This is a genomic window from Streptomyces sp. NBC_00878 (assembly GCF_026341515.1).
Taxonomy (GTDB): Bacteria; Actinomycetota; Actinomycetes; order Streptomycetales; family Streptomycetaceae; genus Streptomyces.
On sequence record NZ_JAPEOK010000001.1, the window covers coordinates 1661869 to 1777211 of the forward strand.

The 115343-nt window shown below is 70.0% G+C and carries 81 protein-coding genes, 1 tRNA gene and 7 pseudogenes (1 of these 89 running past the window's edge); 38 read left to right on the plus strand and 51 right to left on the minus strand.

All coding sequences use genetic code 11. The annotated features are described in order from the left end of the window. From OHA11_RS06795 to OHA11_RS06820, 6 genes are all read right to left on the minus strand, one after another. Positions 1-682, minus strand: the 5' portion of a protein-coding gene (locus OHA11_RS06795) for a PAS domain S-box protein (RefSeq protein ID WP_266492982.1). It extends 476 nt beyond the left edge of the window; only the first 682 of its 1158 coding nucleotides appear in the window; its start codon is at positions 680-682; its stop codon lies beyond the left edge, outside the window. A 38-nt stretch (positions 683-720) separates the two neighbouring features. Further along, on the minus strand, positions 721-1752 hold the full coding sequence (locus tag OHA11_RS06800; protein ID WP_266492983.1) for a SpoIIE family protein phosphatase: 1032 nt from the start codon (positions 1750-1752) through the stop codon (positions 721-723). A 4-nt stretch (positions 1753-1756) separates the two neighbouring features. Further along, positions 1757-2170 carry an ATP-binding protein gene (locus tag OHA11_RS06805; RefSeq protein WP_266492985.1) on the minus strand — a complete coding sequence of 138 codons (414 nt, stop codon included), beginning with the start codon at positions 2168-2170 and terminating at the stop codon, positions 1757-1759. A gap of 14 nt (positions 2171-2184) precedes the next feature. Further along, a complete protein-coding gene (locus OHA11_RS06810) occupies positions 2185-2571 on the minus strand; it encodes an STAS domain-containing protein (RefSeq protein ID WP_266492988.1) in 387 nt (128 codons plus the stop codon). Then, positions 2568-3788, minus strand: a complete 1221-nt coding sequence (locus tag OHA11_RS06815; RefSeq protein ID WP_266492989.1) for a PAS domain S-box protein — start codon at positions 3786-3788, stop codon at positions 2568-2570. The genes OHA11_RS06810 and OHA11_RS06815 overlap by 4 nt, the downstream gene beginning before the upstream one ends. A gap of 516 nt (positions 3789-4304) precedes the next feature. Then, positions 4305-4934: an IS5 family transposase gene (locus OHA11_RS06820; protein WP_266492990.1), complete on the minus strand. Its 630-nt coding sequence runs from the start codon at positions 4932-4934 to the stop codon at positions 4305-4307. A gap of 218 nt (positions 4935-5152) precedes the next feature. Between OHA11_RS06820 and OHA11_RS06825 the strand changes: the two genes are divergently transcribed. The 6 genes and pseudogenes from OHA11_RS06825 to OHA11_RS06850 form a co-directional block, all read left to right on the plus strand. After that, the gene (locus tag OHA11_RS06825) at positions 5153-6748 is read left to right on the plus strand and encodes a TIGR02677 family protein (RefSeq protein WP_266492991.1); all 1596 of its coding nucleotides are present in this window, start codon (positions 5153-5155) and stop codon (positions 6746-6748) included. Beyond that, entirely contained in the window at positions 6745-7995 is a 1251-nt protein-coding gene (locus OHA11_RS06830) for a TIGR02678 family protein (RefSeq protein ID WP_266492994.1), read from the plus strand. The genes OHA11_RS06825 and OHA11_RS06830 overlap by 4 nt, the downstream gene beginning before the upstream one ends. Further along, positions 7992-12173: a TIGR02680 family protein gene (locus tag OHA11_RS06835; RefSeq protein ID WP_266492996.1), complete on the plus strand. Its 4182-nt coding sequence runs from the start codon at positions 7992-7994 to the stop codon at positions 12171-12173. The genes OHA11_RS06830 and OHA11_RS06835 overlap by 4 nt, the downstream gene beginning before the upstream one ends. After that, on the plus strand, positions 12164-13417 hold the full coding sequence (locus tag OHA11_RS06840; RefSeq protein WP_266492999.1) for a TIGR02679 family protein: 1254 nt from the start codon (positions 12164-12166) through the stop codon (positions 13415-13417). The genes OHA11_RS06835 and OHA11_RS06840 overlap by 10 nt, the downstream gene beginning before the upstream one ends. 181 nt (positions 13418-13598) lie before the next feature. Then, positions 13599-14690, plus strand: a complete 1092-nt coding sequence (locus OHA11_RS06845) for a DUF5954 family protein (RefSeq protein ID WP_266493002.1) — start codon at positions 13599-13601, stop codon at positions 14688-14690. Positions 14691-14840: 150 nt separating this feature from the next. After that, positions 14841-15480, plus strand: a pseudogene (locus tag OHA11_RS06850) (tyrosine-type recombinase/integrase); the annotation flags it as partial. Between the two features lie 115 nt (positions 15481-15595). Here OHA11_RS06850 and OHA11_RS06855 read toward each other — a convergent pair. The 3 genes and pseudogenes from OHA11_RS06855 to OHA11_RS06865 all read right to left on the minus strand — a co-directional run bounded on the left by OHA11_RS06855 (position 15596) and on the right by OHA11_RS06865 (position 18082). Continuing rightward, complete coding sequence (locus tag OHA11_RS06855) at positions 15596-16246, minus strand: hypothetical protein (RefSeq protein ID WP_266493005.1); 651 nt, start codon at positions 16244-16246, stop codon at positions 15596-15598. Positions 16247-16489: 243 nt separating this feature from the next. Continuing rightward, a pseudogene (locus tag OHA11_RS06860) lies at positions 16490-17681 on the minus strand (IS256 family transposase); the annotation flags it as partial. A gap of 146 nt (positions 17682-17827) precedes the next feature. Next, positions 17828-18082, minus strand: coding sequence for a hypothetical protein (locus OHA11_RS06865; RefSeq protein WP_266493008.1), 255 nt, complete (start codon positions 18080-18082; stop codon positions 17828-17830). 16 nt (positions 18083-18098) lie between these two features. On the opposite strand from OHA11_RS06865, the pseudogene OHA11_RS06870 reads away from it, so the two are divergent. Continuing rightward, positions 18099-18254: pseudogene (locus OHA11_RS06870) on the plus strand (IS5/IS1182 family transposase); the annotation flags it as partial. A 145-nt stretch (positions 18255-18399) separates the two neighbouring features. Here the strand turns inward: OHA11_RS06870 and OHA11_RS06875 are convergent. Continuing rightward, positions 18400-18651, minus strand: a complete 252-nt coding sequence (locus OHA11_RS06875; RefSeq protein ID WP_266493010.1) for a hypothetical protein — start codon at positions 18649-18651, stop codon at positions 18400-18402. Positions 18652-18655: 4 nt separating this feature from the next. Next, entirely contained in the window at positions 18656-25627 is a 6972-nt protein-coding gene (locus tag OHA11_RS06880) for a polymorphic toxin-type HINT domain-containing protein (RefSeq protein ID WP_266493011.1), read from the minus strand. A gap of 437 nt (positions 25628-26064) precedes the next feature. Here OHA11_RS06880 and OHA11_RS06885 point away from each other — a divergent pair. Further along, positions 26065-26294: pseudogene (locus OHA11_RS06885) on the plus strand (hypothetical protein); the annotation flags it as partial. Between the two features lie 412 nt (positions 26295-26706). After that, positions 26707-26925 (plus strand): hypothetical protein, encoded by a 219-nt coding sequence (locus tag OHA11_RS06890; RefSeq protein WP_266493013.1) that lies wholly within the window; start codon positions 26707-26709, stop codon positions 26923-26925. Here the strand turns inward: OHA11_RS06890 and OHA11_RS06895 are convergent. Next, positions 26907-26991, minus strand: a tRNA-Leu gene (locus OHA11_RS06895). The two genes, OHA11_RS06890 and OHA11_RS06895, sit on opposite strands and share 19 nt — an antisense overlap. Before the next feature lie 141 nt (positions 26992-27132). On the opposite strand from OHA11_RS06895, the gene OHA11_RS06900 reads away from it, so the two are divergent. Continuing rightward, positions 27133-28491, plus strand: a complete 1359-nt coding sequence (locus OHA11_RS06900) for a DUF2254 domain-containing protein (protein WP_266493014.1) — start codon at positions 27133-27135, stop codon at positions 28489-28491. Positions 28492-28661: 170 nt separating this feature from the next. On the opposite strand, the gene OHA11_RS06905 is transcribed toward OHA11_RS06900, so the two are convergent. The 3 genes from OHA11_RS06905 to sucC form a co-directional block, all read right to left on the minus strand. Continuing rightward, positions 28662-30203, minus strand: coding sequence for an aldehyde dehydrogenase family protein (locus OHA11_RS06905; RefSeq protein WP_266493016.1), 1542 nt, complete (start codon positions 30201-30203; stop codon positions 28662-28664). 247 nt (positions 30204-30450) lie between these two features. Continuing rightward, positions 30451-31335 (minus strand): succinate--CoA ligase subunit alpha, encoded by an 885-nt coding sequence (sucD, locus tag OHA11_RS06910; protein WP_266493018.1) that lies wholly within the window; start codon positions 31333-31335, stop codon positions 30451-30453. Between the two features lie 11 nt (positions 31336-31346). Continuing rightward, complete coding sequence (sucC, locus tag OHA11_RS06915) at positions 31347-32477, minus strand: ADP-forming succinate--CoA ligase subunit beta (RefSeq protein ID WP_266493020.1); 1131 nt, start codon at positions 32475-32477, stop codon at positions 31347-31349. Between the two features lie 186 nt (positions 32478-32663). Here sucC and OHA11_RS06920 point away from each other — a divergent pair, with 186 nt between their 5' ends. The 4 genes from OHA11_RS06920 to OHA11_RS06935 all read left to right on the plus strand — a co-directional run bounded on the left by OHA11_RS06920 (position 32664) and on the right by OHA11_RS06935 (position 39436). Continuing rightward, complete coding sequence (locus tag OHA11_RS06920; RefSeq protein WP_266493023.1) at positions 32664-34364, plus strand: thiamine pyrophosphate-binding protein; 1701 nt, start codon at positions 32664-32666, stop codon at positions 34362-34364. A gap of 10 nt (positions 34365-34374) precedes the next feature. Then, positions 34375-35652: a formyl-CoA transferase gene (gene frc / locus OHA11_RS06925; RefSeq protein ID WP_266493026.1), complete on the plus strand. Its 1278-nt coding sequence runs from the start codon at positions 34375-34377 to the stop codon at positions 35650-35652. A 3-nt stretch (positions 35653-35655) separates the two neighbouring features. Beyond that, positions 35656-37788, plus strand: coding sequence for an acetate--CoA ligase family protein (locus OHA11_RS06930; RefSeq protein WP_266493028.1), 2133 nt, complete (start codon positions 35656-35658; stop codon positions 37786-37788). A gap of 259 nt (positions 37789-38047) precedes the next feature. Continuing rightward, on the plus strand, positions 38048-39436 hold the full coding sequence (locus OHA11_RS06935) for an OFA family MFS transporter (RefSeq protein ID WP_266493031.1): 1389 nt from the start codon (positions 38048-38050) through the stop codon (positions 39434-39436). Positions 39437-39630: 194 nt separating this feature from the next. On the opposite strand, the gene OHA11_RS06940 is transcribed toward OHA11_RS06935, so the two are convergent. From OHA11_RS06940 to OHA11_RS07015, 16 genes are all read right to left on the minus strand, one after another. Continuing rightward, positions 39631-40797, minus strand: coding sequence for a sugar phosphate isomerase/epimerase (locus OHA11_RS06940; protein ID WP_266493034.1), 1167 nt, complete (start codon positions 40795-40797; stop codon positions 39631-39633). Positions 40798-40973: 176 nt separating this feature from the next. Continuing rightward, positions 40974-42398, minus strand: coding sequence for a nucleotide pyrophosphatase/phosphodiesterase family protein (locus OHA11_RS06945; protein WP_266493039.1), 1425 nt, complete (start codon positions 42396-42398; stop codon positions 40974-40976). After that, a complete protein-coding gene (gene eboE, locus OHA11_RS06950; RefSeq protein WP_266493041.1) occupies positions 42395-43564 on the minus strand; it encodes a metabolite traffic protein EboE in 1170 nt (389 codons plus the stop codon). Before eboE ends, OHA11_RS06945 begins: the two co-directional genes overlap by 4 nt. Before the next feature lie 3 nt (positions 43565-43567). Further along, entirely contained in the window at positions 43568-44479 is a 912-nt protein-coding gene (locus OHA11_RS06955) for a TatD family hydrolase (protein WP_266493043.1), read from the minus strand. Beyond that, positions 44479-45237 (minus strand): EboA domain-containing protein, encoded by a 759-nt coding sequence (locus OHA11_RS06960; RefSeq protein WP_266493045.1) that lies wholly within the window; start codon positions 45235-45237, stop codon positions 44479-44481. Before OHA11_RS06960 ends, OHA11_RS06955 begins: the two co-directional genes overlap by 1 nt. Next, positions 45234-46334, minus strand: a complete 1101-nt coding sequence (locus OHA11_RS06965; RefSeq protein WP_266493048.1) for a sugar phosphate isomerase/epimerase — start codon at positions 46332-46334, stop codon at positions 45234-45236. Before OHA11_RS06965 ends, OHA11_RS06960 begins: the two co-directional genes overlap by 4 nt. Continuing rightward, on the minus strand, positions 46331-47329 hold the full coding sequence (locus tag OHA11_RS06970; protein WP_323186533.1) for an SCO3242 family prenyltransferase: 999 nt from the start codon (positions 47327-47329) through the stop codon (positions 46331-46333). Before OHA11_RS06970 ends, OHA11_RS06965 begins: the two co-directional genes overlap by 4 nt. A 419-nt stretch (positions 47330-47748) precedes the next feature. Further along, positions 47749-49029 carry an inositol-3-phosphate synthase gene (locus OHA11_RS06975; protein WP_266493051.1) on the minus strand — a complete coding sequence of 427 codons (1281 nt, stop codon included), beginning with the start codon at positions 49027-49029 and terminating at the stop codon, positions 47749-47751. Positions 49030-49214: 185 nt separating this feature from the next. Next, on the minus strand, positions 49215-50609 hold the full coding sequence (locus OHA11_RS06980; protein ID WP_266493054.1) for a ThuA domain-containing protein: 1395 nt from the start codon (positions 50607-50609) through the stop codon (positions 49215-49217). 12 nt (positions 50610-50621) lie between these two features. Then, a complete protein-coding gene (locus OHA11_RS06985) occupies positions 50622-53129 on the minus strand; it encodes a PQQ-dependent sugar dehydrogenase (protein ID WP_266493057.1) in 2508 nt (835 codons plus the stop codon). A 110-nt stretch (positions 53130-53239) separates the two neighbouring features. Continuing rightward, a complete protein-coding gene (locus tag OHA11_RS06990; protein ID WP_266493060.1) occupies positions 53240-54244 on the minus strand; it encodes a sugar phosphate isomerase/epimerase in 1005 nt (334 codons plus the stop codon). Between the two features lie 14 nt (positions 54245-54258). After that, the gene (locus OHA11_RS06995) at positions 54259-55479 is read right to left on the minus strand and encodes a Gfo/Idh/MocA family protein (protein ID WP_266493063.1); all 1221 of its coding nucleotides are present in this window, start codon (positions 55477-55479) and stop codon (positions 54259-54261) included. Between the two features lie 130 nt (positions 55480-55609). Continuing rightward, entirely contained in the window at positions 55610-56647 is a 1038-nt protein-coding gene (locus OHA11_RS07000; protein WP_266493065.1) for a substrate-binding domain-containing protein, read from the minus strand. Between the two features lie 17 nt (positions 56648-56664). After that, on the minus strand, positions 56665-57684 hold the full coding sequence (locus OHA11_RS07005; RefSeq protein ID WP_266493067.1) for an ABC transporter permease: 1020 nt from the start codon (positions 57682-57684) through the stop codon (positions 56665-56667). Continuing rightward, positions 57681-59198 (minus strand): sugar ABC transporter ATP-binding protein, encoded by a 1518-nt coding sequence (locus tag OHA11_RS07010; RefSeq protein WP_266493070.1) that lies wholly within the window; start codon positions 59196-59198, stop codon positions 57681-57683. The genes OHA11_RS07005 and OHA11_RS07010 overlap by 4 nt, the downstream gene beginning before the upstream one ends. A 212-nt stretch (positions 59199-59410) precedes the next feature. Next, on the minus strand, positions 59411-60592 hold the full coding sequence (locus tag OHA11_RS07015; RefSeq protein WP_266507014.1) for an ROK family transcriptional regulator: 1182 nt from the start codon (positions 60590-60592) through the stop codon (positions 59411-59413). 240 nt (positions 60593-60832) lie between these two features. Here OHA11_RS07015 and OHA11_RS07020 point away from each other — a divergent pair, with 240 nt between their 5' ends. Next, the gene (locus OHA11_RS07020; RefSeq protein WP_266493073.1) at positions 60833-61657 is read left to right on the plus strand and encodes an NAD(P)H-binding protein; all 825 of its coding nucleotides are present in this window, start codon (positions 60833-60835) and stop codon (positions 61655-61657) included. Positions 61658-61835: 178 nt separating this feature from the next. After that, positions 61836-62288 (plus strand): PaaI family thioesterase, encoded by a 453-nt coding sequence (locus tag OHA11_RS07025; RefSeq protein ID WP_266493075.1) that lies wholly within the window; start codon positions 61836-61838, stop codon positions 62286-62288. A 49-nt stretch (positions 62289-62337) separates the two neighbouring features. Here OHA11_RS07025 and OHA11_RS07030 read toward each other — a convergent pair whose 3' ends face one another. The 4 genes from OHA11_RS07030 to OHA11_RS07045 all read right to left on the minus strand — a co-directional run bounded on the left by OHA11_RS07030 (position 62338) and on the right by OHA11_RS07045 (position 65718). Then, positions 62338-63015, minus strand: a complete 678-nt coding sequence (locus OHA11_RS07030; RefSeq protein ID WP_266507015.1) for a GntR family transcriptional regulator — start codon at positions 63013-63015, stop codon at positions 62338-62340. A gap of 160 nt (positions 63016-63175) precedes the next feature. After that, positions 63176-64114: a beta-ketoacyl-ACP synthase III gene (locus tag OHA11_RS07035; RefSeq protein WP_266493077.1), complete on the minus strand. Its 939-nt coding sequence runs from the start codon at positions 64112-64114 to the stop codon at positions 63176-63178. A gap of 154 nt (positions 64115-64268) precedes the next feature. Beyond that, positions 64269-64415 carry a hypothetical protein gene (locus OHA11_RS07040; RefSeq protein WP_266493079.1) on the minus strand — a complete coding sequence of 49 codons (147 nt, stop codon included), beginning with the start codon at positions 64413-64415 and terminating at the stop codon, positions 64269-64271. Continuing rightward, a complete protein-coding gene (locus OHA11_RS07045; RefSeq protein ID WP_266493082.1) occupies positions 64387-65718 on the minus strand; it encodes an OFA family MFS transporter in 1332 nt (443 codons plus the stop codon). The genes OHA11_RS07040 and OHA11_RS07045 overlap by 29 nt, the downstream gene beginning before the upstream one ends. Positions 65719-66080: 362 nt before the next feature. On the opposite strand from OHA11_RS07045, the pseudogene OHA11_RS07050 reads away from it, so the two are divergent. The 6 genes and pseudogenes from OHA11_RS07050 to fdhD form a co-directional block, all read left to right on the plus strand. Then, a pseudogene (locus OHA11_RS07050) lies at positions 66081-66302 on the plus strand (ketopantoate reductase family protein); the annotation flags it as partial. 391 nt (positions 66303-66693) lie between these two features. After that, positions 66694-67032 (plus strand): annotated as a pseudogene (locus OHA11_RS07055) (ketopantoate reductase C-terminal domain-containing protein); the annotation flags it as partial. 58 nt (positions 67033-67090) lie between these two features. Then, entirely contained in the window at positions 67091-69016 is a 1926-nt protein-coding gene (locus OHA11_RS07060; protein WP_266493084.1) for a molybdopterin oxidoreductase family protein, read from the plus strand. 5 nt (positions 69017-69021) lie between these two features. After that, complete coding sequence (locus OHA11_RS07065; RefSeq protein ID WP_266493085.1) at positions 69022-70854, plus strand: NADH-ubiquinone oxidoreductase-F iron-sulfur binding region domain-containing protein; 1833 nt, start codon at positions 69022-69024, stop codon at positions 70852-70854. Further along, positions 70851-71711: a 2Fe-2S iron-sulfur cluster-binding protein gene (locus tag OHA11_RS07070; protein WP_266493087.1), complete on the plus strand. Its 861-nt coding sequence runs from the start codon at positions 70851-70853 to the stop codon at positions 71709-71711. Before OHA11_RS07065 ends, OHA11_RS07070 begins: the two co-directional genes overlap by 4 nt. A 7-nt stretch (positions 71712-71718) precedes the next feature. Then, positions 71719-72582, plus strand: a complete 864-nt coding sequence (gene fdhD, locus OHA11_RS07075) for a formate dehydrogenase accessory sulfurtransferase FdhD (RefSeq protein ID WP_266493090.1) — start codon at positions 71719-71721, stop codon at positions 72580-72582. Positions 72583-72718: 136 nt separating this feature from the next. On the opposite strand, the gene OHA11_RS07080 is transcribed toward fdhD, so the two are convergent. Continuing rightward, a complete protein-coding gene (locus OHA11_RS07080) occupies positions 72719-73246 on the minus strand; it encodes an isochorismatase family protein (RefSeq protein WP_266507016.1) in 528 nt (175 codons plus the stop codon). A gap of 291 nt (positions 73247-73537) precedes the next feature. Between OHA11_RS07080 and OHA11_RS07085 the strand changes: the two genes are divergently transcribed. From OHA11_RS07085 to OHA11_RS07100, 4 genes are all read left to right on the plus strand, one after another. Further along, a complete protein-coding gene (locus OHA11_RS07085; RefSeq protein WP_266493091.1) occupies positions 73538-73810 on the plus strand; it encodes a hypothetical protein in 273 nt (90 codons plus the stop codon). Continuing rightward, entirely contained in the window at positions 73807-74577 is a 771-nt protein-coding gene (locus OHA11_RS07090; protein ID WP_266493092.1) for a collagen-like protein, read from the plus strand. Before OHA11_RS07085 ends, OHA11_RS07090 begins: the two co-directional genes overlap by 4 nt. Positions 74578-74896: 319 nt before the next feature. Further along, entirely contained in the window at positions 74897-76858 is a 1962-nt protein-coding gene (locus OHA11_RS07095) for a sialidase family protein (RefSeq protein ID WP_266493094.1), read from the plus strand. 10 nt (positions 76859-76868) lie between these two features. Next, the gene (locus OHA11_RS07100) at positions 76869-78104 is read left to right on the plus strand and encodes a DUF4185 domain-containing protein (RefSeq protein ID WP_266493095.1); all 1236 of its coding nucleotides are present in this window, start codon (positions 76869-76871) and stop codon (positions 78102-78104) included. Here the strand turns inward: OHA11_RS07100 and OHA11_RS07105 are convergent. Further along, a complete protein-coding gene (locus OHA11_RS07105; RefSeq protein WP_266493097.1) occupies positions 78043-79086 on the minus strand; it encodes a bile acid:sodium symporter family protein in 1044 nt (347 codons plus the stop codon). The genes OHA11_RS07100 and OHA11_RS07105 overlap by 62 nt on opposite strands. 163 nt (positions 79087-79249) lie before the next feature. On the opposite strand from OHA11_RS07105, the gene OHA11_RS07110 reads away from it, so the two are divergent. After that, positions 79250-80116, plus strand: a complete 867-nt coding sequence (locus OHA11_RS07110) for a LysR substrate-binding domain-containing protein (RefSeq protein ID WP_266493099.1) — start codon at positions 79250-79252, stop codon at positions 80114-80116. 109 nt (positions 80117-80225) lie between these two features. On the opposite strand, the gene OHA11_RS07115 is transcribed toward OHA11_RS07110, so the two are convergent. Beyond that, the gene (locus OHA11_RS07115) at positions 80226-81200 is read right to left on the minus strand and encodes an Lrp/AsnC family transcriptional regulator (RefSeq protein WP_266493100.1); all 975 of its coding nucleotides are present in this window, start codon (positions 81198-81200) and stop codon (positions 80226-80228) included. A 138-nt stretch (positions 81201-81338) separates the two neighbouring features. Between OHA11_RS07115 and OHA11_RS07120 the strand changes: the two genes are divergently transcribed. From OHA11_RS07120 to OHA11_RS07140, 5 genes are all read left to right on the plus strand, one after another. After that, entirely contained in the window at positions 81339-82832 is a 1494-nt protein-coding gene (locus OHA11_RS07120) for an MFS transporter (protein WP_266493101.1), read from the plus strand. Between the two features lie 465 nt (positions 82833-83297). After that, positions 83298-85124 (plus strand): long-chain fatty acid--CoA ligase, encoded by a 1827-nt coding sequence (locus OHA11_RS07125; RefSeq protein ID WP_266493104.1) that lies wholly within the window; start codon positions 83298-83300, stop codon positions 85122-85124. Positions 85125-85254: 130 nt separating this feature from the next. Beyond that, positions 85255-86511, plus strand: coding sequence for an ABC transporter substrate-binding protein (locus tag OHA11_RS07130; protein WP_266493105.1), 1257 nt, complete (start codon positions 85255-85257; stop codon positions 86509-86511). A gap of 96 nt (positions 86512-86607) precedes the next feature. Further along, complete coding sequence (locus OHA11_RS07135) at positions 86608-89685, plus strand: ATP-binding cassette domain-containing protein (RefSeq protein WP_266493106.1); 3078 nt, start codon at positions 86608-86610, stop codon at positions 89683-89685. Beyond that, positions 89682-90497: an ABC transporter ATP-binding protein gene (locus tag OHA11_RS07140; RefSeq protein ID WP_266493107.1), complete on the plus strand. Its 816-nt coding sequence runs from the start codon at positions 89682-89684 to the stop codon at positions 90495-90497. Before OHA11_RS07135 ends, OHA11_RS07140 begins: the two co-directional genes overlap by 4 nt. 30 nt (positions 90498-90527) lie before the next feature. Here the strand turns inward: OHA11_RS07140 and OHA11_RS07145 are convergent, their stop codons facing one another. Then, positions 90528-91316, minus strand: coding sequence for a Tat pathway signal sequence domain protein (locus OHA11_RS07145; protein WP_266493109.1), 789 nt, complete (start codon positions 91314-91316; stop codon positions 90528-90530). A gap of 304 nt (positions 91317-91620) precedes the next feature. Between OHA11_RS07145 and OHA11_RS07150 the strand changes: the two genes are divergently transcribed. Both OHA11_RS07150 and OHA11_RS07155 read left to right on the plus strand, forming a co-directional pair. Then, complete coding sequence (locus OHA11_RS07150) at positions 91621-92406, plus strand: aldo/keto reductase (RefSeq protein ID WP_266507018.1); 786 nt, start codon at positions 91621-91623, stop codon at positions 92404-92406. A gap of 286 nt (positions 92407-92692) precedes the next feature. Beyond that, positions 92693-93379 carry a glycoside hydrolase family 75 protein gene (locus OHA11_RS07155; protein WP_266493111.1) on the plus strand — a complete coding sequence of 229 codons (687 nt, stop codon included), beginning with the start codon at positions 92693-92695 and terminating at the stop codon, positions 93377-93379. A gap of 69 nt (positions 93380-93448) precedes the next feature. On the opposite strand, the gene OHA11_RS07160 is transcribed toward OHA11_RS07155, so the two are convergent. The 4 genes from OHA11_RS07160 to OHA11_RS07175 form a co-directional block, all read right to left on the minus strand. After that, positions 93449-94150 (minus strand): SDR family oxidoreductase, encoded by a 702-nt coding sequence (locus tag OHA11_RS07160; RefSeq protein ID WP_266493112.1) that lies wholly within the window; start codon positions 94148-94150, stop codon positions 93449-93451. Positions 94151-94283: 133 nt separating this feature from the next. Next, positions 94284-95270 carry a trans-aconitate 2-methyltransferase gene (locus tag OHA11_RS07165; protein WP_266493113.1) on the minus strand — a complete coding sequence of 329 codons (987 nt, stop codon included), beginning with the start codon at positions 95268-95270 and terminating at the stop codon, positions 94284-94286. Positions 95271-95413: 143 nt separating this feature from the next. Beyond that, positions 95414-97129: a glycoside hydrolase family 6 protein gene (locus OHA11_RS07170; protein ID WP_266493115.1), complete on the minus strand. Its 1716-nt coding sequence runs from the start codon at positions 97127-97129 to the stop codon at positions 95414-95416. A gap of 12 nt (positions 97130-97141) precedes the next feature. Beyond that, positions 97142-98662 carry a cellulose binding domain-containing protein gene (locus OHA11_RS07175; protein ID WP_266493118.1) on the minus strand — a complete coding sequence of 507 codons (1521 nt, stop codon included), beginning with the start codon at positions 98660-98662 and terminating at the stop codon, positions 97142-97144. Between the two features lie 253 nt (positions 98663-98915). Between OHA11_RS07175 and OHA11_RS07180 the strand changes: the two genes are divergently transcribed. Together OHA11_RS07180 and OHA11_RS07185 are read left to right on the plus strand one after the other, a co-directional pair. Further along, complete coding sequence (locus tag OHA11_RS07180) at positions 98916-101837, plus strand: glycoside hydrolase family 48 protein (protein WP_266493129.1); 2922 nt, start codon at positions 98916-98918, stop codon at positions 101835-101837. A gap of 93 nt (positions 101838-101930) precedes the next feature. After that, positions 101931-104243 carry a sialidase family protein gene (locus tag OHA11_RS07185; RefSeq protein WP_323186534.1) on the plus strand — a complete coding sequence of 771 codons (2313 nt, stop codon included), beginning with the start codon at positions 101931-101933 and terminating at the stop codon, positions 104241-104243. 77 nt (positions 104244-104320) lie between these two features. On the opposite strand, the gene OHA11_RS07190 is transcribed toward OHA11_RS07185, so the two are convergent. The 5 genes and pseudogenes from OHA11_RS07190 to OHA11_RS07210 form a co-directional block, all read right to left on the minus strand. Then, positions 104321-106192, minus strand: a complete 1872-nt coding sequence (locus tag OHA11_RS07190) for a rhamnogalacturonan lyase (RefSeq protein ID WP_266493131.1) — start codon at positions 106190-106192, stop codon at positions 104321-104323. A gap of 90 nt (positions 106193-106282) precedes the next feature. Continuing rightward, a pseudogene (locus OHA11_RS07195) lies at positions 106283-107310 on the minus strand (helix-turn-helix transcriptional regulator). Positions 107311-107535: 225 nt separating this feature from the next. Beyond that, positions 107536-107679: a hypothetical protein gene (locus OHA11_RS48305; protein ID WP_323186535.1), complete on the minus strand. Its 144-nt coding sequence runs from the start codon at positions 107677-107679 to the stop codon at positions 107536-107538. Beyond that, positions 107676-108416, minus strand: coding sequence for a class I SAM-dependent methyltransferase (locus tag OHA11_RS07205; RefSeq protein ID WP_266507020.1), 741 nt, complete (start codon positions 108414-108416; stop codon positions 107676-107678). Before OHA11_RS07205 ends, OHA11_RS48305 begins: the two co-directional genes overlap by 4 nt. 8 nt (positions 108417-108424) lie before the next feature. After that, positions 108425-108730 carry a 4a-hydroxytetrahydrobiopterin dehydratase gene (locus OHA11_RS07210; RefSeq protein WP_266493132.1) on the minus strand — a complete coding sequence of 102 codons (306 nt, stop codon included), beginning with the start codon at positions 108728-108730 and terminating at the stop codon, positions 108425-108427. 156 nt (positions 108731-108886) lie between these two features. Between OHA11_RS07210 and OHA11_RS07215 the strand changes: the two genes are divergently transcribed. Together OHA11_RS07215 and OHA11_RS07220 are read left to right on the plus strand one after the other, a co-directional pair. Continuing rightward, the gene (locus tag OHA11_RS07215; protein WP_266493134.1) at positions 108887-109864 is read left to right on the plus strand and encodes a helix-turn-helix domain-containing protein; all 978 of its coding nucleotides are present in this window, start codon (positions 108887-108889) and stop codon (positions 109862-109864) included. A 286-nt stretch (positions 109865-110150) separates the two neighbouring features. Beyond that, on the plus strand, positions 110151-111014 hold the full coding sequence (locus OHA11_RS07220) for a helix-turn-helix transcriptional regulator (RefSeq protein WP_266493136.1): 864 nt from the start codon (positions 110151-110153) through the stop codon (positions 111012-111014). Between the two features lie 160 nt (positions 111015-111174). On the opposite strand, the gene dnaK is transcribed toward OHA11_RS07220, so the two are convergent. The 3 genes from dnaK to OHA11_RS07235 form a co-directional block, all read right to left on the minus strand. Further along, positions 111175-113088 (minus strand): molecular chaperone DnaK, encoded by a 1914-nt coding sequence (gene dnaK / locus OHA11_RS07225; RefSeq protein WP_266493138.1) that lies wholly within the window; start codon positions 113086-113088, stop codon positions 111175-111177. A gap of 240 nt (positions 113089-113328) precedes the next feature. Further along, on the minus strand, positions 113329-114543 hold the full coding sequence (locus tag OHA11_RS07230) for an esterase-like activity of phytase family protein (RefSeq protein ID WP_266493141.1): 1215 nt from the start codon (positions 114541-114543) through the stop codon (positions 113329-113331). Positions 114544-114709: 166 nt separating this feature from the next. Further along, positions 114710-115138, minus strand: a complete 429-nt coding sequence (locus OHA11_RS07235; protein WP_266493144.1) for an OsmC family protein — start codon at positions 115136-115138, stop codon at positions 114710-114712. Positions 115139-115343 lie beyond the last annotated feature (205 nt).

Below are 115343 nucleotides of genomic sequence, written 5' to 3' on the forward strand. Positions count from 1 at the left end.
CGGCGTCGGGGCGAGTGAGGCGGGCGGTGATGCTCTGCAACGCGAGGCCGGCGCCGAAGACCCGCTGGATGACCATGTCGTGCAAGTCGCCGGCGATGCGGTCGCGCTCGGCCATCACCTCGCGGTCGGCGCGGGCGGCGGCCAACTCGGCCTGGGCGAGCAGCTGGTGGGTGATGTCCCGCGCCACCGTCGAGAAGCCGATCAGGGCCCCTTCCGCGTCACGCATCGGCGAGACGGTGACCGCCACGTCGACGTCCGTGCCGTCGGTACGGCGCCAGCGGCTCTGGTAGGAGTCGGCGTGCCCTTCGGAACGGATCTGTTCCACCACTGCCTGGAAGACGTGGAAGGCCGCGTCGGGCATGAGCGTCTCGATGGTCTGGCCGACGATGTGCTGCTCGGTGTGGCCGAACAGCCGCTGGGCACCGGGGTTCCAGGTCTGGACGAGGTGACTGGGATCGACCGAGATCATGGCGTCGTCGGAGGAGGCCACGATGGCCGCGAGCCGGGCCTCGGCGCGCCGGGCAGCCTCCAGCTCGGTGTGCAGGGCTATCAGGCCGCGGTTGGTGTCGTCCAGCTCCTGGCTCAGCTCGTCCACCAGCTGTGCTCGGCGCGCCAGTTCGGTCTGCTGCGCGGCCGCGTCCTCCGTGCCGTCGGCGATCCGGGGGCCATGTACGTCCCCCATGTCTGGCCGCCCTTCGCGTGGTGACGGGAACCGGTTCATCATGCCATGGCGGTGACTTGACGGACCACGAGCACGGTGGCGTCGTCGGTGGCCCGGCCGTACTCGCGGTGGAGCACGGCGGCGATGATCGCCGGGTGGTGGTCCAGCAGGCGCGGGTGGTCCTCCAGGCTCCAGACGGAGCGGATGCCGTCGGAGACCAGGATGAGGGTCGATCCGGGCTCCCACGGGCCGTGTTGAAGGCGGACGGTGGGAAGGGGCAGTTGGGTGCCGAGGGTGCCGGGGCGGTCCAGCAGGTGGACGGAACGGCCTCCGGTGAGGACCCGTCCGGTGATGTTGCCGACCGCAGCGTAGGTGAGTTCGCCCCGCCCGGGGTCGATCAGACACGCGCCCAGGACGCCGCCGCGGGTGGCGCGCATCGCCTCGTGGGTGTGCCGCACGAGGCGGTCGAGGTCGGTGACGGCAGCGCCTTCGAACGTGGTGATCGCGGCCCGGGCCGCTGCGGCGGCGCCTGGACCGTGGCCCAGTCCGTCGACGACCAGGGCGGCTGTCCGCCGACTGGGCGCGACGGCCCAGGCGTCCCCGGACTCACCGTCGCCGCCGAGGGGGACGTTGACCCCACCGAAGCGCCACCCTGCGTGCCCGGCCGGTGCAGGGGCGCCAAGCCTGGCATGGACGACGGTGCCGCGGCGGGTGGCGTACCAGTCGAACTCGGCGGCGTTGCGCCTGACGACGTTCAGTCCCGCCTTCAGACCGCCCCCGCGGGATGAGGGCGGCGCGACGGGCGAGGCAGCCCCGGACGACGGGGCGAGTGCCGCGGCGGTCATTCCCGGGCCGTGGTCGACGGACAGCAGCTCGATCCCGTCGCCGGCCTTCCGGGCCAGCACGTACCCACCCGGGTGCGCGTGTCGGAGCAGATTGGTGGCCAGCTCGGTGGCCACCAGCTCGGCCACGCCCGGGCGCAGCGCGTGCTGTCCGGCGGCCATGCGGGCCACCGCTCGGCGCAGGGCGCCGACGTCCTCCTCTGCTGCGACGGCGTGGCGGCGGTGTTCGCTCTCGCTCAGGGCCGCCACACCCTCACCGCTGCCATTTCACGATCACTACGGTCGTGCCCGCCCCGGCGGCGGAGGTGAGGGTCATGTCGTCCACCAGCCGCCGGGCTCCGGGCAGGCCCAGCCCCATGCTGCCCCGGGTGCTGAAGCCATCGGTCAGCGCCGCCTCGATGTCCTCGATGCCCGGACCGTCGTCAGCGAACGAGGCCCGCACCCCCCGCCGACTCTGCCGATGCACCTGCTCGACGGTGACCCGGCCACGGCGGCCGGTTGCGTAGTTGAGGATGTTGCGGGCCAGCTCGCTGCCGGCCGTGATCAGCTTTGTCGCGTCCACCAGGTTGAGCCCCACCGCCTCGGCCTCGGTGCGCAGCACCTTGCGGACGCGGATCAGGTCGGACTCGTCGACGATGTCGAAAACGGACGGTTCTCTGTCCGTCACAGCACCAGCGGCGGTCACGGGCGATCCGTACCGGTATCGGCGCGTCGCAGCCGCTCCAGCAGGGCCAGGCCCTGTTCGGCGTTGAGCGCGGTGTCCAGATGCCCCATCGGCACGCCGAGTTCCACCAGGGTGATGGCGACCGCCGGCTGGATCCCCACCACGGCCGCCTGCGCCCCCAACAGCCGGACCATTGCCACGATCCTCGCCAGTACCCGGGCGATGAACGAGTCGACCACGCTCAGCCGACTGACGTCGATGAGCATGCCCGACGCACCGGTGCGCGCGACCTCCCGGGTGAGCTGCTCCTCGATCTGTATCACCGTGGTGTCGTCCAGGTCGCCGTGCAACGCGACCAGGAGCGTGTCACCGATCTTCATGACCGGAACCACGTCTTCGGTCACCGCGACCCCCCGGACGTCAGCGCCCGGGCGGCCGCCGCCGCGGTCCCGGCCCGCTCGGCGAGCACCGCCAACGCCAGCTGCAACGCGTCCTGCAACGTGTTACGGGAGCGCAGGCGCCCCATGTCGATGCCCAGGTGCACCATGGACTGGGCCGTCTCCGGCCGCACCCCGCTCATGATGCTCACCGTCCCCATCAGGGCTGCCGCCTGGACCGTCTTCAACAGATGCTGGGCGACCTGGGTGTCGATGGTGGGCACCCCGCTGATGTCCAGGATGGCCACCTCTGCCTGGCTCTGCGCGATCTTCTCCAGCAGGCCCTCGGTCAGCCGCGTGGCCCGCAGCGTGTCCAGCGTGCCGATGATCGGCAGCGCCAGCACCTTGTCCCACACCTGGATCACCGGCGTGGACAGCTCCAGGATCTCGTCGCGCTGCCGCAGCAGCCGCTGCTCGGTCTCCCGGCGCTCGGTGACGTCCCGGATCGCCGCCGCCACGAGCGTCCCCTCAGCGGTCTCCAGCGGACTCAGGCTGATCTCGACGGGGAACTCGGTGCCGTCCCGGCGCATCCCGGCCAGCTCCAACCCCGCCCCCATCGGCCGCAGGCGGGGATCGGCGAGGAAGCCGGAGCGGTGGCCGACGTGGCGGTCGCGGAACCGCGGTGGCACCAGCACCTCGATCTCCCGGCCCACCAACTCGGCACGTTCGAAGCCGAACAGCGCCTCCGCTTGTCGGTTGATCAGGACGATCCGCGCGTCCGATCCCACGATCACCATCGCGTCCGGGGCCGACTCCAGCAGGCCGTGGAACAACGACTCGGCCCGCGCGCTCTCCGTGACGTCCCGGAAGACCTCGACGAAGCTGGTCACCGCCCCGTCCTCGCCGCGCACCGGCGTCAGCGCGATGTGGGCGAGGAATCGCCTACCGCCCTTACCGACACGCCAGCCCTGGAACTCCCGCTGCCCGTCCTGGCGGGCGGACTCCAGTTCCTGCTCCATCAGCCCGGCGCCGCGGTCTTCCTCGGTGTGCAGCACCGACATCGACTGCCCCACCATCTCGGGCTCCGTGTAGCCGGTCATCGCCTGGGCGCTACGGCTCCAGCGGACCACCTCACCGCCCGGCCCCAGTTTGACGACGGCATGGTCCGTGACCGCGTCCAGCATCACCTCAAGATCACGCAGGCTCGCCTCCGGATCCTGGCCGCCCCCTGGTGGCGTCGTCATGCCGGCCCCGCCCTTCCCCATCGTCAATTCCCCAGCCGGGCTGCCTCTTTGGCGGCGCCCCTGATCCCCGGCGCGGCCGATGCTACCCGCCACTACCGCAACCAATCAGGGCACCCAGCGCGCCGAACCGGTCAAAGGCCGCACACCGCCAGCCACGGCATCGGCACAGGCGAGGGCGCCGGGCGCTGCCTCCGCACCGCACATCCGGGAACGACGGCACCCCGACCGCCCCGGCGCGCCGCTGTCGACCGCCTGGAAGCTCAGCGAACAGTCACGTTCACCGCACTGCGGGATCAGCGATGATGCGTCGACGGGCACGGTCTTCCACTCGGATCACGGGGCGTAGAGAACTCCATGATCTTGGAAGCCGTGCCTGTCACGTTCCGGGGGGCACCGCCGAGCTGACGGATCATCACGAACCGGGCGACACGCGACTACGCCGAAGGACGGTGTACCGCGAAGTGGTGCAGCCGGTCGAGGGTCGTGAACGCGCGGGTGTCTGCCCGGGGCGTGCCCCTAGGTCGTTTCTGATGGCTCTTGGACGGTGTCGCGGAGCCAGATGACGATCGCGGTGACGGTGAGGGTGCCGTTGAAGATGTAGTCGCGTTTGTCGTACCGGCTGGCCACGGCGCGGAACTGCTTCCACTTGTTCACGCACCGCTCGACCGCGTTGCGGCGGCGGTACTGGGCCTTGTCGAAGGCCGGGGGCCGGCCACCGGAGCGTCCGTGGCGCCTGCGGTGAGCCCGCTGGTCACCAGGTTGCGCGATGGTGGCCTTGATCCCGCGCCGTCGCAGGTAGGCGCGGTTGTCCCGACTGGAGTAGGCCTTGTCGCCGCGGACCCTGTCCGATCGGCTGCGCGGGCGGCCCGGTCCGCGGCGTCGGATGCGTAAGGCGTCCAGCACCGGAGCGAACATCGGGCTGCCACCCCGCTGACCGGGCGAGGTCTGCCAGGTCAGCGGGCGGGCCCGGTCGTCGGAGAGCAGATGGACCTTGCTGGTCAGCCCGCCCCGCGAGCGCCCCAGCGCCTCGCGCCCATCCGCCTCCTCACGCGCCCCGCCCCCTTTTTGCGGGTAGTCGGCCGGAGGCCTGCGGGGCGCCCCGGCCGCGTGCTGATGCGCCCGGCAGGACGTCGAGTCGATGTTCACGGCCCACTCCTGCCGGGACACCTCGCGGGAATGCGCGCCGTCCGGGTCACCGGCGTCCGCATCGATCTGCAGCTCGCTACCGCTTGATGGATCGCATCTCGGCATCGGTGCAGACCCGGCGAACGGCTGCGGCGGCCGAAGGCGAGGGTGGCTGCGCTGCGTGAGGCTTCGGCCGCAGGTCCCGGAGGGGTGAGCGGGTCAGGGACAATGGCGGGGCGATGACGACTGATCCTTCCCGCGAGGTACGCGCCGACCGCCCCGACTACACGCCGTTCGCGCACCTGACAGTGCCCAACGCCGATCTGTACCGGCTCGTCATGGGTGCGTTCCTGGCGGCCAAGGAACGGTTCGCTGTGCACCTGCGTCCCGAAGACGTGTACGCGGCGCTGCCCCTGGAGCGCCGACCGGCGGAGCCGGAATCCGTCGTCAAGGCCCTGGACTCCCTCGTCGAGTGGGGAAACCTACGGGCTGATCCGGACACCGCACGGGTCACAGCGGTCGAGGACTTCTACCGCAAGCGGTTCATCTACCAGCTCACGCGGGCGGGTGAGGCCGCCGAGGAGGCGCTGGCCGGGTACGACGAGGCCCTGGGGCGGCGCGGCGCGCTGCAGGCGGTGGCGCTGCACGACATCGTCACCCAGCTGCGCGCCCTGCTGGTGATCGCGGCCGAGGAGGAACCCGACGCGGCCAAGGCCCATCTGGCGTTGTCCTCCCTGACGGGCCGGTTCGAGGCACTCGCCGAGAACGCGCGGGCGTTCATGGGGTCGCTGCAGCGCACCATCGACCTGCACGGCGTCGAGGTCGAGGCGTTCCTCGTGTACAAGGACCAACTGATCCGGTATCTGGAGCGGTTCATCCAGGATCTGATCACGCTGGGCGGCCGGATCGCTCTGTTGATCAGGGAGTTGGAGGGGCAGGGCCGGGTCCAGGGGCTGCTGCGGCTGGCCGCGGTCCGGGAGGCGGCCGACGCGGCTCCGGACGAGGCCGAGAGCGCCGAGGCGCGGGCGTACGTGCGGTGGCTGGCGCGCTGGTCGGGGCTCGCGGCCTGGTTCGTGTCCGGGGACGACCGCGAGTCGCAGGCCCGTTTGCTGCGCGGTCGGGCACTGGGCGCGATTCCCCAACTGCTCGCTGTCGTACGTCAGTTGAACGAGCGGCGGGCCGGGCGCTCCGACCGGTCGGCGGATTTCCGTACGCTGGCCCGCTGGTTCGCCCAGGCGCCGGACGACGCCGCGCGGCACCGGCTGTGGCGTACCGCGTTCGGTCTGCATCCAGCCCGCCATCTCACCGTCGACGCCGACACCCTCGCGGAGCGGGCCACCCGTCCGGTGCCGGCGTCCACGCCGTGGGCCGAGGCCGAGCCGCTGCGGATCAGTCCGCAGTTGCGCCGCACCGGGAGCTACGAGCGGCGCGGCAAACCGCGCAAGGTCCAAGGCCGTTCCGAGGAACGCCGGCTGCTCGAAGAGATCGCCGCCAAGCAGACCGCGGAGATCACCGAGGCCCGCGCCCGCCTGGCGACACCCGGGGTCACCCGCCTGTCCGGCCTGGGCGAACTCGACCCGCTCGCCTTCCGGTTGTTCCTGCAGCTCCTCGGGGACGCCTTGGCCACGTGGCGGCCCGGCACCGTCTCGACCACGGCGACCAGCAACGACGGCTCGATGGAGATCCGGCTCACCGCGCTCGCGGACGGCACCACGGCCGAAGTCCACACTCCCGGCGGCGTGTTCCGTGGCCCCGACCACAGAATCGAGATCACCGATCTCACCCGCGAAGCCCCCATACCGAAGGCCGACGCCCCACCGCAGGAGGACCGATGACGACACCCCTGGCCGAGGTGCTCGACGGCCGCCGCGCCGCGGACCTGCAAAAGGCCGCGCGAGCCCTGCTCAAGGAACCGCTGCTGCTCGCGCACGGATCGTACGCCGACGAGTTCCGCCTCGTACGCCAGCACGCCACCGAACTGCGTGACTGGTTCGACCGCAACACCGGCTGGTCCCTGCGGGTGGACGCGGAGGCGGCCCGGCTGCGCAAGACTCCGGGGACCCTCGCTGACGCCACGCATCCGGCGCGGGAGGTCACCGGCGCCCGCGCCCCCTTCACCCGCCGCCGCTATGTCCTGCTGTGCCTGGCGCTGGCGGCCCTGGAGCGCGGCGAGTCGCAGATAGCGCTCGGCCGCCTCGCCGAACAGGTGGTCCTGGACGCGGCCGATCCGCAACTGGTCGCGGCGGCGGTGGAGTTCACCCTGGAGCGGCGCGACGAGCGCCTCGATCTCGCGGCGGTGGTGCGGCTGCTGCTGCGCCTCGGGGTGCTGCGGCGGGTGGCCGGGGACGAGGAGGCCTACGTGAGCGGGAGCGGCGACGTCCTGTACGACGTGGAGCGCCGCGTCCTGGCGGGGCTGCTCGCCACCCGCAGGGGCCCGTCCACGGTCACCGCGCAGGACTTCGAGAGCCGGCTGGCCGAACTGGTCGCCGAGTCCGCCCTGGACAGCGACGACCTGCGCTTCAGGGCCATCCGCTGGACGCTGTACCGGCGCCTGCTCGACGATCCGGTGCTCTACTACGAGGAGTTGAGCGATGCCGAACTGGTCTATCTGACCCGGCAGCGCGGCTTCATCACCGCGCAGATCACCCAGCTGACCGGCCTGGTCGCCGAGGTGCGCGCCGAGGGCATCGCCATGGTCGACCCGCAGGACGACCTGACCGACGTCCGGATGCCCGAGCAGGGCACCCACGGGCACATCACCCTGCTGCTCGCCGAGTACATCGCGACGGCGGCCGGGCCGGTCACCGCCTCGGACCTGGAGCGGCGCGTACGCGAACTGGCCGCTGAACACGCCGGGTACTGGTCGAAGACCGCCAAGCAGCCGGGCGCGGAACCGCAGCTCGTGGAGCAGGCGCTGGCCAAGCTGACCGCGCTCGGCCTTCTCACCCGCACCACTGACCGGGTGGAGGCTCGCCCGGGTCTTGCCCGGTACGCGGTCGGCGAGACGGTCGTACTCGAACCGGGTACCCGCACGGGCGCGAAGGCGCCACTGCCCGCTCAGCGAAAGGCGCGTACGCGTTGACCAGCCAGGCCGCCCACACCACCGAAACCCTTTCCTCCGGTCTGCCCGTCCCCGTCCCCGGGCGGTGGCGTCCGCTGCGCATCGGTCTGATCGACCTCTTCTACTACGACGTGGAGGAGTTCTGGTTCCGGGACGGCAGACTCCTGCTGCGTGGCAACAACGGCACCGGAAAGTCCAAGGTCCTGGCCCTGACCCTGCCGTTCCTGCTCGACGGCGACCTGTCCGCCCGCCGGGTCGAGCCCGACGCGGACCCGGGCAAGCGGATGGAGTGGAATCTCCTTCTCGGAGGGGAGCACCCGCACCCCGAGCGGCTCGGCTACACGTGGATCGAGTTCGGCCGTCTCGACGAGGAGAGCGGGCAGGCTCACTTCCGTACGCTCGTCTGCGGCCTGAAGGCGGTCGCCGGGCGTGGCATCGCCCGCCACTGGTACGCCGTCACCGACCAGCGCGTCGGACCTCAGCTGAGCCTCCTGGACGCGACCGGCACCGCGCTGTCCCGGGACCGGCTCGCCGAGGCGGTCGCCGGGCGCGGCATGGTGTACGACCAGGGAAAGGTCTACCGCAGGGCGGTCGACGAGGCACTGTTCGGGCTCGGCGAGCGGCGGTACGCGGCCCTGGTCGACCTGCTGATCCAGCTGCGCCAGCCCCAACTGTCCAAGCGGCCCAGCGAGGCCGCCCTGTCGCGGGCACTGACCGAGGCACTGCCGCCGATGGACCAGGCGGTGATCGCCGACGTGGCCGAGGCGTTCCGGTCCCTGGACGAGGAACAGGACGAGCTGCGGGCGGCCACCGAGGCGGAACGGGCCGCATCCGCCTTCCTGGACCACTACCGGCGCTACGCCCGCATCGCCACCCGCCGCCGGGCCCGGCTGCCGCGCCGGGAGCACGCCCGCTACGAGCAGTTGCACCGCGACCTCGCACAGGCCCAGGCGGAACGCGAGCAGGCCGAGGCCGACCGTCAGGCGGCGGCCTCACGCGTCGCGGAGCTCAAGGAGGCGGCGACCCGGCTCAAGGCGCAGGACGCGGCACTGCGCGAAGGGCCCGAGATGCGCAGCGCGCGGGAGCTCGAACAGGCCGCGAAGGACGCCGAGCGCACCGCGGGCGCCCTCGCCCTCGCCGGGCAGGACCGGGAGCGGGCCGCGCACGCACACACCAAGACCCTGGGAAGACTCCACTCGGCCCAGAACCGTCTGGCGGGCGCCGAGAAGCAGCTCGCGGACATCCTCGTACGGGAACGGGAGACGGCCTCGGCCGCCCGACTCGACGGGGTGGCGGACATCGAGGGTGGCCCGGAGGCCGCACTGCGGCGCACGGCGGCCCAGTCGGTGGAGCGCGGGCGGCGCGCCGTCGATCACCTGGAGCAGCTGGCCACGCAGGCCGAGGCAGCGGCGGCCGAACGACGTGTGGCCCAGCGAGGCCTGGACGAGGCCGAAGCCGAGGCCGCCGACGCCGCACAACGCCAGGCGGAAGCGGGTGAGGCGGCGGCCGCCGCCGGTCGGGCTCTGCTGGATTCCGTACGTGAACATCTCGACGACTGCACCGAGTTGGCGCTGCCCGACCCCGCGGGCCTGCTGGACGGCCTGCAGGACTGGGTGACCCATCTCGACGGCCCCTATCCGGCCCGCGCGTACGCGGCCGGCGCACATCGCGCACAGGATGCGCGCCTGGCCGACCAATGGGCCGCTCTCGGCCAGCGCCTGACCGGGCTCGATGCGCGGCGTACCGAGACCGAGCGGGAGCTGTCCGAGCTGGAAGCGGGCGGTCAGCGCGGTCCCGCCGCGCCGTACACCCGGACTCCGGGTGTACGCGAGCATGCCACCGGGGCACCGCTGTGGCGCCTCGTCGACTTCCACGAGCACCTCACCGACGCACAACGAGCCGGTCTGGAAGCGGCGTTGGAGGCATCGGGTCTCCTGGACGCGTGGGTGCGCCCGGACGGCACAGCGACGCACGCGGACGAGTACGGGCACGACGTACTGCTCTCGCCGCAGACCATGCTGCCGGGGGCCACCCTCGCCGACGCCCTGCGCCCCGCCGTCGACCACGGCGACGCACGGGCGGCGGCCGTGGGCGAGGAGACGGTGCGCCGGCTGCTCGGGGCCATCGGGCTCGGCGTGAACGGCGACACCTGGATGGGTACGGACGGTCGCTTCCGGGTCGGCGCACTGACCGGCAGCTGGTCCAAGCAGAGCGCCGCGTACGTCGGTGAGGGCGCCCGCGAAGGGGCCCGCCGGGCCCGCATCATCGCACTGCGCGACGAACTCGGCTCTCTCCAGGGCGAGTCGACAGCGCTGCGGGAGGCGCGCGAGACGGTGTCGCGGCGCCGCGCCGCCCTGGACGCCGACCTGGCCGGCGTTCCCGACGATGCCGTGCTGCGCCAGGCGCACGAGCGGACGGCCGCCGCCGCGGACACCGCTCACCGGACCCGGCAGCGTCAGAACGAGCGCGCCACCGAACTCGCGGAGGCGGCCCGCAGGCAGGCCGAGACCGAAACCGAACTCACCGACACCGCGGCAGCCGTGAACCTGCCCGCCGACCGGCCCGGGCTCGTCGGAGTGCGCGATGCCCTGCACGCGTACGACCTCGTCCTCGCGGATCTGTGGCCCGCCCTGCGCGAGCGGGCGGACGCGACCCGCTGGGTCGGCGAACTGCGCGGCGAGGCCGAAGAAGCCGGTGCCCAGGTGGCCGAACTGGCGCTGCGCACCGAAGGGGCGGCGCACCTGGCGACCACCGCGGCCGAACGGCACACCACCCTGCGCTCCACCGTCGGCACCGCCGTCGCCGAACTGGAGCGGCGGCTGACCGAGACCGCCCGCGACCTGGCCGACTGCGAGCGCGAGACGCAAGCGGCGACCGAGGACCAGAACCAGGCGAACGAGCGTGCCCACGAGGCCAAGGGCACCATCAAGCAGTTGGAGAAGGACGTCGCCGAGAGATCCGCCGCCCGCACCGACGCCATCGCCGCCCTGCACCGCTTCGCGTCGACGGGTCTGCTGGCCGTCGCCCTGCCCGAGGCAGACGTACCCCCGCTGGACGACGGGCCGTGGTCGGCGACCCCGGCGATCGCCCTGGCCCGCGGCGTCGAGGCCGAACTGGCCTCCACCGACGACTCCGACAGCGCCTGGGAACGCGTACAGAAACAGATGAGCGAGGAGCACAAGAAACTGCAGGACTCGCTCTCCCGGCACGGACACACTGCCTCCCTGCGCCCCGCCGAGGACTGCATGGTCGTCGACATCGTCTACCAGGGCCGCGAGCGGGCCGTCCCGGAACTCGCCCAGGCCCTCGCCACCGAGGTCGAGGAACTGGCCCGCATCCTGTCCGCGCACGAACGCGAGATCCTGGAAACCCACCTGCTGACCGAGGTCGCCGGCACCCTGCAGGAACTGATCGCCACAGCCGAGCGCCAGGTACGGGACATGAACGCCGAACTGGAGGAACGCCCCACCTCCACCGGTATGAGACTGCGCCTGGTGTGGCGTGCCTCGCGCAAGGCGCCCACGGGACTGGCCCCGGCACGGGAGCGGTTGCGCCAGTCCGCCGACGCCTGGACCCCTGAGGACCGCGCGGCGGTCGGCGAATTCCTCCAGGAACAGATCGCCCGCCGGCAGAGCGAGGACGACACCGGCAGCTGGCTGGAACTGCTCACGGCCGCTCTGGACTACCGCGCCTGGCACGAGTTCGGCGTCGAACGCCACCAGCACGGCAAGTGGGTACCGGCCACCGGACCGGCCTCCGGCGGCGAGCGCGTCCTTGCCATGTCGGTCCCGCTGTTCGCCGCAGCCTCCTCGCACTACGCGAGCGCGTCCGCAGAACACGCGCCACGACTGATCACCCTGGACGAGGCGTTCGCCGGTGTGGACGACGACTCCCGCGCCAAGTGCCTGGGCCTGCTGCACGCCTTCGACCTGGACGTCGTGATGACCAGCGAACGCGAATGGGCCTGCTACCCGCAAGTCCCCGGCATCGCCATCGCCCAGCTCTCCCGCGTCGACGAGATCCCCGCGGTCCTGGTCACCCGCTGGGAGTGGGACGGCACCCGGCGGAGCCGGGCCGCCGGTCCGGAGAGCGTCGCGCCGACCGGTCCGGAGAGCGTCGCGCCGACCGGTCCGGACGCCGCTCCCTCCGGTGCCCCGGTATCCGGCACCGGCTTCGGGCGGGACGCGCTGTGGCAGTGACCCCCGTGCCGGAGCACGACGGCCCCATCGACCACGACCGGCTTCGGCGTCTGCTCGGCGACCCCGAACTCGGCTGGCTCGTCGAGAGGATCCGCCGCCGTATGGGACGCGAGAAGCCCCTCACCGGCCCCGTCTCCCTGTCCACCCCCACCGAGGCACAACGGGCCGCGGCCGAACGCCTCCTGGGCCGTCCCCCGCGCGCCGGACGCTCGCTGACCGTCCGGCTGGAAGCGGTGGACGCCGTGCTGCGGCGCTCCGCGATCAGCCCCGCAGGCCTGACCGCCGCCGTCACCGAGCTCACCGGCACCGTCACCCCGCTCAGCGAGACACGACGGCAGGAGACCCGTGCCTGGGACGCCGCCTACGCGCCACTCGACATCCTGAGCCGACAGCAGCCCGAACTGGCCCACTGGGCGGCACAGTTGCGGGGGGACGGTCTTGTACGCCGCCTCGCCCGCACCCCGGACGCCGCCCGCACCCTGCTCGCCGAAACGGCGCAGGCCCTCCGTGCACTCCCCGCGCACCCCCCGACACCCCTGCCCGTCTTTGCGACCAGGACACTGGGCCGCGCCCACGCCCTCGACGACGGCACCCCGCACGCAACCCTCGTTCTGTCCGGCATCCGTGCCCTGACCGGGTGCCCCGACGGCACCGGTGCCGAGTTCAGGCGTGCGGCCTGGGCCTCGGCCGGTGTCCTCAAGGACGCCCTCTCCTCCACCGTCCTCACCCTGAACCTGCGCGGCACTCCAGCCCTCGACCACCTGGCCGAGGAGGGAGAGCCCGCCGTGGTGACCCTGCGCCAACTCACCCTGCGACCACCACGGACAGCGCCCGCCACCGTGTACATCTGCGAGAACCCGGCCGTCCTGGCCACCGCCGCCGACACCTACGGCAGCGCCTGCCCACCTCTGGTCTGCCTCCAGGGCCAGCCGTCCGCCGCCGCCCTCACCCTGCTCGGCCGGCTCCACGACAACGGATCGTCCCTCCACTACCACGGCGACTTCGACTGGGGCGGCCTGCGCATCGCCACCACGCTCCTCGGCCGCGTCCCCTGGCAGCCCTGGCGCTACACCACCGTCCACTACCGCACCGCGGCCGCCAACACGCCCGCGACCGCACCCCTCGACGGCACACCCACCACAGCACCATGGGACCCGGACCTGGCACCCGCCTTGACCGAACTCGGCGTGCGCGTCGAGGAGGAGACAGTCCTGGCCGACCTGCTGGCAGATCTCGCGCCCTGAGCCCCTGACGGGGAGGTCGGCCACTCGGCCTCGGGGGCAGGAGGCACAGAGACAGTGCCCGACGCCACGGCAGGGGAGAGCCCGACTGTCCCATGGCGCACCACTCCCGGGCGCGGGTCGTGAGGTGGTGATGTTCGTGAACCCTCTGACACCGCACGCCACCCGCGGCAACAATGCGTACGTGAGTGATGACTGGAAGCGACAACTGGAACGGGCCGCGGCCGAACTCCTGCGCCGGGACGACCCGGTGGCCCTGGTCCGCGAGGTTGACGCACTCGACGCCTCAACCCGCTACCCCTATGTGTGGCCGCGCGGCCCGGTGTTCGGTGTGGCCGCGCTCGGCCCGGAACCCGATGCCCGCTGGCGGCTGGTGTCCGAGGCCACCGACGGCACCCCGCAAGAGGCCCGGGACGCCCTCAACTCGCTGTTGTGGTTCCAGGCGAAGGACGAGGCCGGCACTGTCGCCGAGCGCCGCGAACTCCTCGCGGCCGTACACCTCCTGGAGTGCGAGCGGATCGACGAGCTCACCGTCCTCGGCACCCGCTACCGCATCGTCCGCGGCGACGAGTACGCACACTGCGGCCTGACCGAGGGCCCGGAGCCGCCCCGCCCCACCGACCCCGAACCCGCCGACCGCTCCTGGCGCCACCAGCCCGGCCGCGGCCGGACCCTGCCCGACATCGGCCACCCCCTCGATGCCCTGATGGACGATCCCACGGCGTCTCCCGGCGTCATGGCCGAAGGCAACCGCCAAGCCCTCCGGGGCTTCACCTACGAGGGCGAGAACGTCCCGCCCGCCATGCGTGCCGAATCCCGGCAGGCGGTCCAAGACCACCCTGAACTCGTCCTGCTCCCGGTCGGATTCGGCGTCATCAAGCGCACCGGGACCGGCTGGAGCCCGGCCAGCAGACTCCAGCCGACCCCGCACGACGCTCGCTGCGTCCTCCACGACGGCCTGTCCGGGATCTGGGCCGACATGTACGACCTGGACACCGCGACCCGCGACGCCTACGCAAGCGCCGCCGAACACCTGGAATCCACACCGCACTTGAACGAGGTGACGGCCCAAGGCGCCACCTACCGCATCTGCCGCGTCGAACGCATGCTGCGCACCGGCCCCGACGGCCCCGAGCCGCCCCGCCGCTCCGACCCGGAGACCACCGAGCCGATGCGGATCCGCCCGCTCCTGGACGAACACGGCGTCATCCAGCCCGAGCCCGACAGCATGAGCACGGGCGGCGGCGACGGGCTGGCCGGTGAACGGTCGCACTGACGACCGACCGTGCGCAGCGACAACGACGGCGCGTGCCGATGCTTCCGAAGCCCCTGGCGAGGCAGTCTGGTTGGTGAGCACGGTTGTGTCCGGCACGGCGCACAGGTGAACCGCTCCGGGATCGGTGGAGGCAGACCCGGAGCGGTTCGCTCCCCGCTGACGCTGGCGTACATCCACTCTGTTCTCAGGTCCGCCCTGGAGCACGCCGTCCGAGAAGAGGAGATCCCTCGCAACGTCGCCCGCAACGTCCGCACCGGCACACCCCACCCCCGCCGCTTCGAACCACTGAGCGCCGACGAAGCCCGCCAGTTCCTCGCGGTCACGAACGAACACCGGCTGCACGCCCTGTTCGAACTCGTCCTCCACACCGGACTCAAGGGCGAACTCCTCGGCCTCCGCTGGGAAACCCTCAACCGCGACCAGGGGGCACCGCTGCTGTCCGCCGAACATTGCAGCGCACGTGTTCACCACCCCGGAGGGAAGAGCGATCGACCCGACCAACCTCACCCGCACCTTCATCAAGCTGCTCCGCAAGACAGGCCTCCGCCGCATCCGCTTCCACGACCTCCGGCACTCGACCGCCACCCTGCTCCTGGAACAGGACGTCGAACTCGTCGTGATCAAGGAACTCCTCGGCGACGCCCACATCGGCGTCACCGCCACCGTCTACGCCCACGTCCGACTCCGCCTCCAGCGCGACGCCATCGACACCCTCGGCACCGCCCTTGACGGCCCTGCCAACGACGAGTCGACCCGCGATCCGTCGCTGCGCGGAGCCATCGTCCGCTGACGTTGCCGTCGACTACTGCCGTCACTCATCACAGAAGCCCCGCCGGGACGCACCTGACGGGGCTTCCAGTTTGCTACTGCTATCCAGCACGTGGATGCGGGATCGGGTCGTGAGGCTACACCTCACCCTCCAGCCAACGTTCGAATGGTGCGGCCTCCGACAGGTCGGAATTGATCGCCTTCAACCCTTGGGCGAAGTCTTCTGCCAATTTTGAGAGCATTGCGACTAGCTCACTTTGCACAATACTCTCGCGTTCCGGGTTTGGAGCCCAATTGGTCCGCGACTCGCAGTGAATCATCACGAGATCCCCGCTTGGATGAAAGGTCAAATTCCTCTCGATACCCTGCGAGTAAAGATCCACCTCGACTTCGCGACGTTCGCGCACAGCTGCCAGAAGCGACGGGAACTGCTCCATGAAGGCAGACAAGTCATACCCCACATCGAGCGGCCACTCATCGCTCCCAAAGCCGCCAATGTGGAATCTGCTGCCTCCAGCATCAGAGAGAGCGCTACACGCCTCCATGACTAGGGTTTCGTAATCGCCACCCGGCTCCAGACTCGCTGAAACAGGAGCCGCAGCACCGGACTGCACGGCCGGATTGAACGACACAGAGAAGCTCATCTCTCCAGCCTCGTAGTTCGGGCCAATAAGTGGAAAGCCCGCCTTGTACAGCCCATTTGGACTCGGGACAATGATAGCTGCCCGCGCTTGGACGATACTCCCATCCGGCATAATCACCTGTCCCAACCCATCCGGAATGCGCACCGACCTGGGACCCGCTCCTTCGACATGGAGTCCCTTCAAGAAGTCTGCAGCGCCGCCATTATCCAGCCATTGACCCTGCTGATTCCCGGTGCTACGAGCGCGATCGGTCAGAGCCTTCGTGTTATTCGCTCCGGCGCCGGGTCTGTAAAGCGAGCGGTGTAACTGGGCTTGGTGTGGCTAGAGTTGGCCTGCAGTGAGGCGGCCGTCGAAGGCCAGGTCGAAGGCGTTCATGGCGCCCTTTCAGCGCATGGTCCAGCGTTTGCGGCCGGCGCCGGTCGGGTCGAGGCTCATGACCGCCATGTAGACACACTTGAGGGCGGCCTGCTCCGTGGGGAAGTGCCCGCGGGCGCGGACGGCCTTGCGAATGCGCGCGTTGACGCTCTCGATGCTGTTGGTCGTGCACACAATGCGGCGTATCTCAGCATCAAACTGAAGGAAAGGCGTGAACTCGGGCCAGCTGGACTCCCAGAGGCGGACGATCCCTGGGTACTTCTTGCCCCAGGTCTCGGCGAATTCCAGGAACCGTGTCGTGGCCGCGTCCTCGGTCGGCGCGGTGTAGACGGGCTTGGGTGCCTTGGCGATCTTGTCCCAGTCCTGCCGGGCCGCGTAGCGAAATGACGCCCGCAGCAGGTGAACCACGCACGTTTGCACCACAGTTCGCGGCCAGACCTCGCCGACTGCGTCGGGCAGCCCCTTCAACCCGTCGCAGACCAGCATAAGGACGTCTTCGCCCCCCCTATTCTTGAGCTCGGAGAGCACTCGAAGCCAGTGTTTCGCGCCTTCGCCGCCGTCGCCGGCCCACAGGCCGAGGATGTCGCGGTGTCCCTCGGCGGTGACCGCCAGGGCCACGCAGATCGGCCTGTTCGCTACTTGGCCATCGCGAATCTTGACGTTGATAGCGTCAATGAAGACGACCGGGTGGACGCGGTCGAGCGGCCGGTTCTGCCATTCCGCCATGCCATCCATCACCTTTTCGGTGATCGTGCTGATGGTCGCCTTGGACACATCCGCGCCGTAGACCTCGGCCAGATGCGCGGAGATCTCCCCGAGCGTGAGGCCCTTCGCGGACAGTGAGAGCACCATCTCGTCCACGCCGGTCAGCCGACGCTGCCGCTTCTTGACGATGGCCGGCTCGAAGGAGCCCTCCCGGTCGCGGGGCACGTCGATCTCGACCGGCCCGATGTCCGTCAGCACCGTCTTGGACCGGGTGCCGTTACGGGAGTTGCCGCCGTCCTTGCCCGCCGGGTCGTGCTTGTCATAGCCGAGATGGTCGGTGATCTCGCCCTCCAGGGCGGACTCCAGAACCGTCTTGGTCAGCTGCTGCAGCAGCCCTCCCTCGCCGGTCAGCTGCAGCCCCTCACTGCGGGCCTGCGCGACGAGCTGCCTCAACCGTCGCGGCCTCCGGCGACGGATCCGTCTGGTCATCGGCGGTCACGAACTCTGTCACGGTGTCAGTCACTTGATGTCTCTTCCATGATCATCAATTGCACCGGTGAGCGTACAGACCCGGAGCCGCCGATCTGCTGGGCGGTTCAGCAGCTACGACAACACGAATTCAACCTCAGTAGCCATTGTTACTCATCATCCTTGTGCTGCATCGGTATCAGCCGGGCGATAAGGTAGTGCGATGGCTTGGTGAGAGAGTGCCTTGTCTACGATTTCCTCGGGCGTGAGCTCAGGATCCGAGTGGTAGATCAGAGAATAGGCGCCCGGATATGGAACGCTCGACTCGAAGAGCGCTTCCATGGCATCCGCTTCCTCGTCCGTTCCGTCAAAATCGATGATACGGCGAACCAGAGCAACAAGTTGTTCGCGAGTGAGGTCACCAAGAGCCACGAGGTCCTCCTACTGCCAGCACATCAACCGGGTCCTGGCCGCGGCACGGGCACCCGTCGAACGCGGCGTCGCGCGCCTTAAGTCCTGGCGGATCTCCCGCAGATCCCGGTGCCGTCCAAACCGCATGACGTCAATCGCCAAATCCATTCCCACCCTGGAGCGGCAACGCTGAAGAAGCTCACTGAAGCCCTGCCAGGTAACACCTGACAGGGCTTCAGATTTGCACATGTGGATTCACTCCGGGTGTCGTTGGCTGGGCATTCTCACCGAGGCGTCGCAACGCATCCGGAGCGGCCTTCCTCTCTTACGGGAGAGGATCAGAGCGTATCGATTTCGTTCCCCTTTGAGTCAATGATCGCGTAGTCGCCGGGATAGGGGACCCAAACCCCAATCCCGTTAGGCCACGAGACAATCTCAAGCGAGGCCACGTTTGAAATTTCAGTCCGGAGAAAGACCGCCTCACCGTCGCTCAGGGAGAAGGTGGTTCCTACCGGCTCGAAGCACACCTCGACGCTTTCTCCTCGCGCCGCCGCAAATTTCAGGTCTACGACCTGCTCTCCCTTGCTCACCTGACTATCTCCAAGCATCGATGATCTCCTGAGTTAGCACCACGCGCGCCGGTGCAGTCTTTCCGCCCTTTCCTGCGAGCGCTGCACTCTGGTAGAAGTCCTGCAATTTCTCCGCGTCACCCCTGCTTGCCAACCCTCGCAATTCAGCCGGAGAGCGTGTTCCGACGAGGTGAGAGGGATCTCCGGAACCCCAGACGCGCCCGCCCACTTCTTGCAGGGTGCCACCTTCAAGTTTCGGAACGCCGACCCTGCTGCCCGGATTGGCGAGATCGGTGGCGTTCCCCTTGGAGTCGACCGAGAAGCGAGGATCACAGTTGCTGTTGTGAACGAGTACCGGCGTCTCGCCCGCCATCACATAGTACGTGTGGAGGTCGTTGACGGTGAGGTTGTAGGTGGTGGCGTGCTGTGTGTAGGGCTGGTTGCCGGTGACGATGACCGTGTCGCCGTCGTCGGTGAGGAGGTTCATGCCCGGCTTGAGGTCTCCGGCCTCGACCCAGTCGTCTTCGGATGGTGACCAGATGGGGTGCTCGTGTGTTGCTATCAGCTGCTCGATGCCGCCTTCGGTGGCGATGGAGAGCTCGTTGAAGTGTTTGTCGTCCTCGGTGATGATGAGGCGGGTGACTTCCCGAGGGCCGGTTTCGCCGGTTTCCGGGTCGGTGGCGAGGACCTTGTCGCCGGGATCGATGTCCTCGATGTCCTTGGTGGTGCCGTCGGCCATGAGGACGCCGGTTCCAGCCAGGAAGCACTTCGTGCACTTGGTGACTGCTTCTGCTACTTCATCGGCTTTCTTCAGTTTGGCGAGTTTGAAGAATTTGAGGAATGGCACGTCGCTGAGTGTCGAGGCGCAGGCGACGCTGACGCCGATGTCTGCCCCACATTCCTGCCAGTCTCCGAAATCCGGCAATACCAGGGACTGGACCACCTTCCAGGTCGGGTTCGTGGTGTGGTGCCAGACGCGTATTTCCTTCGGCTGGTGGACACCACCTGCGTTGCCGTGCCCCCCGGTTTGACTCGTGCTGCCAACGTAGGCGGTCCCACCGCTTCCGCTGGTTGAGTAGAGGACATTTCCGCTCGTGTCGTAGCAGTTCGAGGTGGTGCAGCCGGGGCCGTTGTGCTTGTCCGGCGCCCAGGCGCTGTCGGGGTTGTTCGTATCGCAGCCGTCGCAGAACAGCCCGGTGGGGTCGCTGTAGTTGATGGGGTTGTTGTTGCTGTAGCTGTACGCGGAAAGGTTCTGTGGCACATACGGTGCACTGAGCGGGTCGGGGCTGAGGAAGCGTCCGAGGTTGGGGTCGTAGGCCCGGGCGCCGAGCAGGGAGAGGCCGGTGCTGGTGTCCTCCACCGCCCCGAGGAAGCCGTTGTCGGTGCCGGTGGGCAGGGTGCCGCTGCGTTGGTCGCCGAATGGCGTGTAGCGGCGGCGGGTTGAGGCGCCCGTGGAGGCGTCGACGGCAAGCTGTGTGGAGGCCTGGGTGTCGGCCATCAGGTAGGTGAGCTTGCCGTTGGTGACGGTGTTGCCCTCGGTCGTGCGTATGGCCACCGTTGCGGATCCGCTTGTGTACGAGCGGGTCGCCGTCACCGTCGTGCCGTCGGTGGTGCGCAGTTCCATGCCGGCGATGGAGGCGATGGTCTCCTGGGGGCTGGTGCGGACCAGGAGGTTGCCGTCGGCGTCGTAGGCGTAGCGGGTGAGTTCGCTGCCGCTGGTTTTGGTGGTTTTGACTGTGTCGAGCTGGCCGAGTTTGGTCCAGGTGTAGTCGGTGGTGGTGCCGCCTTCGACGCGCTGCTTCATTGTGCCGTCGTCGAAGTAGGTGAGGGTGTCCGTGCGGGTGGTGGTGCTGCCTGTCTTGTTGACGATCTTGCGGACGCCGTGGGGCTGGTTGGCGTTGGCCGTGGTCCAGGTGCCGGCGTCGTCGTATCCGGGGTAGAGGTAGTCGCGCAGGGCGGCGGTGCCGGCGGAGTTGGTGTCGGTGACCGACTGGAGGTTGCCCATCCGGTCGTAGGTGTAGTCGGTCTGGTAGGGGGCCGTGCCCTGGAAGTTTGACGTCGTTTGTTCGGGGGTGGCGGTGCAGATACCCGCCGTGGTGTGGGTGAACGCCTTCTTCAGGCGGTTCTGGTCGTCGTAGCGGAAGCACTGGGACTGGGCGGTCTGGCCGGTGGCCTGTTCGCGCAGTTCGGTGAGCTTGCCGGCCAGGTCGTAGCTGTAGGTGTCCTTCTGGGCTTCGCTGACCAGTTCGTTGGTCGTGGTGGTCGTGGCGATGGCCTTCAGCCACCGGGTGCCGTTGCTGTCGTCGTAGCTGTAGCTGCGCTGTGCCTGGATGCCGTTGCCGCCGAACTCGGCGCCGTAGTTGCGCTCCACCAGGCGTCCGTAGGCGTCGTAGGCAGTGCCGTCGATGTAGACCGCGTTGCCCAGGCTGCTGGTCAGACGCATGGGCTGACCGTATTCGTCGTACGTGGCGGTCACTGTCTCCGCGGCGAGTCCGCCCGCTGCGGGGTAGGTCGCCGTGGTGACGTGGTCGGCGGCGTCGTAATCGAGTGAGGTCGTGTAGCTGCCCGTGAGTGAGGTGACGGCGGACGGAATGGTCACTGTGCTGCTGAGTGCGCGACCGCGTGTGTCGAAGGATCCGACGTTGGTGGTGTAGGTGTTACCGCTCGTGTCGCGGCTGGTGGTCGAGGTGATCTGGCCCTTGCCGTTCGTGACGCCCGCGCCGTCCCAGGCCCAGGCGGCGAGTTCGGTCGAGCCGTTGCGGACGGACGTCTTGCGGCCCAGGTTGTCGTACCCGTAGTCCAGGACGGTCGTCGCGGGGCTGCTGGTCGTCCCGGTGTTGCTGGTCGTCTTGGTGATCTGGCCGTTGGCGTCGTACTCGGTCGCTGAGGCTCCCGCGTCCGGGTCATCGACTGTGAGGCGCTGGCCGGCCCAGTCGTAGCCGTAGAGGGTGTTGTTGCCCCGCGGGTCGGTGATCTGCTTCAGTTCGCCCTTCCCACTGTAGGCGTAGGACGTGGTGAAGCCGGTGCCGCCGTCGTACTCGATGACCTTGGACACCTGGCCGTAGACATCGGTGTAGGTGTCTGTGGCGGTGCCCACGGCGGGCTTGACGCTGGTGAAGTCGCCGTCGTAGTTGCTGATGACCTTGCCCTCGCCTCGCGGCACGCCGTAGGCCTGGAGCTGGGAGACGACGGTGCGGCCAGCCCAGTCCAGCACCAGGTCGTTGTAGGAGGGGATGTCCGCGAACTCAGGGCTGGCGGGTCCGCCGGAGCCCGCGGTGCCCTGGTTGCGGAAGACCGCCGAGGTGCCGGTGGCCCGACTGGCGGAGTCGTAGCGGGTGACCGCCACCTGACGGTACGGAACGAGGTCGCCGGCCAGGTTGCGATCGTCCGGCAACGGCGTCTGCGTCTCCCTGGGGCGGCCGACGCCGTCCATATAGGCGTACGAGGACAGGTATGTGGTGCCTGACTGCAGCACCTGGGATGCCACGCGCGGATAGCCGTCGACCGCGTCCGGAACCCCGGAACCGTTGGTCGACGTGGGAATGCTGTAGCTGAACTTCATCGACGGCGAGGTGCCGGTCTCGGTGGGCTTCCACACCTCCACCACGCGGCCCGCGGAATCCAGAGTCACCTTGGTGGAGTTGCCGTTGGCGTCCTGGACCGTGGTGGGGACGCCCCAGTAGCGGGAGGCCCATGCCGTGGAGGTCATCGCGCTCTGGCCGGTCAGGGCTCCGTCCGGGTCAGGCGTGGTGGTGATGATGCCGTTCAGCGGCCAGGTGTTGGCCGGGCTGTAGACGGTGGTGATGCGGTTGTGCTTGCCGTCCTCGGTCCAGGTCACGCGGCCGGCGTCGTCGTATCCCGACCACACCGACCGGTAGGTTCCGGCCTTGGTGTAGGTGCGTGTCTCGGTCGGGTTGCCGTCGACGGGCTTGTTGCCGCTCACGCTGGTGGCATCGTCGTACAGCGTGGTGGCGTAGCCGTCCTGGTTGCTGTCGGCGATGCTGGAGCAGCCGACCGAGTAGTGCTTGACCTCATCGGGCAGCACGGTCCAGCGCTGCGCGCCGGTGGAGTCGTAGTTGTCGGTGTTGTAGGCGCGGCCGTAGGTGGTGCAGCGGTTGTCGGAGACGCTGCTCTGACCCCAGTCGTCGGTGCGCATGGGCAGGCCGAACGTGGTGGACGCCGCCTCGGTGGTGTCGTACTCGTTCTCCACCACGTGTTCGCGCCAGGTGCCGCCCTTGACCAGGGTTTTCGTGGTGGTCTTGGACTCACGGACGAAGCGGGCGTCGGTCAGGCCGTCGTACTGGGCGGTGTTGTGGGACCAGTACGAGTGATAGGTGCGCTCGTGGGAGGCGCCGGTGTCGTCGCGCAGCGAGGTCGACAGCGCCTTGCCTGCCAGCCAGGAGTGGTCGCTGTAGTTGTTTCCGTCGCCGTCGTTGACCGTCACCGTCTTCGTCGCCGACGTGTCCGTCTTGGAGGTGCGGTCGCCGTCCAGGCCGCGGTAGAGCCAGTACTTGTTCGTCTTCTTGCCGGTGCTCGCGCCGGTGGAGACCTGGACTTCCTGGTAGCCGCGCCAGTCCGACCAGGTCTCGTCCTCGTCCTTGGTGAGCGGGTCGTTGGTGAACCGCCAGCCGGCGCCGTCCTCGTAGGTGTAGGAGGTGGTCATCACCGGTGCGCCGTCCTGGTTCGTGGTCACGGTCGGGTCGACCTCGACCTTGGTGACCAGGAACTTCTTGAACCAGCCGGTCTTGGCTTCGGTCTCCCCTTCCGGAGTCCACTTCTGCCAGTAGCAGTCCTGGGTGTTCGACGCCTGACTGGGCAGGCTGTTGATGTCGCAGGCGTTGGCGAAGCCGTAGGAGACGGTGGTGGTGGCGCCCAGGTCGCCGTGGATTTCCTGGATGCGGGGGAAGTTGAGCTCGGCGGAGCCGACCTTGTTGTCCAGGTCGGTCCGGTTGAAGTTGATCACCGGCAGGACGATGTCGTCACTGTCACCTGCGCTGCCGTAGGTCTTGCGCTGCACGTAGTCCAGCCACAGTGTCTTGCCGATCGTCCCGTCCGGGTTGGGCATGCCGTACTTGTTCTGGTACTGCTGCACCAGGTCCCAGCCGGTGCCGTCCTGGTCGCCGACGTACGTCTTGATGTCCCACAGCATGTCCGTGGAGAAGAACGTGGGGAAATACGTCTTGCCCGCGCATTCGTAGTCCGCCGACGTGCCGTCACACATCAGGTCGATCGGCACGTCCGGATACGAGGTCGGCTTGGCGTCGAAGGTCGGGCAGGCCGCGGGCGCATCGCGCAGCGGGTCGTTCTCGTTGACGCGCTCGATACACCGGTTGACGTGGCTCAGTTCGACCTTCGCCGGGACCTTTCCGTTGGCGATCTGTGAGGACCAGCCGTACTGGATCTCCTTCACATAGCCGGAGGAGACGTACGAGCGCGCCTGGTCGGTGTTCGCGACCGAGCGGTAGTGGTTGTACTCCTTGTCGTAGAAGTACATCGTCTCGACCTCGTTGGCGTCGACCGCCCGGTCGAGGTTGAAGCGCCAGGCCTGGGTGCACGGCTCGGGGAACTGGTCGCGGCACGGCTCGCCCGCGTCGTTTCCGACGACCGGCACGGTGAAGACGGAGGCGGTGGCGGTGCCGGTGCGCTCGGAGCGGCCCCAGCCGAAGTAGTAACGGTGGCCCTCCTGGCTGGAGATCACCCAGTACTCGCCGTCGCGGCCCGCGCCGTGCCCGTTGAACAGGCGCTGCACCCGCCAGCCCGGGTCGTCCTTCACGTGGTACGCGCCGCTGCCGGTGTTGTCCTGGACCAGCTCCGAGGTGACACCGTTGAGGTTGATCATGTAGACCGCGCCGGACGGCTCCTCGGTGGAATTCGGCGAGTCCCAGCACAGGTCGCCGATCGTCGGCAGGCCGTCCTGGGTGCAGTTGCGGTAACGGCGCTCGATGAAGCCGACATTGAGGTCCCAGCCCATGCCCGCCCAGGACGCCTGGTTGTTCGAGGCCGACGTACGACCATCCACGGACTGCGAGTTGTACGTCATCGCCAACGGCGGCGCGGAGCCCATCGGCGGCGTCGGCAGCTGGATCGGCAGGTTGTACGTGAACGCCCCCGAGCCCGTGGACACGTCCCACGAACCGGTGGGCGACAGCGTCGAGGCCCGGTAGTCACCCGCGTCGGATGAGGAGCCGGTGGTCAGCGCGAACACACTCCCGCCGGTGCTGCCCGCCTCGCGCATGAGCTGCGCCGAGACGCCCTCTGTGGTCGTGTCGGCGACCGCCGTCACCGTGGCGGTCAGGGTGCCCGTGGCCGTGTCGTTCTCCACCGGCACGAACTCCCGGTCCGTACAGCCCTCCACGCCGGGGGTCTGCAGCGCGCAGGCGGGCAGCTTCACCAGGCGCAGGCGGGATGCGAAGTCACCGCCGTACGCGTACTTGAAGCCTGAGTAGTCGATGTCGACCTGCACCTGGCCGACCACGTCGACGCCGTCGGTCCGGGTGACCTCAAGGCCCAGGCCGATACCGCCGGCCGCAGCCACCGCCTCGCGGTCCAGGACTCTCACGTCGACCTGGTCCGGGGACACCGCATCCGCGGCAGCCTCGGCCGATGCCGATGCCGATGCCGAGGCCTCGGGCGAGGAACTCGGCCCGGCCACCGGACTTCCGCTCGGCTCGGCACCGGCAGACCGCTCGGCGGCGCTCGGGCTGGGCGACGCGGTGTCCTTGGCCGGCCTGGAAGAGCCCAACTGAGCCTGGGTGTCGACTCCCTCCGCCACGGGAGCGATCTCCACGACGTCGCCGACCTGCGTACTCTCGCCATCATCCGTGCCGCCCGTAGCCGATGCAGACGGCTCGGGCTCCACCGTGCCCGGCTCCCCAGGAGCCGCCTGCGACAAGTCAACCCTCGCCTCGGCCGCGCGCGGCCACTGCGGAGCGGGAAGCGGCTTGCCCACCTCCTCGGCCTTCTGCTCCGGCACCGAGCCCAGGGACTGCGACGGCACCACCGGCGTCGGATCAAAAGCTGCCGCTGCAGCCGCCTGGGGCGACACCACCGACAACGTCGACAGCAACCCGGCCAACAACGCACCCGCAAGACCAACCGAGACGAAACGCCCACGCCGAGCAGCCAACCGAACTCCCACCCCACGCGGCCCACACCAACGCACAGACCGCAGCTCACCCGAAACAGACCGTCGGCATCAGGGCAGGACCAACCGCGCTCCCCAGCAAGGCGAGGAAGCGACTCGTCCCTGAATTGGATCAGTGAACGGGGACGGTAACCGCTGTAAACGCCTTGTGAACAGGTCACCAGAAGAAAGGTTCCAGCAACTGAGAGTGACGTCAGTCACACGCGAGACTCTCATGCCACGCAGCACGGCTGCACCGCCCCACCAGTTCTGAGGCCCCAAACGGCCGCCAGCGGCCTCGATGGGGAATCGGATCCTTCGACTATGTGGTGGCCATCAACTGCAACCGCATGCCTCGCTGGACCGGACCCGGCCACTCGGCGAGGCAAAGGGCGGCGGCATCTGAGTCCATATAGACCACGGCGGCCCGACACAGGGCCGCATCTCACTGCCGAAAAACCGGATGAAGGAGCTGCTGCGCCGACTGGACCCAGCGAAGAAGCCCGTCGTGGTCATGGGAGCCGAAAAAGCCCTGGGAAAGTGGGCCGGGGCATCACCGTTGGCCCCGCGGCGGACTTCCGTACCGCGCAGACGCGCACTCCCGACCGGCACTACGAACGCCCGCTTGCTCGATGGCCGCTGGGTCCCGCCGACCTCCCGAGTCGGCCTCGGTCACCAGGCCGCTGCGCAGTGCGGCGAAGTCCGCCTTGCGGAGGGCACGGTTGGCCGTCGCGCAGATGACGAGGCCGGCGTCGCGGATTGCTTCCTGGCACGATTCGGCGGTCCGGAACCCTTGGGAGTGCGCCTGGACCTGCTTGAGGTTGCTGTCGAATACGGTGACAGGAAGCCGACGCCGACCCCGCCCTCGTCACCCAATGGATCGCCAAGACACAGGCCCGCAAAGCGCGCGCCGGAGCCGAACTGCGCACCGCGGCCAAGGCCCCGGCTCACGGATGCCCCGTGACGAGATCGCCCGGCTCGCACGCTCCATCAGCGACCTGGCCGCCGCCGTACGCCAAGCGGAAGCCGCGGACAAGGCGGAGATCTACCGCTGGCTCGGGCTCGCCCTCACCTGCGACTCCGGGAAAGAGAAAGTGCTGGTCGAGATGAATCTCAACCAGCACTCTGCGGCAACCCGTGGGCTACCAGTCGGTGTCCGAGGGGGGACTTGAACCCCCACGCCCGATAAAGGGCACTAGCACCTCAAGCTAGCGCGTCTGCCATTCCGCCACCCGGACTAGGTGTCTGCCACCTGGACGGAGGTGTTCCCCGCGGCGACATGGACAACAATACCAAGCTTTCGGAGTGGCTTTCACCTGCGTTTCCTCGCTCCGGCGGGGGTTCCCGACGGGTACGGAGGGTGCACCTACAGTCTCACCATGGGTGACTGGAAGACTACGGACGGGCTGCCACGGGGGCGGCGGCCCCGCGCTTTGTCGCCGCTGCGCGAACATCTGCGGGACACGTTCTGGTTCGCTCCGACCGCCGCCCTGGTTCTGGTCCTGGTGGTGTGGATGGCGGCGTCGGCGGCGGACGACGCGATCCTGACCGCGCTGCGCGACGCGGGCGACGAGGAAGCCGTCAGTGATCTGCTGGGGATCGCCGAGGACGCGAAGACCGTGGTCACCACGATCAGCGCGGCCATGATGACCTTCATCGGTGTCGTCTTCAGCATCTCGCTGGTCGCCGTACAGATGGCCGCCGGACAGTTCAGCCCCCGCGTCGTACGGATCTTCGTGCGGAGCCGGATCACGAAGGCCACCTTCGCGGTGTTCCTGGCGACCTTCGTCCAGTCCCTCCTGGTCCTCACCTCGTACGACAGTCAGCGCGATCCCGCGCTGGTGTCCTCGATCCCGCTCATCCAGTCCGTCCTCACACTGATCCTGGTGGGACTGAGCGTGATCCTGTTCGTGATGTACGTGAACTCGACACTGCGGTTGATGCGGATCGCGCACGTCGTCGACCTGATCACCACAGAGGCGCTGCGGGTCGTCACGCGCATGCCCCTCGACATCTCCGCGAAGGAGCCCGTCGGCCCCGGTCCCAGTCCCAGCCCCGATCTCGGTCCCGAGACCGCCCGCTTCGCCCATCACGGCCGCGGGGGCGTGCTGCGGGACATCGACATCGCACGGCTCGTCCGTATGGCGCGGCAACACGGCGTCGTACTGCGGCTCGTCCCGCGGATCGGGGACTTCGTCGTGCCGGGCACGCCAGTGTTCGCCGTACACGGCGGGCCCGCCCCGAAAGGGCTGCGCTCACTCGGCTTCCAGGTGTCCGTGGGGGCCGAGCGGACGTTCCATCAGGATCTGGGATTCGGGCTGCGGCAGTTGTCGGACATCGCGTTGCGCGCCCTGTCGCCTGCCGTCAACGACCCCACCACCGCAGTGCAGGCCGTGGACCGGATCGTGCAGTTCCTGTCCTCTGTGGCGCGACGGCCGCTCGGGGCCGTGTTGCACAGGGACCGGCAGGGCACCGTACGCCTGGTGCAGCCCGTGCCGGACTGGACCGAGCTGGTCGACCTCGGGTTCACCGAGATCCGGGTGTACTCGGTGGCCAGTCCTCAGGTCACCCGACGTCTGCTGGCAGGGCTCGACGATCTCCTCGCTGCCGTTGCCGAGGAGCGTCGGGCGCCGCTGGTCCGGCATCGCACCCTGCTGACCCAGGCCGTGGAACGGGCCGTGCCGGAGCCCGCGGACCGCGCCTTCGCCCTCCACCCGGACCGGCAGGGCATCGGGTAGGCGCGACTCGGCCGTCACCGCTGCACGAGGACGCGACAAGCGACAACCAACAACCCACGCCCCACACCCCACGACCGCACACCGGCCACCGGCCACCGACCACCGACCAGCGACCACCCTCGATCCCGAAGCCAGTGTGCGACGCCCATACAGCGCCGCCCACCCGGCGGTCACGGCATCAGCTGGTACTCCGGGAAGTTGCCCGGCAACCGCTCCCCCGCCGGCCCGCGCGTCACCGCGCGCACCAGCAGCTCGCCGCCCACGAACGCGCCCCGCCAGGACGCGCCGAAGCCGCCGAAGAGCTCGTCGCGGTCGCCACGGGAACGGGGCTTGCCGTGGCCGACCTTGAACGCGCGGATCTGCGGGGCCAGTCGGCGGTAGGTGGCCTCGTCGTCCGTCGACAGGGTCGCGACGAGCGCGCCGTTCGACGCGTTCATGGCGGCGAGCAGTTCGGCCTCGGTGTCGACCAGGACGATGGTGTCGACCGGGCCGAAGGGTTCCGCGTGGTGGAGCGGGGAGGACGGGGGCGGGTTGAGGAGCGTGACCGGTTGGACGTACGCCGACGTGTCCTGGCCGGGCAGGAAGCGCGCGTCGGCGAGCCGGCCGCGGTGCAGCGGGACCGCGCCCCGGTCGATCGCCTCGGCGACCTGGTCGTGGAGGTCCTTCGCCTTGGCCGCGTTGATCACAGGACCGAAGTCCAGCTGAGGGTAGGGGTCGTCGGGCCGCTCGACCGCCAGCGGGTGGCCGACTCGCAGCGTACGGACCGCCGGGAGGTACGCCGCCAGGAAGTCGTCGAACAGCTCACGCTGGACGACGAAACGCGGGTAGGCGGTGCAGCGCTGCTTGCCGTAGTCGAAGAGCTTGGGGATGACTGCGGTCAGCGTGTCCCAGTCCGTGTGGTTCCAGATGCCCCAGGTGTTCAGACCCTCCTGTTCCAGTACGTGTCGTTTGCCGAGGTCGGCGACGGCCGTGGCCACCGCGGCGCCCGTGTCCCGGCCGCCGACGAAGGAGACGCAGCCGATCTCGGGCGCACGCACGAGCGCCTCCGACAGCTCGCCTCCGCTGCCGCTGACGAGGGTGACGGGAATCCCCTCGCGCGCGGCGAGTGCGCAGGCCAGGGTGAGACACGCGACGCCGCCGTCGGTCGGGGTCTTGGCGATGACCGCGTTCCCTGCCAATGCCTGTACCAGCATTGCGTGAACGAGCACGCTCATCGGGTAGTTCCAGCTCGCGATGTTGGACACGGGCCCGTCGAGCGGGGTCCGGCCCTCGACCATCGGCTCGATGCCGTCGACGTACCAGCGCACGCCGTCGATGGCCCGGTCGACGTCGGCCTGCGCGAGCCGCCAGGGCTTGCCGATCTCCCAGACGAGGAGCAGCGCGAGCAGTTCGCGGTGTTCGGTGAGCGCGTCGAGGGTGGCCGCGACGCGGGCCCGGCGTTCGTCCAGGGGCACATGCCGCCAGGCGCGGTGGTGGTCGAGCGAGGCGCGTACGGCCTGGTGGGCCGTCAGGCCGTCCAGACGCGGCGGGCCCGCGATGGGGCTGCCGTCCACGGGGCTGGTGGCGGGCAGTGCCCGGCCATCCGCCTGCCAGGCGGCGCCCCAGAGGTTGAGGACACGGTCGTCCCGGAAGGCTTCCGGCGCCACGGCGAGGCAGCGCTGCCAGGCGTCGGTCCAGGAGGTGTGGGACTTGAGGGTGAGGGTGGGTGCCATTCGATTGCTCCGCTCTCGGTGCACAGTCGGGGGCGGTAGTGCATGGCTCGTCTCCGGTACGGGAGCGCTTGGTGTCCATGGCGTACACGGCGCGCCTGGAGTACTCGCGTACGGAGACGTCGACGCGGACGTAGTGCGGGGACGTCGTACGCAGACGCGATGCGGGGACGTCGTACGAAGGACGCTGGCGAGAGGCCGCCGCGCCTGAAAGCAACCCCGGATCAACTACAAGTGACATCACGCTCCCTCATCCGGACTCATCCAGTACGGCGAGGACCAGTCGGGCCGTCTCGGTCGGGGTGCCGCCCACCCGTACCCCGGCCGCTTCCAGGGCTTCCTTCTTCGCCTGGGCCGTGCCCGACGAGCCGGAGACGATCGCGCCCGCGTGGCCCATCGTCTTGCCCTCGGGTGCGGTGAAACCGGCGATGTAGCCGATGACGGGTTTGGTGACGTGGTCGCGGATGTACGCGGCCGCGCGTTCCTCGGCGTCGCCGCCGATCTCCCCGATGAGCACGATGAGTTCGGTGTCGGGGTCGTCCTGGAAGGCGGCCAGGCAGTCGATGTGGGTGGTGCCGACGACGGGGTCGCCGCCGATGCCGACGCAGGTCGAGAAGCCGATGTCGCGGAGTTCGTACATGAGTTGGTAGGTGAGCGTGCCCGACTTGGAGACGAGGCCGATGCGGCCGGACTTGGTGATGTCGGCCGGGATGATGCCCGCGTTGGACTGGCCGGGGGTGATCAGGCCGGGGCAGTTGGGGCCGATGATCCGCGTGCCCTTCGCCCTCGCGTACGCGGTGAAGGCGACCGAGTCGTGGACCGGGATGCCCTCGGTGATGACGACAGCGAGTCCGATGCCGGCGTCGGCCGCCTCGACAACTGCCGCTTTGGCAAAGGCGGGTGGGACGAAGACGACGCTGACGTCGGCTCCGGTGGCCTCAATGCCTTCGCGTACGGAGCCGAAGACGGGCACGGCGCGGTCGTCGAAGTCGACGCTCTGCCCGGCCTTGCGCGGGTTGACGCCGCCGACGACGTCGGTGCCGGCCGCGAGCATGCGCCGGGTGTGCTTCATGCCCTCGCCGCCGGTCATGCCCTGGACGAGGACCTTGCTCTCCTTGGTGAGGTAGATGGCCATGTCCCGCTCCTTCAGCCGGCGTTGGCGAGTTGGGCGGCACGGCGCGCGGCGCCGTCCATGGTGGTGGCCTGCTGGACCAGGGGGTGTGCGCGCTCGTCGAGGATCGCTCGGCCGCGTACGGCGTTGTTCCCGTCGAGGCGGACGACCAGCGGCTTGGTCAAGTGGACTGCTTCCAGGGCCTGCACGATGCCGTCGGCTACCGCGTCGCAGGCGGTGATGCCGCCGAAGACGTTCACGAAGACGGACTTGACGGCCGGGTCGGAGAGGATGACGGAGATGCCGTCGGCCATGATCTGGGCGGAGGCTCCGCCGCCGATGTCGAGGAAGTTGGCGGGGCGCGCGCCGCAGCCGGCGACCACGTCGAGGGTCGACATGACGAGTCCGGCGCCGTTGCCGATGATGCCGACCTCGCCGTCCAGCTTCACGTAGTTGAGGTTCTTGGCGGCGGCCGCCGCCTCCAGCGGGTCGTCGTGCGTGGACTCCTGGTCACCCCAACGTGCCCGCCGGAAGCGGGCGTTGTCGTCGAGGGTGACCTTGCCGTCGAGGGCGAGGATCTGCCCCTGCGCCGTGCGGGCGAGGGGGTTCACCTCGACGAGTACGGCGTCCTCGCGGACCAGTACGTCCCAGAGCCTGACCAGGACGTCGACGGTCTGCGGGGGCAGGCCCGCGGCGTCGGCGATCTCGGCCGCCTTCGCCGAGGTGACGCCCTCGGCGGGGTCGATGTGGACGCGCGCCACGGCGTCCGGCCGAGTGGCGGCGACCTCCTCGATGTCCATGCCGCCCTCGGCCGAGGCGATGGCGAGGAACCGGCCGGCGGCGCGGTCGAGTACGTAGCTGACGTAGAACTCGCTCTCGATGTCGACCGGTTGGGCCAGCATCACCTTGCCGACGGTGTGGCCCTTGATGTCCATACCGAGGATCTGGCGTGCCGTCAGTTCGGTGGCAGCGGGGTCCGCGGCGAGTTTCACGCCGCCTGCCTTGCCTCGTCCGCCGGTCTTCACCTGTGCCTTGACGACGACGCGGCCGCCGAGCCTGCGGGCGATCTCGCGTGCCTCCTTGGGCGAGTCGGTGACCTCCGCCCTCGGCACCAAGATGCCGTGTTCCTCGAAGAGTTCCCTTGCCTGGTGCTCGAACAGGTCCATCTCGGCTCCCTCTTAAAAGTGCCGCACGCCCCCTGGACACCACCCACTGGATGCGGGATAACAAGCTTCATACAGTATTCGTCGACTGTATGCAATGTACGCGACGGCATCCACGAACAGTGCGCGCACCACGCCTGAGCTGCACTTCCGCACGCCCAATCCCCTACGAAGGGACAGGACTTCGCCATGCCCGACGACAACAGCCAGAACCTCATCTCCGGTGGGCACCTGGTCGCCAAGGCACTCAAAGCGGAGGGCGTGGAGGTCATCTACACGCTCTGCGGCGGCCACATCATCGACATCTACGACGGCTGCGTCGACGAGGGCATCGAGGTCGTCGACGTACGCCACGAACAGGTCGCCGCCCACGCCGCCGACGGTTACGCGCGCATCACCGGCAAGCCCGGTTGCGCCGTCGTCACCGCCGGTCCCGGGACGACCGACGCCGTGACGGGTGTCGCCAACGCCTTCCGCGCGGAGTCCCCGATGCTGCTGATCGGCGGCCAGGGGGCCCACACCCAGCACAAGATGGGGTCCCTGCAGGACCTGCCGCACGTCGACATGATGACGCCGATCACCAAGTTCGCGGCGACCGTGCCGGACACCGCGCGGGCCGCCGACATGGTGTCGATGGCGTTCCGCGAGTGCTATCACGGGGCGCCCGGCCCGTCCTTCCTGGAGATCCCGCGCGATGTCCTCGACGCCAAGGTGCCGGTCGAGAAGGCCCGGGTCCCCGCCGCCGGCCAGTACCGGGCCTCGACCCGCTCGGCCGGTGACCCCGAGGCCGTCGAGAAGCTCGCCGATCTCCTCGTGCACGCCGAGAAGCCCGCGATCCTGCTGGGCAGCCAGGTGTGGACGACCCGTGGCACCGAGTCCGCCATCGAGCTCGTACGCACCCTCAACATCCCGGCGTACATGAACGGCGCGGGGCGCGGCACGCTGCCGCCCGGGGACCCGCACCACTTCCAGCTCTCGCGCCGGTACGCCTTCTCGAACGCCGACGTCATCGTCATCGTCGGTACGCCCTTCGACTTCCGCATGGGCTACGGGAAGCGGCTGTCGCCAGACGCGACCGTCGTGCAGATCGACCTCGACTACCGGACCGTCGGCAAGAACAGGGACATCGACCTCGGGATCGTCGGCGACGCGGGACTCGTCCTGAAGTCGGTCACCGAGGCCGCTTCCGGGCACGCTTTTAATGGATACAGCAACGGGGGCGCGTCGAAGCGCAAGGAGTGGCTCGACGAGCTGCGCGCCGCGGAGCAGACCGCCATCGAGAAGCGGCTGCCGAACCTGAAGTCGGACGCCTCGCCGATCCACCCGTACCGCCTGGTCAGCGAGATCAACGACTTCCTCACCGAGGACTCCATCTACATCGGCGACGGCGGCGACATCGTCACCTTCTCCGGGCAGGTCGTGCAGCCCAAGTCGCCCGGGCACTGGATGGACCCGGGTCCGCTCGGCACGCTCGGCGTCGGCGTCCCGTTCGTGCTCGCGGCCAAGAAGGCGCGGCCCGACAAGGAGGTGGTGGCCCTCTTCGGTGACGGCGCCTTCTCCCTCACCGGCTGGGACTTCGAAACCCTCGTCCGCTACAACCTCCCCTTCGTCGGCATCGTCGGCAACAACTCCTCCATGAACCAGATCCGCTACGGCCAGGCAGCCAAGTACGGCCTGGAGCGCGAGCGGGTCGGCAACACCCTCGGCGACGTCCACTACGACAAGTTCGCCCAGATGCTGGGCGGCTACGGCGAGGAGGTCCGCGACCCCGCCGACATCGCCCCCGCCCTCCAGCGCGCCCGCGAGTCGGGCAAGCCGTCGCTGATCAACGTCTGGGTCGACCCGGACGCGTACGCCCCCGGAACCATGAACCAGACGATGTACAAGTGAGGTGGCCGCGATGACCCCGATCACCCCGATGACCTCGATGACCTCGATCGCAGGAACGTCGACCAAGGCTCTCGACGGCATCCGTGTCCTCGACATGACGCACGTCCAGTCCGGTCCTTCCGCGACCCAGTTGCTCGCCTGGCTCGGCGCGGACGTGGTCAAGCTGGAGGCGCCGACCGGTGACATCACGCGCAAGCAACTGCGCGACCTGCCGGACGTCGACTCCCTCTACTTCACGATGCTCAACTGCAACAAGCGGAGCATCACCCTCAACACCAAGACCGAGCGCGGCAAGGAGATCCTCACCGAGCTGATCCGGCGCTCCGACGTCATGGTCGAGAACTTCGGACCGGGCGCGGTCGACCGCATGGGCTTCACCTGGGACCGCATCCAGGAGATCAATCCGCGAATCGTCTATGCCTCCATCAAGGGGTTCGGGGACGGCCCGTACACCAACTTCAAGGCGTACGAGGTCGTCGCTCAGGCCATGGGCGGGTCGATGTCGACCACCGGCTTCGAGGACGGGCCGCCGCTGGCGACGGGAGCCCAGATCGGTGACTCGGGCACGGGCATCCACGCGGTGGCGGCGATCCTCGCCGCCCTGTTCCAGCGGGAGAACACGGGGCGCGGGCAGCGCGTAAACGTGGCGATGCAGCACGCCGTGCTGAATCTGTGCCGGGTGAAACTGCGGGACCAGCAGCGCCTCGGGCATGGGCCGCTGGCTGAATATCCCAACGACGACTTCGGCGACGAAGTTCCCAGGTCCGGCAACGCGTCCGGCGGCGGCCAGCCCGGCTGGGCAGTGAAGTGCGCGCCGGGCGGCCCGAACGACTACGTGTACGTCATCGTGCAGCCCGTCGGCTGGAAGCCCCTCACCGAACTCATCGGGCGCCCCGAGCTCGCGGACGCCCCCGAGTGGGCGACCCCTGAGGCCCGTCTCCCCCAACTCACCAAGATGTTCCAGCTCATCGAGGAGTGGTCGGCCACGCTGCCCAAGTGGCAGGTCCTTGAGCAGCTCAACGCCCACAACATCCCCTGCGGTCCGATCCTCTCCACCAAGGAGATCATCGAGGACGAGTCGCTGGTCGCCAACGAGATGGTCGTGACGGTGCCGCATCCCGAGCGGGGCGACTTCGTGACCGTGGGCAGCCCGCTGAAGCTCTCCGACTCCCCCGTGGACGTGACCAGTTCGCCGCTGCTGGGCGAGCACAACGAAGAGGTGTACGTCGGCGAGCTCGGTCTCGGCGACGAGGAGCTGCGCCTGCTCAAGTCGAACGGAGTGATCTGATTGATGGCCGAAGACCGGATGCTGAGGGTGCGTACGCTCCTTGACGCCGTGCGGGCCGAGGGGCGGACCGCGCTCACCGCGCCCGAGGGCAAGGTGATCGCCGACGCGTACGCGATCGCCGTCCCCGGCGAGGAGCTGGCGACCGACGTCGACGAGGCGGTGTCGTACGCGGCGCGCTTCGGCGGGCCCGTCGTGATGAAGATCGTCTCCCCGGACATCCTCCACAAGACCGACGCCGGCGGCGTGATCGTCGGCGTGGAGGGCGCGACGGACGTACGCGCCGCCTTCCACAGGGTCATCGAGAACGCCCGGGCGTACGACTCCCAGGCCCGAATCGAGGGCGTACAGGTCCAGGAACTGCTCCCCAAGGGGCAGGAGGTCATCGTCGGCGCGGTGACCGATCCGACCTTCGGGAAGGTCGTGGCCTTCGGGCTCGGCGGTGTGCTCGTCGAGGTCCTCAAGGACGTCACGTTCCGGCTGGCGCCCGTCGACGCGGACGAGGCGCTGTCGATGCTGGACTCGATCCGCGCCGCGGAGATCCTGCGCGGGGTGCGGGGCGCGCCGGCGGTGGACCGGTGGGCGATCGCCGAGCAGATCCGCCGGGTCTCCGAACTGGTCGCGGACTTCCCGGAGATCGCCGAGGTCGACTTGAACCCGGTGATCGCCACCCCGGAGGGCGCGGTGGCGGCGGACATCCGGGTCATCCTCGCCGAGGAGGTGGCCAAGCCGCGACGGAAGTACACGCGCGACGAGATCCTCACCACCATGCGCCGGTTGATGCAGCCGTCGTCAGTGGCCGTGATCGGCGCCTCCAACGAGCAGGGCAAGATAGGCAATTCGATCATGCGCAACCTCATCGACGGCGGCTTCTCCGGGGAGATCCACCCGGTGAACCCCAAGGCCGATGACATTCTGGGCCGCAAGGCGTACAAGAGTGTCACGGACGTTCCCGGTGAGGTGGATGTGGCGGTCTTCGCTATTCCCGCCAAGTTCGTGGCCTCGGCCCTGGAGGAAGTGGGACGCAAGGGGATCCCCAACGCTGTCCTGATCCCCTCGGGGTTCGCGGAGACCGGTGAGCACGAGCTGCAGGACGAGATCGTGGCCATCGGCGAGCGCTACGGAGTCCGGCTGCTCGGGCCGAACATCTACGGCTACTACTCGACGTGGCAGGACCTGTGCGCCACGTTCTGCACGCCGTACGACGTCAAGGGCGGCGTCGCGCTCACCTCGCAGTCCGGTGGCATAGGGATGGCCATTCTGGGCTTCGCGCGCACTACGAAGACGGGTGTTTCCGCGATCGTGGGGCTCGGCAACAAGTCGGACCTGGACGAGGACGACCTGCTGACCTGGTTCGGCGAGGACCCCAACACCAAGTGCATCGCCATGCACTTGGAGGACCTCAAGGACGGACGCGCCTTCGTGGAGGCCGCGCGGGCGACCGTCCCCAAGAAGCCGGTGGTCGTCCTGAAGGCGGGCCGTACGGCGGCCGGGGCCAGGGCCGCGGGCTCGCACACGGGCGCCCTCGCGGGCGACGACGCCGTGTACGAGGACATCCTGAAGCAGGCCGGTGTCATCAGGGCGCCGGGTCTGAACGAAATGCTGGAGTACGCGCGCGCGTTGCCGGTGCTGCCGACTCCTCGGGGCGACAACATCGTGATCATCACGGGCGCCGGCGGCAGTGGCGTGTTGCTGTCCGACGCGGTGACCGACAACGGCCTCTCCCTGATGGAGATCCCGCCGGACCTGGACGCGTCCTTCCGGAAGTTCATCCCGCCCTTCGGTGCGGCCGGCAACCCGGTGGACATCACGGGCGGCGAACCGCCGTCGACGTACGAGGCGACGATCCGGCTCGGTCTGGAGGACCCGCGGATCCACTCGCTCGTCCTCGGCTACTGGCACACCATCGTGACCCCTCCCATGGTCTTCGCCGAGCTCACCGCGCGCGTGGTGGCCGAATTCAGGGAGCGCGGGATCGAGAAGCCCGTCGTGGCGTCGCTCGCGGGCGACGTCGAGGTCGAGGAGGCCTGCCAGTACCTCTACGAGCACGGGGTCGTGGCGTACCCGTACACGACCGAGAAGCCGGTGGCCGTGCTGGGTGCGAAGTATCGCTGGGCGCGGGCGGCGGGGCGGCTGTGATGCCACCGGCGCGCGGCGGGCCGGCCGGGGGTCCGGGGGTTGTCCCCCGGGCGGGCCGCAGCTCGCTGGGCGCGCGCGGCGGGGCGGTTGTGACGCTGCGGCGCGTGGCGGGCGCTGTTGGGGGGGCGGTTCATGACTTGACCCGGTGAAGGGGCGGGCCGACGGTGCGCGTCGGCCCGCCCCGGGACCCGTGCGCACACGAAAGGAATTGGACAGGGGGCGCTGGCCAGATCTTTCGACGCGAGGGGTGCTACGCGACATGACAACCACCGACTTCACGACACCCGTCCCCTACAGGGAGGTGACGGACCGCAACGGCCGCCTGTACCGGATCGGCGAGACCGACCGGGACATCATGGGGCGACCACGCTGGACCATGGTGCTCTTCCCCTGGATGGGCATGATGGGCATCAGTTCCTCGGAGTACGCGTTCACATCCGCCGAGGACACCCTGCACGAGGCCCACCTCTGGGACAGTGGGCACATCTTCTGGCTGATGGGCGTCTGGGTGTTCTTCCAGGCCGCCGTGGCCTTCCCGGCCGGCCAGTTGCGCGAGAGCGGAAAGCTGCCCGCGCGGTACGCCATGATGCTCGGCGCGCTCGGCACGGTCCTGGGCTACATCTCATTGGCGTACGCGCCGCATGTGATCGTCGCCTACATAGGCTTCGGCATGTTCAGCGGTATCGGCGCCGGCCTCGTCTACGCGACCTGCGTGAACATGGTCGGCAAGTGGTACCCGGAGCGCAAGGGCGGCAAGACCGGCATGGTCAACGGCGGTTTCGCCTACGGATCCGTGCCCTTCGTGTTCCTGTTCACCTCATACATGGACCTGTCCAACTACGAGACCGTGCTGGTCTTCGTCGGCGCGATCTGCTGCACGGTCGTCGCCGTCGCCGGCTGGTTCTTCAAGGACCCGCCGAAGAACTGGTGGCCCGCGCACGTCGACCCGCTGAAGACCTCCGACGACCCGCGGGTCGTGCGGGCGCTGGCCAAGAACCCGCCGGCGGTCAAGCAGTACACACCGCGGGAGGCGGCCAGGACGCCCGTGCTGTGGATGATGTGGTTCTGCCTGTTGTGCACGGCCGGCATCAACATCTTCGGCATCGCCATGCAGGTGCCGTTCGGCAAGGAGATGGGCTTCGCGGGCGGGATCGTGGCCACCGCCATGTCACTCAAGGCCATAGTCAACGGCACCGGACGCGGTGTCATCGGCTGGATCTCGGACCGCTACGGCCGCCGGAACACACTCGTCATCGTCTGTGTCGTCCTCGGCTGCTCTCAGTTCGGCGTGTTCCTCTCCGGGAACATGGGCTCGATGCCGTTCTTCCTGGTCTGCTCGATGATCTCCGGCTTTGGCGGCGGCGCGATCTTCCCACTGTTCGCGGCGATGACGGCGGACTACTTCGGTGAGAACAACAACGCCTCCAACTACGGCATGGTCTACAGCTCCAAGCTCATCTCGGGTCTCGTCGGTTCCGGTGTAGGGGCCGTCGTCGTGAGCGCCTGGGGCTACGGAGGCGCCTTCGCGCTGGCCGGCGGCATCGGCCTCGGTTCCGCGGTCCTGGCGCTCTTCCTGCGCGCTCCTGGGCGGCCCACGGCCAAGCGCATCGTGCCCAACCCGCACCCGATCGGCGAGGAGATGGCCTGAACCGGTGAGAAACGAATCAAGCCGGTGAGGGGATGCCCCCTCATGAACCCTGCGGTGCGGAACCGTCCCGCACTGTGTCCGCCGCACACGTCCCCGACGCTCTAGAACTTCCACGAACCGCTTCCGTCCCTGGAAACGCCGACGGTCCTCCCCACGGCACCGCGTGGGGAGGACCGTTCGCTGCGTGTCCGTGGTCAGCGGCGCCTTGCGCGGAGGGCCGCGAGGTTGTCGTAACTGATCTTTGCCTCGCGCAGCGACTGTGCGGGATCGGTGGCACTGGGCGAGTTGTCGTCCTCGACCATCGGGTTGTGGTAGTTCCGCTCCCCGACCCGTGAGAAGAACGTCGTGTAGTCGATGACGCCTGTTCCGAAGGGCACCATGTCATAGCCCATGCCGTTGGTGGTGCTCACGACACCGTCCTTGGCGTGGAACAGCGGGTAGCGCTTGTTGTGGCGGGCGACGAGCCCCGCCGGGTCGAAGACCTGCTCGCGGGTGGAGCCGTCGTGGGCGGTGTAGGTGTGGAACTTGTACTGGGCCACGTGTGCCCAGAAGACGTCCATCTCCAGCCAGACCAGCTTCGGGTCGGTGGCCTTCAGGAAGTACTCCAGCTTGCGGACGCCGGAGCTGCGGGTGGGCCGGCCCTGGGCGTCCAGCGGGCCTCCGTCCAGCAGGAAGCCGTAAGCGGAGTCGTGGTTGTGCGTGTACAGCTTGATGCCCTCGCGGCGGGCGATCCTGCCCAGCGCGTTCCACTTGTCGGCCGCCACGTCCCAGTCGGCCGGGTAGGAACTGCCGGTGGGGTCTCCGCCGGTACCCATGTGGTCCATGCCGAGGATGTTCGCGATCTCCAGGTGCTTCTTGAAGGTGTCCAGATCGGCGCTGGTCAGCGGCCAGGAGGACGGTATGAAGCCGTGGTTGCCCTGGGCGCGCAGGCCGTACTCGTCGAGCCAGGAGCGCAGCAGCCTGGCGCCCGCGACGGACTCCAGGCCGGCGCCGCCGGGCGCGTTGGCGTGCTGGTTGTAGCCGGCGAACTCCACCTGGCGGTATCCGTGGCGGGCCAGTTGCTTGAACACCTCGCGGAAGCCGGAGGGCAGGTCCGAGGCGAGCGGGTCGCGGGCCGTCGCGTCGCGGACGGTGTAGAGGATGATGCCGCGCTTGCCCGGCGGAACCAGGACGTGGCCGCCCCGGTCGTGGTCGTGGCCTCTGCCCCTGTCCTCGGCCAGGGCGGGTGAGGCTCCCAGAACCGGGGCGGCGATCGCCCCGGCGGCGACGGCGGTGCAAGTGCTGAGGAAGCGGCGGCGGTTGACGCCGAGCGCGCGACGCAGGGCGTCGCCGGATCCGGATTCGTCGTTGAACGCGGTCACGGTGTCTCTCTTTCGGGTAGGGGCCCACCGTGTTCGGCAGGGGCCCAGCCATGTTCGTCAGGTGTCCAGCCGTGGCGGGTGCCGTGCGGTATGCCGGTTATCCACAGGCCGAACGCACTGTCAGTGCCGTGTGTTTCACTTTTCGTGATCGCCCGTCCGGTCGCTCCCGGGTGCAGTCACCCGAGGCCGGCCAGGTCGAGCAGCAGCGATTTCACATCGGTGGCCGCGACGCGGTCGCCGACAGCGCGGGGGGTGGAGCAGATGATGAGCGGACCTTCGTCGTCGCTCAGGGGGAGGCGGCCGTGGCTGCCGCGAATAGGTGACGGGTCGAGGGGCACGACCGCCATGCGGTAGCGCATGCCGAGCTTCTTGCGGGCCAGCGCGCCCGCGGCCTTGACCTTGACGTACGGGTCGAGCGGATCCATGAAGAGCTCGACCGGGTCGTAGCCGGGTTTGCGGTGGATCTCGACGAGCTGCGCGAAATCGGGCGCGCGGGCGTCGTCGAGCCAGTAGTAGTACGTGAACCAGGCGTCCGGCTCCGCGACGGCGACGAGTTCGCCGGAGCGCGGATGGTCGAGGTGGTGGGTCTTCTTGCCCTCGTCGTCGAGGAGTTGCTCGATGCCGGGCAGTTCGGCGAGCGCCGCTTTCGTGGCTTCGAGGTCCTCGGGGCGGCGCACGTAGACATGGGCGATCTGGTGGTCGGCGACGGCGAAGGCACGTGAGGCCATCGGGTCGAGGTACTCCATGCCGTCCTGTGTGTGCACTTCGAGGAGCCCTGCGCGGCGCAGTGCGCGGTTGATGTCGACGGGTCGGTCCACGCGGGTGATGCCGTATTCGGAGAGGGCGACGACGGTGCGGCCTTCGGCTCGGGCGTCGTCGAGGAGGGGGGCCATGGCCGCGTCCAGGTCGGCGGCGGCCTTCAGGGAGCGCGGGTCGTCGGGGCCGAAGCGCTGCAGGTCGTAGTCGAGATGAGGGAGGTAGCAGAGGGTCAGGTCCGGGTGGCGGGTGCTCATGACGTGCCGGGTGGCGTCGATGATCCAGCGGCTGGAGACGAGGTCGGCGCCGGGACCCCAGAAGTGGAAGAGCGGGAACGTGCCGAGTTTCTCGGTGAGTTCGTCGTGCAGGGCCGGGGGCCGGGTGTAGCAGTCGGGTTCCTTGCGGCCGTCGGCGTAGTAGATCGGACGAGGGGTGATGGTGATGTCGGTGTCGGCGCCCATGGCGTACCACCAGCAGATATTGGCGACCGTGTAGCCGGGGTGGGCGCGCCGGGCGGCGTCCCACAGTTTGTCCCCGGACACCAGACCGTTGTGCTGGCGCCACAGGAGTACGTCGCCGAGGTCGCGGAAGTACCAGCCGTTGCCGACGATGCCGTGCTCGGACGGGTGGGTGCCGGTGAGGAAGGTGGACTGGGCGGCGCAGGTGACGGCGGGCAGGACCGTGCCGAGGGTGGCCTGCGAGCCGGACTGGGCGAGGGTCTTGAGGTGGGGCATGTGGTCGAGGAGACGGGGGGTGAGGCCGACGACGTCGAGGACGAGGAGCGGGGTGGGGGTCGTGGAGCCGTCGGTGGCGGCCGACGCTGCCGGGGTCTCGTGGGTGCTCATGGGAGTTCCTTCAGGCCGAGGTCCGTCAACAGGTCCCGGGCGAGGGTGAGTTCCGCGGCGATGCCGTCGGCGAGCTGGGCGCGGGCGCGCGGGCGCAGCTCGGGCGGGAGAGCCTGCCAGGTGTAGGTCTCGACCTCGAGGTGGCTGGTCAGCGGGTGCGGGCCGCCGACCAGTCGGGTCAGCGTGTCCTTGAGTACGGGCAGCGTGGAGGTGAGGGGCGCGGCAGGGGCCGCGTGCAGGGGGACGTGGAAGTGGGCGCGCCACGGGGAGGCGTCGGGCAGGGCGTCCTCCGTGAGGGCCTCGCCGAGGTCGTCGGTTCCGCGGAGTCCGGCGGCGGTGAGAGTGCGGGTCTGGTGCAGGAAGCGGGGTTCGTCGAAGGCGGTGAGGGCCTCGCGGACTTCGGGGAGGTGGGGGTGTTCGGCGTGCAGGGCGGCTGACAGCTGGGACTTGACGACGGGGACGCGGGCTGCGGCCAGGGCGTCCAGGGCGGTGTGCGGATCTTCGAAGGAGGTGGCGAGGTGGCAGGTGTCGACGCAGATCCCGATGCGGTGATGGCCGATCGCGGTGAGCGGGGCGATGGCGTCGGCCGTGGTCTCGACGGTGCAGCCCGGCTCCGGCTCCAGGCCGATGCGGATGGAGCGGCCGGTCAGCTCCTCCAGCGCGTCGAGGCGTTCGGCGAGGGTGGCCAGGGCCGCGTGGCTCTGGGCGGCACGGCCGTCGTCGTACACCGTGCGCCAGGCGAGCGGCAGGGTGGAGATGGTGCCTTCGGTGACGTCGTCGGGGAGGAGTCCGGCGAGGACGCGGGCGAGGGCGGTGGTGTGGCCGAGCCGCTCGGGGTCGGCCCAGTCCGGCTTGTAGACGCGGTACTTGACCTCTTCGGCGCCGAACCCTTCGTACGGGAAGCCGTTGAGGGTGACGACTTCGAGGCCGCGGAGGTCGAGTTCCGTGCGCAGCCCGCGCAGGGCGGACGGGTCGCTGACGAGGGCGTGGGCGGCGTCCTTGGCGAGCCACAGGCCGATGCCGAGCCGGTCGCGGCCGAGGCGTTTGCGTACGGGTTCGCAGTGGTCGCGGAGTTGGGCGAGGACGCCGTCGAGGGTCTCTGCGGGGTGGACATTGGTGCAGTAGGCGAGGTGGACGGTGGAGCCGTCGGGGTGCCGGAAGCGCATGGGTCACGCCCCCGTCGTCGTGGGGGCGGCCTTGGGAGTGGTGTCCGGGTCGGTCCCGGGGTCGGTCTTCGGGGCGCCGCGGAGGATGGAGTTGCCCTCGTGGGTGGCGTCCGTGCCGGCGACGTCCAGGTCGAGGCGGCCGCTGAGTCCGTAGAAGGCGACGGGGTTGCGCCACAGCACCTGGTCGACGTCGTCCTCGGTGAACCCGGCCTTCAGCAGGGCGTCGGCGACCTTGCGGGTCTTCAACGGGTCGCTCTTGCCCCAGTCGGCCGCGGAGTTGACCAGCACCATCTCCGGCCCGTACTCCTGCAGGACCGCGACCATCCGTTCCTCGTCCATCTTGGTGTCCGGATAGACGGAGAAGCCGAGCCAGCAGCCGCCGTCCTTGGCCTCCTTGACCGTGGTCTCGTTGAGGTGGTCGATCAGGACGCGGCCCGGGGGCACTGCGGACTCCCGGACGACGTCGAGGGTGCGGCGCAGGCCGGCCAGCTTGTCGCGGTGCGGCGTGTGGACGAGCGCGGGCAGTTCGTACTGGGCGGCGAGCTGGAGTTGCGCGGCCAGAGCGGTGTCCTCGGCGGGGGTCATCGAGTCGTAGCCGATCTCGCCGACGGCCACGACGTGGTCCTTGACGAGATACCGGGGCAGTTCGTCGAGGACGGGGACACAGCGGGGGTCGTTGGCCTCCTTCGGGTTCAGGGCGAGGGTGCAGTGGTGGGCGATGCCGTACTGGGCGGCGCGGAAGGGTTCCCAGCCGAGGAGCGAGTCGAAGTAGTCGAGGAAGGAGGCCACTGAGGTGCGGGGCTGGCCGAGCCAGAAGGCGGGTTCGACGACGGCTCTGACACCGGCGGCGTGCATGGCTTCGTAGTCGTCGGTGGTCCGTGACGTCATGTGGATGTGGGGGTCGAAGATGCGCATCAGGACTCCTTGCCGTCGCTGCCGTGGGGGGCGTCGGTGCCGGGCGGGGTGGCCGGGTGCTCGGTCAGGGACAGGACGTGGTGCAGGTCATGGGGTGCGGGGCGGCCCGCGGCGGTGCGTTCGTCGGCGTAGTCGGCGAGCATGCGGGCGAGTTGGGCGTCGGCGTGGGCCCGGCGGGGCAGGTCGGCCACGGCCTCGACGGGGACACCGGTGAACAGGCACTTGAGCACGGCGTGCCGCCAGTTGTGGGCATCCAGGTGCCGGGCGGCGTACGGGCCGACGGCGGCGGCCACGAGCCGGGTGTCGTTCGTGCGCAGGGCGTCCTCGACGATCGGCAGAGCGTCGGGGCCCGGTACGAGGTGGGGCAGGGCCTGGAGGACGGCGCGGCGTTCGGCGGCGGTGCCCTGGCGGTAGACGCGGACGAGGGTGGGGGCGTCGGCGCGGGCCGCGTGCAGGAGGAGGATGCGGGCCGCCTCCGCGTGGTCGGGTCCGCAGCGGCGGCCTGCCTCCGCGATGCGCAACTCCCAGACGGAGATGGGCCCGTGGGTGCCCGGGTGGGCTGCCGCCTCGTCGAGGGCTTGGTCCAGCCAGGCGCGGGCGGCGCCGCCGAGTTGGCTGTTCAACCGGCTGTGCAGGGAGGTGAGGGAGGACGGGGCGTCCGTCGGGGTGGCCGTTGAGGCGTCCGTAGGGGCATCTGTCGGGGTGTCCGCTGAGGCGTCCGTCGGGGTGGCGCCGAGGGCGTCGTGGAGGTGGTTCACGGGGTTCTCCCTTCGGAGGCGGTGGAGCCCTCACCGGGGATCGGCGGCCGGTCGGCGTCGCGGGTGCCGGAGGCCGCGGCCGAGGCCGCGTGGTGGAGGAACGGGAGGGATTGCTGGGCGAGTTGGGGGCCGGCGTGGGAGTGGCGGGGCAGTTCGACGGAGACCAGGCCGTGGTAGCCGACGGCGGCGAGGGCTTCGAGTACGGGCGGGAAGTCGATCTCGCCGTCACCGAAGGGGAGGTGTTCATGGACGCCGCGCCGCATGTCCTCGATCTGGACGTGGCGCAGCCAGGGGGCGGCGGCGCGTACGCACTCGGCGGGTGACTGGGGTTCGAGGCACTGGCAGTGGCCGATGTCGAGGGTGAGGCCCAGGGCGTCGGGGCTGCCGAGAGCGGTGCGCAGGCGGTGGAAGTCGGCGAGGGTGGCGAGGAGGTGGCCGGGTTCGGGTTCGATGGCGAGGGGGATTCCGGCGGCGGTGGCGGCGTCGAGGACGGGGGTGAGGGTTTCGGCGAGGCGCTTCCAGGCGGCGTCCTCGGTCGCCGCACCGGCAGCTGCCGCGGCGGCCACGCCTCCGGCCGAGGCCGAGGCCGTGCCCGCGTCCCTGCCGGTGCCTGTGCCCGTGCCCGTGCCCGTGCCCGTACTGGTGCCCCTGGCCCTGGCCCTGCCCCTGCCTGCGCCTGCGCCTGCGCCCTTCGGGAGGATGCCGCTGAAGCAGTGGACCGCGTGGGCGCCGAGGTCGGTGGCGATCCGGACGGCGCTGACGAGCAGGTCGGCGCGGCGGGCGCGTTGGTCCGGGTCGGGGTCGAGGAGGGACGGGCCGTGCTTGCGTGTCGGGTCGAGTACATAGCGGGCGCCGGTCTCGATGGTGACGCCCAGGCCGAGCTCGTCCAGTCTGCGGGCGAGTTTGTGTGTGCGGGCAGCGAGGTCGGGGGCGAGTGGGTCGAGGTGCATGTGGTCGAGCGTCAGACCGACGCCGTCGTAGCCGAGGTCGGCGAGAAGGGAGAGGGCGTCGTCCAGGCGGAGGTCGGTCAGACCGTTGGTGCCGTAGGAGTAGCGGAGGGGGTGAGCGGTGGAGTGGGGGCTCGGAGGAAGGCTCATGTGACGCTCACCTTCCGGCCGAACCGGCGGGCGGCCGGGGCGAGCGCCGCTGTCAGCAGGGCGGTGACGGGAGCGCCGGAGCGGGCCGCGAGGGCGGCCTGGAGGGGGATCATGGCCCGAATGCCGCCGCCGACGGCTCGTTGGGTGAGTTGGGGCGACGGGTTGAGGGCGGCGTGGAAGAGGGGGCGGGCGGCGGTGACCGCGTACACGGCGGCGAGTGCTCCGCGCAGGGGCGCGAGGTTCGCGGCGGTTGCAGCCGCGCGTCCCGGTTGGCGGTCGTTTTCCGACTGCCGGTACCGACCCGACTGCCGGTCCCGTGCCGGTTGCCGGTCCGGTCCCGGTCTCCGGTCCCGTCCCGGTCCCCAATCCCGTGGTGGGTTCCGGTCCCATGCCGGGCCGTCGCGTGTGACGGACCAGGTCAGTGCCGCCGTCGTGGCCAACGCGCTCACGGGGGCCCAAGGTGAACCACCCTGGGTCTCGTGGCGGGAGACCGTGGTGACGGCCAGGGTGTGGGTACCCAGGGCCAGGGCGGAGGGCAGTGCTCTGCGGAAGTCGCCGTTGGCGGCCACCCCGCCGAGGAGGAGGTCCAGGGCGCGGGCCGCGGCCATCGCCACGGGGCCCGCGGGCGTGCGCTTGAGGACCAGGTCGTACGACCAGACCGTGGTCGCCAGCGCGCCGGCGACCGCGAGGGGTCTGCGGCCCGCTGTGGACGCGAGGGCCAGGCCCGCCGCCGTCAGGCCGCCTGCCGCCGCCAGAGCCGCGGTCGGCTTGATGCGGCCCGAGGGCAGGGGGCGGTGCGGGCGGTCCACGGCGTCCTCCGCGCGGTCGGCCCAGTCGTTGAGGGCCATGCCCGCTTCGTACAGGCAGAGGGAGGAGGCGATGGCGACCAGGGTTCGGGGGTTCGGGCGCGCCCCGGCCGCGGCGGCGCCCGCGAGCGCGTCGCCGGGGACGGTGAAGAGGGCGGGGAGGCGCAGGAGTTCCGCCCAGGCGTTCACGTTCGCTCCCTGCCTCGGAGGCCGTGGTGACCTCGCCTTCGCGGACCGTGGCACCGGGCGCTCGGCCCGCACGCCAGGGCCCGCCGCCCTCGGTGCCCCCTCGCCCGCGTCCCGTGGCGTCGGGCTCGCGTGCGGCTCACTCGGGCTCGCGTCCCGCGAGACCGGCCCCGAGTTCCGCGACGCCTCGTCCCACGGCCACGGGTTCTCCGCCTTCCCCTGCGAAGCCTCCCCGTGCGAAGCCATTCCCTGCGAAGCCTCCCCGTGCGAAGCCATTCCCTGCGAAGCCTCCCCGTGCGAAGCCATTCCCTGCGAAGCCTCCCCGTGCGAAGCCATTCCCTGCGAAGCCTCCCTGCGCGGAGCCTCCCCCTGCCGAGCCTCAGTGCGGGGGCCGTCGGCCGCCCCGTGCCCCGCCTCCGCGCTCATCGCCGATCCCCAGGCATGGCTCGCCGCTCGCCCGAAGAGCCAGACCGCTCTTCCGATGGCCCTCCCTGATCCCCCAGCCGGGCCTGTTCCCCAAGCCCGACGTTCGCCCCGAGCCCGGCCTGCTCCCCGAGGCCCGGGGGCACCCCGCGCCTCCCCCGCAGCCGCAACCGTCCCGCGAACCCCACCAGTTCCGCGTACTGCTCGCCCAGGGCCGCGGGGCCCTCCCCCACCGGGTCCTTGAAGTAGAAGCCGAGTTCGGTCAGCGGGCCGGACAGGCCCGTCTCGTGGGCCCGGGCCACCAAGCGGGCCAGGTCCAGGATCAGTGGGGCCGCGAGGGACGAGTCGCAGCCCTGCCAGGTTGTCTGGAGGACCATCCGGGTGCCGAGGAAGCCGTCGAAGGCGATGTGGTCCCAGGCGGTCTTCCAGTCGCCGAGCGAAGGCACGTCGTCGATGTGGGTCTCGCCCTCGGGAACCAAGCCGAGGGTGTCGGCGAGGACGCGTTCCTTGCCCGCGTTCTTCGCGGCCGCCGCGCCCGGGTCGGCGAGGGCCGCGCCGTCGCCGCCGCCCAGCAGGTTCGTACCGGACCAGGCCCGGACCGCCAGCGCGCGCTGCGCGAACATCGGGCCGAGGACCGACCGCAGGAGGGTCTGGCCGGTCTTGCCGTCACGGCCCGCGTACGGCAGGCCGGACGCCGAGGCGGCCGACGCCAGCGCGGGGTGGTGCAGGCCCATGGACGGTGTGAAGTTGACGTACGGGCAGCCCGCCCGCAGCGCGGCGGCCGCGTACAGGGAGCTGGCCGGGAGCTCCGCGTCGGTGGGCACGGGTTCCGTGGACGCCACGTTCACGACGACCGCGCGGGCCAGACCGCACCGGCGTATGAAGTCACGTATGTCGGATGACAGGGCCTCGATCAGGTCGTCCTCGGCCCGTGCGTCGCCGGGCAGCGGGCCGCCGAGCCTGATCTCCCGGTCGGCGGCGGCGAGTTCGGCGGTGACGGCCGTCGGCAGTCCGGGCGGCAGGACGCCCCCTGCGGCGAGCGCCTCGGCGCGCTTGGGCAGGGGGCAGTCCACCGTGTCGTGCCCGCCGAAGACGAGCGACGACAGCGGGGGCAGTCCGCAGTCGGCGAACGCGGGGGTCTCGGTGACCATGCCCGTCGGTGGGTGCAGCCCCGCGGTCACCGCGGCGCAGCCCGTGACGGCCGTGGTGGCGACAGAGCCGCGTGCTCCGATCAGCCACACTCCCACCCGGGGCGGGGAGACGGAGGGTTCGGCGGACATGGGCAGCCTCCTTGTCGTACGTGAGGTTGTTCGCGAGCCAACAGCGCGAGCCAAAGACGGGTGCCAAGAGCACGAGCCAGTAACACCAGCCAGTAACGCCAGCCGGAATCGGCAGCCGGGAAATCAGCTGCCGTGGAAGGGACAAGACGGCGGGCGGAGGTCCGGCGTCCTCCGCCCGCCGCCGCTCAATCGCCCTGCGCGGCAGATCGCGCCGACAGTTCCTTGATCCGGATGTCGCGGAAGGACACCTGGTCCTCGGCTCCGTGGTTCTGGATGCCGACATGACCGTCGCGCAGGCTGCGCGCCGGATCGGTGTTGGTGAAATCGTTGATCTTCACGCCGTTGAGCCAGACTTGGAGTCGTTCGCCCTCCACGCGGATCTCGTACGTGTTCCACTCCCCCGGCGGGTTCAGCGCACGGTCGCGCTTCTTGATGTCGGCGGACTGGAAGCTGTACACGGCCCCGGTGGTGCGGTCGGGGGCGTCGGACGCGTCGATCTGGACCTCGTAGCCGTTGTTGACGGCCGACCAGGGGTCGTCGGAGGCCGGGAAGCCCACGAACACACCGGAGTTGTCGTCACCGGAGGCACTCGCCATGCGCCAGTCGAGCTTCAGCGAGTACGAGCCGAAGCCGCGGTCCGCGTACCAGAGCATGCCCAGGCCGCCGGACGACGTGAGCGTGCCGTCGTCCGAGAGCGAGAACGAGCCCGGTCCCGCCTGCCTCCAGTGGGCCAGCGACTCGGCGGTCCCGTCGAAGAGAGGCGAATACCCCTTCTCCGGGCGGCAGTCGGCCTCGGCGGCGCCGACGGCCCACCGGATGCCGCCCAGCAGGTGTTGCCGGAAGGCGGGATCCTCGTACGACTCCTTGGTGTGACCGCCGCCGGTGTAGAAGGCGCGGCCACCCCGGTACTCCTGGCACCAGGCGATCGGATGGTCGCCGCCCATCGTGCCGCCGCTGTACGACGACTCGTCGAGCGAGGCCAGGATGTGGGCCCGGTCCCGGGGATTGGAGCGGTAGTCGTACCACTCGTCCGTACGGTTCCAGGACTCGCCGAGGTGCGAGGTGGCCGGGTGGGCCCGGTCCTCGACCTCGATCCGCGCGGGCTGGATCGCCGGGTGCGACTGGAAGTAGGCGCCGGCGAGACCGCCGTAGAACTCCCAGTCGTACTCGGTGTCGGCGGCCGCGTGGATGCCCACGTAACCGCCGCCGCCCTTGATGTAGCCCTCGAAAGCCCGCTGTTGGGCCTCGTCGAGGACGTCCCCGGTCGTGGAGAGGAACACCACGGCGTCGTACCGGCCGAGGTTGCGCGAGGAGAAGGCCCCCGCGTCCTCGGTGGCGTCCACCGTGAAACCGTGCTCGGCGCCGAGGCCCTTCACCGCGGCGATCCCGTCGGAGATGGAGTCGTGCCGGAACCCGGCGGTCTTGGAGAACACCAGGATCCGCTCACCCGCCGAGGGCGCCTTCGACGCAGTCGACGCGGACGAGTCGGAAGGTCCCTTCGAGGCGGCCGGTCCCGACACGCACCCGATGAGCAGGGTCGCACCGACAACAACGGTCACCGTTCGGCCAGTTGCTCGCATCGCGCACCTCCCTCAGCGGGTCGTGAAGGTGAAGTCGTCCACGTCGTACAGGGCTCCGGTACCGCTCCCCTTGAAGACGAAATAGAGCGTGGTGGTCCCGCGCGGCGCTCGCGTCAGGTCGGCGCTGACGTCCTGGAAGGTCTCCCAGCCGCCGGTCACCGGGACGGTCGCCGTGCCGAGCAGGCGGCCGGTGGGCGAACCCGAGCGGACCTCCAGCTTTCCGCCCGTGCCGCCGGAGGAGATCCGTGCCGTGAGCTTCGAGGCGTTGCTCAGGACGTACGGCTCGAAGGAGATCCAGTCGCCGTTGTTGACGTCACCGACGGTCTTTCCGCCGTGTGCGGTGGTCTTCGTGATGATCGAGACGCCCTCGGACTTGCCGTAGTGCTCGGCCTGCCGGTGCCCCGGCTGGACGACGCTCTGGTCGTGCGTGGTGAGCGCCTCCTGGCCGCCGCCTCCGCCGTCGGTGTACTCCGCGTCGAAGACGCCGAAAATGTTCGCGTCCTCGTCGTGGCCGCCGTCGGCGCTGGTCTGGATGGTGCCGGAGCAGCCGTTGGCCGAGGTCACGGGGTGGCCGTGGCTGTCGTGGCCGAGGACGAAGGTGACCTTCACCTTGGCGCAGTCGATGGTGCGGTCCTCCGGGTCGGTCACCTTCACCTTGAAGGGCACCGCCTCACCGAAGGCGAACAGCTGCCCGTTCTCCGGGAGTTGGAGGGTCACCTTCGGCGCGGTGTTGCCGACGACGATGTGCACGCTCGCGCTGCCGGTCCGTCCTGAGGCGTCCTTCGCGGTCAGCGTCGCCGTGTACGTGCCGTTCTTCTTGTACGTGTACGTCGGGTTCGCCGCCGTCGACGTACCGCCGTCGCCGAAGTCCCAGCTGTACGTGAGGGCGTCGCCGTCGGCGTCCGTCGTACCGGCGGAGGAGAACTCGACCTTCAGCTTCGCCTGGCCCGAGGTGCGGTCGGCCGCGGCCTGTGCCACGGGTGAGTGGCCGTCGGTGGCGTTCTCGATGCGGTACAGGGCGGAGTTCTCGTCGCCGCCGAACCATGCGAGGCCGTAGTCCAGGACGTACAGCGCGCCGTCCGGGCCGAAGGCCATGTCCATGACCTGGGTGCCGGTCCACGGCACGTCGTTGATGGCCTGCACGGTGCCGCTGCCGTCCGACGTGATCCGCTTGATCCAGCGACGGCCGAACTCTCCGGCGAAGAAGTCCCCGTCGTACGCCTCGGGGAACTTGACGGGCGAGTCGAGCGAGGCGTCGTAGTCGTAGACCGGGCCGCCCATCGGGGACTCGGAGCCGGTGCCGAACTCGGGCACGGATGCGCCGTCGTAGGGGATCCAGGCGGCCTCGGCCGGGGGCAGATCCGTCAGGCCGGTGTTGTGGGGCGAGGTGTTCTTGGGGGCCGCGCAGTCGAAGGAGGCCTCTGAGGCGCCGGTCCCGAAGTCGTAGTCCACGTAGGCGTCGTTGTCGCCCGTGCAGTACGGCCAGCCGAAGTTGCCGGGCTTGGTGACGCGGGCGAACTCGACCTGGCCGGCCGGGCCGCGCGCGGGGTCGGCGGCACCGGCGTCCGGGCCGTAGTCGCCGACGTAGAGGATCCCGGTCTTCTTGTCGACGCTGAAGCGGAACGGGTTGCGGAAGCCCATCGCGTAGATCTCGGCGCGTGTCTTGTCCGTGCCGGGCGCGAAGAGGTTGCCGTCGGGGACCGTGTACGAGCCGTCGGCGTTCACCTTGATGCGCAGGATCTTGCCGCGCAGGTCGTTGGTGTTGCCGGAGGTGCGCTGGGCGTCGAAGACGGGGTTGCGGTCGGCGCGCTCGTCGATGGGCGAGTAGCCGTCCGACTGGAACGGGTTGGAGTCGTCGCCGGTCGACAGGTAGAGGTTCCCGGCCGCGTCGAAGTCGATGTCCCCGCCCACGTGGCAGCAGATGCCGCGGGTCGCCGGGACGTCGAGGATCTTCTTCTCGCTGGCGTTGTCGAGGGTGCCGTCCGCGTTCAGGACGAAGCGGGAGAGCCGGTTGACGCCGTCGAAGGGCGCGAAGTCGGCCGCGGTGCCGGTTTCGGGGGCGTCGCCCGCCGGGGTGTCGAGCGGCGGGGCGTAGTAGAGGTAGATGAAGCGGTTGTCGGCGAAGCCGGGGTCGATGCCGACGCCCTGCAGGCCTTCCTCGTCGTGCGTGTAGACGGCGAGTTTGCCCGCCAGTCTGGTGTTGCCTGCGCTGTCGGTGATCCGCAGTTCACCGTCGCGCGAGGTGTGCAGCACCGAGCGGTCCGGGAGGACGGCGAGCGACATGGGCTCGCCGACCTCGGGCTCGCCCTTGGCGAGGGTGACCTGCTGGAAGTCCTCGGCGGCCGCGGGCGCGGCGGCCGGGTCGGCGACGGCGGCGCCAGCCGGCGGTGTAGCCAGGGTGAGCGAGGCACCCGCGAGGAGTGCACCGGTGAACAGGGCGAGCGCCTTGCGCAGTCGGATTCTCGGGCGTCGTCTGTGGCTCTCGGATCTGGTGGTGCCTATGTGGTCGTTCCCGTGCACGGAATGCCTCCAGAAGGGGCTGGTTGTACATGCGGGTGCGATACGCCGGGGTGCGCCGTCACTCCGGAAGGAACTCTGCGAGGGGGGTGGCTACTTGCGAGGGAGGGTGGCTAGTCGTTGCCGCCGAACGCCGCGTCGAAGGACGCCGTCGGAGGTTCGAAGTCGTACGCCTTCAGCCGGGTGAGTGCCTCGGGTGCGCCCTGGAGGCGGTCCATGCCCGCGTCCTCCCACTCGACCGAGACGGGCCCCTTGTAGTCGATGGAGCGCAGCATCCGGAACACGTCCTCCCAGGGGACGTCGCCGTGGCCCGCGGACACGAAGTCCCAGCCGCGGCGGGGGTCGCCCCACGGCAGGTGGGAGCCGAGGCGTCCGTTGCGGCCGTCGAGGCGCTTGCGGGCCTCCTTGCAGTCCACGTGGTAGATCCGGTCGCGGAAGTCCCACAGGAAGCCGACCGGGTCGAGGTCCTGCCAGACGAAGTGCGAGGGGTCGAAGTTCAGCCCGAAGGCCGGGCGGTGGTCAACGGCCTCCAGAGTGCGCTGAGTTGTCCAGTAGTCGTACGCGATCTCGCTCGGGTGGACCTCGTGCGCGAACCGCACGCCCTCGGTGTCGAAGACGTCGAGGATGGGGTTCCAGCGCATGGCGAAGTCGTCGTAGCCGCGCTCGATCATCGACTCCGGGGCGGGCGGGAACATCGCGACCAGGTGCCAGATCGCGGAGCCGGTGAAGCCGATGACGGTGTCGACGCCGAAGGCGGCCGCGGCGCGCGCGGTGTCGGCGATCTCGGACGCCGCCCGCTGCCGTACGCCCTCCGCCTCGCCGTCGCCCCAGATGCGGGCCGGGAGGATCGCCTGGTGGCGTTCGTCGATGATGGCGTCGCAGACGGCCTGGCCGACCAGGTGGTTGGAGATGGCCCAGCACTTGAGGCCGTACTTGTCGAGCAGTTCCCGCCGGGAGTCGAGATACGAGGAGTCCGCGAGGGCCTTGTCGACCTCGAAGTGGTCGCCCCAGCAGGCGAGTTCGAGTCCGTCGTAGCCGAAGTCGCGGGCGAGCCGGCAGACCTCTTCGAGGGGCAGATCGGCCCACTGACCGGTGAACAGCGTGAAGGTGCGCGGCATGTCAGTGGCCTTCCTCAGCTCGCTGTGGGGGTGTAGACGGAGTTCTTCTCGGCGCTCTCCTCGACCGCCGCGAGGACGCGCTGCACCTGCAGCCCGTCGGCGAAGGAGGGCAGCGGCTGCCCGCCGTCGGCGATCGCGTGCACCAGGTCGCGGGCCTGGTGGACGAAGGTGTGCTCGTATCCGAGGCCGTGGCCCGGCGGCCACCAGGCCTCCAGGTAGGGGTGGTCGGGTTCGGTGACGAGGATGCGGCGGAAGCCGGCGTGGGTGCCGGGCTCGGTCGCGTCGTGGTACGAGAGTTCGTTGAGGCGCTCCAGGTCGAAGGCCAACGAGCCGTTGTCGCCGTTGAGTTCGATGCGCAGGGAGTTCTTGCGGCCGGTCGCGAACCGGGTGGCCTCGAAGGACGCGAGGGCGCCCGAGGCGAACCGTCCGGTGAACAGGGCGGCGTCATCGACCGTGACCGCCCCGAGTCCGCCGCCCCCGGCCGCCGAGAGTCCGCTGGAGGAGCCGGCCGGCAACGGCCGCTCCCGTACGAAGGTCTCGGTGAGTGCGGACACTCCCACGACCGGCTCCCCCGCCAGGTACTGCGCGAGGTCGACGATGTGCGCGCCCAGGTCGCCGAGCGCGCCCGAGCCCGCCGTCTCCTTGCGCAGCCGCCAGGTGAGCGGGAACTCCCGGTCCACCAGCCAGTCCTGAAGGTATGTCACCCGTACGTGCCGCAGAGTGCCGAGGCGCCCCTCGGCGATCATCCGCCGGGCGAGTGAAGTGGCGGGCACCCGGCGGTAGTTGAAGCCGACCATCGCCACCTGGCCGCGTCCGGCGGCGGCTTGGGCGGCCTCGGCCATCGCCTCGGCCTCCTCGACCGTGTTGGCGAGGGGCTTCTCGCACAGCACGTGCTTGCCCGCGGCGAGCGCGGCGATGGCGATCTCGGCGTGGCTGTCGCCGGGGGTGCAGATGTCGACCAGGTCGACGTCGTCGCGGGCGATCAGCGCCCGCCAGTCGGTCTCGGCGGCCGCCCAGCCGAGCCGGTCGGCCGCCGCTCGTACAGCTCCTGCGTCACGGCCGCAGACGGCGGCGAGGACCGGTCGGCGCGGCAGGTCGAAGACGCGGCCCACGGTGCGCCAGCCCTGGGAGTGGGCGGCGCCCATGAACGCGTATCCGACCATGCCCACGCCCAGCGGCGGCCTTCCGGCCGCTGCCCCGGCCTGTGCCTCGTCGGGCTGCTGCGGCTGTCCCATGCGGAGGTCCTCCTCTTCGTCGTGGCGCGGTGGGGGGTGTTGTGCGACAGCGCTCCGCGGGGTGCGTGGGTTGTCTGCGGGTCCGTTTTGGCTGGTCGCGCAGTTCCCCGCGCCCCTGAACAGGCGCGGCCTACTTGAAGCCCGTGGGCAGGTACTGCTTGACGTTGTCCTTGTCGACGACCGCCGAGTAGAGGGTCAGGGAAGCCGGGATCTCGAACTCGGCGAGGCCGCCGATGCCCTTGCTCTGACCGAGGGCGCGGGCGAGGTCGATCGCGGACGCGGCCATGGTGGGCGGGTAGAGGACGGTGGCCTTGAGGACGCTGTTGTCCGACTCGATGGCCTGCATGGCGGACAGGGCGCCCGCGCCGCCGACCATCAGGAAGTCGTCGCGTCCGGCCTGCTCGATGGCGCGCAGGGCGCCGACTCCCTGGTCGTCGTCGTGGTTCCACAGGGCGTCGAAGTTCGACTGGGCCTGGAGGAGTTGGGACATCTTGGCCTGTCCCGACTCGACGGTGAACTCGGCGGCCTGGCGGGCGACCTTCTTGATGTTCGGGTAGTTCTTGAGAGCCGCGTCGAAGCCCTGCGTGCGCTGCTTCGTCAGCTCCAGGTTGTCGAGCCCCGCGAGCTCGATGACCCGGGCACCCTTCTTGTCCTTGAGCTGCTCGCCGATGTAGTGGCCGGCGTTGAGGCCCATGCCGTAGTTGTCGCCGCCTATCCAGCAGCGGTACGCCTGCGGGGAGTTGAAGATCCGGTCGAGGTTGACGACCGGGATGCCCGCGCGCATGGCCTGGAGGCCGACCTGGGTGAGCGCCTTGCCGTCGGCGGGCAGCACCACCAGGACGTCGACCTTCTTGTTGATCAGCGTCTCGATCTGGCCGATCTGCTGGGCGGTGTCGTTGGAGCCCTCCGTGATCTCCAGCGTCACGTCCTTGTACTTCTTGGCGCGGCTCTTGGCGTTGTCGTTGATCGCGTTGAGCCAGCCGTGGTCGGCCTGCGGGCCGGCGAAGCCGATGGTGACCTGCTTGCCGGGCTTGTCGTCGGCGGCGGGCTGGTCGTTGGAGGACGGCTCGTCGTCGGACTCGTTGCTGGTGCAACCGGCGAGGAGGACACCGGCCGAGACGGCGGCGGTGCCGAAGAGCAGTCCTCTGCGGCTCGTGAGCTCTGGCATGGCGGTGAACCCTTTCCTCAGGTCGTGCTGGCGGTACGTCGCTGGACGAGCACGGCGGCGACGATGATCGCGCCCTTGGCGATCTGCTGGACGTCGCTCTGCAGGTTGTTCAGGGCGAAGATGTTGGTGATCGTGGTGAAGATCAGGACGCCGAGCACCGAGCCGACGATGGTGCCGCGTCCCCCGGTGAGCAGGGTGCCGCCGATGATCGCGGCGGCGATGGCGTCGAGTTCGTAGAGGTTGCCGTTGGTGTTCTGGCCCGAGCCGGACAGGATGATCAGCAGGAAGGCCGCGATGCCGCAGCACAGTCCGGAGAGCAGGTAGAGGTAGAGGCGCTGGCGGCGTACGTCGATGCCGGCGAGCCGGGCCGCTTCCGCGTTGCCGCCGACGGCGACCGTGCGGCGGCCGAAGGTGGTGCGGTTGAGCACGAGCCAGCCGATGATCGTCACGACCGCGAACACCATGACGAGCGGCGGGACGCCGAGGACGTAGGAGTCGCGCTCGCCGAGGTCGAGGATGCCGTCGACGGTGACGACCTGGGTGTTGCCGTCGGTGATCTGGAGGGCCAGGCCGCGGGCCGAGGCGAGCATGGCCAGGGTCGCGATGAACGGCACCATGGCGCCGTACGCGATCAGCACCCCGTTGACGAGGCCGCAGCCGACCCCGACGAGCACCGCCGTGAAGAGGATTCCGGTGAAGCCGAAGTCCTGGGTGGCGACGGTCGTCGCCCACACCGAGGCGAGCGCGACGATCGCGCCGACGGACAGGTCGATACCGCCGGAGATGATGACGAAGGTCATGCCGACCGTGACGACACCGATCACCGAGGCCTGGGTGAGGACGAGTTGGAGGTTGCGGGTGTCGAGGAACTCGTCGGGCTTGGTGATGCCTCCGATGAGGATCAGGGCGGCGAGCACACCGAGCAGCGAGAGCGTGCGGACGTCGGCGCGGGCCACGACCGCCCGCCACGGACTGGGTTCCACCTGTGGTGACAGCTTCGGGATTTCGTCCCGGGGCGGGGACACGGGCTGCGTCATGACGCCGGGCTTCCTTCCAAGACGAGGTCGAGTACGCGGTGTTCGTCGAGCTCCCGGGCGGGCGCCGTGTGCACGACCCGGCCCTCGCGGAGCACCAGGACGCGGTCGGCGAGGCCGAGGACCTCGGGTACTTCGCTGGAGACCAGGAGCACGGCCAGGCCTTCGTCCGCGAGGCGGCGGATGACGGCGTACAACTCGGCACGGGCGCCGACGTCGACGCCGCGGGTCGGTTCGTCGAGCAGCAGCACCCGGCAGCCACGCAGCAGCCAGCGGGCCAGGACCGCCTTCTGCTGGTTGCCGCCGGAGAGGGTCCGCACGGGTGCGGACGGGTTGTCGGGACGCAGTGACAGTTCACGCGTCGCCTGCCGCGCCGCGTCCCGCTCGGCGCTCCGGTCCAGCCAACCTCCGTACGAGAAGCGGGACATGGAGGACACCGACACGTTCCGGGTGACGGACTCCAGCATCAGCAGGGCCTGTGCCTTGCGTTCCTCGGGGGCGAGGCCGAGTCCGGCGCGGACGGCGGCGCGGACGCTGCCGGGCTTCAACCGCTCTCCGTCGACGAGGACTTGACCGCTGCTCGGCTTCCGGGCGCCGTAGATGGTCTCCAGGATCTCGGAGCGGCCGGAGCCGACGAGTCCCGCGAGGCCGACGATCTCGCCGGGTCGCAGGGTGAGGTCGAGCGAGGCGAACTCACCGTCCCGGGCGAGGCCTTGGACCTCCAGCACGGGATCGGGCAGCGCCTGGTGCGTGGGCCGCTCCGGGAAGACGTACTCGACGTTCCGCCCCGTCATGAGGGCGACGACCTCGCGGGTCGGCGTCGACTTCGCGGGCAGTCCGCCCGCCACCGCCCGGCCGTCCTTCAGGACCGTGACCCGGTCGCCGATGCGGCGGATCTCCTCCAGGCGGTGCGAGATGTAGACGACGGCGACGCCCTCCGTGGTCAGGTCGCCGACGATGCGGAAGAGGTTGTCGACCTCGTCCGGGTCGAGCGCCGCGGACGGTTCGTCCATGACGATGAGGCGTACGTCGTGGGAGAGCGCCCGCGCCATGGAGACGATCTGCTGCTGGGCGGCGGACAACTCACCGACGAGCCGACCGGGATCGATCTCCGAGTGCCCAAGTCGCTTGAGGAGGGCGGCGGTTGAGGACCTGGCGTCCTTTCCACGTACGACAAATCCGGCGGTCGTCGGTTCATGGCCGAGGTAGACGTTCTCGGCCACCGACAGGTGCTCCACCAGGTCGAGTTCCTGGTAGATGGTGGCGATGCCGAGGCGCATCGCGGCGATGGGCGAGCGCAGGGTGACCCGTTCGCCGCGCCAGGTGATCGTGCCGTCGTCCGGCTGGTGGGCGCCTGCCAGGACCTTGATGAGCGTGGACTTCCCCGCGCCGTTCTGGCCGAGCAGGCAGTGCACTTCGCCGCTCTGGACGTCGAGATCGACGCCGTCGAGGGCCCGGACACCGGGGAACGACTTGGTGATGCCGGACATGGTGAGCAGGGGTGGTTCTGGAGCCATGACGGTTCCCCTCGGCGTGCGGGCCGGTCTCAGGGCAGGGCGAAGCAGGGTGCGTGGTGCGCGGTAGCGGCTCTGGATGGAGCGCTGCTGTTGCGGCTCTGGAGAAAGTGGCGCTCTTGCGACTCGGGAGAAGTGGCGCTTTTGCGGCTCTGGCGAGGTGGCGCTCTTGCTGCTCTGGCGAGATGGCGCTCTTGCTGCTCTGGTTGCAGGCGTTACGCGGGTGAGAACAGGTGGTCGCTGATGAGCCGGGCCGCGCCGATGACTCCGGCGGTGGGGCCCAACTCCCCCAGGACAATGGGCAGGTTGCCGGTCGCCAGGGGAAGCGACTGGCGGTAGACCTGGGTGCGGATCGCGGCGAGCAGGGTGTGGCCGAGTCCGGTCACCCCGCCGCCGATCACCACCAGGCCCGGATTGAAGAAGCTGACGAGTCCGGCGATGACCTGGCCGGTGCGGTTGCCGCCCTCGCGGATCAGATCGAGCGCGGTGGCGTCGCCCGCGGCGGCCGCGGCGGCGACGTCGACGGCGCTCAGGGCGCCCGCCGCCGCCAGCCGTGCCGCCAGTTCCTGGGAATGCCCCTGCTGGGCGGCCTCCGTGGCGTCGCGGGCGAGCGCGGCGCCGCTGAAGTGGGCCTCCAGGCAGCCCCGGTTGCCGCACGCGCACGGGCGGCCGTCCGGTACGGCCTGGATGTGGCCGATGTCGCCCGCGCTGCCCGTCGTACCGCGGTAGACCTCACCGCCGACGACGATCCCACAGCCGATACCGGTACCGATCTTGACGCAGAGGAAGTCACCCACGGAACGGGCCACGCCCGCGTGTTGCTCCCCCATCGCCATCAGGTTCACGTCGTTGTCGACCATGACGGGGCAGCCGAGGTCCTGACTCAGCGCCTCGCGCACCGGGAACCCGTCCCAGCCCGGCATGATCGGCGGGGCGACCGGGACGCCCTCGGGGAAGCGGACCGGGCCGGGTACGCCGATGCCGGCGCCGTCGAACCCCTCAGCCAGCCCCGAGGCCCTCAACTTCGCGGCCATGGACAAGACTTGCTCGAAGACCGCGACCGGGCCCTCGCGTACGTCCATGGGCTGGTTGATGTGCCCCAGCACCTCCAACTCCGCGTTGGTGACGGCCACATCGACCGAGGTGGCGCCGATGTCGACCCCGAGGAAGCGCAGCGCGGGAGCGAGCCGGATGTTGTGGGAGCGGCGGCCGCCGCGCGAGGCGGCGAGTCCATCGGCCACCACGAGGCCGGTTTCCAGCAGCCGTTCGACCTCGACGGCCAGTTTGGAGCGCGACAGGTCCACCTGATCGCCCAGCTGGGCCCGCGAGTTGGGACCCCCGTCACGCAACAGCCTGAGCAGCCGCGCCTGGTGGGCGTTTCCGGGTCGCGCCGTCATACGTCTCACGAGCCCCTCCCCGCCTCATCGGCACCGCCGTCATTGGCTTTCGAGGGGAACGTAGCAGTGGCTGCCGAACCTGGGAAGAAGTTGCGCACGAATTGCCGACGACTTCTTCCACTCAGAGGACAAAGGAAGTTGGGGTCCTGGCCCGGCGCAGACGGACGCAGCAGGATGGGCGCCCTGACTGACTCGGGGCCGCCGTGGCCCGGAGCGGAAGAGGCGGAAGCGGGGGAAGACATGATTCTGGTGACGGGTGCCACGGGGAACGTGGGGGCCGGTGTGGTGCGCGCGGTCACCGCCGCGGGTGCGCCGGTCCGCGCGTTGAGCCGTTCGGGCGAGGCGGCCGGACTGCCGCGGGGGGCCGAGGGGGTGGCCGGTGATCTGAACCGCCCGGAGACCGTACGGGACGCGCTCGACGGGGTGCGCGCCCTGTTCCTGATGCCGGGGTACGAGGGGCAGCGGGCCGTCCTCGCCGACGCGCGGGCGGCGGGTGTCGAGCGGGTGGTGATGCTCTCCGGCAAGTCGGCGGAGGTCGACGACGGCAACGCGGTCACCCGCTATCTGCGGGCCGCGGAGGACGGGGTGCGTGAGTCCGGGCTCGCCTGGACGTTCCTGCGGCCCGTGAGTTTCATGTCGAACGCGGTGTCGCTCGCGGACCAGATCCGCAAGGGCGACGAGGTGCGGGTGCCGTTCCCCGGTGTCCGTACGGCGGACATCGACCCGTACGACATAGCCGAGGTCGCCGCCCGTGCCCTCCTCTCCCCCGAACACGCGGGCCGCGTCCACACCCTGACGGGACCTCAGTCGCTGCTGCCCGCCGACCGGATCGCCGTCCTCGGTGAGGTACTGGGCCGCGAGCTGCGTACGGTCGGACTCACGGACGAGGAGGCCCGCGAGGCGCTGGGGGCCGCGTTCCCGCCTCCGTACGCCCAAGCGTTCCTCCGCTTCTTCGCCGACGGGATCCTGGACGAGTCCCAGGTCCTGCCGACGGTCGAGGAGGTCACGGGGCGACCCCCGCGGACGTTCCGGGAGTGGGCGACGGAACACGCGAACGCGTTCTGAAGCACCCGGCCCGCCCGACCCCTCCGGGCCCGCCCTACCTCTCGTCGGCCCGCCCCTGCCTCTCGACTCGACAGGCCGCCTTACCCCTGAGGTAATCGACCTGGCCGGGGAACGGGGTCAGGCTGGTACCCGTACGCGGTACCGCCCGCCCCCTCCTTTCCCGAGAGGTCCGCCCGACATGACGAACGAAGACGCCCTCGCCCCCGACGCGAAAGCCACCGGCCCCGCCCCCGATCCTGCTCTCGACGCGCTGCTGGCCGCCGTGCCGTTCGCGGTGGAGCTGGGTATCGAACTGGAGGCGGCCGGGCCGGAGTTCGCCGGGGCCGTCCTGCCGTGGTCGCCGCGGCTGTGCACGGTGGGCGGGGTGCTGCACGGCGGGGCGCTGATGGCGCTCGCCGACACGGCGGGCGCGGTGTGCGCGTTCTTCAACCTGCCCGCGGGCGCGGGGACTTCGACCGTGGAGTCCAAGACCAACTTCTTCCGCGCGGTCCGGTCCGGACACGTCCGCGCGGAAGCCCGGCCCCTCCACACGGGCCGCTCGTTCATCGTGATCCAGACGGACCTGTACGACGCCGAGGGAAAACGGGTGGGCCAGACGACACAGACGCAGGCGGTGCTGGGTACCGGGTGAGGCACGGAACCCATGGCGCCGCTGGTGAGGACCTCAGCATTCCCGTCGGCTAGTCGCGCGGTCGTGCGTGGTACGTCCTGCGGGTGTGTTCCGTGTGGGCGCGCATGACCTCGGTCGCGCGTTGTTCGTCGCGGGCCGCGATCGCGGCGATCAGGTCGCGGTGTTCGATCCAGGACTGGTGGCCGCGCTGCCTGGCGACCGGCGTGTAGTACCAGCGGACCCGGCGGTCGACCTGCGCGGCCAGTTCGGCGAGGACCGTGTTGCCCGCGAGCTCCATGACCTTCGCGTGGAAGTGCGCGTTCATCGCGACCGCCCCGTCCACGTCGTCGGCGGCGACCGCCTCCTCGCCCTGGGCGCACAGCTCCTCAAGGGCGGCGATACCGGCCGTGCCCGTGTTGGCCGCCGCGAGCCGGGCGGCCTCGGCCTCCAACAGCGTGCGTACGGTGAGGAGTTGGTCGGCCTCCGCCTCCGTCGGCTCGTGCACGAACGCGCCCTGGGCGGGCCGCAGGTCGACCCACCCCTCGGTGTTCAGCCGCTGCAACGCCTCGCGCACGGGCTGACGGGAGACCCCGAGGTGCCCCGCCAGCTCGCTCTCGACGAGATGCTGGCCGGGCCGCAGGGCACGCGTCGTGATGAGTTCGAGCAGCGCCTCGTAGACGCGGTCGCGGAGCGGACCCGGCCGTTCGAGCTTCGGCACCGACCCCTGCGGCAGTCCGGTCGACAACATCACGGTCCCCCTCCTGGGCAGCGGCGGCGTGCACGTCGGCAGCGCGCCGACACGGCAGCCTCAAAGAGCCAGTATCAATTGTCTTTCGTCTACAGTCTACGGCGCACAATGACCAGCCCAAGGGGGAGTTGGCCTGGTCACACCACGGCATACCCGCACGTCACGGGCAGCGGATGACCTGTCCCGCGTACGAGAGGTTGCCGCCGAAGCCGAAGAGCAGGACCGGGTCGCCGGTGGAGATCTCGCCGCGTTCGACGAGCTTGGACAGGGCGATCGGGATGCTGGCGGCGGAGGTGTTGCCGGACTCGGTGACATCGCGCGCGACGACGGCGTTCACGGCGCCGATCTTCGCGGCGAGGGGCTCGATGATGCGCAGGTTCGCCTGGTGCAGCACGACCGCGGCGAGTTCCTCGGGGGTCAGCCCGGCGCGCTCGCAGGCCGCGCGCGCGAGGGACGGGAGCTTGGTGGTCGCCCAGCGGTAGACGCTCTGGCCCTCCTGCGCGAACCGCGCGGGGGTGCCCTCGATACGGACCGCGTGCCCCATCTCGGGCACCGAGCCCCACAGCACGGGCCCGATGCCGGCGTCCTCGGCGGCCTCGACGACCGCGGCCCCCGCCCCGTCCCCGACGAGCACACAGGTCGTACGGTCCGTCCAGTCGGCCACGTCGGACATCTTGTCGGCGCCGATGACGAGCACCCGGGTCGCGGCACCGGCGCGTACGGCGTGGTCGGCCGTGGCCAGCGCGTGCGTGAAGCCCGCGCAGACGACGTTGACGTCCATGGCGGCGGGCGACGGGATGCCGAGGCGGGCGGCGACCCGGGCGGCCATGTTCGGCGACCGGTCGACGGCGGTGGAGGTGGCCACCAGGACGAAGTCGATGTCGCCGGGGGCGAGGCCGGCGGCCGCGAGGGCCTTGGCGGCGGCGTGCGCGGCCAGGTCGTCGACGGGCTCGTCTGGTCCGGCGATATGGCGCGTGCGGATACCCACCCGGCTCGTGATCCACTCGTCGCTGGTGTCGACCAGGTCCGCCAGGTCCTCGTTGGTGAGAATCCTGGCGGGCTGGTAGTGGCCGACAGCGGCGATGCGCGAGCCGTTCATGGGCGGTCCCTTTTGGTTGCCTGGGTAACGGGACTCACCAGTCTGATCAAGTACCCGCGGGTACGAGGACACGTAAAGCCACAGGATTGGTGTGCGACCCTTGTCGGCTTCTGTCAGGCCCTCGGAGGCTCGAACATCTATCCTGTGAACACTTCTATCCCGTGAACAACTGTGTGGCCTTCTGTACGAGCTCGTACAGACCATAGACCAACGGCGCCCCCACCCAGAGCCAGGCGAAGGCGATCAGCCCACGGCGGTCGGACGTACTGCCGTCAGGCGGACTGCTGTCGCTCGTGGACATCGGCGGCCTCCTTCTGGGCTGGCAAGTGGTGACGGACGTTGACGGGACGGACCAGCTCGTTGGCGACGAAGCCGATCACGAGCAGCCCGATCATGATGATCAGTGACACTCCGTAGAGGGACGCTCCGGATTTGCCGACCTCCTCCTGCCGGTCCGCGATCCAGTTGACGATCAGTGGTCCGAGGACTCCGGCGGTCGACCAGGCGGTGAGCAGCCGCCCGTGGATCGCGCCGACCTGGTAGGTCCCGAAGAGGTCCTTCAGATAGGCGGGGATGGTCGCGAAGCCGCCCCCGTAGAAGGAGAGGATCACCAGGGCGCAGCAGATGAACAGCGGCTTCGAGGAGTCCCCGACCCAGGCGATGAGGGCGTACATCAGCGCGCCGACACCCAGGTAGACGCGGTAGATGTTCTTGCGTCCGATCAGGTCGGACGTCGACGACCAGCCGATACGGCCCGCCATGTTCGCCGCGGACAGGAGGGCGACGAATCCGGCCGCCGCCGACACCGAGACGGGTGTGGAGGTGTCCGAGAAGAAGTCCGTGATCATCGGGGCGGCCTTCTCCAGGATGCCGATGCCCGCGGTCACGTTCATACAGAGCACCACCCACAGGCACCAGAACTGCGGCGTGCGAATGGCGCTGTTCGCGGAGACCTGTACGCCTTCGAGCGGCGCCGGACCGCCGTCGGCCGCGGTCTTCGTGGCGCGCGGTACACGGACCAGGAACACGCCGAGGGACATGAAGACGGCGTACGTCAGCCCGTGCACGAGGAAGGCCTGCGCGATGCCGGTGTTGTCGGAGCCGAAGGACTCCAGCATCTGCGCGGACCACGGCGAGGCGATGAGCGCGCCGCCGCCGAACCCCATGATGGCGATGCCGGTGGCCATGCCGGGCCGGTCCGGGAACCACTTGATGAGCGTGGAGACGGGCGAGATGTATCCGATGCCGAGGCCGATGCCGCCGACGAAGCCGTAGCCGAAGACGATCAGCCAGTACTGCTCGGTGACGGCGCCGAGCGCGGAGAGCAGGAAGCCCGACGAGAAGCAGATCAGGGCGACCGTCATCGCCCAGCGCGGCCCGTTGCGTTCGACGAGTGTGCCGCCGAACGCGGCGGACAGGCCGAGCATCACGATGCCGAGCTGGAAGGGCAGGGCGCTCTGGGTGCCGCTGAGGTCCAGCGCGGACTCCAGGGACGGCTTGAACACGGACCAGGCGTAGGCCTGTCCGATGGAGAGGTGGACCGACAGGGCCGCGGGCGGGACCAGCCAGCGGCTCCAGCCCGGTGGGGCTACAGGGGGACTCATGATCCCGGACGATAGAAAGCGGTCGCACTGTTGGGAAGGCGGCCGCCCGAACGCGTATCCCGTATGCGGTGAGCGGTATGCCGGGCGCGACGAGCGGTCGGTTCGGGCCGACGAACGGTCGTTCAGGCCCAACTCCATGGTTCTACCAAGGGTGTTCGGGACGCGACACACAGCGAATCCCGTGCCCGCGCAGGTCGATTCCCGGCCGCGGCCCCACGTGTCGCGGTGCCGCGCGAAAGCGTGTCGCAGGTGCTGCGCGAACTCTTGCTGCCCCAACTCCCATACTGTAGACAATATTCAGTCGACATGGTTCAACGCTGTCAGCGTCTCCTCGGTACCCTCGACCGAACGGAGCCCCTCCCGTGAAAGTGGCAGTTCTCGGCGCCGGTGCGATCGGCGCCTACGTCGGTGCCGCGCTCCATCGCGCGGGTGCCGATGTGCACCTCATCGCCCGTGGACCGCATCTGGCGGCCATGAGGCAGCACGGAGTGCGAGTGCTCAGCCCGCGCGGTGACTTCACCGCACGGGCCCACGCCACCGACGACCCGGCCGAGGTCGGCCCGGTCGACTTCGTCTTCCTGGGCAACGACGCCTGGCTCAAACTGCTCGGCAACATCTCCTTCAACCGTTCTTGGGCAGTGAGCGGGAGCGAGCCCGCGCACTGGCACGCCCCGAACGGTCTTGGGCGCACTGGTCGTCCGCTTTCGCAACCGGGCGGCGACACGGATCCTGGTCCGGCCCCGGAAGGGCGGAGTCCCTCACGACCTGGCCATGTGGATGCAGCCAGAGGCGACGGGGAGGCCCCGAACCATCACTCCGGTGGAGCAGGGGCCCCGCACGCTGGCACCACACCCGGCGTCCCAGATCGCGCTGCCCACGCTACCCCGGCCCGCACCAGACCTCGCAAGCCCGAAAGCCGACCATCACACGATCGAGCTAAACCGGCCCAACGTGCGCTCCACGGTGACCAGTTGCCACCCCATCAGCGCCCTGGCCCGCGCGACCATGCGGCAGATGTGCCTGCACGGCGGTACGCGCCGGGTCATCGAGATCATGATGGCCGAGACGCTCGCGGTCGCCGAGGCGCTGGGCTGTGAGGTGGGCGTCTCCATCGAACGGCGGCTGGCCGGCGCGGAGCGCGTCGGCGACCACCGCACCTCGACGCCCCAGGACCTGGAGCGCGGCAAGCCGCTCGAACTCGACGTCCTGCTCGCCGCCGTCGTCGAACTCGCGGAGATCACCGACGTCCCGGTGCCCACGCTCCGCACCGTCCACGCCATCTCGGACCTCCTCGCCCTGAGGACAGCCGCATGAGGACCCGCCGCATGAGGACAGCCATGAGCACCCGCATGAGGACCGTGAGGACCACCGCATGAGGAAGCGCGACCGAACTCCCAAGATCTACAACCGACTTGAGTACCCACTGGTCCGTGACTCCCGCGACGAACCCTTCCGGAGGGCGAGTTGGGACGAGGCCCTGGACCGTGCCGCCCGCGGCCTGGGCGCGGCACGCGACGCGTTCGGCATGTTCTCCTGCGCCCGCGCGACCAACGAGATGAACTACGTGGCGCAGAAGTTCGCCCGCGTGGTCATGGGCACCAACAACGTCGACTCCTGCAACCGGACCTGCCACGCGCCCAGCGTGGCGGGCCTGTCGGCCGCCTTCGGCTCGGGCGGCGGGACCTCCTCGTACACGGAGGTCGAGCACACCGACCTCATCGTGATGTGGGGTTCCAACGCCCGTTTCGCGCACCCGATCTTCTTCCAGCACGTCCTGAAGGGGATCAGGAACGGCGCCCGGATGTACGCGGTCGACCCGCGCCGCACGTCCACGGCCGAGTGGGCGGAGAGCTGGCTCGGGCTGAACGTCGGCACGGACATCCCGATGGCGCACGCGATCGGCCGCGAGATCATCCGGGCGGGGCTGGCCAACGACGCGTTCATCGAGCGGGCGACCACCGGCTTCGAGGAGTACCGGCGGCTCGTCGAGCCCTGGACGCTGTCCCTCGCCGAGAAGGTGACGGGCGTACCGGCCGCCGCGATACGGGAGTTGGCGCACGCCTACGCCCGCGCCGAGCGCGCCCAGCTGTGCTGGACGCTCGGCATCACCGAGCACCACAACGGCACGGACAACGTCCGCGCGCTCATCAATCTGTCGCTCCTGACGGGCCATGTGGGGCGGTTCGGCTCGGGGTTGCAGCCCCTGCGCGGGCAGAACAACGTGCAGGGCGGCGGCGACATGGGCGCCATCCCGAACCGGCTGCCCGGCTTCCAGGACATCCTCGACCCGGACACCCGGCTGAAGTTCGAGTCCGCCTGGGACACCGTCATCCAGCCCCACTACGGGATGAACCTGACCGAGATGTTCGAGGCCATGGAGGAGGGCACGCTCAAGGCCGTCTACTGCATCGGCGAGAACCCGGCGCAGTCGGAGGCCGACAGCGAGCAGGCGGTACGGCGCATGCGGGCCCTCGACTTCCTCGTCGTCCAGGACATCTTCCTGACGAAGACGGCCGAGCTCGCGGACGTCGTCCTGCCCGCGACGGCCGGCTGGGCCGAGACCGAGGGCACGACGACCAACAGCGAGCGGCGGGTTCAGCGGGTGCGGCGTGCGGTCGTCCCGCCCGGTGAGGCCCGCGAGGACATTGACATCCTCTGCGACCTCGCCTCCCGACTGGGCCACGAGTGGAAGTACGCGGATTCCGAGGCCGTCTGGAACGAGCTGCGGTCGGTGTCCCCGGACCACTTCGGGATGACGTACGAGCGGCTGGAGGAGCACCAGGGCATCCAGTGGCCGTGCCCGGAGACGGACCGGCTCGAACCGACCTATCTGCACGGGCGGTTGTGGGCCGCCGACCGGGCCGAGCGCGGCCGGCTCGCGCCCTTCGGGCTGGTCCAGCACGACCCGCCGGTCGACCTGACGGACGAGGAGTACCCGATCCGGCTGACCACCGGGCGGCGGCTCGACTCGTACAACACCGGGGTGCAGAGCGGCGGTTTCGCCTCGCCGCTGCGGCGCGGGGAGTACGTCGAGCTGTGCCCGGAGGACGCGGAGCGCTACGGCGTGGTGGTCGGTGAGGAGGTCCAGGTCTCCTCGCGGCGCGGGGCGGTGGTGGCGCCGGTGTGGATCGACCCGGCGCTGCGGCCCGGGCTCGCGTTCATGACCATGCACTTTCCCGACGAGGTGGACACCAACCAGCTGACGATCGAGGCCAATTGCCCGATCGCGGGGACGGCGGAGTTCAAGGCGTCGGCGATCCGGATCGACAAGCTGCCGGTAGCGATTCAAGTGAGGTGACGTAAGTGGACCTGCGCTTCGGTGACAGCAAGCCGACGGACGAGGAGCGGGCGGCGGTCGACGCGCTGCTCGGTCCTCCGGAGTCTTCGTGGGAGGGCGCCGACCGTTCCGACGCCGACCTGAGGTGGGCACGCGGCGGGCGGGCGGCCCGGGAACGCCGTGACCTGCTGTTGCCGGGGCTGCACGCCGTCAACGACCGGATCGGCTGGATCAGCGAGGGCGCCCTCGACTACCTCTGCCGACGGCTGACCGTGCCGCCGGCGGAGGCGTACGGGGTCGCCACCTTCTACGCGATGTTCTCGGTGAAGCCGCGGCCCGCGACGGTCCTGCACGTGTGCACGGACCTCGCGTGCGCGGCGGCCGGGGCATCGGAGCTGTGCGCGGGCGTCGAGGCCCGGCTCGGCCGCGGCAGCGGTGTCGGCGTCGAGCGCAGCCCCTGCCTGGGCCTGTGCGAGCGGGCTCCGGCCGCGCTGGCGATCAGGGCCGGGGATCCGGTGCGTACGGCCGTGTCGGCGCCCGCGACGGTCGAGCGGGCCGTGCTCGCGGCGAGCGCGCCCGACTCGGCGCCCGAGGAGCCTCCGGCGGCCCTGGCGGTACCGCAGACGGCCCAGGCGGGCCGTGAGGAGCTCGTGCTGCTGAGCCGCGTCGGTGTGGTCGACCCGGCCTCGCTGGACGACTACCGGGCGCGCGGCGGCTACACGGCCCTGCGGCAGGCCTTCGCGATCGGCCCCGCCGGGGTCATCCGCGAGGTGACCGACGCGGGCCTGGTCGGGCGTGGCGGCGCCGCCTTCCCCACCGGCCGCAAATGGCAGGCCACGGCGTCGGGGCCCGACCATCCGCACTACCTCGTCTGCAACGCCGACGAGTCCGAGCCGGGCACCTTCAAGGACCGCGTGGTCATGGAGGGCGACCCGTACTCGCTCGTGGAGGCGATGACGATCGCGGGGTACGCGGTCGGGGCGCACAAGGGCTACCTGTATCTGCGCGGCGAGTACCCGCGGGCGCTGGAACGCATGGAGCACGCCATCGGGCAGGCACGCGCGCGCGGGCTGCTCGGCGACGACGTCCTCGGCCAGGGGTACGCCTTCGACATCGAGATCCGGCGCGGCGCGGGCGCGTACATCTGCGGCGAGGAGACCGCCCTCTTCAACTCGATAGAGGGGTACAGAGGAGAGCCGCGGTCGAAACCGCCCTTCCCCGTAGAGAAGGGTTTGTTCGGCAAACCCACTGCCGAGAACAACGTCGAGACGCTGGTCAACGTGCTGCCCATCCTCACGATGGGGGCGCAGGCGTACGCCGCGATCGGCACCGGCAAGTCCACCGGACCGAAGCTGTTCTGCGTGTCGGGCAGCGTGGACCGGCCCGGCATCTACGAGCTGCCGTTCGGCGCGACGCTCGGCGAACTGCTGGACCTCGCGGGCGTACGTAAACGTTTGCGCGCGGTGCTGCTCGGCGGCGCGGCCGGTGGTTTCGTACGGCCCGACGAGCTGGACATCCCGCTCACCTTCGAGGGCACGCGGGAGGCGGGCACGACGCTCGGTTCCGGGGTCGTGCTGGCCTTCGACGACGCCGTTCCGCTGCCGCGTCTGCTGCTGCGGATCGCCGAGTTCTTCCGCGACGAGTCCTGCGGACAGTGCGTGCCGTGCCGGGTCGGGACCGTGCGCCAGGAGGAGGCGCTGCACCGCATCGTCGAGCGGACGGGCGCGGACGCGGCGTCCGACATCGCCCTGCTGCGCGAGGTGGGCCGTGCCATGAAGGACGCCTCGATCTGCGGTCTCGGGCAGACCGCGTGGAACGCCGTGGAATCCGCCATCGACCGTCTGGGGGCGTACGAATGACCTTGATACCGCTGGGGATCCCCCGCCGTCTGCTGGAGTTCACGATCGACGGTGAGCCCGTGCGGGCCCCGGAGGGGTCGACGATCCTCGACGCCTGCCGATCGGTGGGCAAGGACGTCCCGACCCTCTGCCAGGGCGACACGCTCGCCCCCAAGAACGCCTGCCGCGTCTGCGTCGTCGAGGTCGAGGGCTCGCGCACCCTCGCCCCGGCGTGCTCCCGCAAGGCCGAGGCGGGCATGCGGGTGCGGACGGACACCGAGCGCGCCCGGCACAGCCGCAAGATCGTCCTCGAACTCCTCGCGTCCTCGGTCGACCTGTCGACCACACCGGAGGTCGCCGGGTGGCTCAAGGAGTACGAGGCGAAGCCCGACCGCTTCGGCCCGGACGCGGCCCGTCTCGACGAGGAGCCGAAGGTCGACAACGACCTGTACGTGCGCGACTACGACAAGTGCATCCTCTGCTACAAGTGCGTGGACGCCTGCGGCGACCAGTGGCAGAACACCTTCGCGATCTCGGTCACCGGGCGCGGCTTCGACGCCCGGATCGCCGTCGAGCACGACGCGCCGCTCACCGATTCGGCATGCGTGTACTGCGGCAACTGCATCGAGGTGTGCCCGACGGGCGCGCTGTCGTTCAAGTCGGAGTTCGACATGCGGGCGGCGGGTACGTGGGACGAGCCGGCGCAGACCGCGACGACCACGGTGTGCGCGTACTGCGGAGTGGGCTGCAATCTCACCCTGCACGTGCAGGACAATGAGATCGTGAAGGTCACCTCGCCGCACGACAACCCGGTGACCCAGGGCAACCTCTGCATCAAGGGCCGCTTCGGCTACCAGCACGTACAGAACCGGGACTGATCAGGACATGGGACGAGTCACGGAACGACGCAAGGTGATCCGCATCCGGGACGGGGCGGTCTCCACCCGCCCGGACACGCTCGTCGCCGAGGAGCCACTGGAGATCCGCCTCAACGGCAAACCCCTCGCGATCACGATGCGCACCCCGGGCGACGACTTCGCGCTCGCGGCGGGCTTCCTGGTCAGCGAGGGGGTGCTGGGCGCGGCCGACGAGCTGCAGAACATCGTCTACTGCGCGGGTGCGACGGTGGACGGTTCGAACACGTACAACATCGTCGACGTGCGGACCGCGCCCGGCGTCGTCATCCCCGACATCACGCTCGAACGCAACGTGTACACGACCTCGTCCTGCGGCCTGTGCGGCAAGGCGAGCCTGGACGCGGTCCGTACGACCGCCCGCTGGTCGATCGACGACACGGCGGGCGACACGGCTCCCCCGGTGCGGCTCGAACCCGAACTGCTCGCGAGCCTCCCCGACCGGCTGCGCGCGGCGCAGCGCGTGTTCGACCGGACCGGGGGTCTGCACGCGGCGGCGCTGTTCACGGAGGACGGCGAACTCGTCGACATCCGGGAGGACGTGGGCCGGCACAACGCGGTCGACAAGCTGGTCGGGCGCGCCCTCCAGAACGGCTCGCTGCCGCTCTCCCGCACGGTCCTGCTGGTCTCGGGCCGGGCCTCCTTCGAGCTGGCGCAGAAGGCCGTGATGGCGGGCATCCCGGTCCTCGCGGCGGTCTCGGCGCCGTCCTCGCTGGCGGTGGACCTGGCCGCCGAGTCGAACCTGACACTGGTCGGCTTCCTGCGGGGCACCTCCATGAACGTGTACGCGGGCGAGCACCGCATCGCCCTGCGGGCCGCGGCCGCCCAGGGCTGACCGGTCTCCCCGCTGCACGGCGGCGGGGCCCCCATCCGGCGGGGAGCGCCCCCTGCGCCGGAGTGGGCCCCGTCTCAGGGGAACCCTGGGACCTCAGGGGAACCCTGAAGCCGACCGCACGCCCGATGCACGGGGCTCAGCCCCCGGCGAACCGCACCTTCGAAGCCGTGACGACCGTGCCCAGGCGAGGGAAGTCCAGCTTCACGGATGCCTCGTGTTCGGGGCCGGTGAGGGCGGACATGGCGTCCTCGACGAAGACGAGGTCGTAGCCGAGGTCGCCGGCGGCGCGGGCGGTGGACTCGACGCCGAGGTTGGTGGCGATGCCGCCGAACACCAGCGAGGAGACGCCGCGTTCGCGGAGCCGCTCGTGCAGTCCGGTGCCCTGGAAGCCGCCGATGGTCCGCTTCACGATCTCGATGTCCCCGTCCGCCGCGAGCCCCGCCACCAGCCCGCTGCCGGGCGGCTGCTCGTGGACCCCGGCCCGCTCGACCCGCACGAGCACGACGGGCGCGCCGACCTGCCGGAAGGCGGCCGCCAACTCCTCGGCGGCGGTGACGACTTCGGTCCCCTTGTGGGGCTCCAGGGGCAGTCCGACGATGCGGTCCATCAGATCGACCAGCACGAGGGCGGTACGTGCGGGGTCGAGAGCGAGGCGGGGATCCATGTCCGGTGCGTTCATGACGGAACGTTAGCCCGCATCAGCCGTCCGTACCGGAAATCCGGATCAACAGGCCCATGAACTGCTCGGTTTGGACCACGTATCGGCAACAAGGTGCGCACCTGGAACCGGTGTGTATCGGGAACCGGTGGTACAGCCGGATATGACGCTCCGTCAGCACCCGTCCGGACGCACCACCGGGGCGGGCGCGTACCCCCGCGGCTCTTGCCTCGTTGCTCCGGACGACCTCGAACGGGCCCGTACGCACGGCCCGTCGTCCAGGTAGGAGGCAGTTACTTGGATGCCGGTACCACCCTGCTCGGCTCGTTACTTGCCTGCGCGGGCGCGCTGGGCGCGGCTGTCGTGGCGTACTTGGGGAAGCGGGGCGAGAACGCCCTGAACGGCTACTCCAGCCTGACCGAGAAGCTCCAGTCCGAGCGCGACCGCCTTGAGCGCCAGATCGCCGAACGCGACACGCGCATCGACGAGTTGTCGACGATGCACACCGCCGACCAGTCGGAGATCGCCCGTCTGCGACTCGACATCCACCGACTGGGAGGAGCGCCATGAACCGGTTCCAGCGGCTGCTTGCCCTGCGCTGGCGCAGCATCTTCCTCGTCTGTGTGCTGATCGCGCTCAGCGGCATCGCGGTCATCCTGTGGGCGCGGATCGACGCCGGCGACCGCCGGGCCGACGAGCTGCGCGCCGAGGCCGACCGGCGCGGCGAGGCCGTGTCGACGCTGGTCCAGGACGTACGCGATCTGCGCGCCCAGGTCGAGGCCGGCGGCGGCACCCCGGCGGCACCCGATCCGTCCGACGCCGTGGACGACCTGCTCGACCGGGTGCGGGTGCCCGCCGCGGCCCCCGGTGAACCGGGCGCCAAGGGCGACCGGGGCGCGACCGGTGCGGGCGGGGCACCCGGGCCCGGCGGCGGCCGCGGACCACGCGGCGAGACCGGGCCGCCCGGACCGTCGGGCTCCCCGGGTCCGCCCGGACCCTCGGGAGAGCCGGGAGAGCCCGGCGCGCCCGGCGAACCGGGTCCCGCGGGCGCCGACGGACTGAACGGAGCCCACGGCGCGGACGGAGCGGGTGGTCCCGCCGGGCCGCCCGGTTCCGACGGCTCACAGGGCTACCAGGGCCCGAAGGGCGATCCCGGCGCCAAGGGCGAGAAGGGCGACCCCGGCCCCTCCTGCCCGGACGGCTACACCCTCCAGGTACCCGCCGGCGACCCGGACGCCCTGGTCTGCCGCAGAACCGGCGGCGCGGCCCCCGCTCCCGAGCCCGCGGGGCTCCTCCCGGTGCCGCCGCCACTGCTCCGACGGAGGGAACTCGCCTAGCGACGGCACGCTTCTTCGCGACCCGCGGCACCTGGTGTTCCACAGTCACCGGGCGGGCTCTCGTGATCATAGAAAGAGAAGAGGAGTCCGCCCGACCGCCGAATCGCGAACCCGCCCGACCGCCGAGGGGAGGCGCACACCACCACGCGGCACCAAGACCTCGTCCGCCGTGCGCCAACTTCCCCCGCCACGACCCGTGCACGCTTCTTGTGGGGTGCCTGAAAGCCCAAGTAGCGTCTGTGGCGCGCACGTTGGACGTGGGATGTCCAGATGTCCAGACGTATCCAGATGTCCAGACGCATGAAGGGCAGGTCGCACCATGCCGTCAAGCATTCGCGCACGTCTCAGATCCACTGCTCGCGCACGCCTCGGCTCCACCCTGACAGCGGTTCTCACCGCGACCGCGCTGCTCGGGCTGCCTAGCACCGCGCACGCCCAACCGGCCGACGGGCCGACCGAATCCGCGAGGTCCGCCGCGTATACCGCGTCCACCGGGTCCACCGCGTCCACCGGGTTCGAGCAGCAGGTGCTCTTCAGGGCCTCGCAGGATCCCGGCTATGCCTGCTATCGCATCCCGGCCGTCGTGAAGACGACGAAGGGGACGCTGCTCGCGTTCGCCGAGGGCCGGGTGAACGACTGCAGCGACGCCGGCGACATAGACATCGTGCTCAAGCGCTCCACCGACGGCGGCCGCACCTGGGGCCCGCTCCAGGTCGTCAACGAGGGCGCGGGCGACACGCACGGCAACCCCGCCCCGATCGTGGACCGCGAGACCGGCCGCGTCGTACTGGCGGAGACGTACAACACGGGCCGTACGGACGGCCGGAACTGCGACGTGCCGTGCGACCGCACCCCGCACCTGCAGCACAGCGACGACGACGGGCTGACCTGGTCCGAGCCGCGCGATCTCAGCGACGAGATCCTGCCCGCCCACTGGAACTCCTGGTACGCGACCGGTCCCGTCCACGGCATCCAGCTGACCCGGGGCAGCCACGCGGGCCGGCTCGTCTTCGGCGTCAACACCGAGACGTGGAACGGCAGTCGGGTGAGCGCCAACCACGCGGCGCTCATCGTCAGCGACGACGGCGGCGACCACTGGCGGATCGGGGCGACGGACTCCTGGCCGATCGCGGACGACGGCACGTTCCGGCAGAAGCCGTCCGAGGTGTCTATGACCGAGCGCGCCGACGGGACGATCCTCGTCAGCGGACGCGAGCAGGACGGCACCGCTCTCGGCCACCGCACCCAGGCCTTCAGCAGCGACGGCGGCGACAGCTTCGCCTCGCCCTTCCATGCCCTCCCGGACCTCTACGCGCCCCAGGTACAGGGTTCCACTCTGCGGGTGGGCAACCGCATCCTGCTCGCCTGCCCTGGCGACCCGGACCGCCGCCGCACGATGACGATCCGCTCCTCCTACAACGGCGGACGCACCTGGGAAAGCGTGGACCGCGGCAAGGTCGTCACGACGGACTGGTCCGGGTACTCGGACATGGTGGACATCGGCGCCGACACGGTGGGCCTGATGTACGAGGGCGGCGCAGTGGACGCGCGCGACGAGATCCGGTTCGCGCGGTTCACCCAGGACTGGCTGGGACCCCGCCGCGGCCCGGACCCGACCACCGCCGACCTCGCCCCGCAGGCACCCGCCGCGACGGTCCTCGGCGGGGCCGGGGAGACGGACGGCGTGTTCGGCGGCGCCCTGGAGTTCGACGGCACCGACGACGCCGTACGCCTGCCCTACCGTGACGAACTGCCGCTCGGGACAAAGGACTTCACCGCGTCGCTCTGGTTCCGCTACACGGCCACCACCGGTGAGCAGCCGCTGCTGTGGATGGGCGGGGTCGGTGGCACCCAGCCGCAGGTGTGGCTGCGCGGCGAACCCGCGAGCGGCCGCCTCCAGGGGCTGATCACCGTACGGGACGGCGCGAGCGCCCCGCGGTCCGCGTCCGTGCGCACGACCGGCGCGTACAACGACGGCCAATGGCACCATCTGGCGCTGCGCCGCGGCGGCGGACAGCTCACGCTGTTCATCGACGGGACCTCGATCAGCACCGCGGACGTGCCGGGTTCCGTGAGCCGCAACTCGCCGTTCGGCGTGCACATCGGCCAGAAGCTCGACAGCCGGGCGCACTTCACGGGCGCGATCGACGACGTACGGGTCTACGACCGGGCGCTCAGCGACGCCGAGCTGACCGATGCGCGGACCGGTACGGGAACCGCCAGTGTGACCCGGGACACCGTGCTGTGGCTGCCCATGGACCGGGTGACCGGCAGCCACTAACGTCCCGGACGTGCCCGACGACGCACGAGCACGACAGCGCACGGGGGCCGGGCTTGGCCTGCTCCTGGCCCTGGCCCTCGGGGCCGTCCTGCTCACCGCCCTCCCGGCGGACAAGGACCGGGAGGGCTCCTGCCGGGCCCGTACGGTCACGTCGTGGGCCGCGGACTCGGGGCTCACCGGCGAGTTCGCGCGGTACGGGGACGACGCCTCGCGGGCCGACGACTGGACCGGCGGCGACGGCACCCACTCGGTGCGGCTGCCGGACGGCCGGGTGCTGTGGCTGTTCTCGGACACATATCTCGGCCAGGTGTACCGGCCGCCGAACCCGGCGGGCGAGTCCTACGCGTGGCGGGACACCACCGCGCCCCTGGTGCGCAACTCGGCCGTGGTCATGGACGACGGCCGCCTCCAACGCACCCTCCCCGCGCCGCTGTTCGCGGACCCGGCCCCGGGCCAGTGGCGCTGGCCGGTGGCCGCCCGGGTCGAGCCGCGCTCCCCCGGCTCCTCCGAACAGGTCGTACGGGTCGTGCTGTGGACCCGTACGACCGGCGCGTACCCCTGGATCTACGGCGTGCCGACGGCCACCGAGGTGGCCACGCTCTCGCTGCCCGATCTGCGGCTCGAAGGCATCGTGCGAATCCTCGACCAGCAGCGGGTCCAGGACCCGGCGCGGCGGGTGCTGTTCGGCACGACCGCGCTGACCGACGACGGCGACTGGACGTACGTCTTCGGCGGCGACGACGCGCGGGCCGCCGCCCAGCCCGCGTCGAAGGCGTACGTCGCGCGGGTGCCCCGGGGGCGGCTGGCGGATCCCGGCGCTTGGCGGTACTGGGACGGCGAGCGGTGGACCATCCCCTCGCTCATGAAGCCCGTGCTGGGCGACGGCGGGCGAAAGGGGGTGGGAAGCGCCTTCACGGTCGCCCGCGACGGGGGCACGTATGTGCTGTTCACGATGGCGGCGGGCGCCGAGGGTCTGACGACCGTCACCTCGTACTGGGCGTGCTCCCCCACCGGGCCCTGGTACGGGCCCGGCAAGGGCTTCAGCCCGCCCCTGCCGGAGCAGCGGGCGGGCGTGGCCGCGTACAACCCGCAGCTCCACCCGACGGTGAGCCGGGGCAGGCTCGTGCTCAGCTACGACGTCAACTGGCTGGACGCGAGCGGCGGTGTCGCGGCGCAGGCGAACCTCAGCCGGAACGTGTCCCTGTACCGACCGCGATTCGTGACTCTGCGGCTGGGGCCGGGGTGACGGGCTGGTCCGCCTCGGGGTCGCGGGAGCGGCGTTTGGCGATGACCGCGCAGACCATGAGCTGCATCTGGTGGAAGAGCATCAGTGGCAGGACGGCCAGTGAGGCGTGGGCGCCGAACAGTACGCTCGCCATGGGCAGTCCGGCCGCCAGGGACTTCTTCGACCCGGCGAACTGGATGGCGACGCGGTCCTCGCGGTTGAAGCCGAGCGCCTTCGAGCCGTACCAGGTGAGCGCCAGCATCACGGCGAGCAGCACGGCCTCGACCGCGAGCAGACCGCCCAGGCGCAGCGGGCTGACCTGGTGCCAGATGCCCTGCACCATGCCCTCGCTGAACGCGGTGTAGACGACCAGGAGTATCGACCCGCGGTCGACGTATCCGAGGACCTTCTTGTGGCGGGTGATGAAGCCGCCGATCCACCGCCGCAGCACCTGCCCCGCCAGGAACGGCACGAGCAGTTGGAGCACGATCTTCAGCAGCGAGTCGGCCGAGAACCCGCCCCCGCTGCTGCCGAGGAGCACCGCGGCGAGCAGCGGAGTGAGCACGATGCCCACGAGGGAGGAGAACGAGCCCGCGCAGATCGCGGCGGGTACGTTGCCGCGCGCGATGGAGGTGAAGGCGATCGAGGACTGGACCGTGGACGGGACCAGGGTGAGGAAGAGCAGACCGGTGTAGAGCGAGTGGTTCAGGAGCACCGGTTCGAGGCCGCGCGCCGCCAGACCGAGCAGCGGGAACAGCACGAATGTGCAGGCCAGGACCGTGATGTGGAGGCGCCAGTGGCGCAGGCCGTCCATCGCCTCGCGGGTGGACAGGCGGGCCCCGTAGAGGAAGAAGAGGAAGGCGATCGCCGCGGTGGAGGCGCCGGACGCGACATCGGCTCCGGTCCCCCGGGCGGGCAGAAGGGCGGCGAGGCCCACCGTCCCGAGCAGCAGCAGGATGTACGGGTCGATCGGCAGCCAGGACGGCCACTTCAGGCGTTTCACGGTGCTCCGTTGCTCAGTCGGTTCAGTGCGGCGGTTCAGTGCGGCGGTTCAGCGCGGCGGTTCAGTGCTGGGTCGTGCCCTCTCCATCGTCCTCCGGAGACCCTTGATCGGGAATCCGGCATACCACTCTGACTGTCATCATGATTCGCGATACCCTGGGACTGTGTACGACCCTTCACAGCTGCGTACGTTCCTGGCGGTGGCCCAGACGTTGAGCTTCACGCAGGCGGCCCGGCGGCTCGGGGTGCGCCAGTCCACGGTCAGCCAGCATGTGCGGCGCCTGGAGGACACCACCGGGCGGCAGCTGTTCTCGCGGGACACCCACTCCGTGGAGCTGACGGAGGACGGCGAGGCGATGCTCGGCTTCGCGCGCCGCATCCTGGAGGCGCACGAGCAGGCGGCGGCGTTCTTCACGGGCACGCGGCTGCGTGGCCGCCTGCGCTTCGGCGCCTCGGAGGACTTCGTCCTCACCCGCCTCACCGAGATCCTGGAGGGCTTCCGGCACGACCACCCGGAGGTCGACCTGGAGCTGACGGTCGAGCTCTCGGGAACGTTGCACGAGCAACTGGCCGACGGAAAGCTCGACCTGGTGCTGGCCAAGCGCCGCCCCGAGGACCCGCGCGGCGAACTGGTCTGGCACGACCGCCTGGTGTGGATCGGCGCGGAGCGGCTCCGGCTGGACCCCGAGCGTCCGGTGCCGCTGATCGTGTACCCGCCGCCGGGCATCACCCGCGCCCTCGCCCTGGAGGCTCTGGAACGCCAGGGCCGCGCCTGGCGCATCGCCTGCACCAGCGGCAGCCTCAACGGCCTCATCGCCGCCGCCCGGGCGGGCCTGGGCGTGATGGCCCACTCCCGCGGCCTGATCCCGCCGGGCCTGGTCCGCGTCCCCGACCGCGCCGGCCTCCCCGAACTGGGCAAGGTCGATTTCGTCCTCGTACACGGCACACGCCACACGGCGGCCCAGGGCGCGGCGGACGCGTTGGCGGCCTCGATCCTGGCGGGCGGGGACAGGCTGCACCGAACTCGCTGAGTCCGGGGGGCGCCCCTTCAGGGGCGCGGGGCTCTGACATTTGCGGCTCCGCCGCGGGGCGCGACCAGCCACAACGCACCCGCGGATTTGCCACGCGCCCCGCGAAGCGCTAACGCGTCCTCCGCTGATAGGTCAGCTGCTTGACCCGCCGAAGGAACGGCGAGGTCTCCACAAGCTGCACCCCTTCAAGCCGCCCAAGCTTCCCACTCACATACGCGTAGAGCGCGGCGGTATCCCGCGAAATCACCGTGGCGACCAGATTCGACGGCCCCGCCGTAGCCGCCGCGTGGGCGATCTCCTCGTGCCCGGCGAGCGCTCTCCCCACCGCGTCCAGCGCCCCGGGCGCCGCCGTGATCCACAGGATGGCCCCGACGGAGACCCCGATCAGCCCGGTGTCGTACTCGATGTCGATGAACAGCGCACCGGAGCCGAGCAGTTGGCCGAGCCGCCGCTTGACGGCGGACTCCGAGCGCCCGGTGGCCCGCGCCAACTCCGGGTACGTGGCACGGCCGTCCCGTTCGAGGGCGCTGACCAGCGGCTCGTCCTCGGCGGTGATCCGGGCCGGCCCGGCGTCCGCAGCCGGCGCCCGGCGCAATGCGGCGACCTGTTCACCGGTGAGCGGCCCGTGCTTGACCAGCCACCCCACCGGGCCGCCGAAGAACGTGTGCAGCAGCTGGAAGGCGCGGATCTCCACGATGTGCGGCGTCCGCGGCAGCTTGCCGAGCAACAGGTCGTCCTGGTCTCCCGCGGTCCGCGGCCGGGTCATGCAGACGACCTCGGTGCCGCCCGAGGTGAGACCGATCCAGGCCGTGTCGGGGCGCCGCGCCAGGGCGTTCGCGATGGTCTCCGCGCCGTCCGGCGCGCAGCGCAGCCGGAGCATCCAGTCGTCCCGGCCGAGCTTCCTGTTGTTGCGTACGGCGACGACGCGCAGCCCGCCCTCGGCGCGGAGTCTGCGGTAGCGGCGGGCCACCGTCTGGTCCGAGACGCCGAGGACGGCGGCGATCCGGCTGAAGGGGGCCCGCCCGTCGACCTCCAGTGCGTGGAGGAGTTCCACGTCGAGCGCGTCGGTGGCATCGGATTCCATCGATGGATCGCCCTTCCGTGTCGTTTCCGGGCGTCATGGCGCCGCCGATCACCTGGATCGTCCGGCGGCACCTCATCGTACGAGGGACGGATGGTGAGGCACGCCGGACGCGTGCCGTGGGACGAGGAGTTGCCGAGGATGCGTACATGGGGACCGCTCACCGCGGTCTGTCTGGGCACGTTCATGCTGTTGCTGGACGTGACGATCGTGATCGTGGCGCTGCCCGACATCGCGCGGGCGCTGGATGCCTCACTGAGCGATCTGCAGTGGGTCGTCGACGGGTACGCGCTGGCGCTGGCCGCGCTGTTGCTCGCGGCGGGCGCGGCGGCCGACGTACTGGGCCGGCGCCGGATGCATGTGGCGGGTGTCGTGCTGTTCGCGGCGGCTTCGCTGTGGTGCGGGCTCGCGTCCGGGCCCGGGATGCTGGTGGCGGCGCGCGCGGTGCAGGGGGTGGGCGCGGCCGCGATGTTCGCGACGACGCTGCCGCTGCTGGGCTCGGTGTACCAGGGACGACAGCGGTCCGCGGCGCTCGGTGTGTGGGGCGCGGTGAGCGGTTCCGCGGCCGCGGTCGGGCCACTGGCCGGCGGGCTGCTCGCGGAGGGGCCGGGCTGGCGGTGGATCTTCTTCGTCAACCTGCCGGTGAGCGTGGTCTCGGTGTGGCTGACCCTGCGGGTGGTGCCCGAGTCGCGCGGCCGTCGGGAGATGCGGGTGGACTGGGCGGGTACGGCGACGTTCGCGTGCTTCGCCGGGGCGACGACGTACGCGACGGTGCGGGCGGGGTCGGACGGCTGGACGTCTACGCCCACGGCCATGTCGTACGGGCTCGCGGCGCTCTCGCTGCTCTGCTTCGTCCTCGTCGAGCGCCGGGCCGCCCATCCGCTGCTCGATCTCGCGCTGCTGCGCAGGCCCGCGTTCGTGGGCGTGATGCTGGGTGCGCTGGCCTTCAACGCGGCGGCGTTCGGCGTGATCCCCTATCTGTCGATCTGGCTGCAGACGCTGCTGGGGATGAGCCCGGTGCACGGCGGGCTGGTGCTGCTGCCGCTGACCGGGGCGTCGGTCGTGGCGTCGGTGCTCGTGGGGCGGCTGCTGCACGGCGTCCCGGCACGGATCACCGTCGGCGGCGGGCTGTTGCTCATCGGGGCCGGCATGTTCTGTCAGGCGGTGCTCGACGCGAGCTCGACCTGGACGGTCCTCGTGCCCGGTCTGATCCTGGTGGGCCTCGGTACGGGTCTGGTGGCGCCGACGCTGGCGGGCGCCGCGCTGGCCACCGTACGGCCCGAACGCGCGGGCATGGCGGGCGGCGCGGTCAACACCGCCCGGCAGCTGGGGTACGCGCTCGGTGTCGCCGCCTTCGGCACGGTCCTGACGTCCCGGATGCGGGACACCCTCCCGCACGACTCCGCACACACCCTCGCGGGCGGCGGCGCGGAGGCCCTACGGGGAACGTTCTCCTCCCACACCTTGCACACGGCCTTCGCATCGGGCCTCAACACGGCGTCGGTGATGGCGGGAGCGACAGCGATCCTGGCCGGCGCCCTGGTCCTGACACTGGCACGAACCCCTCACCAAGAGCGGGAGACATCGACCGAGCCCCCGATCCCGACCGAGGAACTTCCGGCGCGACACGGCTGATCCCGGCGCGTCTGATCCCAGTACCGCATGCCTGATTCCGATAGCGCATGGCTGATTCCGGCCTGTGAGGGCAGCCCCGCAGGGGCCCCTCACAGGGGCGCGGGGCTGTGACATTTTGCGGCTCCGCCGCGATGGGGGTCCCCCCGCTCGAGCGAAGCCGAGAGTGGGGGAGCGACCAGCCCAACTCAATCCGCACGTCACGCAAAACAGCCCTCACAAACCACCCCATCCCACCCAGCCAGCGCAGCGTAATCGTGGCGTACAGATTCCGTGGAGATTGCGAGCCCGAACCTTACGGAAGAGTAAGAATTCTGCCCCGACCTCCCCCCTTGTGGCCGTATTTCGACGGTTGACCAGTGCGAATACTCGAACGCGGGCCGATTCGCCGCCCCTCCCGCCGCGCCTCCCGGTGGGGTAGCTTTCACGGCGCCTGCGGAGCACCCGAAGCACCACAAGGAGCGGGGATTGCGCGAGTTCACCAACCCTCCCCTGGCGTTGGCACCGCCGGTGGGCGGCCTGGCCGATGCCGTGTTCGAGTATGCCCAGGAGGATCCGCACTACATCGCACTCGGCCGCAAGGACGACCAGGACGAGTGGCGGGACGTGACGTCCGCCGAGTTCCGGGACGAGGTCCTGGCACTGGCCAAGGGCCTGCTGGCCCACGGCATCCGCTTCGGCGACCGGGTCGCGATCATGTCCCGTACGCGCTACGAGTGGACGCTCTTCGACTTCGCGCTGTGGTCGATCGGCGCGCAGGTCGTGCCCGTCTACCCCACCTCGTCGGCCGAGCAGGTCTTCTGGATGCTGCACGACGCGCAGGTGTCGGCCGCGATGGTGGAGCACGAGGACCACGCCATGACCATCGCCACGGTCATCGACCGGCTGCCGACGCTGCACAAGCTGTGGCAGTTGGACACGGGCGCGGTACAGGAGTTGTACGAGGCGGGCGGTCACATCGACGACGAGGTGGTGCACCGGCACCGGCGGGCCGTCACGCCCGAGTCGACGGCGACGATCATCTACACCTCCGGCACGACCGGCCGCCCCAAGGGCTGTGTCCTCTCCCACGCGAACTTCATGTCCGAGTCGGACACGGTCACCGAGCGCTGGGAGCCGCTGTTCCACTCCAAGCGCGGCGACCAGGCGGCCACCCTGCTGTTCCTGCCGCTCGCGCATGTCTTCGGACGGATGGTGCAGGTCGCCGCGATCCGGGGCAGGGTCAAGTTCGGTCATCAGCCGCAGCTCAACGCGGCCGCCCTGTTGCCCGACCTGGCCGCATTCCAGCCGACGTTCTTCCTCGCGGTGCCGTACATCTTCGAGAAGATCTTCAACTCGGCCCGCAGAAAGGCCGAACGGGACGGCAAGGCAGGTCCGTTCGAGAAGGCCGTCGACGTCGCCGTACGGTACGCGGACGCGGTGGAGGCCAAGGCTTGGGGCACAGGACCCGGACCCTCGGCCTCGCTGCGGGTGCAGCACCAGCTCTTCGACAAGCTCGTCTACTCCAAGATCCGCGCCGCGATGGGCGGTCGCGTGAGGCACGCGATGTCCGGCGGCTCGGCGATGGACCGGCGACTCGGACTGTTCTTCGCGGGCGCCGGCGTGCACATCTACGAGGGGTACGGGCTCACCGAGACCACGGCGGCAGCGACCGCCAACCCGCCCGAGCGCACCCGGTACGGCACGGTGGGGCCGCCGATCCCGGGCACGACCGTGCACATCGCGGACGACGGCGAGATCTGGCTGAGCGGCCCCCAGGTCTTCCAGAGCTATCTCAACGACCCGAAGGCCACCGACGCGGCGCTGCACGACGGCTGGCTCGCCACGGGGGACCTGGGCTCGCTCGACGAGGACGGGTATCTCACCATCACCGGGCGCAAGAAGGAGATCCTGGTGACCTCCGGCGGCAAGAGCGTCTCACCGGGGATCCTGGAGGAGCGGGTGCGGGACCATCCGCTGGTCGCGCAGTGCATCGTCGTCGGCAACGACCGGCCGTACATCGCGGCACTCGTCACCCTGGACGGAGAAGCCGTCGAGCACTGGCTCGGGATGCGGGACAAGGCCAAGCTGAGTCCCGCGGAACTGGTCCGGGACCCCGACCTGGAGACCGAGGTGCGCCGTGCCGTCGTGGCCGCGAACACCCTCGTCTCCCAGGCCGAGTCGATCCGTACGTTCCGGATCCTGGCCCATCAGTTCACCGAGGAACACGGGTTACTGACGCCCTCGCTGAAGCTGAAGCGGAAGGCGATCGAGGATGCATACGAGGCGGAGGTCGAGGCGCTCTATCGGGCGTAGTGGGCGTAGTGGGCGTAGCGCGCCACACCTGTTGGCGTCCTGACGGTTCGTCACATATCGGTGCGTCAGATATTGACGGGTCGTCAGATCGCATGGACTATTTCGGTCACCCGACGGAGGGGGACCGACCGTGTCGCGACCGACCCGCACCATCGCCGCCGCGGCGGCCACAGCCGCACTGCTGCTGGCGAGCGCCTGCAACTCGGCTTCCACCACCGGGAGTTCGGAGGCCGACAACTCCGTACGCGGAGTGAGCGGTACCTCCGTCAAGGTGGGCGGCATCGTCTCGATGACCACGGCAAGCGGCTACTCGAAGAAGGACACCGACCTCGGGGCCAGGGCCCGCTTCGACCGCGCCAACGCCGAAGGCGGTGTGAACGGGCGGAAGATCGACTATCTGGGCGCCGAGGACGACGGCCAGGATCCGGCCAGGAACCTCGCGGCAGCCCGCAAACTCGTCCAGCAGGACGAGGTGTTCGCGATCGCGCCGATGAGTTCGACGACGTTCTCCGGCGCGGACTTCCTGCAGAAGCAGAAGGTGCCGACCTTCGGCTGGGGCACGCTGCCGTCCTTCTGCGGACCCTCGTACATCTACGGTTTCGGCGGCTGCATGGTGCCGATGCCCGGCGGCACCATCTCGCAGACCTGGCCCGAGGGCCTCAAGAAGGTGCTGGGCGGCTCGGCGAGCAGGAGCGTGGCGATCCTCGCCAACGACAGTGACGCCGGGACGTTCGCCATCCGCACGTATCGGCAGAGCTTCACGTCGGCCGGATTCAAGGTGACGTTCGCGAAGCCGTCCGTACCCGCGACCTCCGTACCGAGCGACTGGTCGGCGTACACGAAGGAGATCCTGCGGAGCAACGGCGGCAAGGCACCGGACGCGATCGTCTCCGTGATGCAGACCCCGTACAACATCGGCCTGTTCACGGCGATCAAGCGCACGGGGTACACCGGGCTGCTCACCGATCCGACCGACTACGACCCCGGGCTGCTCGCGAAGAGCGCGACCAGGAAGGCGCTCGACGGGGTGCACGTCCTGCTGTCGTTCCAGCCGTTCGAGCAGGACGGCGTGGCGATGACGCAGTTCAAGGCGGACATCAGGAAGGCGGCCGGGAAGGATGTGCCCCTGAACATGCACATGATGACGGGCTACATGTCGGCCGATCTCTTCCTCGCCATCGCCGAGAAGGCCGGCAAGGCCCTGACGGTGGCGTCCTTCCAGAAGGCTGCGGACGGGTTCACGGACACCGGCTCGATGGTCGGGGACCGGGCGGAGCCCAAGGGGCAGAAGGAGTCGTTCGGCTGCGGGGCGCTCGTCCAGCTCAAGGACGGGAAGTACGTCGTCTCGGCGCCCTTCAGGTGCTATCCGCCGATCCCCTTCAAGTAGGCGAGACGGAAGGCGACTTGGACGGGTTGGACGGCTTGGACGACTGATGCCCCGATGGCGTGGGGATTTCATGACGTGGGGATTTGAGGACTCGGCATGGCGGACCTTCTCGGATTCGTACTGAGCGGACTGGTGTCGGGTGCGCTGTACGCGCTGCTCGCCACCGGTCTGGTGCTCTCCTACTCGGCCTCGGGCCTCTTCAACTTCGCGCACGGCGCGACCGCTTATCTGTGTGCGCTGGCCTTCTACGAGCTGCACTCGGGCTTCGGCTGGCCCGCCGTGCCGACGGCCGTCCTGCTGGTGTGCGCGGCGGCACCGGCACTCGGCTGGGGTCTCGACCGGCTGATGTTCCGCAAGCTGGCGCGGGTGGGTGAGACGGCCCAGATCGTCGCCACCATCGGGCTGTTGGTGGCGTTGCCCGCGCTCGGGCTGTGGATCGTCGAGCTGCTGGAGGACGCGGGCGCGTCGGTGAAACCGGCCGAGAACCAGTTCGGGCTGCCCGGTGTCGGCCCGAGTCCGGCCAGGTCCTGGCAGTTGACGGACGGTGTCGGCATCGACTCGGACCAGCTGATCACCTGGGTCGCGACGGCGGTGGTGGCCGTCGGCCTCTGGGTCCTGATGCGGCACACCCCGCTGGGGCTGAAGCTCCGGGCGGCCGTCGACGACCGTTCGCTGGTGGAGTTGCGCGGGCTGAGCGCGGACCGGCTGTCGTCGATCGCGTGGATGCTGTCGTCGGGGCTCGCGGGCCTGGCGGGCGTCCTGGCCACGCCTCTACTCGGCCTGTCCGCCCACGACTTCACGCTCTTCCTCTTCGTCTCGGCGACGGCGGCGGTGCTCGGCCGCTTCGTCTCCGTCCCGCTGGCGTTCGCGGGCGGACTCGGGCTCGGGGTGCTGCAGAACCTGGTCGCCGGGTACGCGAATTTCGCCGAGCGGATCACCGGATTCCGTACCGCCGTACCGTTCCTGATCCTCTTCGCCGGGCTGCTCCTGCTGACCCGGCGCGGCCGTACGGCGGGGACGGCGGCCGTGGACGCGCCGCCGGTCGACTATCTGGCGGGCCGGTCCTGGCTCCGGCGGTGGGGTCCGTGGTCCGCTGCCGCCGTGCTGCTCGCCGTGGCCTTCTACACGGTGACGACCCCCTTCTGGAGCGGCATCCTCGCCCAAGGGCTCGCCCTGTCCCTGGTGTTCGTCTCCTTCACGGTGGTGACGGGGCTCGGCGCGATGGTGTCCCTGGCGCAGGCGACCTTCGTGACGGGGGCGGCGCTGGTGGCGGGGCTGCTGCTGAGTCATGGCTGGCCGTTCGTGGCCGCGGCGGCCGTGGGGACGTGCGCGGCAGCCGTGCTCGGTGCCCTGGTGGCCCTCCCCGCGCTGCGGCTCGGCGGCCGCTCGCTCGCCCTCGCGACCCTCGCGCTCGCCTTTCTGGCGGACCAAGTCCTGTTCCAGATCGGCTGGTTGAGGAACGGTGACACGGGGTGGTCGATCCCGCGGCCGGTCTTCGGTCCGGTGGATCTGAACGACGACCGGGCGTTCGGTGTCGCACTGCTCGTACTGGTCACCGCGGCCATCGCCGCGCTCAGCGCGCTGCGCGGCTCGCCGTCCGGGCGGGCCATGCTCGCGGTGCGCTCCGCACCCGCGGCGGCGATGGCTTCGGGGGTGTCGGTCGTCCGCACCAAGCTGGTGCTGTTCACCCTGTCGGCCGGACTCGCGGGCTTCGGCGGCGTGATGTACGCGTCCTACAACACCCGTGTCACCGCTACCGACTTCACCGCGATGACGGGACTGATCTGGCTCGCGGTGGTCGTCGCGGCGGGCCTGCGGCGTCCGCAGTTCGCGGTCGTCGCCGGGCTGGTCTACGCCCTCGTACCGCACCTCGTCTCCGACTACGTCACCGAGTCCGTCCACCTCCCGGTGATCCTCTTCGGCCTGGCGGGCCTGGCCCTGGCGAACGACCCGGACGGGTACTGCGCGGCGGCGTCGGTGCGGGTGCATCGGCGGCGGTTGGCGGGTGGGGGCTCGGCGGGGGCCGCCGGGCCATGGTCGGGGACGAGGTCGGGGACGAGGTCAGGCACGGGGACGGGGTCAGGCACGAGGGTGGGAGCGGGGGCAGGCACGAGGGCTGAGTCCGGGGCGGCGAGCGGAAGTCCCACCGACAAGTCCAGCCCCCCAAGCAGTAGTCCCACCCGCAAGTCCAGCGCCCCAGGCGGGAATCCCGCCGGCGTCGGCGAAACCGGTCCCCGGCCGGTGGCGGCCTCCTCCCCCGCCGAACCGCCCGCCCTCGAACTCCGCGCCGTACGCGCCGGATACGACGGCGCACCCGTTCTGCACGGAGTGGACCTCGCCGTACATCCCGGCGAGATCCTCGCCCTCCTCGGCCCGAACGGGGCCGGGAAATCGACGACCTGCCGTGTCGCGGCAGGCCTGATCGCTCCGCTCGGCGGCCAGGTGTACGTGGCCGGCCGCGACGCCACACGAGAGGGTGCCGTACGCCGGTCGCGCGCCGGAGTGGCCCTGGCACCGGAGGGGCGGGGCATCTTCCCGGCGCTCACCATCGAGGAGAACCTCGCCCTGTACCTGCGCGAGAAGAACCAGCGCGAGGCCGTGTACGAGCGGTTCCCCGGCCTCGCCGGACGGCGTGGCGTGCCCGCAGGTTCCCTCTCCGGCGGCGAACAGCAGATGCTCGCCCTGGCGCCGCTCCTCCAACGCCCCCCGAAGGTCCTGATCGCGGACGAACCGTCCCTCGGCCTGGCCCCGCGCATCGTCGAGGAGGTGTTCCGCCTCCTCACCGAACTCCGCGACACCGGAACGGCGTTGCTCCTTGTCGAGGAGAAGGCGACCGAGGCGTTGGGGGTCGCGGACACGGTCGCGTACCTCGCGCAGGGGCGGGTGACGTGGTGCGGTCCACGGGCGTCGGTGGAGGCGGACCGCCTGACGGAGGCGTATCTGGGCCTGGCGGCCCCGCACGATCCGGATACCGGTCCCGTTCCCGTTCCCGTTCCCCTTCCCAGTCCTGACCTCGAACCCGTTCCTGGCCCTGACCCCGAATCCGGTCCCAGTCCTGACCTCGAACCCGGTCCCGGCCCTGACCTCGACTCCGATCCCGGTTCCGATCCAAGCCCCGGGTCCCCCATGAATCCGACGATCCCCTCCCAGCCCCGGAGAGGGGTCCGGCCATGAGTGGCACCCCTGCCCGCCCCGTACCCACCACACCCGCCCCACCCCCCGCCCTCCAAGCCACCCACATCGGCGTCCGCTTCGGCGGGATCCGGGCGCTGGACGCCGTGAGCCTCACCCTGCGCCCCGGAGAGATCTGCGGGCTCATCGGCCCCAACGGGGCGGGAAAGACGACCCTCTTCGACGTACTTTCCGGTATCCGGCGCCCCGACGAGGGCCGCGTCCACCTCGACGGAACGGACATCACCCGCCGCTCCCCCGTCTGGCGGGCCCGCCGCGGGATGCGCCGCACCTTCCAGCGGCAGCAGCTGTTCGGCCAGCTCACGGTGGCCGACAACCTGGTGGTGGCCCAGGAGTGGCGCGGCGGTGGAGGCGGACTCGCGGCCGATCTGCTGGCGTCACCGACCCGGCGTACGTACGAGCGGGAGCGCCGTACCCGAGCGGCCGACGTCCTGCGCGCCTGCGGGCTCAGCGATCTCGGTGAGACCTACGCCGGGGCCCTGCCGGTGGGCCGGGCCCGTATGGTCGAGCTGGCGCGGGCGGTCGCGGACCCGCCCAGGGTGCTGTTGCTGGACGAACCCGCGTCCGGGATGACGGCCGACGAACGCCGTCACCTGTCGTCCGTCATCCGCCGCCTGTCCGGCGAGGAGGGCTGCGCCGTACTCCTCGTGGAGCACAACGTCGCCTTCGTCATGGAACTGTCCACCCGGGTCGTCGTACTCGACCTGGGCCGCGTCCTCGCCGAGGGCACCCCCGCCGAGGTCCACACCGACCGACGGGTGCGGGACGCGTACCTGGGCACGACCGCCGGCTGACGGCCCAGATCAACCAGTGACACGGGCGGCTCACACGAGCTGGTAACCCCGCATGTTCGAAAGCAGGAGGTAGCAGTCCTGGAGGGAGCCCGACGTGTCGCCGAGGGAGCGGTAGATGCCCCACTTGGGGCGTACGCGGTCGGCCAGGAACGTGTCTACGCCCGTGCGCGACGCGTCGACGACCGTCGTTGAGCCGTTCTTCAGGATCCAGCGGACCGAACCGGCCGAGCCGTTGCCGACCTTGATCTGGAAGTCGACGTCGATCCATTTGTTGTGCAGGGGTTCGAGGTTCGTGCGGCCGACGAGGATGTCGCCCTCGAAGAGCTTGAGTTCGATGGTCTGCACGCCGTTGACCCGGCGGAGCGACTGCACGACGATCGGCGAGGTTCCGGTGCCGGGCTGCTTCATCTGCATGATGTGGGTGAAGGTGGTGGTCGCCTTCAGGGAGCTGGGGATGTACATCGAGTACGTCACCCGCCAGGTCTGGCCCTCGGTCCACTTGAGGTAGTTGCTGCCGGAGCCGTTGCGCAGGCCGGTGACCTCGTGGCGCTGACGGTCCGTCGAGGTGTCGCGGTCGACGGTGTGCATGTTGAAGCGCCAGTTGTCGCCCGTGGCATAGATGTGCGGGGAGGCCGCGGGGTGCGAGCCCGCGCGGTCGTCCTCCAGGGTCTCGAAGGCGCCGAGCCCGTTGGTGCGCGCCGACGGGGACCACTTCAGCTGCCAGGCCGCGGCGGTGGCGGCGATGGCGGGCAGACCGACGGCCGCCACGGCCGCACCGCCGAGTGCCGCACCGAGCAGGGTCCTTCGTGTGGGGGTCATGGCTCTCTCGTTCCTCGTCGTCGCCGAGTCCTGGTTCATATACGTGCACCCCGTTCACCAATATGCAGAAGAGTCCCCGGCATGACAGGACGCGGTCAATGGTTCGGACCAACGAGCCCGGGTAGGTTTCCAGCCAATCTCCGGTTGCGCTCAGCGAACGCACGGGACGCGGACGCGCACACGAACGCGGAACAGGAATGCGCGACGGCCCGTGATCGTTGACGATGGGCGTATCAACCGACGACTGAAGGATCGAGAGCTCGTGAGCAACGTCCCCCCGATCATCCTGAACAACGGCGTCGAGATGCCCCAGCTGGGCTTCGGGGTCTGGCAGATGGCGGACGACGAGACGGAGAAGGCCGTCGCCACCGCCCTGGAGGCCGGGTACCGCAGCATCGACACCGCGGCGATCTACGGCAACGAAAGGGGCACCGGCAAGGGCATCACCGGCTCCGGCATCGCCCGCAAGGATCTCTTCGTCACCACCAAGCTCTGGAACAGCGACCAGGGGTACGACTCCACGCTGCGGGCCTTCGACGCGTCCCTGGAGAAGCTCGGCCTCGACTACGTCGACCTGTACCTCATCCACTGGCCGGCACCGTCCAGGGGCAAGTACATCGACACGTACAAGGCCTTCGAGAAGCTCTCCGCGGACGGCCGGGCCAAGTCCATCGGCGTCTCCAACTTCCTTCCGGAGCACTTGGAGAAGCTGATCGACGCGACGTCCGTCATTCCGGCCGTCAACCAGATCGAGCTGCACCCGCACCTCCAGCAGCGCGTGTCCCGTGAGTACCACGCGCAGCAGGGCATCGCCACGGAGGCGTGGTCCCCGCTCGGCTCGGGCAGGGGCCTGCTGGAGGTCCCGGCCATCGTGGCCATCGCCCAGAAGCACGGCCGTACGCCGGCCCAGGTCGTCCTGCGCTGGCACATCCAGCTCGGGAACGTGGTGATCCCCAAGTCCGTGACGCCGTCCCGGATCAAGGAGAACATCGATGTCTTCGACTTCTCCCTCGACACCGAGGACATCGCCGCGATCAGCGCCCTCAACGAGGACCGACGCCTGGGCCCGGACCCGGCGACGGAGGGCTGACGCCCCGGCCGGGTCGTACACCCGGGCGCCCCGACGCCACACGAAGCCGCCGCCCGGCACGTTCGGGCGGCGGCTTCGTCATGGGTCCGAGACGGTGTCGTGGATGCGGCGGGCGGGTGAGGCAAGGCGCGGCATCCTCGCCGGGGGGAGGGGGATCGGTCAGGCTCGCCCGCGTACCCGTTCAGCACACACGCATACGTCCCCGTACGCGCCCTACACGTCGGATGCCAGCCGCCCTCCCGTGGGGTCGCATGGCTCCCCCCTGGTCCAGAAGGGTCCTCCCACCGTGCGCACTCGAACGCTGACCCTCGCCGCCGCAGCCACCGGCGCCGCGCTGCTCGCCGCCGCGGCACTCCCCGCGGGGGCCGCCCCTGTACGGGCTCGGGAGGGCGCGGTCAGCGCCGCCGACCTGCTCGCCGAGGTGGCGACCTGCTCGCAGATCTCCCGCGGCAGGTACAGCCTCGACGCGGCGGCGCCGGCCACCGTCCCCGTGTGCGGCAAGAGCGGCGCGGTCTTCTGGAAGGCCGACATGGACATCGACTGCGACGGCCAGGTCACCACCGCGTGCAACACCCGCACCGATCCGTGGTTCCAAAACCAGACCTCCTTCCGCCAGTCCGACGGCCGACCGCTGAACTCGGAGCAACTGCCGTACATCGTGCTGCCCAGAGCCAGCGACATCTGGAAGTACGCGAACTCCGGTATCAGCGGCGGCAGCGTGGCGGCGGTGATCTACGGAGACAAGGTCGAGTACGGAGTCGTCGGCGACACCGGCCCCGCGGAGATCATCGGTGAGGCCTCGTACGCCACCGCGCGGGCCCTCGGCATCAATCCCGACCCGGTGACCGGCGGCGTGCGCTCGGGAGTGACGTACATCGTCTTCACCGATTCCAAGGTCTCCCCCATCGAGGACCACAGCGCGGCGGCGTCCCTCGGTGAGGCGCTGGCGCAGGAGTTCCTCGAGGACAACTGAGAGCAAGTGAGAACACGACGGAGCCCGTCCCGGCCCCCCGGCCGGACTCCGTCGCTCACGGGCCCTGGCTCAGACCGGCTGGCCGATCGGGCGCACGACCACGGTGTTCACGTCCACCCCGCTCGGCTGGCGGATCGCCCAGACGACCGACTCCGCGATCTGGTCCGAGGTGAGGAGATGCCCGGGCGGCAGGCTGCCGTAGCCGTCCCAGAAGGGTGTCTCCACCCGGCCGGGCGAGATCAGGGTCACGCCCACGCCGTACTCGGTGACCTGCCGCCGGGTGTTCTCGGCGAGCCCGGTCACGGCCCACTTCGTCGCCCCGTAGAGGTTGCCGGGCCCGTGGATGTGGCCCGCGACGCTGCCGACGAGCACGATCCTGCCCTTGGTCTCCTTCAGTCGATCGATCGACGCCCGGATGAGCAGCGCGGGGCCGAGCACATTGGTCAGCACCATGTCCCGCCACCCGGCCGGATCGCCCTCGGCGACGGTGTCGTGCGTGGCGAACCCGGCGTTGGCGACGACCGTGTCCAGCCGTCCGAACTCCCGCACCGTCGCCTCGACGGCCGCCTGGACGTGGTCGTAGTCGGCCGCGTCCCCCGCGATCGTCAACAGCCCCTCGGGCTTGCCGAGTTGCTCGGCGAACCCGCGCAGCCGCTCCTCCCCGCGCCCCGTCACCGTCACCCGGTGCCCGGCATCGAGCAGCTGCCGCGCCACCGCCGCACCGATACCGCTGCCGCCGCCGGTGATCAGCGCCACTGGTGAGTCAGTCATACGTTCCCCCAAGCCATGTCCGTGTCGTGTCCGTGTCGTGTCCGTCACGAAGTGCCCGGAGTCCATCACTTGGAGAGCACTCGATGTCAACACGCGCGGCAAAGGCGCCCCCGCGCGGAGCGCCAGGGCCTGCCTAAGGCTTCACCCCGACATACACCGTCATCGCCGCGAGCACGAACACATCCGGTCGTTGGAACACGCTCGCCTTGTCGTCCGCGTCGAGGAGTCGGTCGAGTGCGGCGAGATCATCGGCATCGAGGTCCTCCGCGAGTCCGGCGCGGCGATGGCCGAGGCTGGTGGCGACGAAGGCGCGACCCTCCTCCGACAGCGGCGCGGGCAGATCGAGCAGGAAGGTACGGGTCGCGGCGTGCCGCAGCCCGACCGCGTTCAGCAGGGCCGGCCAGTCCTCGGTCTCCTCGACCGCGCCCGGCAGCTCGCGCCGCATCCGCGTGAACCACTCCTGCTCGACCGCGTCCGTCCGGGACTGCAGACCCGGGCGGCCGATGCCGATGTCGCGCGGAAGGTAGCGGAAGGGCAGCCCGCCCTCCAGCAGGGCGAGGGTCCCGCCGGGTGCGAGCCGCTCGGTGAAGCCCGCGAGGGCGGCCCGCTGGTCGCCGACGTGGTGCAGGGACCTGCTGGCCCAGAGGAGGTCGGCCGGGTACTCCAAGTCGCCCAACCCGTCGGCGAGTTCGGCCTCCAGCGTGCTGAAGCGGTCGGCGATCCCGAGGCGCGCGGCACGGGCGCGGGCCGCCTCCAGGAGAGGCTCCGCCCCGTCCACGGCGACGACCCGGGCCTTGGGGAACGTATCGGCGAGCAGACAGGAGATGACGCCGGGACCACTGCCCGCGTCGACGATCAGTTCGGGCTCCGGCTGCCGTTCCCGCAGCCAGTCGGCCACCTGCGCGTAGAGCGGGCTGAACAGCTCGGCCTCCTGCTCCAGCATCGGAAGCATCTCGGCGAAGTCGATGTGGGTGTGATCGTGACCGGGACCGGGACCGGGACCGTGACCGTGACCGGGACCATGATCGTGGCCCTGGCCCTGGCCGTGGCCCTGGCCGTGGCCCTGGCCGTGGCCGTGGCCGTCGCCGTCGTTCTGGTGGGGTTCGTGATCGTGCGCCATCGTTCCGAGCCTCTCGTTCGGGATACGGACAGCGTGCTCCGCCCCTCCCGAAAACAGCTAGTCGCATTGCTGAAACAGCAACAGTTCCCCGCACCTCCTCAGGGGTGCGGGGAACCGCGCGACCAACCGCACTCGGCGCAGCGTCACAGCGCCGGATACGCGTTCCTCATCAGCTCCTGGAACTGGGCCGAGAACCAGTGTCCGGACAGCGGCGCGTTCGGCAGGGCGCCCGACATGTTGTTGTTGTTCCGCGGGTTGCCGGTGTACGTCGGGTCGCACATCCGGTCGAAACCCTTGCCCTCGTCGTTCGGGATGGCGGTGCTCGACCCGTCCGACTCGCCCGGCGGCTTCATCCACACGTACGCGTCGATGCCGGTCGCCGGTGCCGCCTGCGGCCGTTCGCCGAGGCCCGCGCCCGACTGGTTGCACCAGTTGCCGAGATGGATGCGGCGGTCGTAGCGGCCGCCGTTGATGTAGGTGTCGACGTTGGTCGTCGCCCCGGGGCCGGTCGGCCGGGCCGTGCCGCCCCAGCCGTTGCGGGAGGTGTCGACCAGCATGCCGATCCCGGCGGGGAAGCCGATCGAGACCAGCTGGTCGCGCATGGCCTGCGCGTACGACTGCTCGTCGACGTACCGGTTCCAGTCGATCCACTTCGACGTACGGACCGACGCGCCGTTCACGGAGTCGTTGATCGTGAAGTAATTCTCCTTCAGGGCACTGTAGTTGGCGGTGTTCACGATGAAGCCGTGGACGTCGGCGACGGTCGCGCCCTCGGCAGTGGCGGCCTCCTTGAAGAGGGCGGCGGAGGGTGCGAAGTTGTCGTCCCAGCCGAGCCAGCCGTGGTGTCCGGCGTCCACGTAGTTGTAGACGTTGGGCACGTGGCCGAGCTTGTTCAGGGCGTATCCGACGCCCTTGACGTAGTTGCCGTTCGCCTTCATCGTGTCGCAGTTGGCGGTGGCGGTGACGCGGGGCGAGACGTTCGTGACGAGGTTCGGCAGCGAGTCGATCTCGACGGTCGTGACGATGCGCAGCCCCGCGTACTTGCTGTCGGCGAGGATCGCCGCGATCGGGTCGATGTACTGGGTCTTGTACTTGTCGATCTCCGTCGCGCCGAGTTCGCCGTTGGAGGCGAGAGCCGCGCAGTCACGGCCCGGCAGGTTGTAGATGACCAGCTGGACGACCAGTTGGTCGGAGCCCTTCTGCGCCAGCGCCGCGTCCAGGTGGGCGCGCAGGCCCATCCCGCCGTTCACGCCGTTGATGGCGGCGATCCGGTCGAGCCATACGCCCGTCGGCTGGTTGGCGATGCGGCTGCCCCCGGCTTCCGCGGTGGCCTTCGCCTTCCACTCCGGGTTCACATACACCTTGGCACCGGCGTACGGGTTGTCGACCTTGTTGCCCGGGCCAGGTGGTGGGTCCGTGGGGCCTGGACCGCTGCCACCGTCGTCGACGTTGCAGGTCACCCCGTCCAGGGTGAAGGTGGTGGGCAGCGCGTTGGTGCCGCTGTAGCTGCCGTTGAAGCCGAAACTGACCGAACTCCCGGTCCCCAGCGTGCCGTTGTAGCTCTCGTTGGCGGCGGTGACGGCGGTGCCGCTCTGGCTGAACTTGGCGTTCCAGCCGCTGGTGACCTTCTGGTTTCCGGCGTACGACCACTTGACGGCCCAACTCGTCTTGGCCGCGCTGTTGTTGGTGAGCGTGACGGCGGCGGTGAAGCCTGAGTCCCACTGGTTCTGCACCTTGTAGTCGACGGTGCAGGGGATGGCGGCCACGCCGGCGTCCGGGGGTATGGCAGCGACGGCGGCGCCCGTGGTGCCGGCGACCAGCGCCATCGCCGCGAGGAGTGCTGTTCTGGTACGGCTCATGTGCGGGGTGTCCTATCCGTCGAGGGAGCGCAGGCGGTCGCGCAGCCCGATGCCGAATGACGTGGGTGTGCCGTTGTAGTTCGAGATGAGGGCGGGTCCGGAACCGCAGTCCCAGGTGTTCCAGGTCCAGCCGAGGTAGGAGAGCCCGCGCGCGTCGAACCAGGCCATGACGCGGTCGATGAAGGAGTGCGCGCAGGTGTTCTCGCCGATCTCGCCCGCCACGAGCGGGACCTGGGCCGCGACCGGCGCGAGCGTGGAGCTCCAACAGCTCTCGTTGGAACAGGTGTTGAAGTTGTAGACGTGCCAGGCGGCGGCGAGATTGCCGAGCGGATCGGTCGGCTTGTAGGTCAGCCACTGGCTCAGGTCGTTCGCGTACGCGAGGCCCCCGGCCAGGATGGGGTTCCTGGCGCCGGTGCCGCGGATAGCGTCGATCAGGTCCTGCATGCCGGCGACCTCGAAGCCGATGCCGGGGCAGGTGCCGCCGTCGCGCCAGCAGGTCCACGCCTGGGTGGCGGTGGACGTGGCACGGTCCGGGTAGGGCTCGTTGAACAGGTCGAAGACGACGGTCCCGTCGTCCTTGAAGGTACTCGCGACCGAGGCCCAGAAGGTGGGCGTGTAACGCATGTTGGGCATCGGCTTCTGGCAACTGGCGTACACGTCGGAGCAGCCCGCCGAGTTGCCGGTGTACTGACCGTGGGACCAGTGCAGTTCGAGCATCGGCGTCATACCGTGTGCCTTGACCTTGGCCACCAGGGCCTTGACCGCGGCGATGTAGTTGGCCCCGCCGTACTCCGGTTTGATGTGAGAAAGTCCCAGCCAGCACTCCTCGTTGAGCGGAATGCGGACCGTGTTGGCGTTCCAGTCGGCGATCGCCTTGACGGACGCGTCGTCGACCGGGCCGTCGAAGATGCCGTGGCCCTGGACGCACATGAACTCGCCGCCGGAGCGGTTGACGCCGAGCAGCCTGCGGGTGGCTCCCGTCTCGTCGACGAGCTTGTTGCCCGAGACCTTCAGGACGGGCGGGCCGCCCGTGGGGTCCGGCGGATCGGTCGGGTCGGGTGGATCGGTGGGATCGGGTGGATCGGTCGGGTCCGGCGGATCAGGTGACGGCTCCGAGTCGACGTTGCACGCCGTCCCGTTGAGTCTGAAGGCCGTGGGCGCGGTGTTGCTCCCCGACCACGAGGCGAGGAATCCGGCGCCGACGCTCGCGCCGGTGCCCAGCGAACCGTTGTAGCTCTCATTGGCCGCGGTCACCGTCGTACCGGACTGGGACCACTTGGCGTTCCAGCCCTGGGTGACCTTCTGGCCGCCGACGAGGTCGAAGGTGAGACTCCAACTGCTCACCGCTGCGGCGTTGTTGGTGATGTTGACGGAGCCCTGGAAGCCGTTGTCCCACTGACTGGTGACCGAGTACTCCACCGTGCAGGCGGGGGCGGCTCCCGAAGCCGTGACGACCGGCGCGACCGCGGTGCCCACGAGGGCGAACGCGGCGGCGCCGAACACTAAAAGAGGTGAACGCGCGGGGTGTCGCATGAGCGACTCCTTGCAGTTCTGACGCGTCGCGACGGACGTGTCGACTGATGGAATCGCTCCCACTGGTGCGGAAGAAGGTAGCGCCACGTGTTGGTAAAGGACAGAGGAGTCGCACTCTTGATCTATCGAATCATTTCGACTCTTCAAGCACCTTGACCCCTTCGACCCTCATCCCCACTATGGGAGCGCTCCCACTGGTTCAAGGCTTATTGCCCTCCCCCCATCTCCGAGCCGTATGGAGAGGAACCAGAACATGGCACCCAGACCCAGCCGCCGCCTCGCGCGGCGGATGTGGACCGCCGTGGTGGCGGCCCTCGCCCTCCCGATCACGACGCTGGTCACCGGCACCGGGGCAACTCCCGCCCAGGCGGCGGCCGTCCAGTGCGGGGTCGACTACAAGACGAACGACTGGGGCTCCGGTTTCACCGCCGAGCTCACCCTCACCAACCGCGGCACGGAGGCGATCAGCGGCTGGATCCTGACGTACGACTACTCGGGCAACCAGCAGCTCAGCAGCGGCTGGAGCGGTACCTGGTCACAGTCCGGCCGGACGGTCACCGCGAGGAACGCCTCCTGGAACGGGACGATCGCGGTCGGGGCCGCAGTGACGACCGGCGCCCAGTTCACGTACAGCGGCACCAACGCCACCCCCACCTCTTTCGCGATCAACGGCACGGCCTGCACCGGCGCCCACCAGCCGCCGATCACCGTGCTGACCAGCCCCGCCGCCGGCGCGGTCTACTCCCAGGGCGCCGCCGTCCCGCTCGCCGCGACCGCCGCCGCCGCGGACAACGCGACGATCAGCAAGGTCGAGTTCTACGACAACACGACTCTGCTGGGCACCGACACCAGCTCGCCGTACTCGCTCTCGGCCTCCGGCTTGACCGTCGGCAGTCATTCGCTGCTCGCGAAGGCGTACGACAGCCTGGGCGCGGCGGCGGAGTCCACGCCGGTCGGCATCACGGTCGCCGCGGGTCCCGCCGTGGTGGTCTCGCCGACCCAACTCGGCGTCCAGCAGGGCAAGTCGGGCACGTACGACGTGAAGCTCTCGACCCAGCCGTCGACGAACGTGACCGTGACGACCGCTCGCGCGAGCGGCAACACGGGCCTGTCCGTCACCGGCGGGGCGTCGCTCACCTTCACGCCGTCGAACTGGAACACCGCCCAGAAAGTGACCGTCACCGCAACCGCCTCGGGCACCGGTTCGGCGACCTTCGAGTCGTCGGCCACCGGGCACGCGAAGGCCGCGGTCACCGTCACCCAGCTTGCCGCGTCGAAGGAGTACGACGCCCGCTTCCTGGAGCTCTACGGGAAGATCACCAACCCGGCAAACGGCTACTTCTCCCCCGAGGGCATCCCGTACCACTCGGTGGAGACTCTGATCGTCGAGGCGCCCGACCACGGCCATGAGACGACGTCGGAGGCGTACAGCTATCTGCTGTGGCTGCAGGCCATGTACGGCAAGGTGACGGGCGACTGGTCCAGGTTCAACGGAGCCTGGGAGATCATGGAGAAGTTCATGATCCCCACGCACGCCGACCAGCCGACGAACTCCTTCTACACCGCCTCGAAGCCGGCGACGTACGCGCCCGAGCACGACACCCCGAACGAGTACCCGGCGCAGCTCGACACCGGCGTCCCGGTCGGCTCCGACCCGATCGCCGCCGAGCTGAAGAGCGCGTACGGCACGGACGACATCTACGGCATGCACTGGCTGCAGGACGTCGACAACGTCTACGGGTACGGCAATTCGCCGGGCAAGTGCGAGGCGGGGCCGACGGACACGGGTCCCTCGTACATCAACACCTTCCAGCGCGGATCGCAGGAGTCGGTGTGGGAGACCGTGCCACAGCCGACGTGCGACGCCTTCAAGTACGGCGGTACGAACGGGTACTTGGACCTGTTCACCAAGGATGCCTCGTACGCCAGGCAGTGGAAGTTCACCAACGCCCCCGACGCCGACGCACGTGCCGTGCAGGCCGCGTACTGGGCCGACATCTGGGCCAAGCAGCAGGGCAACGGCTCCGCCGTCACGGCGACCGTCGGCAAGGCGGCGAAGATGGGCGACTATCTCCGCTACTCCATGTACGACAAGTACTTCAAGAAAATCGGCAACTGTGTGGGACCGTCGACCTGCCCGGCCGGCACGGGCAAGGACGCCTCGCACTACCTCCTGAACTGGTACTACGCGTGGGGCGGCGCCACCGACGCCTCGGCGGGCTGGGCCTGGCGCATCGGCTCCAGCCACACCCACGGCGGCTACCAGAACCCGCTCGCCGCGTACGCGCTCAGCTCGTACGCCGACCTGAAGCCCAAGTCGGCGACAGGGCAGGCGGATTGGGCGAAGTCCCTCGACCGGCAGCTGGAGTTCTACCGCTGGCTGCAGTCCAGTGAGGGAGCCATCGCGGGCGGCGCGACCAACAGCTGGCAGGGGCGCTACGCGACGCCGCCTTCCGGGACGCCGACCTTCTACGGCATGTTCTACGACGAGAAGCCCGTCTACCACGACCCGCCGTCCAACCAGTGGTTCGGCTTCCAGGCGTGGTCGATGGAACGGGTCGCCGAGTACTACCAGCAGACGGGTGACGCGCACGCCAAGCTCGTCCTCGACAAGTGGGTCGACTGGGCACTGTCCAGGACCACGGTCAACCCCGACGGCTCCTTCCGCATCCCGAACACCCTCCAGTGGTCGGGCAAGCCCGATACCTGGAACGCGTCAAGTCCCGGCGCAAACACGGGACTTCACGTCACCGTCGCCGACTACACGGACGACGTCGGCGTGGCGGCCGCGTACGCCAAGACCCTGACGTACTACGCCGACCGCTCCGGTGACACGCAGGCCAGGGCCACGGCCAAGGCGCTGCTCGACGGCATGTGGACGAACAACCAGGACGCGCTGGGCATCGCGGTCCCGGAGACCCGCGCCGACTACAACCGCTTCGACGACGGCGTGTACGTCCCGAGCGGCTGGACCGGCAGGATGCCGAACGGCGACACGATCAACTCGTCGTCGACCTTCGACTCGATCCGCTCGTTCTACGAGGACGATCCGGCCTGGTCCAAGATCGAGGCGTATCTGGCGGGCGGGGCCGCGCCCTCGTTCACGTATCACCGGTTCTGGGCCCAGGCGGACATCGCCCTCGCCATGGGCTCGTACGCGGAGCTTCTCGAATAGGTGGCTCCAAGTGCTTTGGGCGGTCCCCGTCCTCACCGGGGGCCGCCCGGCCTTTCGCGCTCCCATCCCCCCACGTGCAAGGAGAGGGTCACCGTGCGAAGAACCCCCGTCCTCACCGCCGTGCTCGGGCTTGCGGCCGGGCTGCTCGCGGGTACGCCGCCCGCGCTGGCCGCGCAGCCCGTCGAGCGAGCCGCGCCGTCGCCGGCCGTCGCCGCCGACGCGTACACCTGGAAGAACGCGCGCATCGACGGTGGCGGGTTCGTTCCCGGCATCGTCTTCAACCGGTCCGAGAGGAACCTCGCGTACGCGCGGACCGACATCGGTGGCGCCTACCGCTGGCAGGAGTCGTCGAAGAGCTGGACCCCGCTGCTCGACTCGGTGGGCTGGGACCGCTGGGGGCACACCGGCGTGGTGAGCCTCGCCTCCGACGCGGTGGCGCCCAGCAGGGTGTACGCGGCCGTCGGCACGTACACGAACAGCTGGGACCCCGGCAACGGGGCCGTGCTCAGGTCCGCCGACCGGGGCGCGACCTGGCAGAAGGCCGACCTGCCGTTCAAGCTGGGCGGCAACATGCCCGGGCGCGGCATGGGCGAGCGGCTCGCCGTCGACCCGCACAGGAACAGCGTGCTGTATCTGGGCGCCCCGAGCGGCAAGGGGTTGTGGCGGTCCACGGACTCGGGCGTCTCTTGGTCGCAGGTGACGAACTTCCCCAACGTCGGCAACTACGTGCAGGATCCGACCGACACGAGCGGGTACGCCTCCGACAACCAGGGCATCGCCTGGGTCACCTTCGACGAGTCCACCGGCACGGGCACGAACGCCACGCGAACCATCTATGTCGGTGTGGCCGACAAGAACAACGCCGTCTACCGCTCCACCGACGCGGGCGCGACCTGGTCCCGTCTCGCCGGGCAGCCCACCGGATACCTGGCCCACAGGGGCGTCCTCGACGCGGCGAACGGCTACCTCTACCTCGCGTACAGCGACAAGGGCGGCCCGTACGACGGCGGCAAGGGCCGGCTGTGGCGGTACGCGACGGCGACCGGCACCTGGACGGACATCAGCCCGGTCGCGGAGGCCGACACCTACTACGGCTTCAGCGGGCTGACGGTCGACCGGCAGAAGCCGGGCACGGTCATGGCGACCGCGTACAGCTCCTGGTGGCCGGACACCCAGATCTTCCGCTCCACGAACAGCGGCGGCACCTGGACGAAGGCCTGGGACTACACCTCGTACCCCAACCGCTCGAACCGCTACACGATGGACGTCTCGTCCGCGCCGTGGCTGTCCTGGGGCCTATATCCGTCACCGCCCGAGCAGGCCCCCAAACTCGGCTGGATGACCGAGGCGTTGGAGATCGACCCGTTCAACTCGGCCCGGATGATGTACGGGACGGGCGCGACGATCTACGGCACCGAGAACCTGGGCCAGTGGGACAGCGGCGGCCAGTTCACCATCAAGCCGATGGTGCAGGGCCTGGAGGAGACGGCCGTGAACGACCTGGCCGCTCCCCCGTCCGGCGGCGCCCAACTCCTCAGCGCGCTGGGCGACATCGGCGGCTTCCGGCACACGGACCTCACCAAAGTGCCCTCGATGATGTTCACTTCGCCGAACTTCAGCACGACGACGAGCCTCGACTTCGCGGAGGCCAACCCGGGCACGGTGGTGCGGGTCGGCAACCTCGACTCGGGCCCGCACGTGGCGTTCTCGACGGACAACGGCGCCAACTGGTTCGCGGGCACCGACCCTTCGGGTGTGAGCGGCGGCGGCACGGTCGCGGCGGCTGCCGACAGCAGCCGTTTCGTGTGGAGCCCGGCGGGCGCGGGGGTGCACTACGCGACCGGCTTCGGCACGTCGTGGTCGGCGTCGAGCGGGATTCCGGCCGGGGCGATCGTGGAGTCGGACCGGGTCGACCCGAGGACCTTCTACGGCTTCAAGTCGGGGAAGTTCTACGTCAGTTCGGACGGCGGCGCCTCCTTCACGGCCTCGTCCGCGACCGGGCTGCCGAGCGGCGACAGCGTGCGGTTCAAGGCGCTGCCCGGCACGAAGGGTGACATCTGGCTGGCTGGCGGCGCGAGCGACGGCGCGTACGGGCTGTGGCACTCGACGGACGGCGGCGCGACCTTCGGCAAGCTGTCGGGCGTCGAGCAGGCCGACACCATCGGCTTCGGCAGGGCGGCGCCCGGCGCCTCCTACCAGACGCTCTACACGAGCGCGAGGATCGGCGGCGTACGCGGCATCTTCCGCTCCACGGACAAGGCCGCGACCTGGACACGCATCAACGACGACGCACACCAGTGGGGCTGGACGGGCGCGGCCATCACCGGGGACCCGCGGATCTACGGCCGGGTGTACATCTCGACGAACGGCCGCGGAGCCATCTACGGCGACGTGGCAGCGCAATGAGCGAAGGTACAGGGTGAGTGGAAGGTTGGGGACGCGTGCAGTGTCCGGCACGCGTCCCCAACCCTCCAAAAGCTTTGCTAAGGGGTGTAGACCGTCGGCCTGGGGGCTGTCGGCATGCCGTTGCCGATGAAGAAGCTCGGGTGTGGGGGCTGGTTGTACGCGGTATTTTGCCACGCTATGCCTGTGCGGTACATCGTGTCGTGGAGGAGGGTCGTGATCTTTGTGGTGGTCTCGTTCGGGGTGGAGTAAATGCGCAGGGCCGTGTTGTCGGTGGTCGCCCAGACGACCTCCTCTCGCCAGTCGCCGAAGAGGTCACCCGACAGGGCCGGGGTCGCCTTGGTGCTGTTGTTGGAGTGGACCGAGGCGCCGGTCAGCAGGCGGGTCTCGCCGGACGTGCCGTACTTGTCGATGCGGGTGCCGTCGAGGAGTTCGCGCGTGGTGTCCCCGTCCCACCAGGACAGGAAGTTGACGGAGGACGGCTCTCGGCCCTTCGTGGCGCCGGACTTGTCACGGATGCTGGTGTCGGAGGCGGACCACATCTCGGCGCCGCCGTTGCCGGCGTAGATGTCCCCGGCCACTCCCCTGCCGTTGTCGCAGCAGGCGGCGAGCTGCCAGCGGATCGCGCCGTTGGCGGGGTTGATGTACAACTCGGCGGGCTGGGAAGTGGATTCGGAGACCTTGAAGTACTCCAGGCCGGCCGTTCCCGGGTCGAGGTCGCCCAGGTGCTGGGCGTCGCCGTGGCCGGTCCTCGTGGTCCACAGGCCGTTGCCGTTGTCGTCGACGGCCATCGCCCCGTAGACGATCTCGTCCTTGCCGTCGTTGTCGACGTCCCCGACGGAGAGGCTGTGCGAACCCTGGCCGTCGAAGCCCTTGCCGGTGTTCGTCGAGGAGTTGGTGTCGAAGGTCCAGCGCCGCGTGAACGCCCCGTTCCGCCAGTCCCAGGCCGCGATCACCGAACGCGTGTAGTAGCCGCGCGCCATGATGAGCGAGGGCCGGGCGCCGTCCAGATAGGCGGTACCGGCGAGGAAGCGGTCCACGCGGTTGCCGTACGAGTCGCCCCACGAAGAGACCGTGCCACGTGCCGGGACATAGTCGACGCTCGACATCGCTCTGCCCGTCTGCCCGTTGAACATGGTCAGATACTCGGGCCCGGTGAGTACGTACCCGCTGGAGTTGCGGTGATCGGCGGACGAACTGCCGATCACCACACCCGTCCCGTCGACCGTGGCATCGGAGGTCTTCATGGCGACCTCGGCCTTGCCGTCGCCGTCGTAGTCGTACACCTGGAACTGGGTGTAGTGCGCGCCCGAGCGGATGTTCCGCCCCAGGTCGATGCGCCACAGCCGGGTACCGTCGAGCTTGACGCCGTCGACGATCGTGTTGCCGGTGTAGCCGGACTGGGAGTTGTCCTTGGCGTTCGTCGGCTGCCACTTCAGGACGAAGTCGAGCGCGCCGTCGCCGTCGAGATCGCCGACCGAGGCGTCGTTGGCCTCGTAGGTGTACGCGACCCCGTCCGGGGTGGTGCCGCCGGCGGGCGGGGTGATGGGCACGTCCTTGTACGCGGTACGGAACTGGATCGCGTGGACCGAGTCGCCCTGCTCGACGCCGCCCACGACCGCGCGGACCGTGTAGTCGGCCTGGGCGGGCGCGCCGGCGTGGAAGTAGTTCGTCGAGCCGGTGATCGGGGCCGAGTTGACCTTCGTACCGGCCCGGTACACGTTGAACGACACGTCGTTCGGGTCGGTGCCGAGCCAGCGCCAGCTCACGAGGTTGCCCGCGTCCGTGTGGACGCTGACGACGCCCCGGTCGAGCCTCTCGACCTGGCGGGCGGTCGCGGCCTCGGCCGGACTCGCGGTGAGTGCGGTGAGCCCTGCGGCGGCGAGGGCACCGGTGACGACGGCGGTGAGGAGGAGCCTGGTTCTGCTGCGTCTGCGTTGCGGGTGCTGCACGGTACGTACCTCCCTGGGAGGGGCAGACGGGTTCTGCTACCTCAGTTGCCGCTGGAGGCACGGGAGTTGCCGCGATTCGGCAAGCGCTCTCTATGCGTCGTACGTGCGGGATGCGTCGTACGTGCGGGATGCGTCGTACGTACGGGATACGTCGTCCGTGCGCGACGCGTCGTACATGCGGGACAGCGCGGCGACCGTCTCGGCGATGCGGTCGCGCAGCTCGGTGCCGGTTCCAGCACCTCGACGCCCGCGCCGAGCCCCAGGAAGTCGGCGTGAGCACGCTCCACGGACTCGATGGGGACGGTGGCCAGAGTCCAACCAGCCCTGTCCGGACGCCCGTTGGCCCGTACGGCGTCGCCCGCCGGGCCGGTGAGACGGACACCCGGGGCGAGCCGGACCACCGCCTCGTCCCGGTACAGCCGGTCGTGGAAGTCCCGCTGGTACGCCGTCCAGTACGCGGCGAGGTCGAAGTCGTCGGGGCGGGTGAACTCCTCGTCGGAGGCGGCCAGTTCGAGGATCTGGTCGACACGGAACGTACGCGGTCCGGGGCCCGCCACGACGTACCAGCGGCCCGCCTTGAGAACGAGGCCGTACGGTTCGAGGCGGCGCTCCACGTCGGTGGGCTCGCGCCAGCGGCGGTACAGGACGTTCAGCACACGGCTGTTCCAGACCGCGTCGGCGACGGCGGGGAGGTAGGGGGCGGCCCCGTTGTCGGCGTCCGCGTACCAGCCGGGTGCGTCGAGGTGGAAGCGGCCGCTGATGCGGTCGGCGTGCTCGCGGAGCTCGCGCGGGAGGGCGGCGCGCACCTTGAGCTGGGCGGCGGCGAGGACTGGGCCGAGTCCGAGTTCGGCGGCGGGGCCGGGCGCGCCCGCGAGGAACAGGGCTTCGGCCTCGCCCGCGGTGAGGCCGGTGAGGCGGGTGCGGTAGCCGTCGAGGAGCCGGTAGCCGCCCGCGTGTCCCGCGTCGCCGTACAGCGGGATGCCGGCGGCGCTCAGCGCCTCGACGTCCCGGTAGACCGTGCGCACCGAGACCTCCAGCTCCTCGGCGAGGTCGGCGGCGGTCATCCGGCCCCGGGTCTGGAGGAGCAGGAGGATCGAGACGAGACGGGCTGATTTCACCTCCCCAGAATGTCAGGCTTCACTGACAGGAGGTGTCAGTGAAGCGGCCCTAGCGTCCTCTCATGACCTCCGAGACATCCGAGACATCCGAGACGGCCAAGACGGCCATGACCTCCGGCTACGCAACCAAGAGACCGGGCTGTGGTCGCTGAACTGTTCCAGCAGTCGCAGCGGCCGGCTGTTCCCGCCCGTAGTCGGCCAATTCCGGGACGGGCGGGGCGAGTTCTACGGGGACGACACCCACGACGGCAAGGACGTGCGCGTGCGGTTCGTGTGGTCGGGGATCTCGGCGACCACGGCACGCTGGGAACAGGCGTTCTCCGTGAACGACGAGAAGACGTTGGTGACCAACTGGGTTACGGAGTTCACACCTCGGCCGGACCCGGCTTCCGGAACGCGCGCAGCTTGAACTCCGGGTCCGGGCGCGGCACTTGCTGGTCCGGGAGCTGTTCCAGGCGCAGTGCGAGTTTCTCGGTGAGGGGTGCGCCCGGGGGCAACAGCGTGTACCAGCCGCGCCGGACGTCGGCGGCGGCCCGTTCCGGAGCGCGGCCCTGGCCGTAGCCGCGGAAGCGGGCCCGTCCCACCGGGACGAGGGCATGCCGGTCGGCGAAGGAGCCCACGAGGTCGTCGCGGTCACGGGCCGCACGGCGCGGGCGGGGTGCCATCACGGCGTCGATGTCGCTGCGGACGTCGTGCGAGGCGGCCTTGTCGACGGTCGTGACGAAGACGCCGCCCGGCCGCAGCACGCGGGCCGCCTCGGCGACGGCACGCTCCGCGTCGTCCATCAGGTGCAGCAGCCAGACGGCCGTGACAGCACCGAACGAGGCATCGGGGAAGGGGAGTTGGCGGATGTCCGCGCGGACGACGCGGCCGGGTACCCGTTCGGCGGCCCGCCGCAGCATGCCTTCTGCCGCGTCGGCGCCCGTCACGTCGAGACCGGCCGCCGCGAGCCGACGGGTCACGATGCCGGTGCCGCAGGCGGCGTCGAGGAGGTTGCCCGCGCCTTCGGGGATCAGTCCGAGTACGGCGCTCGCGGCCGCGGCGGCACGGGGTTCGCCGCCCCGGGACACGTCGTACCGCTCGGCTTCCTTGTCGTAGTCGAACACCAACGTGCTCAACGTGCACCGTGCCCGGCCGCGAGACCCTCGACCCGGCGTGCCAGGTCGAAGTCCAGCTCGGTGACGGCGCCGCCCACGCTGTGCGTGTTCACGGTGAGGGAGACGGTGTGGTAGCTGAGGGTGAGGTCGGCGTGGTGGTCCAGCTCGTCCTGTACCTGGGCGATGTGCACGACCAGCGCGGCTGCCGCGAAGTGCGAGCCGAGCCGGTAGGAGCGGGCGATCCGGTCTCCGTCGAGGGACCAGCCGGGCAGCTCCGCGAGCCGGTCCTCGATCTCCTTCTGCGACAGCGGTTCGAGGGGCATGATCGCGCTCCTTCCATGGTGTCCGGATCTCTTCAGCCTGCCACAGACCGGCCGTCTCGGCCCTGGTCAGGCGGGTCCCGCGCGGCCGATGGGGTGGGCATTCGGCCGCTCGGACGCTCATCGACCCGCGGACCGCGCGGCGACTAATGTCGGGACATGACCGCCGCCGCACCCACTCCTACGTCCGCCCTCGCGGCCGCTGCCCCATCCACCGTTGCCTCCGGCTCGGCCTCCGGCAGCGCCTCCGGCGTCGGCAAGGGAGTCGGGCCGCTGCTGCGCGGCTGGCGGGAGCAGCGCCGGGTCAGTCAGCTGGAGCTGGCGCTGCGGGCGGGGTCGTCGGCGCGGCACATCAGCTTCGTCGAGACAGGCCGCTCCCGGCCGAGCGAGGAGATGGTGCTGCGGCTGGCCGAGCACCTGGACGTACCCGTACGGGACCGCAACGCCCTTCTGCTGGCGGCCGGTTACGCGCCCCACTACCCCGAGACCCCGCTCGACGATCCGGCGCTGGACGCGCTGCGCGAGGGCATGGAGCGGCTGATCCGGGGCTACGAGCCCTATCCGGCGTTCGTGGTGGACGCCACGTACAACGTGGTCGCCGCCAACCAGGGCATCGCGATGCTGCTCGGCACCGTCCCCGAGCACCTCCTCTCCCCTTCGCCGAACGCGATGCGGCTGACCCTGCACCCGGAGGGTCTGGCCCCGAGGATCCGCAATCTGCGGGAGTGGCGGGGCCATCTGCTGGCCCAGATGGAGCGGGACATCGCCCTGCGCCGCTCCGAGCCGCTGCGCGCGCTGTACGAGGAGGTGGCGGCGTATCCGTATCCCTCGGAGGGCGCACCCGGGAGCGACGAGGAACCCGGAGAGCCCGGCGAGCCGGGAGAGCTGGGAGAGCCCGGCGAGCCAGGGATTCCCGGGGAGACCGGGGCGTCCGGAGAACCCGGGAAGGCCGGGGCGCCGGTCCCCTACTTCGCCCTCCCCATGCGGATCGAGCACGACGGGCGGGTGCTGTCCTTCATCTCGTCCATCTCGACGTTCAACACGCCCATGGATGTGACCGTCGCCGAGCTGGCCATCGAGACGCTACTTCCGGCCGACCCTGCGACGGTCAAGTACCTTCAGTCGCTGATGTTCTGAGAGTCCGTCAGCTTGAGCGGGCGACGTGCACGGCCCGTACTGGAGGACGGGTGACTCACGGCGAGTGGCCGGCCAGGCGACACCCGCCGCGTACACCGTCAATATCAGGCCGGACCCGGTTTCCGGACCGGAGTGCGCCGGCCCGGAAACCGGTGCACCCACTTTGGCGTGCGCCCCTGGTGGCGGTCGATTACCGCCGAGGTAATGGCGACGCACCGGATCAGGTGAGGGTTCAGCGGGAACATGGCACACTTCTGGCGGTGCTCGGCGCGTGGGGAGGCGTGGCGTGAGTGAAAGGCGTCCTGCGCCGACCGTGGGGCAGGTGGTGCTGGGGAGACGGCTCCAGGAGTTGCGCGAGGCGTCCGGTCTGAAACGGGACGACGCCGCGCGGATCCTGCGGGTCGCGAGCGCGACCATCCGGCGGATGGAGATGGCCGAGGTCGCGCTGAAGATCCCGTACGTCCAGGTGCTCCTGTCGACGTACGGCGTGCCCGACGACGAGATATCGGCGTTCGTACGGCTGACCGAGGAGGCGAACCAGCCAGGCTGGTGGCAGCGCTTCCACGATGTTCTGCCGGACTGGTTCAGCCTGTATGTGAGCCTGGAGGGCGCGGCCTCGCTCATCCGGTCGTACGAGCCGCACTTCGTGCCCGGGCTGCTGCAGACCGAGGACTACGCACGTGCGGTCATGGAGGCGGGCACGGTCGGGCAGACCGGCACCGAGGAGATCGAGCGCCATGTGTCCCTGCGGATGGCCCGGCAGAAGCTGCTGACCGGGAATCGCCCGCCGCATCTCTGGGTGATCATGGAGGAAACGGTCCTGCAGCGGCCCGTCAGCATCCGCTCCCAGGTGATGGCGGACCAGCTGGACCGGTTGCTGGAGGTGGCCGAGAACGACCACATCACGCTGCAGATCGCCGAGTTCGCATCCGGTCCGCATCCGGGGACGTACGCGCCCTTCGTCCTGTTCCGCTTCGCGGAGCCGGAGCTTCCGGACATGGTGTACACCGAGTATCTGACCGGGGCGCTCTACCTCGACTCGCGGAACGAGGTGGCCGCGCATCTGGAGGTGCTGGACCATATGACGACCGGGGCGGCCACCGCGCAGCGGACCAAGGAGTTGATCCGGGCGCGGCGGGCGGACTTCTAGGCCGCGGGGTTCGGCGTTGTCTGTCGGCTGACGGGCGGCGTGGACTGGTCGTGCGGTTGCTCGCGCCCCCAGAGGGTGGGGCTGGCTGTTGGTTGTCGGGGGACGGCCGTCGTCGGCTGGTCGCGCAGTTCCCCGCGCCTCTCCGGGGGCGGGTGCCTCCTCAGGTCGGGTTGCCCTTTGTGTCATTGCCGGGGGCGGTGGGTTTGCCCTCGGTGGGCTCTCGGTCCTCGTCGACGATTTCCGCGTCGACCACTCCGTCCTCGTCTCCCGCCGGTGGGGTCTGCTCGGTGCCCGGCTGGTCCTGTGGGGGCGACTGCTGGGCCTGTGCGTACATCGCCTGGCCCATCTTCTGGCTGACGGTGGCCAGTTTCTCGACGCCGGTCCGCAGGGTGTTCGTGTCGGTGGCGTCCCCTCGCTCCAGGAGCTCCTTCAGTTCGGCGATCGCGGACTCGACCTCGGGCTTCGTGCCGGCCGGAACGCGCTCATCGTTGTCGCGGAGGAACTTCTCGGTCTGGTACACGAGTTGCTCGGCCTGGTTGCGGGTCTCCGCGCTCTCGCGGCGCCCCCGGTCCTCGTCGGCGTACTGCTCGGCCTCGCGCATCATGCGGTCGATGTCGTCCTTGGGGAGCGCCGAGCCGCCCGTGACGGTCATCTTCTGCTCGCGGCCGGTGGCCAGGTCCTTCGCCGAGACGTGCATGATGCCGTTGGCGTCGATGTCGAAGGCGACCTCGATCTGCGGCACCCCGCGCGGCGAGGGCGGCAGCCCGGTGAGGTCGAAGACGCCCAGCTTCTTGTTGTAGGCGGCGATTTCCCGCTCGCCCTGGAACACCTGGATGCCGACCGACGGCTGATTGTCCGTGGCCGTCGTGAAAATCTCCGAACGCCTCGTGGGAATGGTCGTGTTGCGCTCGATGAGCTTCGTCATGATGCCGCCCTTGGTCTCGATGCCCAGGGACAGCGGGGTGACATCCAGGAGCAGGACGTCCTTCACGTCGCCGCGGATGACGCCCGCCTGGAGGGCCGCGCCGAGGGCCACGACCTCGTCCGGGTTGACGCCCTTGTGCGGGTCCTTGCCGGTGAGTTCCTTCACCAGCTCGGTCACCGCGGGCATCCGGGTGGAGCCGCCGACGAGGATGACGTGGTCGACCGCGGAGAGCTTCACGCCCGCGTCCTTGACCGCCTGGTGGAAGGGGTTCTTGCAGCGGTCGAGCAAGTCGGCGGTGAGCTCCTGGAACTGAGCGCGCGTCAGCTTCTCGTCGAGGTGCAGCGGGCCCTCGGCGGAGGCCGTGATGTAGGGCAGGTTGACGGTCGTCTCGGTGGCCGAGGACAACTCGATCTTGGCCTTCTCCGCGCCCTCGCGCAGCCGCTGGAGCGCCATCTTGTCCTGGCCGAGGTCGATGCCGTACGCGCCCTTGAAGCGTTTGACGAGGTGCTCGACGATCCGCTGGTCCCAGTCGTCGCCGCCCAGCTGGGTGTCACCGTTGGTGGCCTTGACCTCGATGACGCCGTCGCCGATCTCCAGGAGCGAGACGTCGAAGGTGCCGCCGCCCAGGTCGAAGACGAGGACGGTCTGCTCCTCGCCGCGGTCGAGCCCGTACGCGAGGGCCGCGGCCGTCGGTTCATTGATGATCCGCAGGACCTTGAGGCCCGCGATCTCGCCGGCCTCCTTGGTGGCCTGGCGCTGGGTGTCGTCGAAGTACGCGGGCACGGTGATCACGGCGTCCGTGACGTCCTCGCCGAGATACGCCTCGGCATCCCGCTTCAGTTTCTGGAGCACACGCGCGGACAGTTCCTGCGCGCGGTAGCGGGTGCCGTCGACCGTGCCGCTCTCGGGGAACCGCCAACCCGGGTTGCCCATATGGCGTTTGACGGAGCGCGCGGTGCGCTCGACGTTTGTCACGGCCTGCCGTTTGGCGACCTCGCCCACGAGGACCTCGTTGTTCTTGGCGAAGGCCACCACCGAGGGGGTGGTGCGCGCGCCCTCGGCGTTGGCGACGACCGTGGGCTCGCCCCCTTCCAGGACGGCCACCACCGAGTTGGTGGTACCGAGATCGATCCCGACCGCACGTGCCATGTCAGTCCCCTTCCGCCCTGGCCTTCCCACCTACCATCACAAAACTTGAGTGCCTTCCTGTCAATGGGGCGGGCGCCCCGGGACGGAACCGGACGATCCCGGACGCCGATCCCGGACGACAACCCCGGACGCCGATCCCGGACGACAACCCCGAACGCCGACCCACACGCCGATCCCGGACATGACGATGCCGCGGCCCGAAGCAGTTCGGGCCGCGGCATCGGCGGCGGGGCCGCGCCCCTAACGAAGGGCGCGCTTGTCCGCCTTCAGGCTCTGCGAGAGCCGGATGGTGATGAACTCGTTGTTGTCCGCCTTGCCCGGCGTACGGCCGGAGGAGAACGGGAAGTTGTTGTCGTTCAGGACGGCCAGCGTCCGGTTGTCGAGGAGAACCACGTCCTCGATCGTGGTGAACGGGAAGGTGAAGGTCTCGCCGAAGCCGCCGAGGCCCTTCGGGTTCGCGATGTTCATCAGGTCGGCCACGAGGGTCTTGTCCATGGCCCCGTCGCCGTCGCGGTCACGCGTGTCCGCGAGGTAGATCCGCTTGAACTTGGCGTCGGCACCCTGGCCGCCGTCGCGCTCGATGACCAGGAAGCGGGTCCTGTCGACGGCGATGGCGTCACCGATGGCGTTGGAGGGCGACTCCAGGCGGTAGGTGAAACGCTTCCCGGTGTAGTCGCGGCTCTTCAGGTCGAACTCGCTGAAGCGCAGGTCGCCGGGGGTGTCACCGTTGACCGTACCTTCGAGGAGCGGGTAGAGCCGACGGCCGTCGACCGACCGGACCATGCCCTCGAAGCCCTTGCTGCCACCGATGGTGGGCTGGGCGCCGTTCAGGTACGGGTTCTCCGGCGCCTGCACTCCGTCGAGCGAGATGGGGGCTTCGAGAAGCTTGCCCTTCGACGAGAAGTGCAGCAGGAAGGGGCCGAACTCGTCGCCCAGCCAGTACGAGCCGTCGTACGCCCGCACGATCGACTCGACGTCGAAGTCGGCGCCGGTCAGCACCCGGTCGGCCCGGGTGAGCGGGAACGGCACCTTGTGGTACGGGTCGCTGAGGTTGAAGCCGCCCAGGACCGTGACCTTGCCGGTCTTCGTGTCCGGCTGGACGCGGTGCACACGCAGCAGGAAGTCGGCGCTGTTGGCCTTGCCGCCGTAGCCGTTGTCGGACAGCACGTCGTAGCTGCCGTCGTGGCGGTTGATGGCGCCGCTGAAGCCCTGGACGGGCTGGTCGGCGAACGGGCCGGTGATGCCGTTGAACGGGCCCGCTCCGATGGCCGAGCCGGACGGCTCGCTGTTCGGGACGAACGTCTCGGCCGGAAGCGAGGCGAAACCGGTCAGCTTGGCCTGGCCGAAGGCCGTGGTGGCCTGACCGTAGTCCTTGGAGTCGCGGTCGGCCACGGCGGGCGACGCGAGTCCGACGGTCAGCGCGACAACGCTGACCGTGATCGAAAGTCTCTTCATGGCCCGCACATTAGGGAGCCCGGGTGACGGGCGGCCGAACACAAGACGTCGTGCTCACGGCCGGGTCCCGGTCCGGCCGCCGGGCAAGCTCCTGTGGGTGAAGCAGCTTGCCCAGCAACCTCTCCGAGTTGCGTCAGATGTCCCGATCAGGGACAGAAAGCGCAGGTCAGGCGAGCTTCGCCGTCAGCGTGATCGTCGTGCCGGTCAGGGCCTGGCTGACCGGGCAGTTCTTCTTGGCGTCCTCGGCGGCAGCGACGAAGGCCTCTTCGTCGATGCCCGGGACCGTACCCTCCACCGTGAGGTGGATGCCCGTGATGCCCTCGCCCGGCTGGAACGTGACATCGGCCGAGGTGGTGAGCTTGGTGGGCGGGGTACCGGCCCCGGCCAGGGCGTGCGAGAACGCCATGGAGAAGCAGCTGGAGTGAGCGGCCGCGATCAGCTCCTCGGGGCTGGTCTTGCCGTTCGCGTCCTGGGCACGCGACGCCCAAGTCACGGGCTGCTGCTCGATGCTGCCGGAGGAGTCGAAGGAGACGACTCCATTGCCCTCGAGCAGGTTGCCTTCCCAGACGGTGTGTGCGGAGCGCGTGGTAGCCACGATGAATCCTTTCGCATGGGGTCCCGTTGCCGGGGTTCCGTGAACCCCATCCGATCACACCCACGGCCCGGACACCCACCAGACGGGACTGCGGCATGCCGAAGGCCCGGTGAATCCCACCCGACACTCTGGAGTCGCGGCCGCATTCGACTTCTGCCAAGTCCTCTGGGAATCATGGGACTTGACAGGACCGTACGCGGCGGCC

Excerpts from the sequence above, each read along its gene's own strand:
- OHA11_RS06815 (WP_266492989.1), bottom strand. The coding sequence starts at position 3,788 with ATGACGACGCCACCAGGGGGCGGCCAGGATCCGGAGGCGAGCCTGCGT.
- OHA11_RS07095 (WP_266493094.1), top strand. The coding sequence starts at position 74,897 with ATGCCGTCAAGCATTCGCGCACGTCTCAGATCCACTGCTCGCGCACGC.
- OHA11_RS07010 (WP_266493070.1), bottom strand. The coding sequence starts at position 59,198 with ATGGCTCCAGAACCACCCCTGCTCACCATGTCCGGCATCACCAAGTCG.
- sucD (WP_266493018.1), bottom strand. The coding sequence starts at position 31,335 with ATGGCCATCTACCTCACCAAGGAGAGCAAGGTCCTCGTCCAGGGCATG.
- OHA11_RS07070 (WP_266493087.1), top strand. The coding sequence starts at position 70,851 with ATGACCTTGATACCGCTGGGGATCCCCCGCCGTCTGCTGGAGTTCACG.
- OHA11_RS07040 (WP_266493079.1), bottom strand. The coding sequence starts at position 64,415 with ATGTCCACGAGCGACAGCAGTCCGCCTGACGGCAGTACGTCCGACCGC.
- OHA11_RS06965 (WP_266493048.1), bottom strand. The coding sequence starts at position 46,334 with ATGAGCCTTCCTCCGAGCCCCCACTCCACCGCTCACCCCCTCCGCTAC.
- OHA11_RS06990 (WP_266493060.1), bottom strand. The coding sequence starts at position 54,244 with ATGCCGCGCACCTTCACGCTGTTCACCGGTCAGTGGGCCGATCTGCCC.
- OHA11_RS07175 (WP_266493118.1), bottom strand. The coding sequence starts at position 98,662 with ATGCGACACCCCGCGCGTTCACCTCTTTTAGTGTTCGGCGCCGCCGCG.
- OHA11_RS07035 (WP_266493077.1), bottom strand. The coding sequence starts at position 64,114 with ATGAACGGCTCGCGCATCGCCGCTGTCGGCCACTACCAGCCCGCCAGG.
- OHA11_RS07005 (WP_266493067.1), bottom strand. The coding sequence starts at position 57,684 with ATGACGCAGCCCGTGTCCCCGCCCCGGGACGAAATCCCGAAGCTGTCA.
- OHA11_RS06945 (WP_266493039.1), bottom strand. The coding sequence starts at position 42,398 with ATGAGCACCCACGAGACCCCGGCAGCGTCGGCCGCCACCGACGGCTCC.
- OHA11_RS07025 (WP_266493075.1), top strand. The coding sequence starts at position 61,836 with ATGACGAACGAAGACGCCCTCGCCCCCGACGCGAAAGCCACCGGCCCC.
- OHA11_RS06995 (WP_266493063.1), bottom strand. The coding sequence starts at position 55,479 with ATGGGACAGCCGCAGCAGCCCGACGAGGCACAGGCCGGGGCAGCGGCC.
- sucC (WP_266493020.1), bottom strand. The coding sequence starts at position 32,477 with ATGGACCTGTTCGAGCACCAGGCAAGGGAACTCTTCGAGGAACACGGC.
- OHA11_RS07230 (WP_266493141.1), bottom strand. The coding sequence starts at position 114,543 with ATGAAGAGACTTTCGATCACGGTCAGCGTTGTCGCGCTGACCGTCGGA.
- eboE (WP_266493041.1), bottom strand. The coding sequence starts at position 43,564 with ATGCGCTTCCGGCACCCCGACGGCTCCACCGTCCACCTCGCCTACTGC.
- OHA11_RS06825 (WP_266492991.1), top strand. The coding sequence starts at position 5,153 with ATGACGACTGATCCTTCCCGCGAGGTACGCGCCGACCGCCCCGACTAC.
- fdhD (WP_266493090.1), top strand. The coding sequence starts at position 71,719 with ATGGGACGAGTCACGGAACGACGCAAGGTGATCCGCATCCGGGACGGG.
- OHA11_RS06930 (WP_266493028.1), top strand. The coding sequence starts at position 35,656 with ATGGCCGAAGACCGGATGCTGAGGGTGCGTACGCTCCTTGACGCCGTG.
- OHA11_RS07030 (WP_266507015.1), bottom strand. The coding sequence starts at position 63,015 with ATGTTGTCGACCGGACTGCCGCAGGGGTCGGTGCCGAAGCTCGAACGG.
- OHA11_RS07165 (WP_266493113.1), bottom strand. The coding sequence starts at position 95,270 with ATGGCGCACGATCACGAACCCCACCAGAACGACGGCGACGGCCACGGC.
- OHA11_RS07215 (WP_266493134.1), top strand. The coding sequence starts at position 108,887 with ATGACCGCCGCCGCACCCACTCCTACGTCCGCCCTCGCGGCCGCTGCC.
- OHA11_RS07020 (WP_266493073.1), top strand. The coding sequence starts at position 60,833 with ATGATTCTGGTGACGGGTGCCACGGGGAACGTGGGGGCCGGTGTGGTG.
- OHA11_RS07145 (WP_266493109.1), bottom strand. The coding sequence starts at position 91,316 with ATGACCCCCACACGAAGGACCCTGCTCGGTGCGGCACTCGGCGGTGCG.
- OHA11_RS06975 (WP_266493051.1), bottom strand. The coding sequence starts at position 49,029 with ATGTCCGCCGAACCCTCCGTCTCCCCGCCCCGGGTGGGAGTGTGGCTG.
- OHA11_RS06905 (WP_266493016.1), bottom strand. The coding sequence starts at position 30,203 with ATGGCACCCACCCTCACCCTCAAGTCCCACACCTCCTGGACCGACGCC.
- OHA11_RS07150 (WP_266507018.1), top strand. The coding sequence starts at position 91,621 with ATGCCCCAGCTGGGCTTCGGGGTCTGGCAGATGGCGGACGACGAGACG.
- OHA11_RS06900 (WP_266493014.1), top strand. The coding sequence starts at position 27,133 with ATGGGTGACTGGAAGACTACGGACGGGCTGCCACGGGGGCGGCGGCCC.
- OHA11_RS07060 (WP_266493084.1), top strand. The coding sequence starts at position 67,091 with ATGAGGAAGCGCGACCGAACTCCCAAGATCTACAACCGACTTGAGTAC.
- OHA11_RS07180 (WP_266493129.1), top strand. The coding sequence starts at position 98,916 with ATGGCACCCAGACCCAGCCGCCGCCTCGCGCGGCGGATGTGGACCGCC.
- OHA11_RS06830 (WP_266492994.1), top strand. The coding sequence starts at position 6,745 with ATGACGACACCCCTGGCCGAGGTGCTCGACGGCCGCCGCGCCGCGGAC.
- OHA11_RS07170 (WP_266493115.1), bottom strand. The coding sequence starts at position 97,129 with ATGAGCCGTACCAGAACAGCACTCCTCGCGGCGATGGCGCTGGTCGCC.
- OHA11_RS07135 (WP_266493106.1), top strand. The coding sequence starts at position 86,608 with ATGGCGGACCTTCTCGGATTCGTACTGAGCGGACTGGTGTCGGGTGCG.
- OHA11_RS06955 (WP_266493043.1), bottom strand. The coding sequence starts at position 44,479 with ATGCGCATCTTCGACCCCCACATCCACATGACGTCACGGACCACCGAC.
- OHA11_RS07080 (WP_266507016.1), bottom strand. The coding sequence starts at position 73,246 with ATGGATCCCCGCCTCGCTCTCGACCCCGCACGTACCGCCCTCGTGCTG.
- OHA11_RS07120 (WP_266493101.1), top strand. The coding sequence starts at position 81,339 with ATGCGTACATGGGGACCGCTCACCGCGGTCTGTCTGGGCACGTTCATG.
- OHA11_RS07000 (WP_266493065.1), bottom strand. The coding sequence starts at position 56,647 with ATGCCAGAGCTCACGAGCCGCAGAGGACTGCTCTTCGGCACCGCCGCC.
- frc (WP_266493026.1), top strand. The coding sequence starts at position 34,375 with ATGACCCCGATCACCCCGATGACCTCGATGACCTCGATCGCAGGAACG.
- OHA11_RS07140 (WP_266493107.1), top strand. The coding sequence starts at position 89,682 with ATGAGTGGCACCCCTGCCCGCCCCGTACCCACCACACCCGCCCCACCC.
- OHA11_RS07090 (WP_266493092.1), top strand. The coding sequence starts at position 73,807 with ATGAACCGGTTCCAGCGGCTGCTTGCCCTGCGCTGGCGCAGCATCTTC.
- OHA11_RS07115 (WP_266493100.1), bottom strand. The coding sequence starts at position 81,200 with ATGGAATCCGATGCCACCGACGCGCTCGACGTGGAACTCCTCCACGCA.
- dnaK (WP_266493138.1), bottom strand. The coding sequence starts at position 113,088 with ATGGCACGTGCGGTCGGGATCGATCTCGGTACCACCAACTCGGTGGTG.
- OHA11_RS06920 (WP_266493023.1), top strand. The coding sequence starts at position 32,664 with ATGCCCGACGACAACAGCCAGAACCTCATCTCCGGTGGGCACCTGGTC.
- OHA11_RS06935 (WP_266493031.1), top strand. The coding sequence starts at position 38,048 with ATGACAACCACCGACTTCACGACACCCGTCCCCTACAGGGAGGTGACG.
- OHA11_RS07160 (WP_266493112.1), bottom strand. The coding sequence starts at position 94,150 with ATGACTGACTCACCAGTGGCGCTGATCACCGGCGGCGGCAGCGGTATC.
- OHA11_RS06890 (WP_266493013.1), top strand. The coding sequence starts at position 26,707 with ATGCCCCGTGACGAGATCGCCCGGCTCGCACGCTCCATCAGCGACCTG.
- OHA11_RS07045 (WP_266493082.1), bottom strand. The coding sequence starts at position 65,718 with ATGAGTCCCCCTGTAGCCCCACCGGGCTGGAGCCGCTGGCTGGTCCCG.
- OHA11_RS07210 (WP_266493132.1), bottom strand. The coding sequence starts at position 108,730 with ATGCCCCTCGAACCGCTGTCGCAGAAGGAGATCGAGGACCGGCTCGCG.
- OHA11_RS07015 (WP_266507014.1), bottom strand. The coding sequence starts at position 60,592 with ATGACGGCGCGACCCGGAAACGCCCACCAGGCGCGGCTGCTCAGGCTG.
- OHA11_RS06980 (WP_266493054.1), bottom strand. The coding sequence starts at position 50,609 with ATGCGAGCAACTGGCCGAACGGTGACCGTTGTTGTCGGTGCGACCCTG.